This window comes from Enterobacter sp. UPMP2052 (genome assembly GCF_053709675.1).
The window spans coordinates 57,672-165,072 of sequence record NZ_JBSKJR010000008.1 but is presented as its reverse complement, the minus strand read 5'-3'; the positions used below and the strand labels follow the sequence as shown (position 1 = coordinate 165,072).

The window sequence follows — 107,401 nt, the reverse complement described above, 5'->3', positions numbered from 1 at the left end:
TACAGCGACGATATCCCAGTTGCTGGGCACTTGCGGATTTCAGAATGCTCAAGACGTTATAGTTATCAATCTGATGATGGCATTTATGTTTCTAGTATTGCCACCTTGCTAGCGGAAGGCTATGACGCTGGCAGAAGTAAGAGTAGGTACGGCAGAATGAAACGCTGGCGAGTTAGACTGAGCTGGCAGTGATAAGGCTTGACAACAAGGTAAATCAAGCAAACATAACATCTGATCTTACACTCTAAACCATTGCTGTAAAAAGACTATCAGCTATGTTAATGTGGGGGATGTTTATCAACGAATCAGCTATCCGCTTACCAACGTGAGTTAGCTTTGTAAGCAGGTATACTACAAACCTCGGATGAAAGTATGGTCAATCACAATTATCCAGAATCAGGCGCATTCAAAATATCTCCTGAATTTCTTTCCCTAGATACAGAAAACCCAAGATTGTTCTTGCCTGATGCTGCTTCACGAAACAGTGAACCAGAGTTAATTAAATCGTTAGCTGATAATAGTGATCTTAAAGAATTGATTGTTTCGATTGCGAATAATGGTTTTTTAGATATGGAGCCATTAATTGTAATTATAGATCCTAATAACAACGATAAATTCAGAGTGTTAGAGGGTAACCGCCGCTTAGCAGCAATTAAAGCAATTCGTTCTCCGGATATAGCTCAAAAATGTAGAATTAAAATTCCTCCAATGTCAAAAAAGATATTGGATACAATGAAAGAAATTCACGTTTACCGTGTTAAAACAGAGGAAGAAGCAAGAGGCTTCATCGGTTTCAAACATGTAAATGGCCCTCATAAATGGGATTCATACGCCAAGGCTCAATTTGCATATAAATGGTATAAAGCTGAAAAAGAAGAAGGCATAACCATAGATGATATAGCAAGGAAACTTGGTGATACTAACCAAACAGTACGTTCACTTATAAGCGCAATGTTTGTTCTCGAACAAGCCCAAGAAAAAGGGGTATATAATTTAAACGACAGAATGACTCCTAGATTCTCTCTTTCTCATTTCTATACAGCTCTTGGAAGGCGAGAATATATGGATTTCCTCGGTCTCGACCGTGGCTGGAGTAATGCGCCAGATGATAATCCTGTAGATGAACAACACCTAGATAATCTCAGAGATGTTCTAATAGGCTTGTATGGTTCTAAAGAAGAAAACCGGGATTCATTGATTAAAAGCCAAAACCCAGATGTTAAGAAATTTGGCGAAATTTTAGTAAATGCAAAGGCATATAATGCTTTTAAGAGCGGTGCAGATCTAGATATTGCCTATAATGATGCTGGGGATGCTAATGGGAAACTCAGTGCAACGTTAGTAGGGATTAATTCATTACTCGATAAGGCATCGTTACTTTTAGATAAGATCGAATTCATTAATGATATAAATAAAGAGAATATATCAGAAATGGCAAGGAAATTTGAAAAAATAGAATTCCAGTCTAGTAAACGGAAAAGTAAAGACATTTAATAAGGAATAGGAAATATGTTATTAAATACTTTTCCAGTAACGGGTCCCGTTCAGAACCAAGCTGATTGGATTGAATTAAAATGTCTTTCCGATGAATTCAATTTTATGCCTGTAGCTGACATCCGTTCTGCTATAGAATTACAGGACGATTATCAAGATGATGATATTGCAAGAGAGGATGGAGAGGTTGAATCTGAAATAGATTCAATTTTACATGAAATTAGATCAAGACAGGAGCACATGAATGATACTTATCCATTTCAGATCGAAGATGGTGGTTCTGTAGTTTCACTTGTAACTTCTATTAACGAATTAACTATCCCGCAAAAAGTATATCTTTATTGCCTTATTTTTTCACATATTTTCAATAGCCCTTTGCTGATTGTTGATGGTACCCCACTTCCTGCAGATAGAGATATTCTACAAATATGTGCAACAATTGCAGCTGCAGGCTACGTTCGGGGACATTCAATATCGTTCGGTTTTCCCAGGAGAGATCATTCTAATTTCTACAACAAGGCGTTCGAAGTAATTAATCTTTTAGGTGAAGGTGAGCTGCACCCCCTAGAGGATGTAAACCCTGTGCATTCACTATCCCCCAAAGATAGTGGAATTGATGTCATTACATGGGAGGATAGCCATGATAAAAGAGCGGGAAAAAGAGTTTACTTTTCTCAAGTGGCTTCAGGAAGAAACTGGAAAGATAAACCAGTATTACATTATATCGATATATTTAGAAATTACTGGTTAAGAAAACCTATTCTATCAAGAATAAATGATGCGATTTTTATTCCCTATGAAATGATGGATGATGTAGACAATCATTACACAGCAGAACAATTATTAGAAAGCCAACTTAGCACTCTGGGCACAATATTTTATCGAAGGCGCATCCCTGTTCATTTTAAAGAGGGCATGCAGCTAAAAAGAGACAATGATAATCTTTCCATTGAACGCATTGATGAATGCCATAAAATTTCCGACTATGTTGATGGTAAAATAAACTTATTAAAAGCATTGGCAGTATAATTAGTGATTGCATTCTAATGAGAAAAAAATGTAGAATAGAGCCATTTTTCTGAAAACTAGGTCTTTTTATGCGCAATGCAACTCCACTTCGTTACCCCGGCGGGAAAGGGAAACTAACTGAATTTCTCAAAGATTTAATTAAAATCAATGATTTAGAGGAATGCACTTATGTTGAACCTTATGCTGGAGGGGCTGGCGTTGCGTTAAACTTACTATTTGAAGGTGTAGTATCGAAAATCGTATTGAATGATTTGAATCCTTCAATTCATGCTTTTTGGCATAGCGTATTATACGAAAATGATGCCCTCTGTAAGAAGATAAAAGAAACACAAGTTAATATGCATGAGTGGTACAAGCAAAAGGAAATTCAGTCCAACGCCCAAGAGCACTCTCCATTAACTCTGGGATTCTCTACCTTTTTTCTCAATAGAACAAATCGCTCAGGAATAATCAACGCCGGGGTTATTGGAGGGAAAGAGCAGACAGGAAAATGGAAAATTCATGCTAGGTATAATAAAGAAGATTTAATTAACAGAATCAAAAAAATTGGTACTCTTTCTGACTCTATAACTCTATACAATAGAGATGCAATTCTTTTATTAAATGAAACAATTCCTTTATTAGAAGGGAAAGTTTTAGTTTATCTTGACCCACCTTATTATATAAAAGGGCAAGGTCTGTATCAGAATTTCTATCAACATGATGATCATGTAAACATAGGTAATACTGTTACTAATAGGCTTAAAAGTCCTTGGATAGTCTCTTATGATGCGACAAAAGAAATATTAGAGATTTATAAAAAACAGAAAAAAATAATCTATGGGCTAAACTATAGTGCTCAACGAAAACATGTTGGATCTGAAGTAATGTTTTTTAGTCAGGATTTAGAAATACCAAATACGGTAAATCCATCAAAACACGCAAAGAAATAACTATTTTGTATTACATTCATTATATTCACAATGAATGTAATACAAAAACTTATAGCCAATGTTTAGGTATATCAAGGCAAAAGTTCTTTGCTACATAATTTAACATTTTAATTATTTCCCCATGCCGTTTAACATCAAAACTGTCGCCATTAGCACGGATTCTAATTATATTTTCAAGCTCTTTTAAATCAAACATATTTAAATTATAAAAGTTTGCCCACGTAGGATCACCAAATAAATTATATATAGTTTGTGTATCATCCCTTTCACTTGCCAACCTTTTCTCTCCTTTTATTTTCATATAGGCAACCTCAGCCTCTTCTTTCTCTTCATATGTATTTAATAACTTCATAAATATGGTCTCTTATAAACAATAAAATCAATCTTTTCAGTACATCAAACGTTATTCAAAATAATAACATATATACATGCTCTAATATTTACTGTCCCCAATTAAAGCATCGTTATTGCGCTTCTTCAATGCCAAGCCTTCAGGTATTAAAATATTATTCGCTGTAATAAGCAGTTCTGTTCCAATCTTTTTCTCAGCTGCGGAATAATTTAAGGTATACAGATATTGACTATACTTATTATAAATATCGCTGATCTCCTTCGCGTTATCATATGTCAATATCCAGGGATGGTTGATCTCTGAAATTGCCTTAGAGACTGTTTTATGTTCTTCAGCATTATAATAATTCGTATACAAAAAAGATCCCTTATCAAAATAAGGCGGGTCAATACAGAACATAGCTTTTTTCGGTAAAAGAACATCCATTGATTTAATAAAATCAATAGCATCCATATTATAGAGATGAATTCTATGCTTGTACTTGTTTATTCTTTTTATTTTATCTATTAATCTTTTTTTATTAAATCTACAATCTAATGCGTATTTACCATTTTGCTCAAAACCACCAATAACTCCAGCTTTTAATATAATTCCGGATCGGTTAGTTCTATTTAAGAAAAAAGTTGAAAACCCTAATTCAAATACATTGCATTTATTTTTATCATTTTGGATATCTCTCTGCTTATACCATTCGGCTATTGTAACATCGGTATCATTAATTTTTTCAATAAAATCCTGTGTATTATTTAATATACTATACCAAAAAGCCCATATCGAACGGTCGAGATCATTCAAATGAATTTCATGAATATGTTGATTAAACATTAAGGACAAAGCCAGCCCACAACCTCCAGCGTAAGGTTCAGCGTAATGCCCGCCGTTAATATCGTTCGAGCGTATTATCGTCGAAACCATCCTTTGGATTCCCGTTTTCCCTCCTGGATATCTTAGCGGTGAAGGTGTGGCTGACATATATTTTTCCATTAAATGTTTATAGACAAACTAATACTATATTGTAAGATAGTTTATCCTTCATGGCCAGAGTCTTGGATAAATATTTTACTCAACATGAACATAAGGATATGAGAAATATTATCCCAGTGAACTTTTAATGCTTTAGGATCGGGATAAAATCCTCCATGAGCATTTGCTCCAAGTGTCTTTGGCGAGAGAGGATTCGTTGTGTCCGTTTGAACTCTCTTTAAGGCTTCAAGTGCTTTCTTTTCATTTTTGTTGAGTTGCGCTTTATTCTCTTCAATTTTCTTTATGATTTTATCCATAACAACATGTTCAGGCATTTTCTCAGGATAATTTCCATACAGTTTTTCATATGTTAAAGAATATACGTTCTCTAGAAATACACGACAAACAACGGCAGATGCTAAAGTATATTCAGAACACTCAAGGGTCCTCAGTTCATCGAATATTCTTTTTAATATTTTATCGGGAATGTTAACTTTAAAATCAGATGGTACTATATATTTCCTATTGTTTGGGCTTTGATTATTCCTGCTTTTCTTCTCCGGATTTGCACTATTATTATCATGATTGGAGATATTTTTCTCAAAGAGATCAGATGGCTCACAATAACCTTGAGGTGCAATCTTTTCAGATTTTAATTTTTTAGCATAATCCTCCCAGTCGTTCTTTCTGGATCTTGAAGTAACATTATTACTCCCATTAATTAGATCCTTAATAAAAACTTCCAAGACACGATCGAATTCATCCCTAGGAACATCGATCACAACATTTGGCTCAGAACGTCCCGTTTTTACTCCTATTGTAGAACGAAATATAGGATTACCGAGGAATCTAGAAGCCGTAGTTAGAACACCATCCCGTCGCTGCTTGTCAATGAAACCTTTTTTTTCAGCATAGTCCAATAACTTTAATGCCAACGTATTATCCGACGAGCCAAAGTGTCTCGTTTTCTGAGTGGCATTCCACGTCAATAATCCGGCACCATCTTGCTCTCCATTATGTCGTAATTCAATCCATTTATTAGCATCGTCTCTAGATGAAAATAAAATGCACTCAACAGTCTCTGGAATAACAGTACTATGTTCTGCTAGTCGTCTGAAATAAGCTCGTTCATTTTCAGGGCATAACTCTGGATCATTCAAAAGAGTTAATGCACAGACTCGCCTATTTCCTTCTAGCGCAATTAAATTTCCATTTTCATTCTCCATAACAGCTAATGATTCAAGAGGGCTAGTACCGTTCTCTGAAATACTTTTAGCTAAAATTTTTATTTTTTCATTTCGAACTAAATAATTAATAATCTCACCTCTGTCGCTTATCGGGTCGTGACGAGGATTCTTACTATCCAAATATAAATCCAGAACATTAACAGAAATTCTTTTCATTTTATCCTACCCTGCATTAAATATCACCAACCATACCAGATCACATTATTGATAATGCAAAAAAAATATAGTCAACCCCAAATATCATTCATACACATCCAAGATACTCCAATCCACTTCGTTGAAAAAGACAACCCAAATCGAGCAAAATCAGACTTATTTTTTTATCAAAAGCCTTTGCACTTTTCCAATACGTAATAGAAAACTTTGTTGTGTATCAATTTTTTAACACTCAAAATTAAAAAGTAATGAACATGTTGCGCTTCTGATGCATAAATGTAAATTTAGTTTCATCTCACTTCTTCTGTACTATTAAAATATGGAAAACACATGATCTAACATATATTCAACCAATAGAAGAGCTAAATCCAATACAAAAAACTGCTTTTAATGCCTCATTGCTGATTGCGACCAATCAATATGCAATAAAAACTCTCCTAACAGCGTGTGCTGTTAGGAGAAATGAGATCTTTCATATATTTCGGGCGAAATCAAATGGGCTGAAACACTTTTCTCTATTAGCATCAAGATAGTCCGCCCACCACTGCAGCATCAGTCTGCGCTCATCCAGATGCTCGGCCTTATGAATATAAGCCGCTCGCACAGAGTTACGCTCCATATGGCTCATCTGGCGTTCTACCGCATCCCTAGACCACAACCCTGACTCAATTAATGAACTACAGGCCATTGTCCTGAAGCCATGCCCGCAAACCTCAACCTTCGTGTCATATCCCATCACGCGCAGCGCCTTGTTAACCGTATTTTCACTCATCGGTTTACGAGGGTTATGATCTCCAACGAAAACAAAATCACGATCACCACTGATCTTGTGAACTTGTATAAGGATTGCTAACGCCTGACTAGACAGTGGCACCAAATGAGGCGTACGCATTTTCGAGCCACGCTGTGAATGCTTCACTCCTTCAATAGCTTCTCGTTCAGCCGGTATTGTCCACATTGCCGTTTCAAAATCGATTTCAGACCAACGCGCAAAGCGCAGTTCACTGGAACGAATAAAGATTAACAAAGTGAGCTCAACAGCCAAACGAGTCAAAGGGCGTCCAGTGTAACCGTCTATTCTGTGGAGTAGTTCAAGCAGGCGTTTCAGCTCAAGTGCAGGGCGATGGACACGGTTACTGGAAGCAACTGCGCCAGCCATCTCTTGGGCCGGGTTGTAATCAATCAAGCCACTTTGAACGGCATACCTCATTATGGCAGTTGTCCGTTGCTGAAGACGAGAAGCTACTTCAAAACGGCCTGTAGCTTCTACAACTTTGATAGGAGCAAGCAGATCGCGAGTTCTCAGCTCCTCAATACTACGTTTGCCGATTGCATGGAACAGATTATCTTCCAGACTTTTAAGCACCCGCCGACTGTGGTCCTCTGACCATTTCTTATTTGTTGCATGCCAATCTCTGGCAACTGACTCGAAGGTAATAGCCTCTTTCGCCTGTTCTTCTTTCACAGCACGTTTATGCTCGCGAGGATCGATTCCAGCAGCAACAAGCCTCCTAGCCTCTTCCCTCTTCTGCCTCGCATCGGCTAACGATGTTTCAGGATACACACCAAATGCGATCAAGTGCTGCTTACCGCCAAAGCGAAATCGGAACCGCCAGTATTTTGAGCCGTTGGGGTGAATCAGCAAAAACATGCCATCGCCATCGACTAGGGTGTACTCCTTTTCCTGCGGTTTCGCAGAACGTACTTTAGTATCTGTCAGAGCCATAAAAGTTCTCCTTCCATGTGCCGCTGTGAGTATACAACCATTATCGAACCAGCATATATACTCGGTTCTATACTCACAAGCGACTTGATGTGGGTTGACTCAGATTGACTTCTGTTGAAAGGAAAATCGCGGAAAGCCTTACGGATACTGGATTTCAGGCACAAAAAAAGACGTCCGTTGACGTCTATTGATGTTCCGATGGTGCCGAAGGCCGGACTCGAACCGGCACGTATTTCTACGGTTGATTTTGAATCAACTGCGTCTACCGATTTCGCCACTTCGGCACTGAAGGGGATGCGGAAACGTTGTGGATTATACCTGTCGCGCGCCGCCATGCAAGCGACGACGCGCTAAACCCACGCTAAGTGCCCAAAAAACCAGCGCCCTTTGTTACTCCAGCTCAGACACCGCGAGGCGAATCACGCCCGCCGCCTTCGGTTCCGGCAGCTTCAGCACCTTCGCCCACATCTCCTGCACCATGTCACAGGAGAGCTTCTCTTTGCCCACCGCCTTCTCCGGCATCTGCAGCAGCTGGATGTCCTCACCGTACTTATCGGCAAGATCTTTCATAATCGGCCGCACGTCAGCGACAGCAGTTTCGCGTTCTGCCTGGGTCACGGTGTGGTGATTTTTGCCGTAGGCGGCGCGCATCATGTCGGCGTCGGCCTGCATGCGTCGGGACATCATCTCTTTATCAAGCATGCGCATCGGGTTGATGCCGCCCTTCACCGCCGGGTAGAGGAAGCGGAAACAGGCGTCGTCGCTCACCTTCTGGATAGCGGCGGTCTGCTCCATATTGATGGTCATATAGTTCACCACGCTGGCATCCGGCGCGTTTTGCAGACGCCTCATCTGCAGATGCAGGATCTGCGGCTGGATGGTGTCGATAATCTGCTGCTCCGGTTCACCGGCTTTTTGCAGGGCGGCAATCTGATCAAGAATGCGCTGATGCAGCACGGGTTCCTGCTCCTTGATCACCTGCCAGGCGGGCATCTCGTTCAGGGTGGCGTTTAACTGCTGTTCAGCGCTCTGCTGCTGTTTGTCGAAGAACACCCAGAACGCCACGGCGGCAGCCACGACAACAACAACGACGGTACCGATCCACGTTTTTTTCATCTCGCATCCTTATCCTTTAGCTCAGCCGGTTTACACCGGCACGCCGCTGTGGAAGCGAAACTCGTTATCCGGTGTCGTGATAAGTGTGGCTTCAATTTCACCAAAATGCTGTATGCGCGGTGAGATATCGTTATCACTCACCTGTTGGGCAAGTGTCAGATAGTCCTGATAATGCCGCGCTTCGGAGCGCAGCAGCGAGAGATAGAACTTCTGCAGATCGTCGTCGAGGAACGGGGCCAGCGCGGCAAAGCGTTCGCAGGAGCGGGCTTCGATGTACGCCCCGCAGATAAGCTTGTCGATCAGCGTCAGCGGTTCGTGGGTGCGTACTTCTTTCAGCATCCCTTTGGCGTAGCGGCTGGCGGTAATTTTGACGTAAGGAATGTTACGGGCCAGCATCGCCTCGCGCACCTGCCAGAAGTGGTGCAGCTCCTCTTTAATCAGCAGCACCATGCTGTCGATGAGCGCCTGGCCCCACGGATCGTCGGTTTTGGGCATTACGCTTTTGCCAATCTGCTTGTGCAGGGCGATGAAATCGGGTTCCGGGCCGTCGCGGAAGGTGAACAGTTCGTAGGGTTTGAGCCAGTCGAGCAACGCGTCGGCCCCGCTTTCGTCGGCGACGTATTTGCGCACCAGCAACAGCGCGGTCTGGGCGGCCTTCAGCTCGCACACCATGTGATCGGTGAGGAGCAGCGGCAGGTTTGCCGGGTCGCGGGCTTTATCAATCCATGCTTGCGGGGTCGGGCACTGGAGGAAGTTGAGTACAGGGGCGAGTATCTGCGGGTAATCCATTGTTCTGCCTTGAAAAAAGCGGTGGCACGCGCCACCGCCTGAAACGCTTAGTGACGCACGCCGTCGTCGTCTTCGTCGATGTAATCTTCGTCGTCGCCTTCTTCGCCCTCTTCACCGTTCGGATCTTCGAAGTAGGTTCCCCAACCGTCGTATTCCACGTCAAACTTCTCAGCCAGGTTCATCAGCTGTTCAACCTGGGCGTCGATCAGCTCTGCCTTCAGCGCGCCTTCGCTCAGGATGTCGCAGCAGATGACGGTGTCGCCCTCTTCCACTTCCAGCTCTTCCGGCTCGGTCACTTCGTAACCCAGTTTGAAGGCTTCAACCGCCATTTTTTCCAGCGCGTCGAAATCATCAGCAGAGAAATGGTGCTCAATGGTGTACAGCGCGTCCGGATCGCTACCGTCTTCCAGCAGTTCTTCAATAATCAGGCGCGTCTCTTCGCGTTGCTCTTCCAGGTGTTCCGGGTTTGCCATGGCTCAATCCTCTTTAAAGTGCGGCAGATACTTCTATTTTCACACACGGACGTATTTGCCTCCACCTTTGTAAGAAAGATTTGTGAAACAGGGTTGCAAATGAATAATTACACATATAAAGTGAATTTTAATTCAATAAGTGGCGTTTGCCATGCGAGGATAAAATGTCCGATTTGTACAAAAAACACTTTCTGAAATTGCTCGATTTTACCCCTGCACAGTTCACTTCTCTGCTGACCCTTGCCGCACAGCTCAAAGCCGATAAAAAAAAGGGCAAGGAAGTACAAAAACTTACCGGTAAAAACATCGCGCTCATCTTCGAAAAAGACTCGACCCGTACACGTTGCTCTTTCGAAGTTGCCGCATTTGACCAGGGCGCACGCGTCACGTATTTAGGGCCGAGAGGCAGCCAGATTGGGCATAAAGAGTCAATTAAGGATACCGCACGCGTGCTCGGGCGGATGTACGACGGCATTCAGTACCGCGGTCACGGCCAGGACGTGGTCGAAACGCTGGCGCAATATGCAGGCGTGCCGGTGTGGAACGGGCTGACCAACGAGTTCCACCCAACGCAGCTGCTGGCGGACCTGCTCACCATGCAGGAGCACCTGCCGGGCAAGGCATTTAACGAGATGACGCTGGTCTATGCGGGCGATGCGCGCAACAACATGGGCAACTCAATGCTGGAAGCAGCGGCGTTGACCGGGCTGGATCTGCGTCTGGTGGCCCCGAGAGCCTGCTGGCCGGAAGCGAGCCTGGTGGCGGAGTGCAGCGCGCTGGCAGAGAAGCACGGCGGGAAGATCACCCTGACGGAAGATGTGGCGGCAGGCGTGAAGGGCGCGGACTTTATCTATACCGACGTGTGGGTGTCGATGGGCGAGCCGAAAGAGAAGTGGGCGGAGCGGATTGCGCTGCTGCGTGGGTATCAGGTGAATGTACAGATGATGGCGCTAACCGGCAACCCGGACGTGAAGTTCCTGCACTGTCTGCCCGCGTTCCATGACGACCAGACCACGCTCGGCAAGCAGATGGCGAAAGAGTTCGATCTGCACGGCGGGATGGAGGTGACGGACGAGGTGTTTGAGTCACCGGCGAGCATCGTGTTTGACCAGGCGGAAAACCGGATGCATACGATTAAGGCGGTGATGGTGGCGACGCTTGGGGAGTAATGGACTCTTCTGCGGTCTGGTGCCCTCTCCCACAGGGAGAGGGTGACCCCCACCCCGTAGGCCCGTGCAAGCGAAGCGCCGCCGGGCAAATCAGGCCTGCTCAATTGATTTTTCACCTCAAAAAAGGTACGTTTTCGCCTTAATTCCAGCGTGGACATGCCAGCAAAATGCCAATTATTCAGTCTGTTGAACGTGCGTTGCAGATCCTCGACCTGTTCAACGAGCAGGCCACCGAGCTTAAGATCACCGACATCAGCAAACTGATGGGGCTGAGCAAAAGTACCCTCCACTCGCTGCTGAAAACCCTGCAGCTTCACGGCTATATCGATCAGAACCCGGAGAACGGCAAATATCGTCTCGGCATGAAGCTGGTTGAGCGCGGGCATTTTGTCGTGGGCTCTATTGATATTCGTCAGAAGGCGAAAGGCTGGCTGACGGAGCTGTCCCAGCGGACCGGGCAGACCACCCATCTGGGGATCCTGGACGGACGTGAAGGGGTCTATATCGAGAAGATTGAAGGCAAGCTGGCCGCCATCGCCTATTCGCGTATTGGTCGCCGTCTGCCGGTTCATGCCACCGCCATCGGCAAGGTGTTGATTGCCTGGCTGGGCGAGGCAGAGCTGAACGCCCTGCTGGAGGGTTATCAATACACCACCTTTACTCCCGCCACCCTCGCGTCACGTGAAGCGTTAATGACCGCCCTGGCGCAGACCCGCAAGCAGGGTTATGCCCTGGACAGCGAAGAGAACGAGCAGGGCGTGCGCTGCGTGGCGGTGCCGGTGTGGAACCATGAGTCCCGCGTGATTGCCGCCCTGAGCCTGTCGACGCTGACCTCGCGTGTGGACGATGCCGAGCTGGCCCGCTTCCGCGAGCAGCTTCAGCAGGCCGGGCTCCAGCTCTCACGCGCGCTGGGCTACCCGGCCTGAGCCGTTATAGCGGCTCGTAGGTAAAGTAGTCGAAGTCCGCGTGGCAGCCGTCACCGCTGATGTCTTCGCAGTGCAGCCCCACAAACGCGCCGGTAAAGAAACCGCGCCCGCCGATGTAGTCGTCCGACAGTTTCCACGCCTCATAGGTTACCGGCACGGTGTGCCACGTCTCGCCGTCGAACGAGTAGCTGTAGCGATAAACCAGCGTATCCACCTCCACGCGCAGCCAGATGCTCTGGGCACTCTCCGGCACCGGAATGGGCTGCTCGTGCAGCGGCCATGACGGCACGTTGTGGTCGAGCTGGATCACCTTAATAGTTCTTCCCTGCCCCTCCTCGTAGTCCACAAAGCAGTAGCTCCAGTTTTTGCTGTTGTAGTAGCAGGTCAGCCCGGCGCTCTGCTGGAAGTGGACCGGCGAGAACTGCATCCGCGTCTCCGCCCGGAAGGTGAAATGCTGCCAGCGGCGCGCCACGGTCGACTGGGTGAAGGTCGAGTTAAGCGAGTCGTTGCCGTAGAGCCGTAAATAGCCGGGACGCGCGGTGAGCGAGCCAAGGGAGTCGTCGAACGGAATGCGCAGGGTCTGCAGCTCCGGGTCGAGCGTGCTGCCGTCAAAATCGTAACGCCAGAGACCCTGAGCGGTAGCAGGCTGCTCCGCCACCTGCGGGCCAGGTACGGTTAGCTGCGCGTGTTTGCCGCCTTCGACAAACGGCCAGCCGTCGCGCCACGCAATGCGCGTGATGCCGGTCTCGCGCCCCAGCGGGCAGTAGCCGCGCCCGCCGGACGCCAGCAGCGGCACGCCGGGCAGGCGTAGCGGGCGGCTGGTAAGGTAGGCCATATACCATTCCCCCGTGTGAGTCTGTAACAGCGAACCGTGGCCGCTCTTTTGTAGCGGGTTCTCCGGCAGGTGCCAGCTGGTCATCATCGTCACGTCCGGATGCAGCTCGTACGGCCCGTCGATCGTTTTTGAGCGCAGCACCACCACCGCGTGTTCATAGCTGGTGCCACCTTCGGCCACCATCAGGTAGTACCACCTCTCTTTACGGTATAAATGCGCCCCTTCGGTGTAACAGAGCGGCGTGCCGGTAAACAAGGTTTTGCGCTCGGGCGAGAGCGTCCCGGTCTGCGGGTCAAATTCCTGCATCACAATGGTGTTATGCGGATTGCTGTGGTGGCGCGGCCCCCACGGGCGGTAAAGGTAATATTTGCGGCCATCGTCGTCGTGGAACAGCGACGGGTCGAACCCGCCGTTGCCCATCGGGATCGGCTCGCTCCACGGCCCTTCGATGGAGGGCGCGGTGACGAGGAAGTTGCGGCCATTTTTCCACGGCGAATCGACAATCTTCACGTCGGTGTAGAGCAACCAGAATTTGCCGTCGGCGTAGCTCAGGCACGGCGCCCAGATGCCGCCGGAGTCCGGGTTGCCCTTCATGTCCAGCATCGACACGCGGTCCAGCGGGGTGCTGGCCAGCGACCAGTTTTTCAGGTCGCGGGAGTGGTATATGCGCACGCCAGGGAACCACTCGAAGGTTGAGGTGGCAATGTAATAGTCCTCGCCCTGGCGGCAGAGGGACGGGTCCGGATTGAAGCCGGTCAGGATCGGGTTAGTAATGTGCATAGTGCCTCCGGTTAATGGGATGCGGCTGTCGCGGCGTCGGGTACGGCCTCACCCTGCGTGGCGCGGTGTTTGATCAGCTGCTGGCTGATGGCCTCCACGCGGGCGTCGGTGAGCTTGTAGAGCGACAGCATGATGAACATGCCCACGTAGAGCACTACTGGCACCACGCAGAACAGAATTTTGATGGTGGTGAGTACTTCCACCGGCTGCACGCTGCTGCTGGCGGAGTAGTTGACGTAGGCCAGGATCCAGCCCACCACCGCCCCGCCAATCGCCAGGCCAATCTTCAGGCTGAACAGGTAGGTGGAGAACACCAGTCCGTCGAGGCGGCGCCCGCTGCGGCTCTCCTCGTAATCAACTACGTCAGAGGCCATCAGCCATTGCAGCGGCGTGGTGGTGTTAAAGACGAACAGGAACACAATGTTGAGAGCAAAAATCAGGGCGATATGCTCTGCCGGGGTGAAGAAAATCAGCAGGCTGATCAGGGAGTAAGCAACGATGATCCACTTGAACGCGGTGACACGATCGAAGCGGCCCAGCAGGCGGGAGGAGCAGAGCGAGCCGAACATGGTGGCGAGGCTGCCGTAGAGTAAAAACTGCGTCGCCAGCTCCGGGTGATCCATCACGTATTTCACGAAGTAGAGCGTCGCCCCGCCGCGTACCACGTTGGAGCAGGTCGCCATCATCTTGAACGCACACATGATGCGCCACTGGCTGTTGCCCAGCAGCAGCTTGAGATCTTTCGATACCGACGAACCTGGCTGCACCTCAAAGGTGTAGCGCTCTTTAGTGGTGAAGAAGCAGACGTAGAGCAGCACCACGCCAACCAGTCCCAGCACGCACATGGCACCGAAATACCCCACCTGCTCATCCCCTTTACCGATGATGCTCACCAGCGGCAACGCGATGCCGCTAATGGCGAGCGAACCGGCCGCCGCGAGGAAGAAACGCCAGGACTGCAGGGCGTGACGCTCTTTCGGATCGGCGGTGATAACGCCGGGCATGGCGCAGTACGGCACGTTAACGAAGGTGTAGACCAGCGTCAGGAGAATGTAAGTCACGCAGGCGTAGATGATTTTGCCCTGCGAGGAGAAGTCTGGCGTGTAGAAGGTCAATACGCAGACGATACCAAACGGGATGGCGCCCCACAGCAGGAACGGGCGGAACTGACCGTACCGCGTCCGGGTGCGGTCAACCAGCAGCCCCATCAGCGGGTCGGTCACGGCGTCGAGCACGCGGGAGACCAAAAACAGCGTGCCCATAATGCCCGCCGACAGGCCGAAGACGTCGGTATAGAAATAGGCCAGCAGAAACATTGTGGCCTGCCAGACGAAGCCGCAGGCGGTGTCACCCAGCCCGTAGCCAATTTTGTCTTTCATGGTTAATTGCGTCATCAGAATTACACCCTTATGTAGTGTGCTGAATTTACAACGTCGTGTTACAGGAGTGTAATGAGCTGTTCAATTAACCAGCAATGGTCATATCTTATTTCTGAATTACGTTATTTTGCTTTTGTGACGCCACACGATATATCTCAACTTATTGTTTAAATTGATAAATTACAGATATGCAAAAGCCGCCCGCAGAATATTTTCCGCAGACGGTTTTTAGCTAAAAAATAATTAAATACCGAGCGCTTTTTTACCGGCGTTAATTACCTCAATAATTTTATCGGTGTCATAAATACAGCCTTTCCAGGTGCCGCCGCTCACCGACTGCAATGCTGCCCACAGCCGGGTATCGTCCGGCAAAAAGTCGTGGGCATGCAGGTCCGGGTGCGTCTGCCTTACGGCCAGCTCGCGCGCGCCCTCTTCCGGCGTCAGCGGGGTGTCTGCCGTGCCGATAAAGTTCACGCTGCCCGTCAGGGTCAGGCGGTCCACGGCAATCTCAATGATGTCATTATCGCGCAGCTTGCCAATCGGCCCGCCCGCCAGCGCCTCCGGCGACACGTGGCCAAAGCAGGCACCCGTCGACACGCCCGAAAAGCGCGCATCGGTAATCAGTGAAACCGTTTTGCCCCACGAGATATGCTTCAGCGCGGAGGTGAGCTGGTAGGTCTCTTCCATCCCGGTACCGGACGGTCCGCCGCCGATCACCACCATGATATCGCCCTGCTGAATCTCTTCCCGCTTGATGGCCTTAATCGCCTGCGCTTCCGAGACAAACACCCGTACCCGGCCGGTGTGGCGGTATACGCCATCGTCATCCACCACCGACGGGTCGATTGCCGTGGCCTTGATCACCGACCCCTCCGGCGCGATGTTGCCCGTCGGGAAGCAGACCGTCGAGGTCAACCCTCTCGCTTTGGCACGCCCGGGCGGCAGGATCACGTCATCCGGATCCACGCCATCCTGCTCGCGCAGGCACTGACGGAAGCGTGCCCGACGCTCGGACGCCTGCCACCAGTCGAGGTTTTCACCCACCGTCTGGCCAGTCACGGTCATGGCATCTTCATGCAGCAGCCCGAGCTCACGCAGGTGGAGCATCACCTCCGGCACGCCGCCTGCCAGGAACGCGCGCACGGTCGGGTGGTAGTCCGGGCCATTTGGCAGCACGCTCACCAGACGCGGAACGTTACGGTTGATGCGCGTCCAGTGCGCCACGTCCGGGACCGTGCAGCCCGCCGCGTGGGCTATAGCGGGAATGTGCAGCAGTAAATTTGTGGAGCCTCCGAACGCCGCGTGCAGCACCATGGCATTTTCGATGGCTTTATCGGTGAGGATGTCGCGCGTGGTGATGCCGCGGTTATCCAGCTCGCTAACTGCGCGCGCCGACTGGCGTGCGATCTCCAGCCACACCGCCTGCCCGGACGGTGCCAGCGCAGAGTGCGGCAGCGCCAGCCCGAGAGCTTCCGCGACCACCTGAGAAGTACCCGCCGTGCCGAGGAACTGGCAGCCGCCGCCCGGGGACGCGCAGGCACGACAGCCCAGCTCGGCGGCCTCCTGCAATGATAACTCGTGGTTAGCGAAGCGCGCGCCGATGGTCTGCACCTTGCCCGCATCTTCACCCACGGTCGGCGGCAGCGTCGCTCCGCCCGGTACCAGAATAGTCGGCAGATTGTGCATTGAGGCCAGCGCAATCATGGTCGCTGGCAGCCCTTTATCGCAGGTTGCCACGCCGATCACCGCCCGGCGGGTCGGCAGAGAGCGGATCAGGCGACGAAACACAATCGCCGCGTCGTTGCGGTACGGCAGGGAGTCGAACATCCCGTGCGTGCCCTGAGAACGTCCGTCGCACGGATCGCTGACGAAAGCCGCAAAGGGGATCCCACCGTTGCGGGTGATCTCCTTCGCCGCCGCCTGCATCTGCATGCCGATTTCCCAGTGGCCGGTGTGGTAGCCCAGCGCAACCGGGCGTCCATCCCCGGCACGGATGCCGCCCTGGGTACCGATGATCAGCACCTCTTTCCCGGTCAGCTTATTGGCGTCCCAGCCCATCCCGGCGTTTTGCGTCATACCGAACAGGTTGCCACTGGGTGATTCCATCAGCATTTGCGGGGTCAGCGGCAGCGCGCCCTGTGGCCCCGCCGCGTGGGTGATCACCGCATAAAATGCATCGTCCTGTGGGGTGAAAATGTTCTCAATGGTCATCGTTATCTTCCGGTTCAGCAGAGCTTGAGCTGTTGTAACAGTGTTTTCAGCTGTGCTTTACGCGGCTCGTCCAGCGGTGACGCGGGTGGCAGCACATGCGTAGAGATCGGGCGACCGCAGAGCACTATCGCCTCTTTAATCACGTTCACGAACGGCGTATCGAGCTGATACATCTGCGGAATTTGCAGTAATGTCTGATGATACCCGGCCGCTTTCGCCACGTCCTTATCGCGCCAGGCTTTCAGAAGATTCACCGATACCTGCGGCGCAAAGTTGCCGCTCGCCGATATCGCCCCGTCGCCGCCGAGCAGCAGGGTATTAAAGAGATGATCGTCGTAGCCGCACAGCACGGTGAAGTGCGGATGGGCAGATTTCACGGTGAGGATCATGCTGCGCAGGTGGGCGACGGAGTCGATAGTGTCTTTGATGCCGATAATATTGCGTCGCGAATCGGCCAGGGTTTTCACCAGCGCCGGCGTGAGGTCCTGCCCGGTCAGCGCCGGGAAGTTGTAGAGCATCACCGGCAGCGTAACGCTGTCGGCTACCTGCTCGAAATAGAGGATCAGGTTCGCTTCCGACACTTTCCAGTAGTAGGGGTTAATCACCACGATGCCATCAGCCCCTGCCTGCTGTGCGTGCTGGCTCAGTTCAATGGTTTCCCGGGCGTTGGTGCCGCCGGTGCCGATCAGGACCGGCACGCGACGATCGACATGATCGATGGCAAAACGGGCAATGGTTTTACGCTCTTCGGCGCTGAGCTGGGAGAACTCGCCGCCGCTGCCCAGGAAGAACAGACCATCGACGCCCGCCGCGATCAAATCATCAATCAGCTCGGCGGTGCCCTGTTTATCAAGCTGGCCATCGGCGGTAAAAATGGTGGAGACAGGGGGAATGATTCCCGTAAACAACGCAGACTGCGGCATGAGATCTCCTTGCTGAATCATTTTGTTCTACATTATAGAACAGCGTTCATTAATTTAACGATCATACTATGACGCAGAAAAAGCGCAGGTAAATGGGAAGGGAAGAAGGAGTGCGGAAAATTTAAGCTGGATCACATTATAAAAGGTGCGGCCTGGTGCCCTCACCCTTACCCTCTCCCACAGGGAGAGGGAACTTTTACACACTCCCCATGGGAGGGGGCTGGGGGTGAGGGGTCTTACCCCACCAGCATCTTCACAACAACCTTACGCACCTGCGCAGGCGCACCCACCGCACACAGCGGCTTGTGCACTTCACCCGGCCAGAACACCACAAAATCCCCTTCGCTGAGCACCACGGTTTTCTCCTGCTCGCCCTCGGGCAGAAAGGCGATGTCTTTATCCGCCAGCCAGTCGGTGTCCGGCGTACCGTGCGGCAGTGTGCTAAAGGTCATCCCCTCCTGGCCTTTGAGGACGATCTGAATATCCAGATAGCGCGCGTGATACTCGGCGCGGCGTTCGGCGTACGGCTGGGTCATGTCCTCTGAGATAAGGTAAAACAGGCTGTTGCCGTCAATATCGTGCTTGCCGGTCGGGGTTGCGTCGGTGACCTGTGCCTTAACGTGTTCGATAGCCTGACGCAGCTCTTCGGCCAGCCAGGGCTGCAGATGGTGGATGTTGCCAATAATCATGTTCAAACCCTCAATATAAAACAGCGTTTCATTTTAATCTTTTATACGAGAATTCAGACTGCCATACCACCCCTTTTTAAACGAGATTTGCGCGAACGCATGTTTATCGGGAATTGTGTTAAATATTTGTATGTCGTCCACAGGCAATTATGCAGAGGTTATGCATAACCCCTGCCCGGCGCGATCGCGCAAAAAACTTAACCAACTGAATTTAAATGATTAATAACAAAACTCCGTGTCGCCTCACACTTTACTCTTTTGGTTATGTGCTGAAAAATTCAATAATTATTTATGGATTTTCCTTAAGTCAAAAATAGATAATTGTGAATAATGCATAGCCATTCTTGCTCCTGTTAAAAAGCCTTTTAAATCAGCATGATATCTAATTACTTCAAAAGATTGCCATCTACAAATTAATAACAACCTCGAATAAAGCCAATAGATCATGCTTAGCTATTCATCCGCAAATAATAGCCAATTAATCATTATCTGATTCGAATCATGCAATTGAATACAAACCGCGTAATATCGCTTTTCGCGTGAGCAATATCACATTAACGATTATTCAACCGCCTAGTATGAGTCTCGAAATCAATTGAGCTTAGCCGCCATGGAGTTAATTACACCGCATGGCGCATGCCCTTTTTATTCTGAAAAAACGGTTTAAGGAATAATTATGGAAAAGCATTACGTCGGTTCTGAAATTGGTCAATTGCGTAGCGTTATGCTGCACCGCCCAAATTTAAGCCTGAAACGGTTAACGCCGTCGAACTGTCAGGAGTTGTTATTCGACGATGTTCTGTCGGTCGAGCGGGCGGGTGAGGAGCATGACATCTTCGCAAACACGCTGCGTGAGCAGGGTGTGGAAGTCCTGCTGTTGACCGACCTTCTTACTCAAGCGCTTGATATTGCAGAAGCAAAAGCGTGGCTGCTGGAGACGCAAATCTCCGATTATCGCCTTGGGCCCACCTTTGCCACCGACGTGCGCGGCTGGCTGGCAGATATGCCGCACCGCGAGCTGGCGCGTCGCTTAAGCGGCGGATTAACCTACGGCGAAATTCCTGCCGCGATTAAAAATATGGTTGTCGATACCCATACGGCGAATGATTTTATTATGAAGCCGCTGCCCAACCATTTATTTACTCGCGACACCTCCTGCTGGATTTATAACGGCGTATCAATTAACCCAATGGCCAAACCGGCACGTCAGCGTGAAACCAATAACCTGCGGGCAATATATCGCTGGCACCCGGCGTTTGCCGACGGCGATTTTATTAAATACTTCGGCGACGAAAATATTAATTACGACCACGCCACCTTAGAAGGCGGTGATGTGCTGGTGATTGGCCGCGGGGCGGTATTAATCGGATTGTCTGAACGCACCACGCCGCAGGGGGTCGAGTTCCTCGCGAACAGTTTATTCCAGCATCGTCAGGCCGAGCGGGTGATCGCCGTTGAACTGCCGAAACACCGCTCCTGCATGCACCTCGACACCGTCATGACCCACATCGACGTGGACACCTTCTCCGTCTATCCGGAAGTGGTGCGCAAAGATGCCCAGTGCTGGACGCTCACCCCGGACGGACGCGGCGGCCTGCTGCGCACCCAAGAAACCGACCTGCTGCACGCCATCGAAAAAGCCCTCGGCATTAACCAGGTGCGCCTGATCACCACAGGCGGCGATGCCTTTGAAGCCGAACGCGAGCAGTGGAACGACGCCAACAACGTCCTGACCATCCGCCCGGGCGTGGTGATCGGCTACGAGCGCAACATCTGGACTAACGAGAAGTACGACAAAGCCGGGATAACCGTACTGCCTATCCCGGGCGACGAACTGGGACGCGGACGCGGCGGCGCACGCTGCATGAGCTGCCCGCTGGAACGTGACGGAATTTAAAGGAGCCACTATGGAACGTAAACCCACTCTGGTTGTGGCCCTCGGCGGCAACGCGCTGCTCAAGCGCGGCGAGCCGCTGGAAGCGGAGATCCAGCGCCAGAACATCGAACTCGCGGCCCGCACCATCGCCGGGCTGACGGCACAGTGGCGCGTGGTGCTGGTGCACGGCAACGGGCCGCAGGTCGGGCTGCTGGCGCTGCAAAACAGCGCCTACGACAAAGTTACCCCCTACCCGCTCGACATCCTCGGCGCGGAAAGCCAGGGGATGATCGGCTACATGCTCCAGCAGGCGCTGAAAAACAACCTGCCCCAGCGCGAGGTGAGCGTGCTGCTTACCCAGGTGGAGGTGGACCCCGCCGATCCGGCGTTTACCAACCCGACCAAGTACATCGGCCCGATCTACACCGACGCGCAGGCGAAGGCGCTGGCGGCAGAAAAAGGCTGGATATTCAAGGCCGACGGCAGCGCATTCCGCCGCGTGGTGCCTTCCCCGCAGCCGAAACGCATCGTTGAGAGCGATGCCATCACGGCGCTGATCCAGCGCGACCATCTGGTGATCTGCAACGGCGGCGGCGGTGTACCGGTCGTGGAAAACGCCAACGGCTACCGCGGCATTGAGGCGGTGATCGACAAAGACCTTTCCGCCGCGCTGCTGGCGCGCCAGATAGAGGCCGATGCCTTGCTGATCCTGACCGATGCTGACGCGGTTTACCTCGACTGGGGCAAACCAACCCAGCGTCCGCTGGCACAGGTCACGCCGGCGTTACTGAACGATATGCAGTTCGACGCCGGATCGATGGGACCGAAAGTGGCCGCCTGCCGCGAGTTCGTTGAAGCCTGCGGCGGCATCGCCGGGATCGGCGCCCTGGCCGACGGGGCAGAGATTCTGGCGGGCGAGAAAGGCACGTTGATTCGTAACTGAGACGTTTTCCCCCTCACCCTCACCCTAACCCTAACCCTAACCCTCTCCCTCAGGGAGAGGGAATATAACCGCCGGGGTGAGGGCAACAGAGAGCTAAATTTCAAAAAGGATTTACCCATGACTATCAACCTGAAAAACCGCAACTTTCTGAAACTGCTGGACTTCACCCCCGCCGAGATCCAGTACCTGATCGACCTTGCCATCGAGCTTAAGGCCGCCAAAAAAGCCGGACGCGAAAAGCAGACGTTAGTCGGTAAAAACATCGCCCTGATCTTTGAAAAAACCTCCACCCGCACCCGCTGCGCGTTTGAAGTGGGCGCATTTGACCAGGGCGCGCAGGTGACTTACCTCGGCCCAAGCGGATCGCAGATTGGTCATAAAGAGTCGATGAAAGACACCGCCCGCGTGCTGGGACGGATGTATGACGGCATCGAATATCGCGGCTTCGGCCAGGCGATTGTGGAAGAGCTGGGCGAGTACGCGGGCGTGCCGGTGTGGAACGGCCTGACCGATGAGTTCCACCCGACGCAGATCCTCGCCGACCTGATGACCATGCTGGAGCACGCACCGGGCAAAACCCTGCCGGAGCTGAGCTTTGCCTACCTGGGCGACGCGCGCAACAACATGGGCAACTCGCTGATGGTCGGCGCGGCCAAAATGGGGATGGATATTCGCCTGGTCGCACCGAAATCCTTCTGGCCCGAGGCCGGGCTGGTTGAGCAGTGCCGGGCCATCGCCAAAGAGACCGGGGCGCGCATCACGCTGACCGACGACGTGGAAGAAGGCGTGCAGGGCACCGATTTCCTCTACACCGACGTGTGGGTGTCGATGGGCGAGCCGAAAGAGGCCTGGGCCGAGCGCGTCAGCCTAATGACGCCGTACCAAATCAACGCCAACGTGATGAAGGCCACCGGCAACCCGAACGTGAAGTTCATGCACTGCCTGCCGGCGTTCCACAACGAGCACACCAAAGTGGGCCGCGAAATCGAGATGGCCTACGGCCTGAAGGGGCTGGAAGTGACGGAAGAGGTCTTTGAGTCCCCGAACTCCATCGTCTTCGACGAAGCAGAGAACCGCATGCACACCATTAAAGCGGTCATGGTGGCGACACTCGGCGACTAATCACCGCCCGGCGCACCGTGGGTGCGCCGGGTTGAGGAGAACATCATGGGCAAGTTCAAATTTCCCTCCGCTTACACCATTCTCTTTTTCCTGATTGCCGTGGTTGCCGTGCTGACGTGGATAGTACCGGCCGGGCAGTACCACATGGCGATGAACGAGGCGCTCGGTAAAGAGGTACCTGTGGCCGGCACCTACGCGCACGTCGCTGCGCATCCGCAGGGGCTGGTCTCCGTGCTGATGGCACCGATCGCCGGGCTGTACGATCCGGAATCCGGCCAGGCCGGGGCGATCGACGTCGCGCTGTTTATCCTGATCATCGGTGGTTTTCTCGGGATCGTCACCAAAACCGGGGCGATCGACGCCGGGATCGAGCGCGTCACCACCCGCCTTCGCGGACGCGAAGAGTGGATGATCCCGATCCTGATGGCGCTGTTTGCCGCAGGCGGCACGATTTACGGCATGGCTGAGGAGTCGCTGCCATTTTACACCCTGCTGGTGCCGGTGATGCTGGCCGCCCGTTTCGATCCGGTGGTTGCGGCCTCCACCGTCCTGCTCGGCGCGGGGATCGGCACGCTCGGCTCCACCATTAACCCGTTCGCCACGGTGATCGCCGCCAACGCGGCGGGGATCCCCTTCACCAACGGTATCGCCTTACGCGTGGCGCTGCTGGTGATTGGCTGGCTCATCTGCGTGGCGTGGGTAATGCGTTACGCCCGCAAAGTGCGCAAGGATCCGTCGCTCTCCATCGTTGCGGACAAGCAGGAGGAGAACCTCGCCCACTTCCTCGGCAACAAGGGCGAGCAGTCGCTGGAATTTACCCCGGTGCGTAAACTTATCCTGCTGATCTTCGCGCTGGCCTTCGCGGTGATGATCTACGGCGTGGCGGTGCTCGGCTGGTGGATGGCGGAAATCTCGGCGGTGTTCCTTGCCAGCGCGATTATCGTGGGCCTGATCGCCCGCATGAGTGAAGAGGAACTGACCTCCACGTTTATCAACGGCGCTCGAGATTTGCTGGGCGTCGCGCTGATTATCGGCATCGCGCGCGGTATCGTAGTCATCATGGATAAGGGCATGATTACCCACACCATTTTGCACAGTGCGGAAGGTCTGGTCACCGGCTTATCCACGGTGGCGTTCATCAACGTAATGTACTGGCTGGAGGTGGTTTTGTCGTTTCTTGTGCCTTCTTCGTCCGGCCTGGCCGTACTGACGATGCCGATCATGGCGCCGCTCGCCGATTTCGCTAACGTCAACCGCGACCTGGTGGTCACGGCTTACCAGTCGGCATCCGGCATCGTTAACCTGGTCACTCCTACCTCTGCCGTCGTGATGGGCGGGCTGGCTATCGCCCGCGTGCCTTACGTGCGTTATCTCAAATGGGTGGCGCCGCTGCTGGCGATCCTGACGGTGGTGATTATGGTGGCGTTAAGCCTGGGTGCATTGTTGTAATTTGCCGGATGGCGCTGCGTCTGTCCGGCCTACGGATCGGTGCAGCGCCACCGGTTATTTCGGGAACTGATAGGGTAAATATGATGGATTACGAAGAGTACTCACCCAAAGAGCAACTACAGCTGACGGTGTGCCAGCGTCTGATCGCCGAAAAGAGCTATCTCTCCCAGGAGGAGATCCGCCGCGACCTGCAGGAACATGGCTTTGAGACCATCAGCCAGTCCACCGTTTCGCGCCTGCTGAAGTTGCTCGGAGTCATAAAAATTCGAAATGCCAAAGGGCTAAAGATTTATTCGTTGAATCCACAGCTGCGCCCTGCCCCCGACGCCGCGCGCACCGTTTCCGAAATGGTGGTCAGCGTGGAGCACAATAGCGAATTTATCCTTATCCATACCGTCGCCGGATATGGCCGCGCGGTGGCGCGTATTCTGGATTATCACCAGTTACCGGAAATTTTAGGCGTGGTTGCCGGAAGCAGTATCGTCTGGGTGGCACCGCGTGTCGTGAAGCGCACCGCACTGGTGCATAAGCAAATTAATTATTTACTCAGAACGCATTAATATTCACAAAGAACCGTTTGCATTGAGTAAAGCGTGCATTAAATCGCTTGATCCGCATAACGGGGTGCGTATAATGCCCGACAATTTGCCGGGAGGAAGCATGGTCAAGCGTGTACGACATATCGTCTTACCGCGTCTGAAATCAGACGCTGGCCTGCCGTTTTTCTTCCCGTTGCGTACCCTATTCCCAGAGCCCCTCATTTGAGGGGCTTTTTTTTGCCCGGCGTCAGGAGATAAACATGAATCCGCTTTATCAAAAACACATCATTTCCATAAACGACCTCAGCCGCGAAGAGCTGGAACTGGTTCTGGAAACCGCGGCAAAACTGAAAGCGAATCCGCAACCGGAGCTGCTGAAGCACAAGGTGATCGCGAGCTGCTTCTTCGAAGCCTCGACCCGCACGCGCCTCTCCTTTGAAACCTCCATGCACCGCCTGGGCGCGAGCGTGGTGGGCTTCTCGGACAGCAGCAACACGTCGCTGGGTAAAAAAGGCGAGACCCTGGCGGATACCATTTCGGTTATCAGTACTTACGTTGATGCGATTGTCATGCGCCATCCGCAGGAAGGAGCCGCCCGTCTGGCGACCGAATTTTCCGGCGGCATTCCGGTGCTGAACGCCGGCGACGGTGCGAACCAGCATCCCACGCAGACCCTGCTGGATCTGTTCACCATTCAGGAAACCCAGGGCACGCTGGAAAACCTGAACATCGCCATGGTCGGCGACCTGAAATATGGCCGCACCGTTCACTCCCTGACCCAGGCGCTGGCGAAATTCAACGGCAACCGCTTCTTCTTTATCGCCCCGGACGCGCTGGCGATGCCGCAGTACATTCTCGACATGCTCGATGAAAAAGGCATCGCGTGGAGCCTGCACGCTAGCATCGAAGAGGTGGTGGGCAACGTCGATATTCTGTATATGACCCGGGTGCAGAAAGAGCGCCTGGATCCGTCTGAATATGCCAACGTGAAGGCACAGTTTGTCCTGCGCGCCAGCGACCTCGAGGGGGCGCGCGGCAACATGAAGGTATTGCACCCGCTGCCACGCATCGATGAAATCAACACCGACGTGGATAAAACCCCGCATGCCTGGTACTTCCAGCAGGCCGGGAACGGCATCTTCGCTCGCCAGGCGTTACTGGCACTGGTTCTGAATCGCGATTTGGCTCTGTAAGGGGAAACGACAATGACACACGATAACAAACTCCAGGTTGAAGCCATCAAACGTGGCACCGTGATTGACCACATCCCTGCGCAGGTCGGCTTTAAGCTGTTGACCCTGTTCAAACTGACCGAAACCGACCAGCGCATCACCATCGGCCTGAACCTGCCGTCGGGCGAAATGGGCCGCAAAGACCTGATCAAAATCGAGAACACCTTCCTGACCGACGAACAGGTCAACCAGCTTTCCCTGTACGCGCCGGACGCCACGGTGAACCGCATCGACGACTATGACGTAGTGGGCAAATCCCGCCCGAGCCTGCCGGATCGTATTGAGAGCGTGCTGGTCTGCCCGAATAGCAACTGCATCAGCCATGCTGAGCCAGTTTCATCCAGTTTTGCAGTGAAAAAGCGCGCGAATGACATCGCACTCAAATGCAAATACTGTGAAAAAGAGTTTTCTCATTATGTGGTGCTGGCCAACTAATTGAGGTTGGTAATGAAAACCCGGCTGTTATAATGGCCGGGAACATTCTTAACGCTGTAATTCTGGAGAAAACATGAGCAAAGTACTCGCGACGGAAAATGCACCAGCCGCTATTGGCCCATACGTTCAGGGCGTTGATCTGGGCAGCATGATCATCACCTCCGGTCAGATCCCGGTGAACCCAAAAACCGGTGAAGTGGCGGAAGACGTAGCCGCACAGGCGCGCCAGTCACTGGAAAACGTGCAGGCGATTGTGGAATCAGCGGGCCTGAAAGTGGGCGATATCGTGAAAACGACCGTTTTCGTTAAAGACCTGAACGACTTCGCGACCGTGAACGCGACCTACGAAGCGTTCTTCACCGAGCATAACGCTACCTTCCCGGCGCGCTCCTGCGTGGAAGTGGCGCGTCTGCCGAAAGACGTGAAAATTGAAATTGAAGCGATTGCCGTACGTCGATAATATATTTCAATGAATTCAAGGCAGCTACGGCTGCCTTTTTTATTTCGACCATTTTTACTCTCTGTATAAAATGACATATAACCTTGTCCATTATTAGACTTTATTCGCCAAGTAATACTTTCTTTTAATGGACGAGTAATGAAACTTTCAAAAATCGCATTTGCAATCGCAACATTGACCGTTGCCTCTTCTGCATTTGCTCATGGATATATTGAGTCTCCAGCCAGCCGTGCTTATATGTGTAAGCTCGGTCAAAATATTGATTGCGGTACCGTTCAGTACGAACCGCAGAGCGTGGAAAAATCCTCCGGTTTCCCTACTGGCGCGATGCCGCCTGATGGTCAACTCGCCAGCGCCGGTATTTCTCAGTATTCCCAGCTCGATAAACAGAGCCTGAATGCGTGGACGAAAAGCCCTATGACGGCCGGTCCACACCAGTTCGTCTGGTATCATACTGCGCCACATAAAACGACTAACTGGCGTTATTATATTACCAAACAAAACTGGAACCCGAACAAACCGCTGACCCGCGATCAATTCGAATTAACACCATTCTGTACCGTTAACGGTAATGGCCAGGCACCTGCTCAGCGTCAGACAATGAATTGTAATGTGCCTGAGCGTACCGGTTACCAGGTTATTTATGGCGTTTGGGAAATTGCCGATACCTCTAACAGCTTCTACCAGGCTATCGACGTTGATTTCGGTAACGGCGGCAACGTGACGCCAGACGAAACGCCAGTTGTCGTGTCCGAGTGGACTAAGACGCTGAACGGCCAGATCGCAGGTAATAACCTGAACGCAGGCGACAAAGTGATCGCGCGCTTCTTCGACGCAAACGGCGAAGTGGCCTCTATGCGCACTGAACTGACCATCGCCTCTGCTGAACAGGGTGATGCGAACCAGTGGTCTTACGACCTGGCGCAGCAGATCAACAACGCACACGGCGACGTTCGCGTTGGCGTTAAAGATGAAAGCGGTGAAATCAACCCGGTTCACGGCGCAAACAGCGTGTTCGTGAAAGACGGCAGCCAGCTGAAGTCCGTTGCTATCTCCTATGAAGAGCAGCAGGCTGACGTGAGCGAAACCATCGCCGTATCTAACCTGCAGTACAGCAAAATTGAAAACGGCAACGCAACCGTCACCTTCCACGTGAATACCCACGGTGATGTGAACCTGGAAGCGCACGTCATGAACCACATGGGTGCGGAAAAAGGTTATGTGAAGCAGGACATGAATAACGCCAACCAGGACGTGACCATGAACCTGACCGACGTGACCGCAGGCCACCACATGCTGAAATACTACGCGACCAACAAAGACGGCACGATGTTCGCTCAGGACGTGCTGAACCTGATGCTGGAAGAAGATTCTGCAAGCGGTAACACCGGCAGCTACGACTTCACCTTCCCGCAGAACATCGGGTCGTACAAAGCAGGTACCGTGGTATTGCAGCCAAAAAATGGCAAGACTTACCAGTGTAAGCCTTTCCCTTACAGCGGCTACTGCGTGCAGTACAGCCCAACGGCAAACCAGTATGAGCCAGGCGTTGGCGCTCACTGGAAAGAAGCGTGGATTCTGAAGAACTAATCTGAAGCATTCCGTTGCTTTTGCGCCCGGCGGCACTGCGTTTGCCGGGCCTACACGTTACGTAGGCCCGATAAGCGAAGCGCTACCGGGCTTCTCTTTTTACTGATTCCGCGTGGCGCGCAGCAGCGTCTCCAGCGGATAAACCGCCACAATCACCACCTCATCCTGAATCTTCGCCGCGTTATCCAGCTCGTTCTGAATCGAGGCAATCTCTTTATCGTCCAGCGTCCCCTGACGCGCCACCAGATCGGTCAGCCGCAGACCTATCGACGCCAGTTTATCCACCTCCTGAATCACCGGCTTGATGGCCTTCAGCTGGTAACTGTTCTCGCTTAAGGCCAGCGCATCGCTGGTGTTGTTCTGCCAGCGGTTGAAGACGTGGCGCAGCGCGTCGGCGCTTTCCGTGTCCTCGGCATCGCTGACCAGCCTGTCGACCCATTTATTCATCTGACGCACGGTCAGGCTTTCTGCATTCAGGGCATCCGCCAGGCGGTTAAGCGGCTCAAACTGATGATAATTTCCGGCCTGGAACTTGAGGTGCTGGCGGGTGTAATACTGCGCCGGTTCAATCGCCTGGGCGAGGATCTGCAGCGGTAAGGTATCGGCGCTGTTTGCCAGACGGGTAAACTGCACCTGCTGCTGGGTGTGCTGCTGGAGGCCCACCGACACCGTCGTCCAGCTGTCCATCGCCTGCAGGCGGGTGTACATGTTATCGACGTCGTTGACATCCTGCGCCGACCACAGCCGCTCCGCCACGGCAAAGGCGCGCGGCCACAGGCGAATGTCCAGCACCGGGGCGACCACGTTTTCCGCCCACAGCGCGGCTTCACCGCCGAGCAGATTGGCCTGGTTGCCGGGCGACGGAACGACCGGGGCGACGCCTTTCGGTATCTCATCCAGCCGTTTGCCGACGATCGGATACCGGGCGTTGCCCACCAGGAAATAGCCGCCGAGGGTGTCGTTATTAACAGAAACCACCGGTCGCGTTTCCCCCATCCAGGTATCCACGGTGAAGGTCACCTGATTGTCATCGCGCCACTGGATATCCTGCACCGCACGGCGAGATTTGCCGGCAAAATCAATGAACCCGCGCCAGCCCGCATTGCCTTTCACCAGCGTAAAGCTCCCCTCTACCGGCTTGCCTTTCAGGCGCGGCATGGAGAAGGACCAGCTCTGCGCGCTGTCGTCATCGGCAATAACATCCACCCCGTTCAGCCCCTGGGGGAGGATTTCGTTGCGATAGTGGTAGGCGGTGGACTGCGGCTGGTCGAGGTAGAAGCCCGTCGAAAGGATCCCTTTATAGCCCTTCTGCGCCACCTGCCCCAGTGCGTCCTGTCCCTGCCAGGACTGGATCAGAATGCTTTTCGGCAGATCGGGATGGAAGATCTCGTCCCAGCCAACCATCTGGCGGTGATGTTTTTCGAGGATCGTCTCCAGCCGACGGTTGAAGTGCGCCTGCAGCGCGTGGCTGTCCGCCAGTTTGTTATCGCGCATGAATGTCTGAATGGCGGCGTTTTCTTTCCATTGGGTATCGTCCACCTCGTCACCGCCGATATGCAGATACGGATCGGGGAAGATCGCTGCCAGTTCGCTGACCATCGCGTCGGCAAAGGTATAGGTCGCCTCTTTTGTCGGATCGAGAACCGGCTTCAGCACGCCCCAGTGGCGTTCCATCTGATACGGCCCCGGGGCACTCATCAGCTCAGGATAGGCCACGGCAATTGCCGAAGCGTGGCCCGGCATGTCGATTTCCGGCACCACGCGGATGCCGCGTTCGGTGGCGTAACGCACGATCTCGCGCATCTGCTCAGGGGTATAAAACAGCCCGTCGCTGGCAAGCTGGGTCAGTTTAGGGTAGCGCGTCGAGGTAAAGCGCCAGCCCTGATCGTCGGTCAAATGCCAGTGCAGCACGTTGAGCTTTGCCGCCGCCATACCGTCAATTTGACGTTTGATATCCGGCAGGGGAATGAAATGCCGCGCCGAATCCAGCAGCAGGCCGCGCCACGGGAAGCGGGGGGAATCCTCTATCGTCACCCACGGCAGCGAGGTGTTTTCCGCGCCGTTTTGAACAAGCTGGAGCAGCGTTTCCATCCCGCGCAGTGCGCCAAAACGCGTGTTGGCCGAGATCGTCACGCCGCTGGCATCCACGACGAGCCTGTAGCTTTCATCGCTGTCGGGCAGCGGCTGCGGTTTGACCTTTTTGGCTATCGCAATGCGGATGGTGGGTTTTTCAGGTTTCCCGGCCTGCGGCTGGAGCGTCCAGCCGGTTTGCAGGGCAATACGCTGACGCAGACGGTTGACCGCCTCACCAAGATCGTCGCCGCTGACGCTGACGGAGAGGTTATCGGTGAGTACCAGCGCCCCCTGCGTGGTGGGGCGTTCGACCTTTGCAGGCCAGGGCATCAACGGGAGATCGCCTGCCGGAGCGGCAAATGCGGAAGTGCCGAGCATAAGCCCGGCGGTTAAGAGACTGTACCGTAACATGAATGTTCCTTATCTGACGGGCCAAATAAAGGCAAAACATTTTGTTAACATGCGTACAAATTGTCGTCAAGCGCAAGGGCCGACGCAGATCACAGGTTGTTGAATTTAGGAGGAAAGCTATCTGCCGGGTGGCGGCTTCGCCTTACCCGGCCTACGTTTGGATCGTAGGCCCGGTAAGCGCAGCGCCACCGGGCGTGGTTTTTACTGCCACCCGTACCGACGGCTATAGAACCCTTTCACCATCTGCGTCAGCACCATGTAACCCGCGAGGATCGCCACCAGCCATGGGAAGTAGCTCAGCGGCAGCGCCTGCAGCTGCAGGTAGCTCGCCAGCGGCGAGAACGGCAGCGCGATACCGAGCGCCATCACGATGCCGGTCATGACGATCAGCGGCCATGCGGCACGGCTCTGGATGAACGGAATGCGGCGCGTGCGGATCATATGCACCACCAGCGTTTGCGACAGCAGCCCCACCACGAACCAGCCGGACTGGAACAGCGTCTGGTGTTCAGGCGTGTTGGCGTGGAACACAAACCACATCAGGCAGAAGGTCAGGATGTCGAAGATCGAGCTGATCGGGCCGAAGAACAGCATAAAGCGGCCAAGATCGGACGGGTTCCAGCGCTGCGGCTTCTGGATCTGCTCATCATCAACGTTATCAAACGGGATCGCCACCTGAGAGACATCGTACATCAGGTTCTGGATCAGCAGGTGCAGCGGCAGCATTGGCAGGAACGGCAGGAACGCGCTCGCCACCAGCACGCTGAAGACGTTACCAAAGTTGGAGCTGGCGGTCATCTTGATGTACTTAAGCATGTTGGCAAAGGTCCGACGCCCTTCGATCACGCCCTCCTCCAGCACCATCAGGCTCTTTTCCAGCAGGATGATATCCGCCGCTTCACGGGCAATATCTACCGCGCCGTCGACGGAAATACCAATGTCCGCCGCGCGCAGTGCCGGGGCATCGTTAATGCCGTCGCCCATAAAGCCCACCACGTGGCCTTCGCGGCGTAGCAGAGTGACAATGCGCTCTTTGTGCATCGGCGTCAGGCGGGCAAACAGCGTGGTGCGCTGGGCAAGGGCCGCCAGTTCATCGTCGGACAGGGGCTCAATGTCGCTGCCCACCACCACATCGCCCGCGTCCAGCCCCACTTCGTGGCACACTTTCGCCGCCACCAGCTCGCTGTCGCCGGTCAGGATTTTCACGGTAATACCGCTGGCCTTCAGCGCCTTCAGCGCCGGCGCGGTGGTCTCTTTCGGCGGATCGAGGAATGCGATGTAACCTTCGAGGATCAAATCGGATTCATCGATACGCTGATAGTCCCCTTCCCGCGCGGGCAGGAACTTGCTGGCGACCGCCACCACGCGCAGTCCCTGTCGGTTCAGGTTGTCGGTGACGCGTTTGATGCGGCGCAGCATGGTGTCGTCCAGCGGCACAATCTCGCCGTTATGGCGCACCTGGGTTGAAACGTTGAGGATCTCCTGCAGCGCCCCTTTGCAAATCAGCTGATGCACATCCTCTTGCTCGCTCACCACAACCGACATGCGGCGGCGCTCGAAGTCGAACGGGATCTCATCCACCTTTTGCCAGCGGCCAGAGAGCGTGCGGGCAGACTCTTCGTCTACGCCTTCCAGCACGGCGACGTCGAGCAGGTTTTTCAGCCCGGTCTGGTAATGGCTGTTGAGCCAGGCGCTGTGCAGCACGCGATCGCTGGTTTTACCGGCGATATCGGTGTGGTTCTCCAGCACGATTTTGTCCTGGGTCAGCGTGCCGGTTTTATCGGTGCAGAGAATGTCCATCGCGCCGAAGTTTTGAATGGCGTCGAGGTGCTTAACGATAACTTTTTGCTTAGAGAGTTTGACTGCCCCGCGTGCCAGGGTGGAGGTCACAATCATCGGCAGCATTTCCGGCGTCAGGCCGACGGCCACGGAGAGCGCGAACAGCGCCGCTTCCCACCAGTCGCCCTTGGTGTAGCCGTTGATCAGCAGCACAATTGGCGTCATCACCATCATAAAGCGGATCAGCAGCATGCTGACGCGGCCAATGCCCTTCTGAAACGCATTCGGCTCGCTCTCCTGCTCGGTGACGCGCCCGGCCAGCTGCCCGAACCAGGTGTTGCCCCCGGTCGCGGTGACAATCGCCTGCGCCGTGCCGCTCACCACCGTGGTGCCCATAAAGCACAGGGTATCGCACTCCAGCGGGTTTATCTGCTGCGGCTCGCGAGTGCGCGCCACTTTCTCAACCGGCAGGGATTCACCGGTCAGCGAGGCCTGCGCCACAAACAGATCGCGAGCCTGAATGATGCGTAAATCCGCGGGGATCATATCCCCGGCGGCGAGCTTCACCAGATCGCCCGGCACCAGCTGGTCGATAGGCAGCTCAACCCAGGCGTTTTCCCCCAGATCGTTAATCACGCGGGAGACGGTCGCCGTGTTGCTGACCATCGCTTTCAGGGCGTCCGCCGCTTTGGTGGAGCGGGCTTCCTGAATGAAATTGAGCAGCGTGGAGATGCCCACCATCAGCGCAATCACCCCGGCGGCAAACAGATCTTCGGTCGCGTAGGAGATAATGCCCAGCACGGTCAGCAGCAGGTTGAACGGGTTACGGTAGCAGTGCCACAGGTGCACCCACCACGGAGACGGCTTTTGCGCCGGAATCTGGTTGTCGCCGTGCACGGCGCGGATTTTTTCCACTTCAAGCGCGTTCAGCCCTTCCGGATGTCCGCCAAAGGCGCGCCAGACTTCATTTTCATCCATTGCCGCCACATTCAGGCAGCGTTCGGTCAGGGATGCCGGGATCGCCGCACCGGCCAGATGTTTGGCGTTCGGCAGCGGGTCGCGCTCGGTCAGGCGACGTGGCAGATGACGGCTCAGCTGGGCAAGCAGCTGGCGAGTAATATTTTTAAGCATAGTAAGCTCCCCGCATCCGCCGGGCGGATGCAGTCTTTCCTGCAGGCGCGACAAAGCCGGGCCTGAGGGGCACTTAAGATTTCAAGCAGGAGCGTTTAAAACGCGCTGCCTCACGTAACCGGTGAGCAGCGCGGAGGCTGGCTTACCGGAAAGAAATTGCTCTCCCGTTCAGGAGAGGGGCGGGATCGGGATCCATATAGCCTCCGGTAAGTAAAAAGTGGGATGTCGCCGCGCAGTATAAGGATTTATCCATACCGTTTGTGACGATTTGGGCGGTATTATAACCCCAGGCAAATAAACCTAACGTAAACCAGACTTTGCCCATAGCCAATTCGCGCTATAGCATTAGGCTCAATTGACCATTTTGTCGTTGTTACAGGGAAAACAGCATGCAGAACCGCCTTACGATTAAAGACATCGCGCGTTTAAGCGGCGTGGGGAAATCTACCGTCTCGCGCGTGCTCAACAACGAAAGCGGTGTCAGCGAACGCACGCGTGAACGCGTCGAGGCGGTGATGAATCAGCACGGTTTTTCCCCTTCCCGCTCTGCGCGCGCCATGCGTGGTCAGAGCGACAAAGTCGTCGCCATTATCGTCTCACGTCTGGATTCTCTCTCAGAAAACCTCGCCGTACAGACCATGCTTCCCGCCTTTTATGAGCAGGGTTACGATCCCATCATGATGGAGAGCAAGTTCTCGCCGCAGATGGTGGAAGAACACCTGGGCATGCTCCAGCGCCGCAACATTGATGGCGTGGTGCTGTTTGGCTTTTCCGGGATTCAGGACGAGATACTCAAGCCGTGGCAGCGGTCGCTGGTGCTGCTGGCGCGCGATGCCAGCGGGTTCGCCTCCGTTTGTTACGATGACGAGGGGGCGATTATCACCCTGATGCAGCGCCTGTTCGAGCAAGGCCATCGCTATATAAGCTATCTGGGCGTCCCGCATACCGACGTGACCACCGGCAAACGCCGCCACGAGGCATACCTGACGTTCTGTAAAAAACATAACCTCCCCGCCGTGGCGTCCCTGCCGGGCCTGGGCATGAAGCAAGGGTATGAGCAGGCCGCAAGCGTCCTGACGCCCCAAACCACCGCGCTGGTCTGCGCCACGGATACTCTGGCGCTTGGCGTAAGTAAGTATTTACATGAACAGCGTATTACCGATCTGCAGGTCGCAAGCGTGGGCAGCACGCCGCTGATGAAGTTCCTGCACCCGGAGATCATCACCGTCGACCCCGGCTACGCGGAGTCTGGCCGACAGGCAGCCGCGCAGTTGATCGAGCAGATTAATGGCCGCGCGGAGCCGCGCCAGATCGTTATTCCCTCACACCTGGCTTAACCCTCCAACTTCAGATTATTGTGATCCTCCCCCAATTTCGGGAACGTTCCCGTTTTCGCCGTCACGCTTAAAGAGTAGGCTTGCGCTCAGGTCATAACCCCTATCAATAGATCATGAGGTTTCATGATGAGTAAAGTCAGACAAGCAGATATCGACCAGCTGATCGTCCTGGTCGGCGGACGCGAGAACATTGCGACCGTCAGCCACTGTATTACCCGCCTGCGCTTCGTGCTGAACGATCCGGCCAAAGCCAACCCTAAAGCCATTGAAGAGCTGTCGATGGTCAAAGGCTGCTTCACCAACGCCGGTCAGTTCCAGGTCGTTATTGGTACCGAAGTGGGCGATTACTATCAGGCTCTGCTGGCGACAACCGGGCACTCCTCCGCCGATAAAGAGCAGGCGAAGAAAGCCGCGCGCCAGAATATGAAGTGGCACGAACAGCTTATCTCCCATTTCGCTGAGATTTTCTTCCCGCTGCTGCCGGCGCTGATCAGCGGGGGCTTAATCTTAGGGTTCCGCAACGTCATCGGGGACGTGCCGATGAGCGACGGCAAAACGCTGGCGCAGATGTACCCGGCCCTGCAAAGCATCTATGATTTCCTGTGGCTGATTGGCGAAGCGATCTTCTTCTATCTGCCGGTGGGGATCTGCTGGTCCGCGGTGCGCAAGATGGGCGGTACGCCGATTCTCGGCATCGTACTGGGCGTCACGCTGGTCTCTCCACAGTTAATGAACGCTTACTTACTTGGTCAGCAGGTGCCGGAGGTATGGAACTTCGGCCTGTTTACCATCGCAAAAGTCGGTTATCAGGCGCAGGTGATTCCCGCCCTGCTCGCAGGCCTGACGCTGGGCTTTATCGAAACGCGCATCAAGCGCATGGTGCCGGATTATCTCTATCTGGTGGTAGTGCCGGTCAGCTCGTTGATTATTGCGGTGTTCCTCGCGCATGCCTTTATCGGTCCGTTTGGCCGCCTGATTGGCGACGGTGTGGCCTTCGCGGTGCGTCACCTGATGACCGGCAGCTTCGCGCCGATTGGTGCCGCGCTGTTTGGCTTCCTGTATGCCCCGCTGGTGATCACCGGCGTGCATCAGACCACGCTGGCGATTGATATGCAGATGATTCAGAGCCTTGGCGGCACGCCGGTCTGGCCAATCATTGCGCTCTCTAACATCGCGCAGGCTTCTGCAGTCACCGGCATTATCATCGTCAGCCGCAAGCATAACGAACGTGAAATCTCCGTTCCGGCGGCGATCTCCGCCTACCTCGGCGTGACCGAACCGGCAATGTACGGCATCAACCTGAAGTACCGCTTCCCGATGCTCTGCGCAATGATCGGCTCCGGCCTGGCGGGCCTGCTGTGTGGCCTGAACGGCGTGATAGCGAACGGGATCGGCGTCGGCGGGCTGCCGGGCATCCTCTCCATTCAGCCCGCGTTCTGGCAGGTGTTTGCTCTGGCAATGGCCATCGCAATTATCGTCCCGATGGCGCTCACCACCGTGATATACCAGCGTAAATTCCGTCAGGGCACGCTCCAGATCGTCTAACGTTATCTTTCGGGGCGCAGTTGCGCCCCCTTCGCATTTGCAGGAACGCATTATGAATACCCTTCCTCACTGGTGGCAGAACGGCGTCATCTATCAGATCTACCCGAAGAGCTTCCAGGACACGACCGGGCGCGGCACCGGCGATTTACGCGGCGTAACGCAGCGTCTTGATTACCTTAAAACGCTCGGGATCGACGCCATCTGGCTGACGCCGTTTTACATCTCTCCGCAGGTGGATAACGGTTACGATGTGGCGAATTACACCGCCATCGATCCGGCCTACGGTACGCTGGACGATTTTGATGAGTTGGTCGCCGAGGCGCACCAGCGCGGCATTCGCATTGTGCTGGATATGGTGCTGAACCACACCTCAACGCAGCACGCCTGGTTCCGCGAATCGCTGAATAAAGCCAGCCCGTATCGTCAGTTCTACATCTGGCGCGACGGCACGCCGGACCAGTTGCCTAACAACTGGCGTTCGAAATTCGGCGGCAACGCCTGGCGCTGGCATGCCGAGAGCGAGCAGTATTATCTGCACCTTTTTGCCCCGGAGCAGGCGGACCTCAACTGGGAGAATCCTGACGTGCGCGCCGAGCTAAAAAGCGTGTGCGAATTCTGGGCCGATCGCGGCGTGGACGGTCTGCGTCTCGACGTGATCAACCTGATTTCAAAAGACCAGAATTTCCCGAACGACGACGTGGGCGATGGCCGCCGCTTCTATACCGACGGGCCGCGCATTCACGAGTATCTGCAGGAGCTGAGCCGCGACGTCTTTACGCCGCGCAACCTGATGACCGTGGGCGAAATGTCATCCACCTCGCTGGAGAACTGCCAGCAGTACGCATCGCTCGATGGCCGCGAACTGTCGATGACCTTTAATTTCCATCACCTCAAGGTCGATTATCCCGGCGGCGAAAAGTGGACGAAGGCAAAACCAAACTTCGTGGCGCTGAAAACCCTGTTCAGCCACTGGCAGCAGGGGATGCATAACAAAGCCTGGAACGCGCTGTTCTGGTGTAACCACGATCAGCCGCGCATTGTGTCGCGCTTTGGTGACGAGGGGGAATACCGCGTCGTCGCCGCGAAGATGCTCGGCATGGTGTTGCACGGCATGCAGGGCACGCCTTATATCTATCAGGGCGAAGAGATTGGCATGACCAACCCGCACTTCACGCGCATCACCGACTATCGCGACGTGGAAAGTCTGAACATGTTCGCCGAACTGCGGGCAACCGGTCGCGATCCGGATGAACTGCTGGCGATCCTGGCAAGTAAATCCCGCGATAATGGCCGCACGCCAATGCAGTGGGATGCCTCGCACAACGCGGGCTTTACCGCAGGCGAACCCTGGATTAGCGTCTGCGATAATTACGAAACCGTGAACGCCCGCGCGGCGCTGGATGACCCGGATTCGGTGTTTTATACCTATCAAGCGCTGATTCGTCTGCGTAAAACCCTGCCGGTGCTGACGTGGGGGAATTATGAGGATCTTCTGCCTGACCACCCTTATCTGTGGTGCTACCGCCGCCAGTGGCAGGGGCAAACCCTGATCGTGGCCGCAAACCTCAGCCCTGCGCCTCAGGAGTGGCGTCCCGACGCCCTGCACGGCGAGTGGAACGTGGTAATGAGCAACTATGCCGGTCCAGACTCGGCAGTGCTCCGGCCGTTTGAAGCCGTCTGGTGGCTGCAGGCGTAAACCTCAGGAGATACGGCGCGGGTCGTATCTCCGCTATTTCCGCGTTTAGCGATACGCTAAATGTATGACAATAACTTTTACATATTGCAACGGCAAAAATAAAAATAGCCCTGCCAATTAAATAACCCCGGCAGGATATGATGAAACAGACAATTATTAAAGCAAGCTGTATTAGCGCATTATTAATCAGCGCTCAGGGATGGTGCGGAAATACCGCCGTCGATCTGCGTTTTGGTCATAATACGCGATCTGACGTAAACGACTCCCGTATTAAGGTTATGCATCAGGCGGATAACGGTTTTTACTTTTCCGTTGAGGCTGCACAAAATCATAACGATACCTTTTTTGGCGATACCGACCGATATAACGCCGACGATAAAGGCTTAACCGAAGCCGCGCAGGAAATTGAGACGCGCTGGCGCTTCGATCTCGGCAATGGTTTCGCCGTTGCGCCCGGTATGGTGACCGTTTTCACCGCCAGCAACACGCACTACCGTCCCTTTATTCAGGGATGGAAAGCCTTCGACAATGGCCTCAATCTCTCCACACGCTATCGCTACAACACCGTAAACGACGCGCACAGCGATAAACAGCTGGACGGCAGCGGCTATACCCGCCGTGAATCCCATCAGTTCGATATCTGGTTTGCCTATAACATTGGTAAATTCGGTATGTCCTATAACCCGCGTTTCCGCTGGCAGGATAATGTCGATCAGGGGACCGGGGATGATACCTACTGGGAGCATACCGTGGCGTTCAACTATAAGCTCGACGACGGCTGGACGCCGTATGTCGAACTGGTCTCGCTGGATAAAACCTACATCGATGACGACGGCAATCATAAAAATGATTACGCCGTTCGCCTGGGCATTGTTAAACAGCTTTAACCGCGACCTTATACCGCATCGTGCTGCAAAAGCCTGCAGCCGATGCGGTCCACGGCACTTAGCAGCTCAAGCTGCCCTTCCCGCTGATAGAGCGAAACCGCGCTGATATCAATTGTTAACGGCCAGCACAGCGTCGCCAAAGCAGCCAGCGACGATCCCTGACGGGTGATCGCCACAATCTTCAGCCCTTTTCGCAGCGCGTTACGCGCCATTTCGATAAGCGATTGGGTCTCGCCTGATTTACTGATCAGCACCAGCGTCCCTTTCGACACGCGCGTGAGCTGGTGCATGTCGTTGAGGATCAGATGCGGCAGGCTCGCCAGCGACAAAAAGCGCGACAGGTAGTTCAGGCTGGTAAGCGAGGCACCCCGTGCGTACAGGTAGATATGGCTGGCGTGCACCAGCAGCCCGGAGACCTCCGTCACAATCCCCTCTTCATTTGCCACCCCGCAGGGGGCGGCGGGTGAGGCCAGCGATTGATCGCCCAGAAAACGATACCGAAGCTCGGTATAGCTCTTATACCCCATCTTTTTACAGACGCGGTTAACCGATGTCGTGGTGGTAAATGTATCCCGGGCAATCTCTTTTGCGGAAATATTAGAAATAGAATGCGCATGGAACTGGATGTATTCAAATATTAAACGTTCACTTCCCTGAAAAGAATTCATATATCACGCCCTGTTAAAACCAGCCGCTATATTAACAGCTCGCGGAAATAGTCTCTGGAAGGCGCTTCACACATTGCATCAAGGCGTATCGTGATACGCAATTAGTATTAGCAAACATTAAGGCTTGTTTTTGTTTCTCTTTATACTGCCGTTATTTTCACAGTCAGGAATTTATTACAATGATGAAACAAAAAATTATCGCTGTAACGGCCTGTCCGACAGGAATAGCGCACACGTTTATGGCCGCCAATAAAATTATGGCCTGGGCGAAACAGCACAACATTGAGGTCAAGGTCGAAACGCAGGGAAGCGACGGCGTCAAAAACAGGCTCACCAAACAGGATATTGCCAGCGCCAGCGCGATTATCCTGGCGACCGACGTGCCCATTCAGGATGTGGAACGTTTTGACGGCGTTCCGCACCTTAAAACGCGCACCCAGGAGCTTATCAAGGACACCGACCGCTACCTGCGCCAGGCTTTAGCGATGGGAAAACGCGCCGAAGCCGGGGAACAAGAGCCGGAGATTACGCGCTCCGCCTATCAGATTTTTATCGGCCACATCATGGCGGCCATCAGCTACATGTTACCCGTGGTTGTAATGGGCGGCCTGATGATGGCGACAGCCAAAATCACCGGGCAATTCATCAACATTGAGCATTCACCGTTTAGCCTGCTGGATAAGCTTGGCTTTATGACCATTAAGTTCATGTATCCGGTGTTCGCCATGTATCTGGCGTTTTCGATTGCCGGCAAGCCCGCCCTGATCCCCGGGCTTATCGGCGGCATTATGTCCGATGAGGTGTATAAGCGCTTTTTCGACATTGAGACCTTTATGCCGTCGGGCTTTTTTGGCGCCATTGGCATCGGCTTTTTCGTGGGTTATCTGGTGCGGTGGCTTAACGATACTATCCACGTCCGCCAGCAGCTCACCACCATCAAAACCATGCTGCTCGTGCCGCTGCTCACCGGCATCACGCTGGTGATGGTGATGGAATATCTGATCAATCCGGTTTTCGGTTCACTCAACCAGCTGATGGTGGTGTTTTTTACCTCGGCAGGCGATACCGGACGCGGCTTCTATTCAGCGATGATCGCCGCAGGCACCGCGTTCGATCTGGGTGGGCCTGTCAATAAAGCGGCGGGTTCGGTGGCGCTCGGCCTGAACGGCGTGAGCGAAACCTTTGATTTAACCGCCCGCGAATTATCCATCGTGATCCCTTCCATCGGCGTCGGCCTTGCGGCGTTCCTGAACGGTCGCTTTGGCCTGCCGGACGTGTTTTCCCGCGAAGAGAAAACCGTTGGCAGTACCTCGCTGCTGCTGGGCCTGATTGGCATTTCAGAGGGCGCAATCCCCTTCATCCTGAAAAACCCGCGCCTGATCCCCGTGTTTATGATCGGCGCCGTCTCTGGCGCGCTGCTGGCGATTGCCCTGGAGGTGAAGCAGACGCTTCCCCTGCCCGCCATCTGGGGATGGCCGCTGGCCACGAACGTGGCAGGCTATCTTGCCAGCGTGTGCGTGGGCGCGCTGATCTGCGCGTTAGGCGTGCTCTACGTCAGCCCTAAAAACGCGGATTAAGGGAAATATCATGAGTCAAATTCACGTTATTGCCCATACGCACTGGGATCAGGAGTGGTATTTCACGCGTCAGGACAGCACGGTGCTGGCATCCTGGAACTTTGCAGACGTTATCGACACGCTGGAGCAGGACCCGGCCTACCGTTGCTACCATCTTGATGGGCAGATGGCGGTGGTGGACGACTTCCTGGCCGTGAATCCGGAATACACGCCGCGCCTGAAGAAGCTGGTCAGCGAGAAACGGCTGTTTGTCGGGCCGTGGTATACCCAAACCGACAGTTGGAACGTTCACGGTGAGTCGATCGTGCGTAACCTGAAATATGGCATCGCCGCCGCGCGGGCGCTCGGGCACGCGATGCAGGTGGGCTATCTGCCGGACACCTTCGGACACAACGCGCAAATACCAACGATCCTGCGCGGCTGCAATATCGATAACATCGTCTTCTGGCGCGGGATCGACCACGATCGCATGGTCAAAAACAGCCAGTTTCTGTGGCGCGCCCCCTCTGGCGAAACGGTTATCGCCTGCGCGATGGCGCTGGGTTACGGCGCGGCCAAAAATATGCACGCCGATCCCCACCATCTTGAAAACAAAATCTTCCCGATTGTCGATCTGCTGCGCGAACGTGCGGGCATCGACAACCTGCTGCTGCCCTGCGGCGGCGATCAGGTTAGCATCGACCCGACGCTGCCGCGCACGCTGCAAACGGCCAGCGAGCGCTCCCCCGCCCGTGACCGCTATTTCCTCAGCTCGCTTGAGGAGTACGTGGAGAGCCTGCGCCCGCAGCGCGAGCGGCTTGAGGTATGGGAAGGCGAGCTGAAATCACCGCGCTACACCCGGATCCACAAAACCATCGGCTCCGTGCGCTACGACATCAAAAAGAAAAACGACGAGATTGAACAGTTCATCCTGCGCCAGCTGGAGCCTGCGATTGCGATTGCGCGCCATCAGGGAATTCCGGTCAATCTGGGGCTGGTCGATACCCTGTGGAAAAAACTGCTGCGCTGCCATGCCCATGACTCCATGGGCGGATGTAACAGCGACGCGACGAACCGGGATATTCTTCATCGCCTGGAGCAGACCTGGCAGCTTTGCCACAGTCTGTGGAATCTGGTCGTTAAGGGGCTGGCAATGGCAAGCTGCGACGACGGCGATCTGCTTATCTTCAACGCCCTGCCAAGCCGCACCAGCCGCGTGGTCAAAACCACCTTGTACAGCCGCGCCGACAATATCGCGCTGACGCATCAGGGGAAGCCGCTCAACTTTGAGGTGCTGTCCAGAGAAACCCTGCCCGGAGGAAGCGTTATCTCTCTCGGTTCGCAGGGGGAATGTGAAACGCCCCTGCCGCCTTATTACCGCTGGCACATTGCGCTGCTGGCGCAGGCGCTGCCTACCGTTGGCTACCGGGCCATTACCGTTCAAGCCAACCCCGCAGCGTTTGTGCCGACGCGCCAGAAAACGGCCAGCGAGATTGAAAATGAAGTCTGTCGGCTGGCAATCGACGCCGGTACGCTTACGCTTCACGATAAGCGCAACGGCAGGTGCATCACCGGGCTGTTTAGCTTCGAAGACTGTGCGGATGCCGGAGACAGTTACGACTTTTCGCCCCTGCCGGAGGATGAACCCACCCGCTGCTGGCACTTCACCCTGATCGACTGCAAAAAGCATACTCTCATTGAGCGGATGGAGCTTGAGGCCCTGTTATACCTGCCGCGAGATCTCTCTTCCCGCACGGATAACAGCTTCATACCGCTCACGATCCACGTCGTGTGCGAGCTGCGTCAGGGCGACCCCAATCTGTATGTTGATATCTCTCTTGAAAACAGCGTCTGCGACCATCGGTTGCGCCTGCTCATTAACAGCGACATTCGTACCCGAACGTCCATTGCGTCGCAGCCGTTCGCCATCGTTCACCGCCCAACGGGGTGTGACGACCTGAACTGGCAGGCGCACTATCGCGAGCGGCCGGTGGATATCGAAACCAGCGAGGGGATCATCGCCATCGCCGAGCCGGGTAAAGCGCTGGTGGTAAACAGCCGCGGCATGAAAGAGTTTCAGGTTGTCGGGACGAAACAGGCTGCTATTGCGCTGACGCTGTTTAAGTCCACTGGCGTACTGGGGCGTAGCAACCTTGAGTGGCGGCCAGGACGCGCCTCGGGCATTAACAATACGGTGGTCGAAACACCGGATGCGCAGCTGCTCAAGCCGCTGCACTTTTCCTTTAGCGTTGCGCTGGCGGACAATGCCGACCATCTCACGCTGCGTCAGCTGGAAAATCAGGCCTGCGGTCAGCCCTTTACCTACCAGCGGCAATCCCTGCATACGCTGGATAATCGCCTCGAGCGCTTTCAGCTGCGCCATCCCGAGCGGCATCTTCCGGCGGAATGTTCATTGCTGTCGTTGCCGGAGCCACTCATTCTCTCTGCGCTGCCCCATGCGCGCACTCTGTCCGGGACCATCGTACGGGTATTTAACGCCGGAACGCAGCCGGTGCCGGTTCCCGCGAACCTGGCCGGGCTTTTACAGATCAACTATCTCGAAGAACCCGTTGCGCCGGTAACCCTGATTGCCCCTTCCTGTACCTGCGACTTTTTGCTTGAGGTTTAATATGAATTTGCGTGCGTTGACGTACCCGGACCTGATTTTTATCAATCCCCCTTTATCTACGCCTGACGCGCTGATCGAGCGGATGTCCGCCTCCCTGGCGGCGCGCAACCTGATCGGCGATAAAGAGGCGTTTATTCGCTGCGTGCTGCAACGCGAGAGTGAAGGCCCCACCGCGCTTGGCGAGGAGCTTGCCGTACCCCACGGTAAGTCGCCCGAGGTCCAGCGGGCGGCGTTTTGCCTGGCGCTGTTTGACAACCCTATTCTCTGGCCCGGTCTGGAGGGCGATGAAGATGTCAGAATGGTTTTCCTGCTGGCTATACCGGAAGCCGAAGCGGGCAGCACGCATATGCAGCTGCTGACCACGCTGACCTCCTCCCTCACGGATGAACGCGTGCGCAACCGCCTGCTGGCAGCGCGTACGTGCGAAGAGGCGTTATCCGCCCTTAATGCCGAAGCGCATACGGCGACTGACGATAAACCTGCCCGCTCCCTTTTACTTCCCACGATCCTTGGGGCGATCGCGGCGGCAGCCTTTCTGCATGCCGGATTACGCTGGCTTCTCGGTCTGGGCTAACGCGCTGGCGCTCAGGGTCACCCACGCTGAGCGCCTGTTTTTGTTGTAAAAATAACCGGATTTTTCCTTTATTTTTTACAAAGGCTGTAGCGCCCGCCGTTTGTACTCTCGTCTTTTTACTTTGTTCTGAATCAAAAAAATCGCAAACATGTTTGATGCAAATCACTATATATAGCCATTAAAATGCAGCCCGACCCAACATCTTGTATTTATCGTCTACTATTCCAACAACAAGACGGCATCGACGCTGGCCGGAATTGTGGATAACAAGTGTCGGGAACGAGGGAAGTGACTGGCCCGGTTGATAATCCATCCGGTGAATACTTCCCCGCCTTTGTGGATAACCTGTTTTTAAAATGGAGTGATCATGACACCGCATGTGATGAAGCGTGATGGCTGTAAAGTGCCGTTTAAATCAGAGCGCATCAAAGAAGCCATTCTTCGTGCAGCTAAAGCAGCGGGAGTCGATGACGCAGATTACTGCGCCACCGTCGCAGAAATCGTTAGCAGCCAGATGAATGAACGCAGCCAGGTGGACATCAACGAGATCCAGACCGCGGTTGAAAACCAGCTGATGTCCGGGCCGTACAAGCAGCTGGCGCGTGCCTACATCGAGTACCGTCACGATCGTGACGTCCAGCGTGAGAAACGCGGTCGCCTGAACCAGGAAATTCGTGGCCTGGTGGAGCAGACCAACTCCTCGCTGCTCAATGAAAATGCCAATAAAGACAGTAAAGTGATCCCCACCCAGCGCGACCTGCTGGCCGGTATTGTCGCCAAACACTACGCCCGCCAGCACCTGCTGCCGCGTGACGTGGTCTCCGCGCACGAGCGCGGCGAGATCCACTACCACGATCTCGACTATTCACCGTTCTTCCCGATGTTCAACTGCATGCTGATCGACCTGAAAGGCATGCTGACCCAGGGCTTTAAGATGGGGAACGCCGAGATTGAGCCGCCAAAATCGATCTCCACCGCGACGGCGGTCACGGCGCAGATCATCGCCCAGGTGGCGAGCCATATTTACGGTGGCACTACCATTAACCGCATCGATGAAGTGCTGGCACCGTTCGTGACCGAGAGCTTCAATAAGCACCGTAAAACGGCGGAAGAGTGGCAGATCCCGGACGCTGACGGCTACGCCCACTCCCGCACCGAGAAAGAGTGCTACGACGCGTTCCAGTCTCTGGAATATGAAGTCAACACGCTGCATACCGCCAACGGCCAGACGCCGTTCGTTACCTTCGGTTTTGGCCTCGGCACCAGCTGGGAGTCGCGTCTGATCCAGCAGTCGATTCTGCGTAACCGCATCTCTGGTCTGGGCAAAAACCGCAAAACCGCGGTGTTCCCGAAGCTGGTGTTCGCCATCCGCGACGGCCTGAACCACAAATTTGGCGATCCAAACTACGATATCAAACAGCTGGCGCTGGAGTGCGCGAGCAAGCGCATGTACCCGGACATCCTCAACTATGACCAGGTGGTTAAGGTTACCGGCTCGTTCAAAACGCCAATGGGCTGCCGCAGCTTCCTCGGCGTGTATGAAGACGAAAACGGCGAGCAGATCCACGACGGGCGCAACAACCTGGGCGTGATCAGCCTTAACTTGCCGCGCATCGCGCTGGAGGCCAAAGGTAACGAAGCGGCGTTCTGGACGCTGCTGGACGAACGTCTGCAGCTGGCCCGCAAGGCGCTGATGACCCGCATCGCGCGTCTTGAAGGGGTGAAAGCCCGCGTGGCGCCCATCCTTTATATGGAAGGGGCCTGCGGCGTGCGTCTGAAGGCGGACGATGACGTATCCGAGATCTTCAAAAACGGTCGCGCATCGATTTCTCTCGGTTATATCGGTATTCACGAAACCATTAACGCGCTGTTTGGTGACAAACACGTTTACGACAGCGAAGCACTGCGTGAGAAAGGCGTTGCGATTGTTCAGCGTCTGCGCGATGCCGTTGACCAGTGGAAAGACGAAACCGGCTACGGCTTTAGCCTGTACAGCACGCCAAGCGAAAACCTGTGCGACCGCTTCTGCCGTCTGGACGCCGCCGAGTTCGGCATCGTGGAAGGTGTAACCGACAAAGGCTACTACACCAACAGCTTCCACCTGGACGTTGAGAAAAAGGTGAACCCGTACGACAAGATCGACTTTGAAGCGGCCTACCCGCCTATCGCCAGCGGCGGCTTCATCTGCTACGGCGAGTACCCGAACATCCAGCACAACCTGAAGGCGCTGGAAGACGTGTGGGATTACAGCTATCAGCACGTTCCGTATTACGGTACTAACACGCCAATCGACGAGTGCTATGAGTGCGGCTTCACCGGTGAGTTTGAGTGCACCAGCAAAGGCTTCACCTGCCCGAAATGCGGTAACCATGATGCGGCCCGCGTCTCCGTTACCCGCCGCGTGTGCGGCTATCTCGGCAGCCCGGACGCGCGTCCGTTCAACGCCGGTAAGCAGGAAGAAGTGAAGCGCCGCGTGAAGCATTTGGGGAATGGGCAGATCGGTTAAGTTCTTCGCCGGGTTCTCCCCCTCACCCTACCCCTCTCCCTCAAGGGAGAGGGAATAGATTGAGCACATTATTATGCCTGCCGCCGGTTTTCTCCCTCTCCCTGTGGGAGAGGGCCGGGGTGAGGGCATCAGGTTAACGCTATGAATTATCATCAGTATTATCCCGTCGATATCGTCAACGGCCCCGGCACACGCTGCACGCTTTTTGTGGCAGGCTGCGTTCACGAATGCCCTGGCTGCTACAACAAAAGCACCTGGCGTCTGAATTCCGGTCTGCCGTTCACCGATGAGATGGCGGATCGGATCATCGCCGATCTGAACGACACGCGCATTCCCCGTCAGGGTATTTCACTCTCTGGTGGCGATCCGCTCCATCCGCAGAACGTGCCGGAGATCCTGAAGCTGGTGAAACGTATTCGCCGCGAGTGCGCCGGAAAAGATATCTGGGTCTGGACCGGCTATAAGCTGGATGAGCTGGATGCTCAACAGAGGGAAGTGGTGGATCTGATCAACGTGCTGGTCGACGGCAAGTTTGTGCAGGACCTGAAAGATCCGGCACTGATCTGGCGCGGCAGCAGCAATCAGGTTGTGCACCATTTGCGCTGAGCGCTAAAGCCGTTTGCTCGCGGCCTGATACGCAGCGGATTTCTCTCGCTTTCCAATGGAAATGACAAAAACAATAACCACGCGTCCCGCACCTGATAAACCAGGCGGTAGCCAGAGGATTTAAGCTTTATCTTGTAGCAGTCAGGCAGGTCATGCAGGCGGGCAGATTCATTCCGGGGATTCACCAGTACGCTGGCTAACTTCTTCTTAAACTGGGCTTTTACGGTATCGCCCAGTTTACGCCACTCCTTTAATGCCCTCGGGTCGAATTCCAGTTCATAAGTCATCCAGACTAACCTTAATTCCCTTTTGTGGATTAGCCAGTCGCTCCCGGACTGTCTGAATAAGCGCCTCTTCACCGTCGCTTATGGTGACGGTTTTCACCGGCATCCGTCCGGTCTCTGCAACGTACTGAAACAGTAGCCGTACCGCTTCAGTGGGGGTGATATTGAGTTTTTCCAGCACGGCATACGCCTCGTTTTTAAGTTTGTCATCCAGACGGACGTTCAGCGTGGCCATTATGCCTCCGGTAATGAGCAATGTGTAATGCAGTTTAGCATTACATTCGCATTACATCGAATTCTGGATAGCGCCTCTCAAAACCGGCTCAAACTCTCCATTGCTACCGCCTTAAACGCGTCAAAACTCCCGCAACTGCAGAGTCGCGTCATGGTGCGCTCGCGCAGGAAGGTGACGAAAATGTCGTAGATCGCCATTGCCTCTTCATACTCGCGCTTGCTGATGGCGAGCAGGAAGATGACGTGCGCGGTTTCATCGCCCCACGGTATGCCCTGCGGGGCCAGCACCGTATAGACCACCGTTTTCTGCGCCAGCAGTCCCAGGGAGTGCGGCAACGCGATACCGTCACCGAGCATGGTGCTGACGATGGCTTCACGCTCAACAACCGAATCCAGAAATTCCGCACCAACGAAGCCTTCGCTTTCAAGCTGGTCACACAGCTCCCGGAACAGCGTTTGCTGGTCAATCGGCGTATCAAGAATGCGAAAATGGGCCGCGTCGAAGTATTTATCCAGCATCCACGGACGGGTGCGGTCCACCAGCACCAGCTTGCCGATTTGCTCCAGTTGGTAGTCCGTCGGGAACGGCGCGATCATCACCACCGGTTTGGACTTTTCACTCACGCGGGCGGTGGAGATCACGAAGTCTTCGCTGATAGCGTCGGTCAGCTCGTATTCGCGCAACGTCAGCGTGCGCGTGACCTCAATCTGCGGGTATTTGCGCTGCAGCACCGCCTCAATCATTCGTACCATCGCGTTACCGGCGTCGCACACCAGCAGCACGCGCGGCTGGCGCTGGTAGCCAATATTGTAGTGACGCTCCAGCCCGACGCCGATATGCAGTACCAGGAAGCCTATTTCGTTTTCGCTGATCACATACGGGGTGTATTTGCCCCAGCTCGACACCGCCGCCAGCGTCATGTCCCAGGCCATCGGGTAATGCTGCTTGATGTTATCCAGCAATGGGTTGGGGATCATTATCTGATAGCGCACGCGGGTGATCATGGTTTTGATGTGCGTGAGCAGGTCTGCATGCAGCTGCTCGTCGCTCAGCAGATTGTAGTTATAGTGGGTGTTGATATAGCGCAGGATATAGTTGACCAGGGCTTCGTCATCATCGGCGTTGATCGCGCTCGGCGCGATCTCCTGAATCTGCCGCGCCGCAATGTGGACGCACAGCCAGTTCTCCTCGGAAGGGGAAAGCGGCTTGCCCGCGAGCTGCTGGATGGTCACCGCAATATCTTTTGCCGCCTCGCGCACGTTCTCCTCGACATCCTCCGCGTGGAACTCCGGCAGCGGATAACCTTCGCTGATGCGACGCACCGAGACCGCACAGTACAGGCGCAGGAACAGCTCGCCTTCATCGGTCAGGCGGATATGGTGGCGGGTCAGCGCGTCGTGCAGCACCGTGACCATCTGCTCCGGCACGCCAGCGTTGAGCGCCACGTCGGTGACCAGCGGGTTCAGGCTGTCCTGCTGCGCCAGCTCCCACAGCAGGTCGGTCAGGCACGCGCGCGTCGACATCTCGCTGCCAAACAGCTTCATGCCGTGGCGTGGACGGGTCTCCAGCGTCAGGTTATAGCGCTGGAAAAGCTCACGCACCTCCACCATGTCGCTTTGCAGCGTGGCGCGGCTGATAAACCACTCGTCGGCCAAATCTTCCAGCTTGATTGAAAACGCTGACGTCAGAAAACGCACCACCAGATAGTGCACGCGCTCCGGCCCGGTTCGCGGTATGCGCAGCGCGCGCGGATGAGAGGCCTGCAACTGCTGATAACGCGCGGCGTCGTCAATTTTCAGCTGATAGCCATTGCCACGGCTCAGAATAAACTGCGCCCCGTGGCTCGCCAGCAGCGCGTTCAGGGCGGTGATGTCAGCACGGACGGTTCGCGTGGAGACCGACAGCCGCTGCGCCAGCTCGTCCTGCGGCAGCGTCTCGTTTTGCAACAGATCGAAAAGTTGCGCTAAACGTTGGTTCGGAAATCGCACGTCGTTGTCCTCTTACTGCTTAGGGTGAAATGACCATCTGGGATGGGCTGCCGACCGGCGTATAGTCTGGCTCTGCGCTCAGCTTGCCGTCCTGCGCCACGCAAAAGCGGGTAATGTTGTCGCTGCGCTGGTTCATTACGTACAGCCAGCGCCCTTGTTTATCGAGCGTCAGGGTGCGCGGGTAATCGCCCCGCGTCCAGACGTCGTCCCGGTGCGTCAGCGTGCCGTCCGCTGTTACGGTAAAGTGCCCGATGCTGTTATGCAAACGATTAGCCACATACAGCTGCTTGCCGTCCGCGCTCAGCGCCAGCCCGGCGGCAAAGCTGGTGCCTTTATACCCCGCAGGCAGGGCGGAGACCGTTTTGCCCTCTTTCAATCGGCCTGCGTTGTCCAGCGTATAATGGGTCAGCGTCGAGGCTTCTTCGTTAATCAGCCACAGGGCATCGCCCTTCGGCGTGAAGACGAAGTGTCGTGGCCCGGCACCTTTTGAAGAGGCGCTGATGAACGGCGGATCGTTCGGGGTAAGTTTTCCGGATCGTTCGTCAAAGCGATACTGATAGATCCGATCCAGCCCCAGATCGGTAGAAAACACGTACTTCCCGCTCGGATCGGCAGCGATCATGTGCGCATGTGGGCCGTTATGATCGCTCATCGCGAAGCTGCCTTCCGCTGCCGCCTCGGGTTTGGCCGCTCCCGGTTCCCCGCTGTCCTGATGGGTATCCGTGGCCTCACCCAGGCTGCCGTCCGCTTTAACCGGTAAAACAGCGATTGACCCGCTCACGTAATTCGCCACCAGCAGATGCTGACCGTTCGGCGTCAGGGAGAGATAGACCGGCCCCGCGCCGCCGGAGGCCACCTGATTTAACTCGCTCAGCTCGCCGTTGTCACCGATGCGCAGCGCCTGCACTACGCCCTGCTCCACCTCGCTTGCCAGATACAGCGTTTTACCGTCGTGTGAGACGGTCAGCTGCGCGGCGTTCGGCAGCTTGCTCACCAGCGTTTTGTTCGCGAGCGCACCGGTTTCCGGGTCGAGGGTAAAGCGGTACAGCCCTTCACCGTTCGGGTTGTAGGTTCCCACCCAGGCGTACTGCGTCTGGGCGATGGCGGTGGTAGCGAGTAACGAGAGTGAAGCGACGAGCAGGTTGCGGGTGTGCATGGTGGCTCCTTTGGTGTGTGCGGTTTGTGCCCCTCACCCCGGCCCTCTCCCAAAGGGAGAGGGGGTAAAAGTTCCCTCTCCCTTTGGGAGAGGGTTAGGGTGAGGGAGAGAGATTACTTAACCAGCTTCTTCGTCATCTCCAGCAGCGTGCGCACATCTTCCGGGCGCGTATCGCCGCTGGCTTTATCGATAATAGAACTGTAAATATGCGGTATGATCTTGCTCACGCCCGCGTCCAGAGCAATCTGCAGGATCTCTTCAAAGTTTTCCAGATCGATACCACCGGTCGGCTCGAGCCAGAAGTCGTGACGGGCGCAGGCTTGCGCCACCGCGGTGTACTCATCGCGGCACTTCAGACCGCCCATCGGGAAGTATTTGATGGAGCTGCCGCCGAAATCTTTCAGCAGGGCAATGGCGGTTTCGACCGGGACGATCCCATCCGGTGCCGCGCTGCTCAGCGGGCCGGTGGAGATCTTGACCATGCCGACGGTGCCGGTTGGCGAGACCAGGCCGTTCACCACGGACTCGCTCTGCCCCAGCAGCGCACGGCTGGTGGCGACGCCAGTAAAGACCTGATTAACGTGCTGCGGCTGCACCTGACGGGAGATTTCGCTCACCATTGCAGACTGGTTCGGATCGCCCGCCCCCAGCCCCACGGAAAGCGCGTTATCGATAAGCGCGGCGTACTCGCGCATGTCGGCGACCGCGCTGTCTACGTCCGGATAATTTTTGGAGAGCACGCCCACCAGCACGTGGCCTTCCGCCGCCTCGTAGATGGCGCTGGCGTTGGCTTTGGAGCCTGCCAGCACGTTGAGGCACACGCGGTCACGGTAAAAATTGGGGGTCAGTTTCATGCGTTTTTCTCCTGTCCTAATACTTCGCTAATGCGGCGGTACACAATATTCAGCTGGTCAGCATTCACGCTGCGCACGTCCGCCTCGATAATCCCTTCGTTGGCCTTGTAACCACGGAAGTAGATGGCGTATTCACCCTGCTTGAGCTTATTCACCAGGTCACCGGTGCCAACGCCGGTGGTGGCTTCGTCAAATTTAATCTCGGTGCGGGCGATATCGCGACCGGCGCTGTCCCAGACCACGCGCGCCGTGACGCCGTTCAGGGTGTTAAGCGCATCGATAAACGGCGTCATCTTCGCCACCATCTCCGCCCCGCTCTCTTTGGTCGCTGTCAGGTAGTGTTCGATGGCGCAGGTCAGGCCGAGGATCCCCTCCTTGCCCACCTTCATGGCGCGGCCAATGCCCGCCGTCTGACGTTTCACCCACTCGACGTACTGGGTTTTGCCGATCACCAGGCCGCTGGTCGGGCCTTCAATGGCTTTCGCGCCGCTGTAGATCACCAGGTCCGCGCCGGAGCGGTAGTAAGCGTGCAGATCTTCTTCCGCTGCGGCATCAACGATCAGCGGCAGATCGTGCTTACGGGCGACAACCGCCGCCTGCTCGACGCTGAGCATGCTTTTTTGCACGCAGTGGTGTGATTTGATGTAGAGGATCGCTGCAGTGCGCGGGGTGATCGCCGCCGCCAGCTGATCGGCAGAGCATTCGTTCGCGTAGCCAGCTTCCACCAGCTTGCCGCCGCCCAGCGCCACCATGGTGCCGACCGGCGCGCCAAAGTTGACGTTGTGCCCTTTCGGCAGGACGATTTCGTTGTTCTCAATCGGGGTGACGTGCAGGTTTTCCAGCAGCCAGTCGCTGTCTTTGACCAGGACCGCCGCCACGGATTGCGCAATACCCGCCGAGGCGCAGGAAACCACCGTCGCGCCTTCCACGTCCAGCAGCTTCGCGATGTACTCCCCGGTTTTGTTGACCAGATCTTTCATCTCGAAGTAGTGGTTCATGCCGTCCATTGCCGCCTGCACCACTTCCGGGCGCGGCGTGGAGACACCCAGCGCCGTCATGCGGCCAGAGGTGTTGATAACCTGCTTTAAATTGTACTTCTCATAAATCGAAGGCATGTTCCGTGCTCCCTTGTTCGGTCATGTAGCCCTTGCCCGCGCGGATGGCGGCAAGCGGCACCAGAATGTGTTCAGCCTGCAGGCTGTCGTTTTCAGCATCCACCAGCAGCGTTGGCTGGCGTTTAAGGGTGAAGAGCGTCAGATCGGCGTCGAGACCCGGCTCAATCCGCCCTTTGCGCGTCAGGCGCAGGCCGTCGGCCGCATTGGCGGTCACGCAGGCGATCACCTGCGGCAGCGACATGCCGATGGCGAGGAATTTCGACATCACGCTCGCCAGTGAGCCTACCGGGCCGTTGATGCGGTTGCGGCAGTAGATATCCGAGCTGATGGTGTGCGGCAGAATGCCCATCGCGATGGCGCGTTTCGCCACTTCAAAGCTAAAGCTCGCCGTGCCGTGGCCGACGTCGAGTCGCACGCCGCGCTTCAGGGCGGCGGTGATAGACGCGCGCAGCTCGCCGGAGGGCGTCAGAATGCGGTTCGGCTTGCCGTTATAGCAGTGAGTAATGATATCGCCGCTGCTCAGCAGCTCGGCAATTTCATCGAGGTTCGGCGGGTTGTTGCCGATGTGCACCATCAGCGGCAGATCGCCGTTCTCTTTCTGAATGGCTTTCGCGCGCACCAGTGGCGTAATGCCGTTTTCACCCACCACGCTGCTGCTCATGCGCGCTTTCAGACCAACGATAAAATCAGGGTAGCGCGCTACCGCCTGCTTCACCGCCCCGGCGTCGATATTCGCCATATTGGCGAGTTCATTTTGGGCGATCAGCCCAACGCGGGAGATGTTCAGCAGGGCAAAGACCTCGGTTGAGGCCTTGCGGGTAATCTCGTAGAAATCGTCAACGTCGTCGGCCCCGGTACTGCCCGCGTCTACTACGGAGGTGACGCCGGTGGCAATGCCGACGCTGTCCGGCTCGTCGTGATAAATCGGGGAGTTCGGGTAGCAGTGAACGTGAGAATCGATCCAGCCGGCGCTGACAAACACATCGCCGTTCAGCTCGACCGTTTTACGTGCGGGAGCGTCAATTTCGCCCAGCGCCGCGATTTTCCCGTCCTGAATGGCGATATCGGTCAGGGTATCGTCGGTAAGGCGCGCACGGCGCAGGAGTAAATCAAACATGGGGATCTCCTGATAAGGCGGGCGCATCAGCGCCCGCAGGTATTAAAGGGCGACCGGGAACAGCCAGCCCAACAGCATCGCACCGAGGATGGCGCCGCCGGTAATCGGCTTCTGCCAGATGTAAAACAGCAGTGCGCCCAGCAGTGAACCCACGCCAATCGGAATGGAGGCGGTCATGGCGCTGAGGATGATCAAGGGTCCGAGGAAGCGGCCAGAGGCGTTACCCGCACCCATCATCACGTCTGCGCCGTAGGTGGAGTTGCTCTGGTTGATGGTGAACTTACGCGCCAGAATGATGACGTAGCCAATCGCCAGGCCAATCACCAGACCGGTTATCAGCGCGGCAATAAAGTTGGTCACCGGGAACATAATTCCCGCGCCCAGCAGCAGCGCCGGTACACCAAGGCCTACGCCGGTCTGGATCGCCCCGCCGATATCCAGAATACCGACCAGCGACCCTTCAATAATGCGCGCGAACAGGAAGCTGGCGCCAAACGCGGCGACCGCGCCGTACACGCCGGTGTCCATTCCCGCTTTCAGCATCGCCACGAAGGCCACTTCGTTAAACGCGCCGATGCCGTACAGGTAGTACATGTGTGTCCCGGCGAACACGCCGGAGGAGAGCAGGCCAACGAAGATCGGGAACGACCAGTCGGCATACCAAAAACCTTTATTCTGTTCCATATCGAGGCTCCTGTTATTTACCGCTGAGCGAGTTGTGGATCATGTCGAGCCAGTTCGGCACGGTCAGATGGAAGGATTCGATCATCTTCATGTCGAAGCCGCGGAAGAAGCCGCTCAGTACGAACAGCAGAACGATAGCCGCCATCATCACTTTAGTGACGTGGTTCCAGCCGCTCTCCTCAACGCCTTTACCAATCAGGATACCCAGCACCAGACCCGGTACGGCGTTACCCATGATCAGCTGCGCCGCGCCGCCAAACACGGTAGCCCAGAAGCCGGATTTTTTACCCGCATCGATGGCCGCCAGCCAGAAGATCACCGGCATCACGGTATTCACTAGCAGGTTGGCCGCAGGGACCAGCACCTTCACGGCGGTGACCTGAAGCGCGGCGGGAACGGAAGAGGCGGTAAGGTTAAGGAAGGTCACGACGAGCATGCCGATCACGCCGCAGGCAATCGCCATTTTGCGTGGGTCGTGCAACGTTTCGCCGACGTTACGGTTTTTGATCATCAGTGCCGCGGCACCCCAGTTAGGGATGATGCGGTGGTCAACGTCCTGTGTGAAGGCACCTGCTGCCACCGAAGAGGCCCAGGCGTTAAAGAAGAAACCTAATCCAAAGGAGAAGTGAGAAGCCGGATCCCCTTCACAGGAGTTCAGTTCCCCCAACGTACGAAACGCGCCCATACCCTGAGTGGTAGGCGCATGAAACATGCGTGCAGCCCCGGCGCCAACACCGACGCCAACCAGGCCGCCAATGATGAGCGATTTTATTAAAATAATTAAGAACATCAGTCTGCCCTTTTATCAATAATCAGCGTTGCGTGACGAAATCCACCTGGTCAAGATTGATGGCGGTCACGTTGACGGTCACATCCAGCTCCACGCTGTAGGTGCGTCTTTCCCGGCGCAGAAAGAAGAACAGAAAGGCTTCTTTACGCACCGCTTCTTGCGCCTGAACGACCTGCACATCCTGTGGCTCAATACGCAGTAAGATATGCGGTGAGGCTTTCATCACCGCGGCCTGAACCTGGTTGAGCGCATCGGCAAAGGCGCGCGCCTTAGCGTCGCCTTTGCCCTTCACTCTCACCGTTGTCGTGAACTGTTCTTTCATGCTTATGCGCCGTGCTTCTTCTGCCACGCCTGGACCAGACGCTCGCCCAGCTCTTCTTTATCCATAAAGCCAAAGCCCAGCACGTTGCAGCCTTCGTTGATGGCGGTCACGCCCTCGTCTACGGAACGCATGCCGTATTTCGCTTTGTAGCCATATTTGGTTTGTGCGGTGATAGCCCCCGCGCCGCCGCTGCCGCAGAAGGAGATGCCGAAGGTCGCGTTTTCCGCCTTCATCACGTCACCCAGCTTCATGTCCGCTGCCATGCCCGGCACGACAACCGCGCGGCCACCCGCTTTTTCCACACCCGCAGCCACTTTCTGTCCTTTGCCCAGGCGGTCGCCAATCACAACGGTAATTTGTTCCATGGTATTTCTCCTTAAAGGTTGTCTTTCGCGACTTCAAAGTGAACGGAGAGCAGCCAGGCTTCTTCATCAGGAAGATTGCCAAACTGCGCTACCACTTCACGGGCAAGCCGCATTGAATCGGGTGAAATTTCGTCGAACAGCTCCGCTTCAACCTCCGGCAGCGGCTCGCCGGTCACGGACCGGTGCGCCATCGCGCGGACGTGGGAGGTCAGCATCTGCTCCTGTACTGCATTCGGGATGATGTCGTGCCGGGCCAGCAGGGCGTAGACCTGCTGCAGCATGGTGTTGGCGAGCTGCTCTGTTTGCACCGCCTGTTCCCCAACGTCGTTCATTACCGCTCCGTTAATCACTGGTCTTACCCCGTTAATGGCTCTGGAACCAAACTAACGCCGGGGAGGAATTGTTTGTAGCGAGTTGTTTTCCACTTCGAAGTGGAAAGGCGAGCAGCGGCAGTGATCTGTGCCACATAAATGCGGTGAATCTGAATAAACCGCTGTATTTACGTGATGAATGTCACGTATTCAGGCGGTCAAATGCGGGCAGAGGAAACGAAAACGTTCAGGGGCGGTGAGGCAAAAATGTGATGGTGATAGGGTTTACTTATCACCGCGCATAAAAAACGGGGGCCATTGGCCCCCGCTGCTTGTCTGTCGGATGCGCGATCGGTTAACGGTATTTCTTGTGGTACGTGTTGCGTGTCGCCACAAACCCATCGGCTGCCGCTTTGGCTTCCTTCACTTTGCCTTCGTTCGCCAGCTTCAGCGCGCCGTCAATCTGGCCCACCAGCACGTCAAACCCGTGGCGGAAGTCCTTCATTTCGGGGCTATCAGGGGCTTTATTTTCCAGCTTCGGCGGTGTGGCTTTTTGGGCATCCAGCGCCGCTTCACGCATGTTGGTCAGTGCGTCTTTCATCTCAGACGCATTGTCCGTTTTCTGCACAACCTTCAGGTTTTGGCTGAGGATGTCCATGTTGTCTTCAAGATCGGCGGCAAACGCAGAAGAACCAAGAACCAGCGTTGACGCGGCGACGATTGCTAACAGGTGTTTACGCATTGCTCACTTCCTTTTTTATTATTTACTCAGGCGACATCTATTGGCCCGCAATTTTCATCTCGGGCAGAAGCACTGAACCACACTGAATATTGCTACGTGTTTCAATATCGTTACCGACCGTAACGATGTTGCGCCACATCTCCTTCAGGTTGCCAGCGATGGTAATTTCGCTCACCGGATACTGAATTTCGCCGTTTTCGACCCAGAAGCCCGCCGCACCGCGCGAATAGTCGCCGGTAATGCCGCTGACGCCCTGGCCCATCAGCTCGGTGACCACCAGACCGGTGCCCATCTCTTTCAGCATCTGCTCAAAGTTCAGGCCCTGTCCGGCGATGCGCCAGTTATGGATGCCGCCCGCGTGCCCGGTGCTTTTCAGCCCCAGCTTGCGCGCGGAGTAGTTGGTGAGCAACCACTGGGTCAGAACACCGTCTTTAATAATGTCGCGACGCTCGGTGCGCACGCCTTCGCTGTCGAACGGCGTAGAGGCCAGCCCTTTCAGCAGGTGCGGATGCTCTTCAATGGTCAGCCACTCCGGCAGGATCTGCTTGCCAAGCGAGTCGAGCAGGAAAGTGGATTTACGGTAAACCGAGCCGCCGGCAATTGCGCCCACCAGATGACCAAACAGGCCGGTCGCCACTTCATTGGCAAAAATGACCGGGGCTTTCATGGTGGAGAGCTTACGAGGAGACAGGCGCGACAGCGTGCGCTGGGCGCACTCGGCCCCTACCCACTCAGGCGACTGCAAATCGCCCAGTGCGCGGCCAATGGTGTAGGCGTAATCCCGCTCCATATCGCCGTTTTCTTCGGCTATCACGCAGCTGGAGAGCGAGTGACGGGTCGAGCAGTAGCCCTGCAGCATGCCGTGGCTGTTGCCAAAAACTTTAATACCGTAGTGGCTGTTAAAGCTGCCGCCTTCGGTATTGGTAATGCGCTTATCGGCCTGCAGAGAGGCCTGCTCGGCGCGCGCGGCCATCTCGATCGCCTCATCAGGGGTAACGTCGGCCGGGTGGAAAAGATCGAGGTCCGGGGCGTCGAACGCCAGCAGCTCTTTATCTGCCACGCCCGCGTAAGGATCCGGCGAGGTGTAGCGCGCGATATCCAGCGCCGCCTGCACCGTACGGGCGATGGCATCCGGGCTGAGATCGGTGGATGACGCGCTGCCTTTGCGATTCTGGTGATAGACCGTGATCCCCAGTGCGCCGTCGCTGTTGAATTCTACATTCTCCACTTCGCCATAGCGGGTGCTCACGCTGATGCCGGTGGTTTTGCTGACCGCCACTTCGGCGCCATCTGATTTACCTGAAGCGAGCGTCAACGCGGTGGAGACGGCTTCTTCCAGAATCTTACGCTGCGCTTCAACTTGTGAGGTTACTTTCATCGCAAATGCCATACTGTAAGAGAGAGTTAACTGAAGTCTAACAGAGAACCGTTTTTCAGTGCGCGTCTTAACTGGTAACATTAGCCTCTTTTTTTAAGGAGCCTGACATGACTAAGCAGCCCGAAGACTGGCTCGACGACGTTCCCGGTGATGACATCGAAGACGAAGATGATGAGATCATCTGGGTCAGTAAAAGTGAAATTAAACGTGACGCCGAAGAGTTAAAACAGCTTGGCGCGGAACTGGTAGAACTGGGTAAAAACGCGCTGGATAAGATCCCGCTCGATCAGGATCTGCGTGACGCCATTGAACTGGCACAGAAAATCAAAAAAGAGGGCCGTCGCCGCCAGCTTCAGCTGATTGGTAAAATGCTGCGTCAGCGCGATGTCGATCCTATTCGTCAGGCGCTGGATAAGCTCAAGAACCGTCATAACCAGCAGGTTGCGTTGTTCCATAAGCTGGAGCAAATCCGCGACCGTCTGATTGAACAGGGCGATGACGCAGTAGCCGAAGTGCTGAACCTGTGGCCGGATGCCGACCGCCAGCAGCTGCGTTCGTTGATCCGCAACGCGAAGAAAGAGAAAGAAGGGAATAAGCCGCCGAAGTCCGCGCGCCTGATTTTCCAGTATCTGCGCGAGCTGGCTGAGAACGAAGAGTAATCTGTTCCCCTCACCCCGGCCCTCTCCCCATAGGGGAGAGGAAGAAGAGGAACGTAGGCCCGGTAAGCGCAAGCGCCACCGGGCTTTTTTTTACGCGTCGATGGCCGCTTCCGCTTTCTTAGCCAAACCATCGAGCAGCTTCTGATGGATCCCACCGAAACCGCCGTTGCTCATCACCAGAATGTGATCGCCCGGCTGTGCCGCTTTCACCACCATATCCGCCAGCACATCTACGTCCGCGCTCCAGTGCGCAGGCTGAATGCAGGCGTCGGCCACTTCCGCGACCTGCCACGGAATATGCTGCGGCTGCAACAGGAAGACCTCATCGGCGCGGCCTAACGACGGCGCGAGATCGTCTTTGCAGATCCCCATCTTCATGGTGTTAGAGCGCGGTTCCAGCACCGCCAGAATGCGCGCGGTACCGCCGACCTTGCCGCGCAGGGCTGCCAGCGTCGCCAGAATGGCGGTTGGGTGATGCGCGAAGTCATCGTATACCGTCACGCCATGCGCTTCACCGCGCAGCTCCAGACGACGGCGGGCGTTGATAAACGTGCCCAGCGCCTTCGCCGCATCCGCAGGCACAACGCCGACGTGACGCGCCGCGGCAATCGCCATCAGGCCATTGTGCATGTTGTGCTCGCCGACCAGGCCCCATTTCACTTCACCCACTTTTTCGCCGTCGAGCAGCACATCCCACTCGGAGGCATCAGCGTTACGTTTTTTCGCCTGCCAGTGGCCCTGCTCGCCCACCAGCTCCTGCTCGCTCCAGCAGCCCATCGCCATCGTCTGTTTCAGGTTAATGTCGTTCTCCGGCAGGATGATACGGCCCTGCCCCGGCACGATGCGTATCAGGTGGTGGAACTGCTTCTGAATGGCTTTCAGGTCGTCGAAAATATCGGCGTGGTCGAATTCAAGGTTGTTGAGGATCAGCGTGCGTGGGCAGTAGTGCACAAACTTGGAGCGTTTATCAAAGAACGCGCAGTCATACTCATCGGCTTCGATGACAAAGAACGGGCTGTCGCCCAGGCGCGCAGAGACGTCGAAGTTCCCCGGCACGCCGCCAATCACGAAGCCCGGCTTGTAACCGCAGGCTTCGAGGATCCAGGTCGCCATCCCGGCGGTGGTGGTTTTACCGTGCGTCCCGGCCACGGCGACGACCCAGCGGTCGCGCAGCACAAAATCATGCAGCCACTGCGGGCCAGACATGAACGGTATATTGCGTTCCAGCACCGCTTCAACACACGGATTACCCCGGGTCATGGCATTGCCAATGATGACGAGATCCGGCTGCGGCTCTAACTGACTGGCATCATATCCCTGAATAAGGGAGATCCCCTCTTTCTCCAGAAGCGTGCTCATCGGCGGATACACATTGGCGTCCGAACCCGTCACTTCGTGGCCCTGCGCGCGCGCCAGCAATGCCAGGCCGCCCATGAAAGTGCCACAAATCCCCAAAATATGAATGCGCATACGTCACTATCCTTCTTCAATGTGGCGCACATTTTACTCACATGTCAGCGGGTGTGAAACGCATTTCAGGTAAATCCGTATTTTGCTGGCGCGATTCACCTCTGCGCTACTATTTGAATATTTGTTAAGATTGTTGGGCTTTAGTCGTTTTAGTGAACATACGATCGCTCTACTCACATAAGATGCAGGGAAAGTGTTATGAAAACGTTAGGTGAATTTATTGTCGAAAAGCAGCACGAGTTCTCTCATGCTACGGGTGAACTGACTGCTTTGCTGTCGGCAATAAAGCTGGGCGCTAAGATCATCCACCGCGATATCAACAAGGCCGGTCTGGTCGATATCCTGGGTGCCAGCGGTGCCGAGAACGTTCAGGGCGAGGTTCAGCAGAAACTTGACCTGTTCGCAAATGAAAAACTGAAAGCTGCACTGCGCGCGCGCGACATCGTTGCGGGTATCGCCTCTGAAGAAGAAGATGAAATCGTCGTTTTCGAAGGGTGCGAGCACGCAAAATACGTTGTTCTGATGGACCCGCTCGATGGCTCCTCTAACATCGACGTTAACGTCTCTGTGGGTACCATTTTCTCCATTTACCGCCGCGTCACGCCTGTTGGCACGCCGGTAACGGAAGAAGACTTCCTGCAACCGGGCAGCCAGCAGGTGGCCGCGGGTTATGTAGTGTATGGCTCCTCAACCATGCTGGTGTACACCACAGGCTGTGGCGTTCATGCGTTCACCTACGATCCGTCACTGGGCGTGTTCTGCCTGTGTCAGGAGCGCATGCGCTTCCCGGAGAAAGGCAGCACCTACTCCATCAACGAAGGCAACTACATCAAATTCCCGAACGGCGTGAAAAAGTACATCAAGTTCTGCCAGGAAGAAGATAAAGCCACCCAGCGCCCGTATACCTCTCGTTATATCGGCTCTCTGGTCGCGGACTTCCACCGCAACCTGCTGAAGGGCGGGATCTATCTCTACCCAAGCACCGCCAGCCACCCCGACGGCAAGCTGCGCCTGCTGTACGAATGCAACCCAATGGCGTTCCTGGCCGAGCAGGCGGGCGGCAAGGCGAGCGACGGTAAGCAACGCATTCTGGACATCGTGCCGGAAAGCCTGCACCAGCGCCGCTCGTTCTTCGTCGGCAACAACCATATGGTTGAAGACGTTGAGCGGATGATCCGCGAATACCCGGACGCATAACGCACGCAATAGGGGGAGCTGCTTCGGCTCCCCTTTTTATTTATATCGTTAACCGTATAAATGAATATAAAAATGGCGCTTTAATCCGCATCCTCGCTCCTGCATTATTTTCATAACAGTTTATGAAATATTCCCTGGAGCATACCGGTGATGAAAAACTATTCCCGAGCCTGTACCGGCATCGATTTAAATCTTATTCCTGTCTTTATTGAGGTGGTTCGCTGTAAAAGCCTGGCGAAGGCGTCTGTGCGTCTGGAGATGTCGCGCCCGGCAGTGAGCCTGGCGTTAAAGCGTTTCACGCAGCTCTTTAGTGAGCCGCTCTTTATTCGTAAAGGGCTGTATCTTGAACCCACCGAAAAAGCACTGGCGTTAACCGCCACGCTGGAAATATTAATGGGCGGCATTCACGATAATATTGGCGCGATTAATTCAGCGACAATATAAACCCTGGCGCAAGCACCAGGGTGGAGGCCTGTTTTCAGGCCGTTTGTGCCGTCAGCTTAAAGGACGCCATCGCAGCCAATAATTCGCGCGACTGTTCTTCCAGCGAGCGCGTCGCAGCAGAGGATTGCTGGACCAGCGCCGCATTTTGCTGCGCGGTTTCGTCCATCTGATTGACCGCAATATTGACCTGCTCAATACCGCGACTCTGTTCATGAGACGCTGTCGCGATTTCACGCATCAGTTTGGTCATACGCAGCACTTCGGTGGCGATCTCATCCATCGTTTCCCCCGCCTGCTGCGCCAGCTCGCTCCCTTCATTCACGTGGGTTTGCGAATCGCTGATAAGCGCGCGGATCTCTTTAGCGGCATCGGCGCTTCGGCTGGCCAGATTTCGCACTTCGCCCGCGACCACCGCAAACCCCCGCCCCTGCTCGCCCGCACGCGCCGCCTCAACGGAGGCGTTTAGCGCCAGAATGTTGGTCTGGAACGCGATGCCGTCGATCACGCTCAGGATGTCAGCAATACGCGCCGAGCTGCCGGAGATATCACGCATCTTCTCAATGACATAGCAGACCATTTCGCTGCCGTGATCGGCGGTGTCGGATACAGTTTTCGCCAGCTGGTGCGCCTGTTCCGCATTGTCTGCGTTGAGTTTCACCGTCGCGGTAATCTCCTCCATGCTGGCCGCCGTTTGCTCCAGCGACGTGGCGGTCGATTCCGTGCGCTGGGCGAGGTTGATGTTGCCCGCCGTAAGCTCGCGGCTGCCGGTATCGATCTGCGAACTGGCATCGCGCACGCGCAGCACCGAGCCCATCAACGACTGGCGCATCTCCTCGATGGCCGCATTTAAGCGGTTAAACTCCTGGCTTGCCGGGGCGTTGAGCGTATGCGTCAGGTCGCCCGCCGCCACATGCTCCAGCTGAGCAATAGAGGCCGACAACGGCTTAAGCAGCATATGGCGCAGAACCAGCCAGGCCAGCACGATAATGCCCGCCGTCAGCAGCGCCGCCACCACGATCAGGATCATCACCCGGGTTTTACTCGCCTGCACGGCGTTCACTTCGGCTTTGCCCCGCGCGTCGCTCCACGCCTGAAACGCCTGCATATCGTTATCAAACCGCTTCGCCACCGGCACCAGGGCGTTCTCCAGCAGATCGTAGTAGCCATCCGCGCTCTGGTCGTTCAGGGCTTTCAGCATCGGGTTGATCCCCTGCTGGTTATAGGCCGCAAGGCTTGCCGCGACCTTGTCCAGCAGCTGTTGCCCCTGCGTATCCGCCACGCCGCCGTTAATAACGGCTTTCAGCGTTTTCTGGGCCTGTATGACTTCCTGTTGAATGTTCTTCACCGCGTTTGCCGCGTCGTCGAGCATGCCGATTTCCATCATGCGGACGGCCTGGCCCGCTTCATTGCGCGCGCGCAGGATCAGCGTGTAACCCGAATTAAGCTGCACCATCTGCTCACCCTGAAGGTGGTTGATGCGCTGGAGTGAAGAAGAGCTCTGTGTGAGGGCATAAATGCCAATGCCGCTGACAATCAGCAGCAGAAGGGTCATAACGGCCAGTAAAGAAAGCAAGCCGGTACGAATCGATAGCGTTTTAAGCATGATATTATTTCCGGTAGCGAGATATTTCTGGGCATAAAATAAGGGTATCGGCCGCTACCGGAAAATGTTTAGTCTTTAAGCAAATTCAGTGTGTTATCACTTTGTTGTCGACACGTTTACGCGTGTTACCGGCGAACTTTGGCGGTTCTCCCAGAGTACCGTCAGGCCGCGCTGCAGGGCGATAAAGATAAACAGCAGAATGCCGATGGCAATCTTCGTCCACCATGAGCTTAGCGTGCCGTCAAAGTTGATATAGGTTTGAATCAGCCCCTGGATCGCCACGCCAAACAGCGTGCCGAGCACCGTGCCCACGCCGCCGCTGAGCAGCGTGCCGCCAATCACCACCGATGCGATCGCATCCAGTTCTACCCCCACGCCCGCCAGCGCGTAGCCTGCCTGGGTATAAATCGAGAACACGATCCCGGCCAGCGTCGCCAGCCCGGTAGAGAGCATGTAAATGCGGATCGTCGTGCTGCGCGTGGAGATCCCCATCAGGTTCGCCGAGGTGGCGCTACCGCCAATGGCATACACCTGATTACCAAAGCGGGTACGGTGCGCCAGGAAGATCCCAATCACTACCACGCCCAGCATCAGCAGCCCCATCGCGCTCAGCCGCCCGCCGCCGGGAATTTTCCACGCCAGGCTGGAGAGCGTGTCGTAGACAGGATGGTTAATCGGAATCGACTCCTCCGACACCAGATAGCTTACGCCGCGCAGGAAGAACATCCCGGCGAGGGTAATGATGAACGCCGGGATTTTGAGCGCGTCGATCAGCAGCCCCATAAACGCGCCGAACGCGCAGCCCATCACCAGCACCAGCGGGAAAGCCAGCAGCGGTGAGATCCCCCAGAAGCCAATCGCTTTGGCGAGGAACACGCCGGTAAAGGCGATCACCGAGCCAACGGAGAGATCGATCCCGCCGGAGAGGATCACAAAGGTCATTCCGACGGCAATAATGCCTAAAAAGGCGTTATCGGTCAGGATATTGCAGATCACCCGCGTGGAGGCGAAGCCGGGGAATTGCGTCAGGCAGTAGAGATAGCCCAGCACAAACACGCCCAGCGTAATCATCAACGGTAAATTACGTTTTATCATGGCCCCGGATCCCCTTAATGATGCTGACGAAGCGCGGCGACTGAACGATCAGCACACAAAGCACGACCACCGCTTTCACCACCTGGTTTAGCTCAGGCTGGAAACCGGAGAGCAGGATCCCGGTATTCATCCCCTGAATAATCAGCGCGCCCGTCACCGAGAGCAGCAGGTTAAAACGCCCGCCCATCAGCGAACCGCCGCCGATAACGACCGCGAGGATCGCATCCAGCTCCAGCCATAGCCCGGCGTTGTTGGCATCGGCTCCGCGAATATCCGCCGCGACGATCACCCCGGCAATGGCGGCACATACGCCGCTTAGCACGTAGGTCAGCATCACCATCAGCCGCGTATTCACCCCGGCGTTTTTCGCCGCGCGAATGTTGATTCCCACGGCTTCAATGAACATGCCGAGCGCCGTTTTGCGGGTAAAGAGCCAGAACACGATCAGCGTCACCAGGGCAATAATCACCGGCATCGGGAAGTAGAGAAAATTGCCGCTGCCGATCCACGCCAGGCTCGGCGAGTCAAAGGTGACAATCTGCCCGGCGGTGATGAGCTGCGCCACGCCGCGTCCGGCAACCATTAAAATCAGGGTGGCAACAAACGGCTGTATTTTCAGCACGGCGACCAGAATGCCGTTCCACAGCCCGGCCAGTACCCCAGCACCCAGCGCGGCAAGCAGCACCATCGGCAGGCCGTGGCCGCCAACGGTCATCGACGCGGCCGTCGCGCCGGCAATGGCCATCACGGCGCCCACGGAGAGGTCGATCCCGCCGGTGGCAATCACCAGCGTCATGCCAATCGCCAGCAGCGCCACCGGGGCGGCGCGGTTTAAAATATCAATCGGGCTGCCAAACAGGCGGCCATCCTGCACGATTATCTGGAAGAAATGCGGCGCAACCAGGCTGTCCACCAGCAGAACCAGCAGCAGCGCGATGATTTGCGGCGTGCCGGTTGGCCAGGTGAAGCGGCGCTTTGTCTCGCCAGTGTGCGAAAGTGAACGGGACATCACGATTAACTCCTTATGCCGCAATGGCGTTCATGATTGCCGGAACGGAGAGCTTATCCAGCGGGATCTCGGCGACCTGCTTGCGATCGCGCATGATAATGACCCGATCGGCATAGCCCACCAGCTCCTCCAGCTCAGACGAAATCACCAGCAGCGCCAACCCGTCGGCGCAGAGCGTTTCAATCAGCCGGATAATTTCGGCGTGCGCGCCCACGTCGATACCGCGCGTCGGCTCGTCGAGGATCAGGAACTGCGGTTTGGTCAGCAGCCAGCGTGACAGCAGCACCTTCTGCTGGTTACCGCCCGAGAGAAACTCAATGGGCTGCTCCGCGCTCGGGGTGCGGATGCCGAGCTGGCGGATAAAGCGTTCAGCAATGGCGTTTTGCTCTCTACGCGGGATCGGCCTGAGCCAGCCGCGCTGCGCCTGCAGGGCGAGAATGATGTTTTCGCGTACCGAGGCGGCGGCAATAATGCCGTCCGTTTTGCGGTCTTCCGGGCAGAAACCGACGCCCAGACACGACGCCTGATGCGGCGATCGCAGGGTTTGCGGTTTGCCTTTGATCAGCGCGCTGCCGCTGTCGGCAGGCTTGATCCCGAAGATCACCTCGGCGGTTTCGGTGCGGCCCGATCCTAACAGCCCCGCCAGACCGACGATCTCGCCGGGGCGTACCTGCAGATCGAACGGCGCAATCACCCCTTTTTTGCCGAAACCGCTAAACGCAGCAACCGGTTTATCGCTGAGAAGCGTACGGCCCGCACGCTGCAGCGCGTTGGTCTCCAGTTCGCGGCCCAGCATCATTTTGACCAGCTCAATCTGCGGCAGCTCGCGGGTTTCGCGGCAACCGACAAAGCTGCCGTTACGCAGAACGGTAATGCGATCGCTGACGTCATACACCTGATCGAGGAAGTGGGTGACGAAGATCAGGCTCACCCCCCGATCGCGCAGCTGGCGCATCAGGGTGAACAACATTTCCACTTCCTGGGTGTCGAGACTGGCGGTCGGCTCATCGAGGATCAGCACTTTTGCCGACAGATCGATGGCGCGGCAAATGGCCACGATCTGCTGCATCGCCACGGAAAAACGGTTCAGCGGTTCGCGAACGTCGAGCGAGAAGCCATAAGACGCCATCAGCGCCGTGGCCCGCGCTTCCATCTCTTTACGGCGCAGCAGACCGAAGCGCCTGGGTTCCCGGCCAATAAACAGGTTGTCCGCCACCGACATATTCGGCAGCAGGTTCACTTCCTGATACACCGTGCCAATCCCCAGCTGTTGGGCATGGGCGGTATTTTTCGGCGAAATGACGTTGCCCTCCAGCCAGAGGGTGCCGCGATCGGCGTGATAGACGCCGGTCAGCGCCTTAATCAGGGTGGATTTTCCCGCGCCGTTTTCGCCGAGCAACGCCATGATTTCGCCACGACGCAGGCTGAAATCGACGTTATCCAGCGCTTTTACGCCGGGAAAGAATTTGCTTAAGCCCTCTGTGCGGAGGATTTCCTGATGGTGTTCGGTGGTCATGGTTCCCCCTGCATCAAGCCGGATGGCGCTACGCTTATCCGGCCTACAAAAAAGCGTAGCGTAGGCCGGGTTAGCGCAGCGCCACCCGGCAATTTTACTGGCTTAGTAACCCATATTTTTCTTCTTCTCTAACTCTTCTTTCGCCGTGTCCGGCAGGTAGAGCGTCGATTTGGTAATGGTCAGCTGTTCAGGCTTAGTGCCGTCTTTCTTGAATTTCTCCAGCGCGTCGAATGCCGGGCCGGCCATGTTAGGGGTCAGCTCGACGCTGGCGTTCGCTTCGCCATCCATCATCGCTTTATAGATATCCGGCACGCCGTCGATAGAGCCAGTGAGAATATCTTTGCCCGGCTTGAGGCCCGCTTCTTTAATCGCCTGGATCGCACCGATCACCATGTCATCGTTATGGGCGTAAACCATGCAGATGTTTTTGCCGTTGTTTTCCGCCTTGATAAAGCTCTCCATGACCTCTTTACCTTTGCTGCGGGTAAAGTCGCCGGACTGGGAACGGATAATCTTAATGTTTGGCGCCTTAGCGATGGCCTCGGCAAAGCCTTTCTTACGGTCGATGGCCACGCTTGCGCCGACGGTGCCCTGCAGCTCAACGACGTTGCACGGTTTGCCGTCAACCTGCTTCACCAGCCAGTCGCCGATCAATTTGCCTTCCAGCACGTTGTCAGCCGTCACGGTGGTCATATAGAGAGATTTGTCTTTTACATCGATGGAACGATCGAGCAGGAAGACCGGAATTTCAGCGTCTTTCGCTTCCTTCAGTACCGGCTCCCAGCCTGTCGCGACCACCGGGGCAATGAAGATGGCATCTACGCCCTGAGCGATGAAGGAGCGTACCGCTTTGATTTGGTTCTCTTGTTTTTGCTGGCCGTCGGCAATTTTCAGCGTGATACCGCGTTTTTCGGCCTCGCTTTTCGCCACGCTGGTCTCCGCGGCGCGCCAGCCGGACTCAGAGCCGACCTGCGAAAATCCTACGGTTAAGGGTGCAGCCATCGCCATAGACGACATGGCTGCCGAAACTGCTGTGACAAGAAGTAAGCGCTTCCACATATGAACGTCCTCGTAGGGTGTTTATTGTTGGTTAAAAGATGTTCTGCGAAAAAACTATAGCCAATGCGAGATGTAACGGATTGCGTTACATCACACTTCAGAAAAGTGAATAAAACGTTAATCACAAGTTTGTAATCGCTTTCATTTCGGCATTTAAAATGCGGCTGAGTTTATGGATTTTCCTGTCATGGAAAGGGTCTGAAAAGTGGGCTTGCGGGGCAGAGAAGGCGAAAACAGGCGGAGACATTCAGCGCCAGTTGGCTATAATACCTGCCACTTGTTTACCATCCATTTTAAAGGACACAGACATGAGCTTACTCAACGTCCCTGCGGGTAAAGAACTGCCAGAAGACATCTACGTTGTTATCGAAATCCCGGCCAACGCAGATCCTATCAAATACGAAATCGACAAAGACACCGGTGCCCTGTTCGTAGACCGTTTCATGTCTACCGCGATGTTCTATCCGTGCAACTACGGTTACATCAACCACACCCTGTCTCTGGACGGCGACCCGGTTGACGTGCTGGTCCCAACGCCATACCCACTGCAGCCAGGCGCAGTCATTCGCTGCCGTCCAGTTGGCGTGCTGAAAATGACCGACGAAGCGGGCGAAGATGCCAAACTGGTTGCGGTCCCGCACACCAAGCTGAGCAAAGAGTACGATCACATTAAAGATGTGAACGACCTGCCAGAGCTGCTGAAAGCGCAGATCACTCACTTCTTCGAGCACTACAAAGACCTCGAAAAAGGCAAATGGGTTAAAGTTGACGGTTGGGACAACGCTGAAGCGGCTAAAGCAGAAATCGTTGCGTCCTTCGAGCGTGCGGCTAAGAAGTAATTCTTACTGCCGATTGCTGAAAGCCCCGCGAGCCGGGGCTTTTTTATGGCTGGAGAGTGTCGTCCGGCGGCGCTACGCTTGCACGGTCCTGCAATGAACATGCAGGCCGGGTCATCCGGTAAAAGGCACAAAAAACAACGCCACCTTGCGGTGGCGTTGTTTTTCTCAGTACTGGTCTCTGTCTAACCAGTTACCGCTTTCAATCAGCGTTAACCCTTCGACCGAACGTTGGTACACGTACATCCATGCACTCCCGTACGGCGTCTGGATCAACTGGCGAGCGTATTCACCGCCCCTGGTGCGCAAGGCATCAAGTTCGGCTAACGTGGCATTATCAATACGATAAACCTCACCCTGTACCGTTCCGTTTCCCGGAACCGCGCCTGGATAGTGGCCCAGACTGTACAACTGGTAGTTCTCGATATTGTAATTTCCCAGCAGCAGGGCGTTGGTCATCCAGTGACTGTTGCCTTGCTTGGTGCGTAAACTGCCGTAAACAAATATTCGCATTGCTAAAACTCAAACTGATAGAGCAGATCAAGTGCCTGGTCTACGCCAGACACTGCTTCCAGATATAGCTTAGGCATCAGGCGATAGCGTAGCGTGAGTGTTGCCAGTGAGTCAAAGATCCCCACACCGTATTTTACCTGCAGACCCGGCAGTACGTAGCCGCTGACCACTACCTGCGAAGAGTCACCCACGCCCTGAGTATCCAGTGCCAGATTGCTTACGCCGAACGTCTCGCCGATTTTACCCACAACCTGACCACTTTGTGCAACCCCCAGACCGACTAACATTGACGTCATCGCCGCGCTGTCGCTCTGACCGCTATCCAGACCTTGCCCGCGCAGCAGGTAAGACAACGCTTCCTGTTGCGACATCGCCGGGTCGGAGAAGATTTCCGCCTTCGGTTCGTCGGCAGAGCCGGTGACACGCACGCCCGCAATGACGTCGTTTTCGGTGGCCTCAGGGTTACGAATCGCTTCGATGTTCAGCAGTGGTTGATCCGGCGGGCCGGAGAACAGCAGTTCGCCTTTGCGCACAATCAGATCCTGACCGTAGGCGTGGAAACGCCCTTCAGGAATATTGATTTGTCCGTTGAGGCCAAGTCCCTGCTGATCCTGCGCCACTTTCAGATCGCCCGTCAGCCTTGCCTTCAGCCCAAACGCATCCAAACGCACGTTATTCCCCACGTGCACAATAAGATTACTATTGATCGGGATGCCAGCGCTCTTCTGTTCGACAGGTTTCAGATTTTCATTGAGCATAACTTCGTCACTTGAGACGCCCACCGCGCTTTCCGGCACCTCGTGAACCACGATACGCGCCCACGGCACGTCCACGCGTCCATCAAGCGTAAAGAGGCTTGGCGTCGCCTCAAAGACGACATCCGGCGACACGTCCAGGCGCACCATCGGTGGCACCGTAATGCGTACCCGGCTGCCCTTCGCCGCGACGCGGGCGCGCCAGTTATCCAGCTGGCTCCAGTCCGCATCACCGCTCAGGTTGATTTGCCCCTGCTGCGTGCGCACAACCCCGGCCAGGGTCGAACTCCTGCCGTTAAAGTTCATTGAAAGCTGGCTCGGCTGCATATCAAACGGCATGAAGTTCCCGTCAATATCAATGCCGTTCAACTGCATCTGGCCGAACAGCTGCGGCCCCTGCGCGTCCCCCGCCAGACGCAGGTTAGCGTTCAGGGTGCCCGCCGCTTTCTCTCCGCGAGAGAAAATCGGGTTGACCATCGCCAGATTGAAGTTGCGGATATTGACGTTGCCGCCGAGATTACGCCGCCCCTGCGGATCGGTGATTTGCACCTTCCCGTCAAACTGGCCGTTGTTGGTCAGGCGGATAAGCCATCCCAGCTCCGCGCGGTTGTTACGCAGCTCCGCGTTGACGTTCAGGGTGTCGAACGCGACCGGTAGCGAGGCGTCATTAACCTCCTGCGTTACCTTCACGTTGCGCCCGGAGAGCGTCACGCTGCCCTCCGGCAAGCCCTCTTTGGTGGTGTCCCACGCCACGTCGGCCTTGCCGGTGAATACGCCGCTGGCCTGCGTGGTGTCAGGCATGAAGGGTTTAAGCATCGCCAGGTCGAAGCGGTTGAGATTCACCTGCGCGCGCCCTTCTGCACCGGCATCAATGGTTTGCGGTACGCACAGTTCGGCATTCGGGTTGGTCCAGCAGTGTGGCCCAATACTGATCTTCTGCTCGGCGTTGCGGTAGTCCAGCGCGATTGAGCGCGACAGCGCCAGCGGCCCGACCGGCGTACTGAAACGGGTGTTATCCAGCGTCCCTTTCCAGCGTGCCGCTTTGCGATCGAAGCTGCCCGCCAGATGAAGCTGCCCTGAAACCGGCTCGCCCTGCACCCGTAGCTGCAGATCGTGCTGCTTCTCGTTGCCTTTGGCGTCGAGCGTGACCAGGTTGATGTTCACGCCGGGCTGGGAGATGCGCTCCACGCGCAGGTTCAGGTTACCGCCAATCTGGTCCGTGGATTTCACATCCCCGTCCACGCGAACGCGCGCAACGGACAGCTCCTGCCAGCGCAGGTTATTGGCGGTGATATCCGCCAGCAGCTGCGGTGCATCCACCGTCCCGCGTACTTTCACCAGACCTTTTGCCGTGCCGCCAAGGCCCGGCAGGGCGTTATCGAGATTTGGCGCATCGATGGTGGCGTCCAGTTCGAGGTCTTTCACCCCCAGCTCGCCTTTGATATCCGCGGTGTTACGCCCCAGCGCCACGTGCAGGCCGGGAATCGTCCATTGCAGGTAGCTGTTGCCCTTCACCGCGCCTTCAACGTTGACCTTGTTCTGCTTCACGTTACCGGTGAGCTTGATTTCCGGCACGTCCATCTGCCACGTACCGCCGTACAGGCTGCCCCGGGTTTTGATCAGGCCATCAAGTTTCGACGGCCAGTCCGGCACCTCTTTGGCGGTGTTGATCCCCTTGAGCTTAAGCTCGCCCCGCCAGCTGATGGCCTGCTGCCAGTCCAGCAGCGCGGTCAGCTCGGTGGTACCTTCCAGCGCCGCCACGGTGAGCTTGTCGAGGTTAACCTGCTGCTCGTTGCCCTTCGCATCCAGCGTAATCGTCGCGGGCGGCACGCCCTGGCCTTTCACCGCCGTGCGGAACGACAGCGTATAGTCGGTCATTTTGCCGCTCAGCTTCAGCTTCAGATCGTCGGCCTGGAACTGTTTTTCGCCGGTAAACGGCCAGTAAAGCTGCTGGCTGACAATCTCCAGGTTGATCGGTAATCCGGCTTGCGCCAGTTGCGTTTGCCCGCGCAGCACCATGTCCACCGGCCCGGAGAGGTTAACGCCAAACTCCAGCTTCTCGCGCAGCGCACCGCCAACCTTCAGCTTCACCTTCTCACCTTTCAGCGGGTCGATGTTGAGCGCGCTGTTCAGGGTGATATCCACCGGCCAGTTATCGCGCAGCAGCGCATTGCCCGTGGCGTTGACCGAACCCTGGTTGGTGTCGATATCCAGCGCATCGAGCTTCATGTTGCCGTCGATACTGCTGACCTTGAGCAGCATGTTAAAGACGGTTAAATCGGTGTCGCCGGTCAGGCGCAACTGCTCGCCTTTAAACTCTTCGATATTAAGGTTCAGCGGCAGATGAACGTCGGTCATTTCCGGCAGGACTGGTTTCGAAAACAGATCCTTCAGCGTTTCGCCCAGCGGTTTTTCATCCGGCTGCGGGTTCTGGATCTTCGGTTCAACCACCTCCTCCTGCGCCACCTCGGCCACCTTCGGCAGGGCAATCAGCAGCCCCTGCAGGGAGGTGGGCGTCAGGGTGAGGTTTTTCTCCTGCCAGCGCAGGCCGGAGGTGAAATCCATTACCGACACGGTGGTGTCGTCAATTTTGACATTGACGTTGTCCAGCGCCACCCGGTAGAGCGCAATCGGGTACGGCGTGGAGAGGTTAAGCGGACCGCTGTCCTCTTCCTGCACCGGCTCGGACTTCGGCATTTTTTTCGAATCTATCGCCACGTTCACATCTTTTAGCGACAGATCGTTTACGCAGAGCTTGCTGTCCCGCAGGCAGCCCAGCTTCACCGCCAGATGGAATTCACCGGCGTTGACCGTTACGCCCGGCTGCTCATAGCGAATGTTTTTCAGACGCAGATCGCGCCAGCCACCGGTGACCTGGCCTATCTCCAGCCCCGGCACCCAGCGGTTAGCCGCGTTAAACAGCAGGTGTAAACCCGTGGTCGTTCCGACCAGAAACGCCACCGTACCAAGCAACAGCACGATAAATATCAGCACCCCGAGGCTAATCTTCTTCCATAAACTCATAATTCAGGCCCCAGACCGATGTAAAACTGTAAACCGTGTTCGTCTTTGTCACCCACCGGCACGGCAAAGTCGAGCTTGATAGGCCCGACGGGTGACTGCCAGCGCACGCCTACGCCCGCGCCGGTTTTGAAATCGCTTCTGCGGATGTCGTTAACCGCTTCACCGCCGTCAACGAACATCGCGCCCCACCACTTGCCGCTGACGTTGTACTGGTACTCCAGCGAGCCGGTTGCCAGCTTGGATGCCCCGGTGAGCTGGCCTTTGTCGTTTTCCGGCGAGATTGATTTGTACTTATAGCCACGAATACTGCGGTCGCCCCCGGCGAAGAAGCGCAGATCCGGCGGAACGCGCTCAAAATCATCGGTTTCGATCCAGCCAAGGTTGCCGCGCATCACGAAGCGGTGTTTATCCAGCAGCGTTCGGATCCAGACGTTTTGCGCCTGCACGACCGTGAAGTCCACGTCGGACCCCCACATCGTGTTGGAGTAATCGATGGAGTAGCGCTGGGAATCACCCCAGGTTGGCATCAGGCCACCGCGCGAGCGGGTACGGCTGATCATCACGCCCGGATAAAGCAGCATGGTGGTATTGGTGACGTTAGCCTGAGTAAAGTGGTCGAGACTCCAGCGCAGGTTGATGGCGCGCTGCCAGCCGCTGGAGAGATCCCAGAAGCGTGAGACCGCAAGCGTGGTGGAGTCCTGCTCGGTATCGTTCAAATCGGTGCGCTTGAAGCCGCCCTGCAGCAAATAGTATTGCTCAAGCGGGTTCTTCAGCAGCGGCATCTTGTAGCTAAAATCGAGCTGCTGCTCGGGCGCGGAGATGCTGGCGCTGGTGGTCAGGCTGTGGCCGTAGGAGTTCATCCACGGTTTTTTCCACGTCGCCTTCACCCGCGGCCCCACATCCGTGGAATAACCTACCCCGGTTTCGATGGTGTTTTCCGTGCGCGGCGAAACCACGCCGTGCAGCGGCAGAACTTTCGTTTTGCGCGATTTATCAAATTCCGGCGCAACGACCACCGAGTTAAACCAGCCGGTAGCCGACAGACGACGGTTCAGCTCGGCCAAATCGCTCGACTGGTAATAATCGCCCGTTTTGAACGGCACCAGGTTTTGCAGGTACTCTTCGCGAATTTGCGAACCTTCAAAGGTCACCGCCCCAAAGCGGTAGCGCTCGCCGCTGTCATAATCGATATCCCAGAAGGCCTGGTGTCTGTCGAGCGCCACGCCCAGCTGGCTTTTATTGAACTGGCTGTCAAAGTAACCTTTGCGCAGCGACACGCTGGTTAATGACTTTTTGAAACGATCGTAGTCGCCGTGGTTAAGCACGGTGCCGACGCGCGGGCGCGTGCTCAGCAGGTCGAGATAATCCCGGTCGGTACGCGCGTCGCCGCGCAGCACCACGTTGGTGCCGCCTATTTTTACCGGTTCCCCGGGCGAGACGCGGGCAATGAGTACCTGCCGCCCTTTAGCCGGAGGCGGACGCAGGTCGAAATCGATGGTCGGTTCGTAATACCCCAGCGCCTTTAAACCGTCGCGGATCGCATCATCCACGCGCGCGCGAAATCGCCGGTCCGGCGTCACTTCGTCACTCTGGATCGTTGACAGCTGCGCACGAACGTTTTTTTCCAGCGCCCCGGATAACCCTTCAACCTGCAAACGGACATTCGCCGCGCTGGCAACCCCGCTTGTCAGCAACAGGCTGACGAAACATAACTGGCGGATCTTTGTCACGTTTTCTCCTGAATATCCCTGTATCCACCCCTGGAAGCAAAATGAAGTGCCGTTCCACGGCTTCTCACGGCTTTACAGCCCAAAACCCAATTCGTGGGTTGAAAAAGGGTTTAACACCCAAATATTTCTTATGATTAAATCTAGACTCATTCAGCGCGTTTATTGTGTTCAATTAAACGCGCCGTGACAACCTTAACCGAAACATCGCTACCCCGGAGGCCCCACCGTGAGTTTATTCGACAAAAAGCATCTGGTTTCGCAAGCCGATGCATTACCGGGACGCAATACCCCCATGCCAGTGGCGACGTTACACGCCGTAAATCACCATTCAATGACAAACGTTCCTGATGGAATGGAGATCGCCCTGTTCGCGATGGGCTGCTTCTGGGGCGTGGAACGTCTGTTCTGGCAGCTTCCCGGCGTTTACAGTACCGCCGCAGGCTATACCGGGGGCTACACGCCAAACCCAACCTACCGCGAAGTGTGCTCCGGTGATACCGGCCACGCGGAAGCGGTGCGCGTGGTATATGACCCGGCCATCATCAGCTATGAACAGCTTCTGCAGGTGTTCTGGGAAAATCACGATCCGGCGCAGGGTATGCAGCAGGGTAACGACCACGGTACGCAGTATCGCTCCGCCATTTATCCGCTCACCCCCGAGCAGGATGCCGCCGCGCGCGCTAGCCTGGAACGCTTCCAGCAGGCCATGCATGACGCGGGCGATAAACGCCAGGTGACCACCGAAATCGCCACGGCGAAGCCGTTTTACTATGCAGAGGACGACCACCAGCAATATTTGCATAAAAATCCGTACGGCTACTGCGGGATCGGGGGCATCGGCGTGTGCCTGCCGCCACAGCTGGCCTGATTACTGCTTCAGCGCCACGCGAGCTGCGTGGCGCGTGGCGTTACTCACCGACCCGTAATCAACCGCTTTTCCCTGCAGCAGCAGGTTATAGACCGGCGCCTGTGGCCGGTTCAGGCGCGTCTGCAGCAGATGCACCGCTTCAATGCCAAGATCGCGACAGGGCACCGTTATCCCGGTGACCGGTTTATCCAGCCGGTGTTCAAGGTTCCACGCAAAATCGGTCGTAATAAGGGAGATATCTTCCGGTATCCGCAGCCCACGGCGCGCCAGCACCCTGAGTACGCCCTCCGTCATGCTGGTGCTGTTGGGGAAAATCACCTCCGGCCACTGCGCTCGGTCATGACCCGACAACCACTCGTCCAGCGCGCGCTCGGCCTCCTCTGCGGTAAACCACTCCGTCACCAGCAGGTCGCGCTGCGGCTCAAAGTTGACGTGAAAATGGCGATACGCCTCTTTGATGCCGTCCAGCCGCGCGTAGAGCGTTTCCCGCCGCAGGCAGGTCAGGGTTAATACCCGACGATGCCCCTGCTCAAAAAGATACTGCATGGCGGTAAACCCGATGGCGCGATGGTCGGGCGAAACGGAATCGAGCAGGCGATCCCTGTCGACCGAATTAATTAACACACAGGGTTTATTCAGCGTCCCGGCCAGTTTAAAAATGGTGGAATCATCAGTTCCAATGATAATTACCGCGTTAATATTTTTATGGCTCGCCTTTTCGAGGAATAGTTTTACGTCGGCATTCTGTTCTTCTAATCCGCAATAGCTCACCCAGACATTATGCGGCGCGCTGGCCTCTGCAATACCTTTGGTCACTTCCAGATAAAATATATCGCCGCGCCCCTGAAAGGTTCTTTCCGGAGCAAACACCGCAATGCCGTTAATCAGCAGACGCCCGCTGGCCATCGACTCCAGCACGCCCAGCTCCCGCGCGGTGCTGACAATGGCCTCCCGGGCCTTGTCGCTGGTATAGGATTTACCGCTTAACACCCTGGAAACGGTACTGACGGAATATCCCGTCAGGGCGGCGATCTCCTCCATTTTTAATTTTCCCGGCATTGCGTGACCTCGCTCACATTCGGTTTTTGCAAATATTTGCAGAAACAGCGCATTGATTTTAAAACCAAATTTCAATGTCGTTAGAGATTACTTAAGGAGGTTGCGAGTATTCTCACAAAAACACATTGTCGCTGCGTCATCCCTTTCTTATTTTCCGCTCATCACTCTTTTCGACTGAAATTAAGGTGTGACATGGAAAAGGTACGTTTTGGCATTATTGGAATCGGTAATATTGGTACGGTTCACGCGCGCTATTTACTGGCGGGCACCGTCAGCGACGCCTGCCTGACGGCGGTTTGCGACAATGCGCCGGAAAAGCATCCGGCGATTCGCCAGCTGACAGGCGATATTCCTCTGTTCAGCGACGCGCAGGAGATGCTCCAGAGCGGGCTTATTGACGCGGTTATCGTCGCCACTCCGCATTACGACCATCCGCGCCTGTCGATGCTGGCGATGCGCAGCGGCATTCATACCCTGTGCGAGAAACCGGCGGGGGTTTACACCGCACAGGTGCAGGAGATGAACGCCTGCGCCCGCGAGTGCGACGTGACCTTTGGCATCATGTATAACCAGCGCCCTAACCCGCTCTATCAGAAGGTTAAAGACCTGATCGACAGCGGCGAACTGGGCGAAATCCGCCGCTCCAACTGGGTAATCACCAACTGGTATCGCTCGCAGAGCTACTACAACTCCGGCGGCTGGCGCGCCACCTGGAAGGGTGAAGGCGGCGGCGTGCTGCTCAACCAGGACCCGCATCAGCTCGATCTCTGGCAGTGGCTGGTGGGGATGCCGGTGCGTCTGCGCGCGTTTTGCCAGTTCGGCAAACACCGCGATATCGAGGTTGAAGACGAGGTTACGGCCTACGCCGAATACGCCAACGGGGCCACCGGGGTGTTTATCACCACCGTCGCCGAAACGCCGGGCACCAACCGCCTGGAGATTGCAGGCGACCGCGGCAAAGTGGTCGTGGAAGAAGGCAAACTGCGCTTCTGGCGGCTGCGCGAATCCGAAACCGCATTTAACGCCCGCTGGCAGAACGGCTTCGGCGAGCCGGAGTGCTGGGAAGTCACGATCCCCGTGGCCCCGGAATACAGCGAACATCACGTCATTACCGCCAACTTCTGCGCGGCGATCCTGCGCGGCGAGCCGCTGATTGCCCCCGGTCTGGAAGGCATTCGCGGGCTGACGCTCTCCAACGCGATGCACCTTTCCACCTGGACCGACGACTGGGTGGAGCTGCCGCTCAACGAAAAACAGTATCTGCGCCTGCTTCAGCAGCGCATCGCCACCTCTGCCGACAAAGAGGCCACCAGCATCACCCTGGATGCCTCTGGCACCTGGTAACGACCGAGGAGAGAGCATGATCAATGTCGCCATCGTGGGAACAGGCAATATCTCCCATAACCATATTCAGGGCTATTTACAGTTTGGATCGCGCTGCCGGATTGTGGCGCTGGTCGATATCTACCCGGACAAGGCGCACGAGAAAAAAGTGCGCTACGGCCTGACGGACGCCCGGGTGTACGAAAGCCACCGGCAGATGCTGGAATCTGAACCCAATCTCGATATCGTTGATGTGTGTACCCCGCCCTACGTGCATGCCGGGATTAGCATTGACGCGCTTCATGCCGGCTGCAACGTGCTGTGTGAAAAACCGATGGCCGCCTCGCTGGAGGAGTGCGACGCGATGATCGCCGCCCAACAGTCGAGCGGCAAAATCCTCTCGGTGATTGCCCAGAACCGGTTTACCGACGCCTTCTGGCGGCTGAAGGCGGCGCTGGACTCCGGCCTGGCAGGGACTGTCTGCCACGCTCAGGTAGACTCCTTCTGGTGGCGCGGCCACTGCTACTACGACCTGTGGTGGCGCGGCACCTGGGTGAAAGAGGGCGGCGGCTGCACGCTTAATCACGCCGTACACCACATCGACGCCGTTCAGTGGATGCTCGGCTTCCCGTCCGAGGTGGTGGCGATGATGACCAACGTGGCGCACGACAACGCCGAGGTGGAGGATCTCAGCGCCGCCATTTTCAAATATCCCAGCGGCGCGCTCGCGCAGATCACCGCGTCGGTGGTCCATCACGGGGAAGATCAAAAAATCATTATTCAGGGCGATAAGGCGCGTATCTCCGCGCCGTGGCAGGCCTACGCCAGCGTCAGCGCCGACAACGGTTTCCCGCAGGAGGTACAGGATCGGCAGCGGGAAGCGCGGCTTAACGCCGTGTTTCAGGAGACGCCAACGCTCAAATGGACGCTGCACACCGGGCAGATCAACGACCTGCTTGATGCCATTGAGCAAGGCACGGCTCCGCTGGTCGACGGCGTGCAGGGCAAGCGTGCCCTGGAGCTGATTACGGCGATCTATAAATCGTCGATTACGCGCGCGGTGGTGTCGCTGCCAATCCTTCACGACGATCCGTTTTACCGCACCGGCGGGACCAACGCGCTCGCCCCCCGCTTTTACGAGAAATCCACCAGCGTCGCTAACTTCAGCGAAGTGGGCGCTATCCCTCTGGGCAAAGATCTGGATCGAGGAGTCTGACAATGAATAAAAATGACGGAATGAACTACGCGCCGGTCGGCAAGCCACAGCCGGTTGTGCAGGAAGGCGAGTTTGTCTTTGCCGCCGCCGCGCTCGATCACGGGCATATCTACGGCATGTGCAACGGGCTGATTGAGGCGGGTGCGACGCTGAAATGGGTCTACGATCCCGATTCAGTGAAGGTGGATGCGTTTGTGCAGCAGTATCCGCAGGTGCAAGTGGCCCGTTCGCTGGAGGTTATTCTCAGCGATGACGCGGTGCGCCTGGTGGCCGGGGCCGCCATTCCCTCCGGGCGCTGCGCGCTGGGGCTGAAAGCCATGGCCGCCGGTAAGGACTATTTTACCGACAAAGCGCCGCTGACCACCCTTGAACAGCTGGCCGACGCCAAAGCAATGGTGGAGAAGACCGGTAAAAAATACGCGGTTTACTACAGCGAACGCCTGCACGTAGAAAGCGCCGTGTTCGCCGGACAGCTGGTGCAGCAGGGGGCGATTGGCCGCGTTGTGCAGACGCTGGGCATGGGGCCACACCGTGAGGGACAGGGCCGCCCGGCGTGGTTCTACGATCGCCGCGACTTCGGCGGCATCCTCTGCGACATCGGCAGCCACCAGATCGAGCAGTTCCTGTTTTACACCGGCAACCACGAGGCCCACATCGTTGCCAGCCAGGTGCGCAACGTGAACCATCCGCAGTACCCGGCGTTTGAAGATTTCGGTGACGCGATGATCAAAGGTGAGAACGGCGCGAGCGGCTATTTCCGCTGTGACTGGTTCACCCCGGACGGGCTGTCGACCTGGGGCGACGGACGGCTGACGCTGCTGGGTACCGAGGGGTATATCGAGATCCGCAAGTACGTCGATTTGACCCGCGGCGAGCAGGACGTGGTGTACCTCGTCAACAAGGAGGGCGAGTTCCGCTACCCCGTTGCCGGGCAGGTCGGGTTCCCGTTCTTTGGCGAACTGATCCTCGACTGCCTGCACCGCACGGAAAACGCCATGACCCAGGCGCACGCCTTTAAGGCCGCCGAGCTGTGCGTGAAGGCGCAAATGCTCGCGAACGCGGCAGGATAAGGGAGACGCCGATGGACATCCTTAACAGCGCCATTATCGGCTGCGGGGCCATTCACAGCTGCCATGTGAACGCCCTGCGTCAGATCCCCAACGTCGCGCTGCGCGCGCTGGCCGATACCGACAGCGTGAAAGGGCTGAAGCTGGGAATGGCCTATCAGTGCCGCTTTTATCAGGATTACCGGGAGATGCTGCTCGATGACACCCTCGACGTGGTGCATATCTGCACGCCCCATTTCGAGCATAAAAACATGATCCTGGCGGCGCTTAACGCCGGTAAGCACGTATTTTGCGAAAAACCGGTGGTGATGAACAGCAGCGAACTGGCCGACATCATGGCGGCCACCGCGCAGGCGACCGGCAAGCTCGGCGTGTGCTACCAGAACCGGCTCAACCCGACCAGCCTGCGCATCCGTAAAGAGCTGGAGGACGGCGGGCTGGGGAGAATGCTGAGCATCCGGGCGGTGCTCACCTGGTCCCGGTCGGGGGCGTATTACACCGACAGTCCCTGGCGCGGTCGCCTGGCAACGGAGGGCGGCAGCCTGCTGATTAACCAGGCCATTCACACCCTCGACTTGATGCAGTGGTTCGCAGGCGGCGTCACCCGGCTAAAAGGGGTGGTCGACAGCGGCGAGCTGGCCGACGTGACCGAAGGAGAGGACAGCGCGATGGCCACGCTGCACTTTGCCAACGGCGCGCGCGGGCTGTTTTACGCCAGCAACTGCAATACCACGGACTCGCCCCTGCTGCTGGAGATCCACTGCGAGCACGGCACGCTGCAGCTTAATGACAACACCCTCTGGCGGATCGCGTCCGGGGAGCGCATCCGGCTGGCGAGCGACGCTGCCCCGGACGGCACGGCCAAAAGCTACTGGGGGCTGGGCCACCAGCAGGCGATCCGCCGCTTTTATCACGCCCTTCTTCACCCGGAGGTCACGGACTACACCGATATCCGCGCCGCCGGACACTCACTCAGGCTTGTGGAGGCAATTTATAGGTCATCTCAACTACGGCAATGGATAGATATCACCCACTAAATCGTAATTTGCATTCCAGAACTTAATAAAAATACGACCCGAAAACGGGTCATTCATTACCCTACACTGGACAATATTATGGTCAAACCAACTGAACCTAGAGTTGGTTATGGCGTGGCGCTTGGCTACGGCATAACCGATCTGTTTGGCGGAGGCGCTTTCGCCATTATCGGCACCTGGCTGTTATTTTTTTACACTACCTATTGCGGGTTGTCGGTCGTCGAGGCCGGCTCCATCTTTGCCATCGCCCGCGTCATTGATGCCCTCTTAAGCCCGATTATGGGCTACGTTACCGATAATTTCGGTGATACCTGGCTCGGGCGTAAGTTCGGGCGGCGGCGCTTCTTTCTATTGCTGAGTTCGCCCCTAATGTTTCTCTATGCCCTGCTGTGGCTGACGGACATGGGCTACTGGTACTACCTTGGCACCTATCTGTCCATCGAGCTGCTGTCGGCGATGGTGCTGGTGCCGTGGGAAACGCTGGCGGCAGAGATGACCAACCGCTACGAGGAGCGTAGCCGCCTCTCCGGGGTACGGATGATCTGCTCGCAGCTGGGGGGCTTTTTAGCGGTCTCCGTTCCCGGCGTTATCATGCAATTTACCGGCAAAGATAATCCGTTTACCTATACCCTCACCGGGCTGATATTTTCCTGCGTCTTCTGTATCGCGGTCTTTATTACCTGGTTTACCACCTGGGAAGCCAAAGACGTACAGCAGGAGTCCAGCTTTAAGGTCGATAATCAGCGCAGCAGCGGTCTCGTCAACCATTTAAAATATCTGGTGCTCGATCTCTTCTCGTCCTTCCGTATTCGGGCGTTCCGGCTGCATATCATGATTTATATCTTCTCGTTTACCGCCATGGACGTGTTTGGCTCAGTCTTTACCTACTACGTGGTGTATTGCCTGAGTCAGGATGCCGCCGCCGTGTCCGGCTGGCTGAGTATTGCCGCCTTTGCTTCAGTGCCGGGAACCTATGGCTTTATGCTGCTGTTAAACCGGCTCAACATGACCCCTTCCGCCGCGCTGCGGTTCTCCTACGGCTGTATTTTCTGCGTGCTGGCGTTTCTGTTTACGGTCTATCTCACCAAAACGCAGGTGCCAACCCTGGTGTTCTCGGCGGTCTTTATCCTGCTGGGTGCCGCGCGTTCCGGGCTTTATTACATCCCCTGGAACATCTACAGCTTTATTCCCGATATTGATGAAATGGTCACGCAGCAGCGCCGCGAAGGAATTTTTGCAGGCGTGATGGTGCTGACGCGCAAAAGTACCGTGGCAATTGCCATCATGATTATCGGCCTGGTGTTGCAGGAGTCTGGTTTCGTGAAAGGCAGCGGCGCGCAGCCGGAAAGCGCGCTGAACGCCATCATCGGGCTGATGATCTTCGCCACGGCGGCGCTGCTGGCGGTGAGTTTCTTCACCACCTACCGGTTCAAACTCACCCGGGAAACCCACAAAACGCTGCTCAGGGAGATTGCCCGCCGCAAGCTTGGCGGTGATTACCGCGACTGCGACGACACTACCCGCGTCGTCATCAAGCAGCTTACGGGCTATGAGTATGACGAAGTGTGGGGAGGCGATGCCACGCGTCGCACGACAGGAAACGTTAGCCTGTCAGGCGCAAAATAGGCGCTCAGGGTAGACTGCCGGGCCGCCAATGGCCCGGCTCCTGCCATAGCTGTCGTGACGAAACCGTGACCTCTGGCAGATTTACAGGTCTTTACGCTATACTACCGCTGAAATAATCGGCTCAACGCTACGAGCCGTGTTCTATGTGTCTTCACACAAACGTAATCAACTTCCCTTCCGAGGATCTGGCTGAAGCCGGATAAACTATGTTAAACAGTATTTTAGTAATACTTTGTCTTATTGCGGTCAGTGCATTTTTCTCGATATCCGAGATCTCGCTGGCCGCCTCCCGTAAAATCAAACTCAAGCTGCTTGCCGACGAGGGCAACATCAATGCATCACGCATTCTGAAGATGCAGGAAAACCCCGGCATGTTCTTTACCGTGGTGCAGATTGGCCTGAACGCGGTCGCCATTCTGGGCGGTATCGTGGGCGATGCGGCGTTCTCGCCGGTATTCCACGGCCTGTTCTCACGCTACTTTTCACCGGAACTCTCCGAGCAGTTGAGCTTCATCCTCTCCTTCTCGCTGGTGACGGGCCTGTTCATTTTGTTTGCGGATTTAACCCCGAAACGCATCGGTATGATTGCGCCTGAAGCCGTGGCTTTGCGTATCATCAACCCGATGCGCTTCTGCCTGTTCCTGTTCCGCCCGCTGGTCTGGTTCTTCAACGGTCTGGCCAACAGCATCTTCCGCCTGTTCAAAATCCCGATGGTGCGTAAAGACGACATCACCTCTGACGATATCTACGCGGTCTTCGAAGCGGGAGCCCTGGCGGGCGTGCTGCGTAAGCAGGAGCACGAGCTTATCGAGAACGTATTTGAACTGGAATCCCGTACCGTGCCGTCGTCCATGACCGGACGTGAAAACGTGATTTGGTTCGATCTGCACGAAGACGAACAGAGCCTGAAGCAAAAAGTCGCAGAACATCCGCACTCTAAGTTCCTGGTTTGTAATGAAGACATTGACCACATCATCGGTTACGTCGACTCCAAAGACCTGCTGAACCGGGTGCTGGCGAATCAGAGCCTGGCGCTCAACAGCGGCGTGCAGATCCGCAATACCCTGATTGTGCCGGACACCCTGACGCTCTCTGAAGCGCTGGAAAGTTTCAAATCCGCCGGGGAAGACTTCGCGGTGATCATGAACGAATACGCGCTGGTGGTGGGCATTATCACCCTCAACGACGTAATGACCACGCTGATGGGCGACCTGGTCGGCCAGGGGCTGGAAGAGCAAATCGTTCAGCGTGATGACAACTCATGGCTGATTGACGGCGGTACGCCAATTGAAGACGTGATGCGCGTGCTGGATATCGACGAGTTCCCGCAGTCCGGCAATTACGAGACCATCGGCGGCTTTATGATGTTCATGCTGCGCAAAATCCCGAAACGCACCGACTCGGTGAAGTTCTCCGGGTTTAAGTTTGAAGTGGTGGATATTGATAACTACCGCATCGACCAGCTGCTGGTGACGCGCATTGACAACAAACCGACCGTGCTGGTGCCAAAGCTGCCGGATGCGGAAGAGAAGGTCTCGGCATAACGTGCCTGTCCCCACAAACATCAACGGCTCCCATCGGGAGCCGTCTTTTTATCTACTACTGCTTATTTACTACTGCATAGCACGTTGGTTAAGCCATCTCAGTTTGCAGACGCATAACCTGACGGTTGACTTCGGACATCACAGAAAAATGCTGTTTGTCCTTCACTTTTGGGATAAGGATTTTGCCCTTATCGAACTCAAAAGCGCCAACATCCTTGATGTACAACCGTCCACGGAACAGGATCTTCACGTACTTCGCCACCTGAAGCGGGTTGTAGCGTTGGAAAATTTTCATTCTTGTCTCTCCTGCGAATCATACGCTCTTGCGGCGCCACAATCGGCCCGACTGTCCGGAGCGCAAATTTTATTGCCCAATGACTATAGACCAGAACCTCGTTGTTACCCAGTGTGCATAAGTTTATTTACCGTATGATTACAATTAATCAGAATAATCTTTGCAAACCGTGACTGGGCGCAGTATAAGCCGTCGTTTTTTCATGGATATGTGCGTTCACCCGCAAACTGGCATCGGGATTGCGGGAAAACCTCATTGATCGCACTTATGATTAAAAGTGCATGACCAAGTGGTCGGATCACCAGCAAATAATAAGGAAACACCATGACCCTACGTAGCATCCTGGGAGCAGCATGTCTGCTTCTGCCCCTGTGGGCTTGCGCGCACAACATTGAAAAAGGACAACGCGTACCGCCAGTCGGTATTGCAGACCGGGGAGAATTGATTCTCGACAATGATAAGTTTAGCTACAAACCCTGGAATAGCGCGCAGCTCGCAGGGAAAGTGAGAGTTGTACAACATATTGCTGGCCGTACATCGGCAAAAGAGAAAAACGCAACCCTGGTGGAAGCGATCAAGACCGCAAAACTGCCGCATGACCGCTACCAGACCACCACGATTGTGAACACCGACGATGCCATTCCCGGCTCCGGGATGTTTGTGCGCTCAAGCCTTGAGAGCAATAAAAAGCTCTACCCCTGGTCGCAGTTTATCGTCGACAGCAACGGTGTGACGCGTAAGGCCTGGGCGCTTGACGAAGAAAGCTCGGCGATTATGGTGCTGGATAAAGAGGGCCGCGTGCAGTGGGTGAAAGACGGGGCGCTGACGCAGGATGAGGTGCAGCAGGTCGTCGCCCTGCTGCATAAGCTGCTGGATTAGTATAGCGAAACGCGAAAGCCGGGATTGAGGAAAGACTCGCGCGGGGTGTAGTCCAGCGGCTTGCCCTGCCAGTCGTGGACATGTGCCCCGGCCGCCGCGGCAACCGCGTGGCCTGCCGCCGTGTCCCAGACGTTGGTTGGCCCGAAACGCGGATAAAGCTGCGCCTGCCCTTCTGCCACCAGGCAGAACTTCAGCGAAGAGCCAATCGAGGTGGTCTGGTGCTCACCCAGCTGTTGCAGATATTCCTGCAGCTCGCTGTCGCTGTGCGAACGGCTGATGACCACCAGCGGCGGACGCGCATCGCGGACCTGGATCTGCTTGCGCACGCCGCACTCCTCTTTCCAGGCCTTACCTTCTGCCGCGCTGTACATCACGTTCATGACCGGCGCGTAGACCACCCCCAGCACCGCTTTGCCTTTTTCAATCAGGGCAATATTGACCGTGAATTCCCCGTTACGCTTAATAAACTCTTTGGTGCCGTCCAGCGGGTCCACCAGCCAGTAACGCTGCCAGTGCTGGCGCTCATCCCAGCTTTGCGGGGCTTCTTCTGATAACACGGGGATATCTGGCGTTAGCGCCTGCAGGCCTTTCAGAATAATGCCATGCGCCGCGATATCCGCCGCCGTCACCGGGGAGTCGTCCGCTTTGCTGACCACGTCCATCGGCGTTGTACCGTCGTAAACCTGCATGATGGCATCACCCGCATCCCGTGCGAGCTGACAAATTTTATCTAACATTCTCCACCTCTTCGTTAACGCAGTGGGCATAACTTATTGTTTTAGTTATATCGTAATGTGAACAATTCCGCTATCTGTGAAGCAATCCCGGTTAAATCATCCTCATTTCTGGCAGGATTCACACTTCTGTAAGCAACGCACTATAGATACATATTCTTTTGTGGCCTGGATCGAAAAAAGGACTCCTGTGATGATTAAGTTTAGCGCAACCCTTCTGGCAACGCTGATTGCAGCAAGCGTACAGGCGGCGACGGTGGATCTTCGGATCCTGGAAACGACCGACCTGCACAGCAACATGATGGACTTCGATTACTACAAAGATACGCCTACTGAAAAATTTGGACTGGTACGCACCGCAAGTTTGATCAACGCCGCCCGGGGCGAAGTGAAAAACAGCGTGCTGGTCGATAACGGAGATGTGATCCAGGGCAGCCCGCTCGGGGATTACATGGCGGCGAAAGGGATAAAAAAAGGGGAGATCCACCCGGTCTATAAAGCGATGAACACCCTGGATTATACCGTCGGTAACCTCGGCAACCACGAGTTCAACTACGGCCTGACGTACCTTCACGATGCGCTCGCTGGCGCGAAATTCCCGTACGTTAACGCCAATATCATCGACGTTAAGACTCAAAAGCCCCTGTTCACCCCTTACCTGATTAAAGAGACCCAGGTGGTCGATAAAGACGGTAACACCCAGACGCTGAAAATTGGCTATATCGGTTTTGTCCCGCCGCAAATCATGACGTGGGATAAAGCGAACCTCGACGGGAAGGTGACGGTGAACGACATCACCGAGACCGCGCGCAAATACGTACCGGAGATGCGCGAGAAAGGGGCCGATGTGGTGGTCGTTGTCGCCCACTCTGGCCTGTCAGCCGATCCGTATCAGGTCATGGCGGAAAACTCGGTCTACTACCTGAGTGAAGTGAAAGGCGTGGATGCGATTCTGTTTGGTCACGCCCACGCGGTCTTCCCGGGGAAAGATTTCGCCAGTATCAAAGGCGCGGATATCGACAAGGGCACGCTCAACGGCGTGCCGTCGGTGATGCCGGGCATGTGGGGAGACCATCTTGGCGTGGTGGATCTGGTTCTTAATAACGACAGCGGCAGCTGGAAGGTGATTCAGTCGAAAGCCGAAGCGCGCCCGATCTACGACGCAGCTGCCAAAAAATCGCTGGCGGGTGAGGATAAAAAGCTGGTCGAGGTGCTGAAGGATGACCATGACGCCACGCGTGAATTCGTCAGCAAGCCGATTGGTAAATCAGCCGATAACATGTACAGCTTCCTGGCGCTGGTGCAGGACGACCCGACCGTTCAGGTGGTTAACATGGCGCAGAAAGCCTACGCCGAACACTATATTCAGGGCGATCCGGACCTGGCAAAACTGCCGGTGCTCTCCGCTGCCGCGCCGTTCAAGGTGGGCGGGCGCAAGAACGATCCGGCCAGCTACGTTGAGGTTGAAAAAGGCCAGCTCACCTTCCGTAACGCCGCCGATCTTTATCTCTACCCGAACACGCTGGTCGTGGTGAAAGCGACGGGCAGCGAGGTGAAGGAGTGGCTGGAGTGCTCCGCCGGGCAGTTTAACCAGATTGACCCGAACAGCAGCAAGCCGCAGTCGCTGATCAACTGGGACGGGTTCCGCACCTACAACTTCGACGTGATCGACGGCGTGAAATACCAGATTGATGTCACCCAACCCGCAAAATATGACGGCGAGTGCCAGGCCATTCATCCGCAGGCGGAGCGCATCAAGAACCTGACCTTCAACGGCAAGGCTATCGATCCGAATGCGACCTTCCTCGTCGTGACCAATAACTATCGTGCCTACGGCGGGAAGTTTGCCGGCACGGGTGACGACCACATCGCCTTTGCCTCACCGGACGAGAACCGCTCGGTGCTGGCGGCGTGGATCGGCGCAGAATCGAAGAAAACGGGCGCAATTCATCCGGCGGTCGACAACAACTGGCGTCTGGCACCGATCCACAGCGATACGCCGCTGGATATCCGCTTTGAAACCTCTCCGTCTGATAAGGCGGCCACGTTTATCAAGGACAAGGCGCAGTATCCGATGAAAAAGGTGGCGACCGATGATATCGGGTTCGCGATTTATCAGGTAGACCTGAGCAAGTAGCGGTGATTGTGTCGGGTGGCGCTTCGCTTACCCGACCTACGCGATCGTGTAGGCCGGGTAAGGCGAAGCCGCCACCCGGCTTTTACGCCGCCCGCTCATCCCGGTTCGCCAGTACCTGCGGCGTGTTCAGTTCTATCCAGTCGGCCAGCGCGGCCACCTTCTCGCTCACCTCAATGCCTAACGGCGTGAGGCTATATTCCACGTGCGGCGGTACGACCGGATACGAAACCCGGTCGACAAACCCGTCCTGTTCCAGCGCCTGCAGCGACTGGGCCAGCATCTTTTCGCTCACCCCGCCCATCTTGCGCCGCAGATCGCTGAAGCGATGCGTCCCCTGGCGTAGCGCCACGAGGATCAGCACGCCCCAGCGGCTGGTGACATGCTTGAGCACGTCACGGGAAGGGCACTGCTCAGCAAAGAGATTTCCGTCGCGCATTTGCTCGCTGAGCGTCGGTATCGTCATTTTCATACTTACCTTTTTGTACGTACTTACTAAAAGTTAGTGATGGTGATAGTGTGCCATAACACCAGACAAACACGAAGGAGAATGATCATGATCGCGATTACCGGCGCAACCGGCCAGCTTGGCCACCTCGTTATTGAACAGCTGTTAAAAACCGTTCCGGCGAAACAGATTGTCGCCATTGTGCGTAACCCGGCGAAAGCCGACGCGCTGAGCCAGCAGGGAGTGGTGGTTCGCCAGGCGGATTACGCTGACGAAGCCGCGTTCACCGCCGCGCTGGGCGGCGTGGATAAACTGCTTTTAATCTCCTCCAGCGAAGTGGGCCAGCGCGCCGCGCAGCATCAGAACGTGATTAACGCCGCCAAAGCCGCCGGAGTGAAATTTATTGCCTACACCAGCCTGCTGCATGCGGATACCTCGCCGCTGGGCCTGCACGTTGAGCACGTACAAACCGAAAAAGCGCTGGCAGAGTCCGGCGTGCCTTACGCTCTGCTGCGCAACGGCTGGTATACCGAAAACTATCTGGCAAGCGTGCCACCGGCCCTTGAGCACGGCGTGTTTATCGGCGCGGCGGGTGAAGGCAAAATTGCCTCTGCGACCCGTGCGGATTACGCCGCGGCCGCCGCAAAAGTGATTTCAGAAGAGGGCCACGCTGGCAAGGTTTATGAGCTGGCGGGCGATAACGCCTGGACGCTGAGCGAGCTGGCGGCTGAGCTGAGCAAACAGAGCGGGAAAAAGGTGGCCTACCAAAACCTGAGCGAAGCAGATTTTGCCGCCACACTGAAGGGCGCAGGCCTGCCTGCCGGTCTCGCGGATATGCTGGCTGACTCCGACACTGGCGCATCGAAAGGCGGTCTGTTCGACGACAGCCGTACGCTCAGTAACCTGATTGGTCGCCCGACAACACCGCTGGCGCAGAGCATCAGCGCCATCCTGTAATTGTTACGGCCTGGTTATTTTTTGTGGCATCCCCACGGGTCATCTCTGATAATAACGAGATGACCCACAAGGAGGCTCACCGTGCAAGGCGTACCCGATCAGTTCACCGATGAGAGAGACAGCGCGCGCTTTCGCCAGCTGCCGCAGCTGCCGGGCCTCGAGCTTTATCACGCGCATATCTCCGGCTACGCCTTTGAGCCTCACACCCACGAAGCCTTCGGCATCGGCACTATCGAGACCGGTGCCGAGCGCTTTCGCTACCGCGGCACGCAGCACCTTGCGCCGGAAAAATCCGTTGTCACCATGAACCCGGACGAGATCCACACCGGCGAGTCCGCTACGGAAGATGGCTGGCGCTACCGGATGGTCTATATCGAACCCGGACTACTGGAAGAGGTGACCGGCCTGCGCCACTGGTGGTTTAGCGACGTGACCCGCTACGACCCCGTGCGTTCGCAGCGAATTGGCCAGCTGATCTACGGCCTGTGGCATACGCAGGATCCGCTGGCGCAAAAAGGCCTGCTGCTGACGTTGATTGAGAGCTTCCAGCCCCTCGCCCGCCACGCGCCGGTGGTTCAGGAAGGCGCGCACCGCTTCGAGCGCGTGCGCGAGTATCTGCACGACAACTACATGCACTCCCTGACGCTCGACGAGCTGGCAAACGTGGTCTCGCTTAGCCCTTACCATTTTCAGCGCCAGTTCAAAGCCCATTTTCACGTGACGCCGCACCAGATGCTGATGGCTATCCGCCTGTGGCGCGCCAAGGCATTTCTCACCCAGGGCATGCCCGCCGCCGACGTGGCTGCCGCTACCGGGCTAACCGATCAGTCGCATTTAACCCGCGCCTTTACCCACCGCTACGGCATTACGCCCGTGCGTTACCAGAAACAGGTTACGTCGCGTTAATGCGCAACCTCATACAATACGCACACATTTTCCCCTCCTACACTGGATGTTGAACAATTCAATGTGGATGGAAAAATGATTAGCGGCGTGTTGTATGCCCTGCTTGCAGGTCTGATGTGGGGGCTGATTTTTGTCGGCCCTCTGATCGTGCCGGAGTATCCGGCCATTTTACAGTCCACCGGACGCTACCTGGCGCTGGGGCTGATCGCTATCCCGCTGGCGTGGCTGGGCCGTGAGCGGCTCCGGCAGTTGAGCCGCCGGGACTGGTGGACGGCGCTGGGGTTAACCATGATGGGTAACCTTATCTACTACGCCTGCCTGGCAAGCGCCATTCAGCGCACCGGCGCGCCCGTTTCGACCATGATTATCGGCACGCTGCCAGTCGTTATTCCTGTGTTCGCAAATCTGCTTTACAGCCAGCGGGATGGCAAACTGGCGTGGTCGAAGATGCTGCCCGCTCTGGTGTGCATTGCCGTGGGGCTGATATGCGTGAATGTTGCCGAGCTGCGTCACGGGCTGGCCGACTTCAGCTTATGGCGCTACGGTTCGGGAATTTTTTTAGCCTTCATTTCTGTCGTGTGCTGGGCGTGGTATGCCCTGCGCAACGCGCGCTGGCTGCGGGAAAATCCCGACAAACATCCGATGATGTGGGCGACAGCGCAGGCGCTGGTGACGCTCCCTGTCTCGTTGGTGGGCTATGCCGGGGCGTGTCTCTGGCTGGGGAGCCAGCAGTCGGCATTCGCTCTGCCGTTGGGGCCGCGCCCGTGGGTATTCGTCGGGCTGATGATTGCCATTGCGGTGCTGTGTTCATGGGTGGGTGCGCTGTGCTGGAATATCGCCAGCCAGAAGTTGCCGACGGTGATCTTAGGGCCGCTGATTGTCTTTGAAACCCTCGCCGGGCTGCTCTACACCTTCCTGATGCGCCAGAGCGTGCCGCCGCTGTTAACGGCCTGCGGGATCGCGTTGCTGGTGATTGGGGTGGTGATAGCGGTGAGGGCGAAGCCGGAAAAACCGAGGGTTGTTCCGGCGTCGGAGGTGTGAGCTTTTCGCCGGGTGGCGGCTGGCCTTACCCGGCCTGGAATGTTCTCGAACGTAGGCCGGGTAAGCGGCATGATGTTAAAACGTTTCCCAGTTCGCTTCAGATGCCGTCGCGACGGGCTGCGCTTTTGGTGCGTAGGTTTTCACCGGGGCCGCTTTCACCGCCTGGCTGCGGGTAATCTTAAACACCGCCACCGCGTCGTTCAGGCGAGCGGCCTGATCTTCCAGCGCCGCCGCTGCTGCCGCAGACTCCTCCACCAGCGAGGCGTTCTGCTGCGTCACGCGGTCCATCTCGGCTACCGCCTGGCCGACCTGATCAATACCGCGGCTCTGCTCGTCAGACGCCGAGGCGATTTCACCCATGATGTCGGTGACGCGGGTTACCGCGCTGACGATCTCCGCCATGGTCGCACCGGCCTCGTTGACCAGCTGTGAGCCTGCGCTGACGCGCTCGCCGGAATCATCAATCAATCCTTTGATCTCTTTTGCCGCCTGCGCGCTGCGCTGGGCAAGCGTACGAACTTCGCCCGCAACGACCGCAAAGCCGCGGCCCTGCTCGCCCGCACGTGCCGCTTCAACTGCCGCGTTCAGCGCCAGAATGTTGGTCTGGAAGGCAATACCGTCAATCACGTTGGTAATCTGCGCGATTTTGCTGGAACTAGTGGCGATCTCATCCATCGTGCGCACCACACCCTCTACCACGTTGCCGCCCTTCTTCGCGGTGGAGGACGCATCCAGCGCCAGACGGGACGCCTGACGGGCGTTATCGGCGTTTTGCTTCACGGTCGCGGTGAGCTGTTCCATGCTGGCGGCGGTTTCTTCCAGCGACGCGGCCTGCTGCTCGGTACGGGAAGAGAGATCGTTGCTGCCCGCAGAGATTTCACCCGCGCCGGTATAGATTGTGTCTGCGCCTTCACGCACCACCCCGACCGTGTTCGCCAGCGACGTTTGCATCTCCTGAACGTTGCGCGCCAGTACGGCCATCTCATTCTTACCCTGCGCCTGAATCGGCTGGGTCAAATCCCCTGCGGCGATAGCGCGGATATGCTGAATCACCTCGTCCAGCGGCAGCAGCAGCACGCGACGCATCGCTATCCAGCTGGAGATAATCACTGCAATCACCAGAAGCATCACCGCCGAGAGGATCCACAGAATGCGCTTATAGTCGCTTTCATTATCCTGGATACCTTTACTGGTCAGCGCAGCCTGCGCTTCACGCCACTCGCGATACACCTTTTGCATCGCCGTCTGCTTCTGTTCAGCATTTTGCTTGAACATATCTTCCAGATTGCCCTGGGCCAGCAGAACGTTCATTTGCGTCAGCGTGGCGGAGTAAATGCGATACTGCTCTTCCAGCCGGTCAGCCAGTTTTTCATCCATACCCGGCGTTTCAGGCAGCGCGTAATATTTGTCGTAATGCGCCTGCGCATCGGCCAGCAGGTTTTTCGCGGTGGTCACCAGCTCGTTCAGCTGCCCGCCGTTAATTTGATTCGCCATGCTGCTTTGCAGACGCAGCATGCCGCGGTTCAGGGTCACGCGTGCCTGGTTCAAGCTGATCCACGCGTCGGTAAACTCCGCCACGTTCTGGCTGGAAAGCTGAGAAACGGTGAAGTTCTCTTTATCGTTATTCAGCGCATTAATGAAAATGCCCGCAGAGATCAGTTGCATGATGCCGAGCACCAGCAGCACTGAAATCAGAAGGGTTATGACTTTTATACGTTTAAACATGCGTTGCCTTTTTATATGCAGGTATTGTCCGACGTGTATCTATCGGCAGGCGCGGCAGGTTGTTTACTGTTTCTCCACCTTTAAAAACTTTCGAAAGCCATTTCCTGCATTCATTCAGCAAGTTAACTAAGAGGATTTTTTTGTGATCGCCGTCGTGTTTTACCCTTGCCCCTAAAGGGTTATAGCTTCGTCTTAAAGATGCATTTAAAATGCATCTTATATTATTGATGATGAGGTAACTGCTATGGCCTTCCGCGACCAACCCCTCGGCGAGCTGGCGCTCTCCATCCCACGCGCTTCTGCGCTGTTTCGTAAATACGACATGGATTACTGCTGCGGCGGTAAGCAAACGCTGGCGCGTGCCGCAGCGCGCAAAGAACTGGATGTCGGGGTTATCGAAGCCGAGCTGGCAAAACTGGCCGAGCAGCCTGTCGAAAAAGACTGGCGTACAACCGCGCTGGCCGACATCATCGACCACATCATCGTGCGTTACCACGACCGTCACCGCGAACAACTGCCAGAGCTGATCCTGCAGGCGACCAAGGTTGAGCGTGTACATGCCGACAAACCGTCCGTCCCGCGCGGGCTGGCGAAATACCTCTCCATGCTGCACGAAGAGTTGTCCAGCCATATGATGAAAGAAGAGCAGATCCTCTTCCCGATGATCAAACAGGGAATGGGCAGCCAGGCCATGGGGCCCATCAGCGTGATGGAAAGCGAACATGACGACGCGGGCGAACTGCTGGAAGTGATTAAACACACCACCAACAACGTCACCCCGCCGCCGGAAGCCTGTACAACGTGGAAAGCGATGTACAACGGCATTAACGAAATGATCGACGACCTGATGGAACACATCAGCCTTGAGAACAACGTTCTGTTCCCGCGTGCCCTCGCAGGCGAATAAAAAAAGGCGCCCGAGAGCGCCTTCATGAAGTCCGAATTCGGCCACACCTGGTGTGGCCTTTTTTTTTACTTACGCATGCCAGCCATACGTTTTTTGCCGATAAACAACCAGCCCAGCCCCAGCGCGATAAACCACAGCGGCGTGACGATCAACGCCTGACGGGTATCATCTTCCAGCGTCAGCAGCACCAGCACGAACACGAAGAAGGCCATGCATACCCAACACATCAGCTTGCCCAGCGGCATCTTGTAGATTGATTTCTCATGCAGATGAGGACGCTGTTTGCGGTACACCAGATAGGAGCACAGGATGATGGTCCAGACGAACATGAACAGGATCGCCGAGACCGTGGTGATCATCGTGAACGCCCCGATCACGCTTGGGTTAACGTAAAGCATCACCACGCCGCCCAGCAGGCAGATACAGGAGAAGGTCAGCCCTTTAGCCGGTACCGCGCGCTTAGAGAGTTTGGCAAACGCGCTCGGCGCGACGCCTTCCTGCGCCAGACCAAACAGCATACGGCTGGTCGAGAACACGCCGCTGTTGGCAGACGAGGCCGCTGAGGTCAGTACCACGAAGTTGATCAGGCTCGCTGCCGCAGGCAGCCCCACCAGCACGAACAGCTCTACGAACGGGCTCTTGGTTGGCACCACCGAGCTCCACGGCGTGACGGACATGATAATAATCAGCGCGAACACGTAGAACATGATGATACGAATCGGAATCGAGTTGATGGCGCGCGGCAGGGATTTCTCCGGATCTTTAGTTTCCGCCGCCGTGGTTCCGACCAGCTCAATCCCCACGAACGCGAATACCGCAATCTGGAAACCAGCAAAGAAGCCGCTGATGCCTTTCGGGAACCAGCCGCCGTCATTCCACAGGTGAGCAAATGACGCCTGAACGCCGGTTGGTGACTGGAAGTGCGTCAGTACCATCACCAGGCCGACCACGATCAGCGCGACGATAGCGACGATTTTGATCATCGCGAACCAGAACTCCATCTCACCGAACATTTTTACGGTGGCCAGGTTCAGGGTCAGTAGCAGGACAATCACCGCCAGCGAGGCCACCCAGTCCGACAGACCGGGGAACCAAAATTGTGCATACGCCGTGATGGCGACGACGTCCGCCATGCCGGTCACTACCCAGCAGAACCAGTAGGTCCAGCCGGTGAAATAGCCCGCCCAGGGGCCGAGCAGATCGGAAGCAAAGTCGCTAAAGGATTTGTATTCGAGGTTCGAGAGCAGCAATTCACCCATTGCACGCATCACGAAAAAGAGCATAAAACCGATAATCATATAAACGAAGATGATCGACGGCCCGGCAAGGCTAATGGTTTTGCCCGACCCCATAAACAGCCCGGTACCGATGGCACCCCCAATGGCAATAAGCTGGATATGACGGTTTGTGAGATTTCGCCGTAGCGACTGTTCAGACGCCGCCTCTTCAGCGGCGGCGACTTTAACCTGATCTACCATGTGATATTTTCCTGTATATGCCTGTCTGTGTTGTTAAGGCTCTTCTGGCCTTTAAATACGTCAAAAAATTGACGGTCCCTGCGTAAGGACTCATCGATATTAGGTAAGAATCGGCGGGATGAATACTATGATTTGGATATTATGTTAATAATATGTTTAAAGTGAGTGTCATATCACTCATACAACGCGAAACAGCTCACAAAAATACACGCAACTGTTTTGTTTGCAAGATAAAATGTTGATTCCGGCGTAACTATAGGTTTTCTCGCTATTTTCCTCTCCCCAGGCGGAGAGAGGAAAATAAGAAAAGCCGATTACAGGATTTCCAGCAGCTCGACTTCAAAGACCAGGGTGCTGAATGGCGGGATGGATGCGCCTGCACCACGTTCACCATAGGCCAGGTTTTGAGGAATAGTCAGTTCCCATTTGGAACCCACTGGCATCAGGGTCAGCGCTTCGATCCAGCCTGCGATAACGCCGTTGACCGGGAATTCAGCCGGTTCACCGCGCTGTACGGAGCTGTCGAACACGGTGCCGTCGATAAGCTTACCGGTATAATGTACGCGAACGTGGTCGGTACGCGCCGGGATAGCGCCGTCGCCCTGCTTGATCACGCGGAACTGCAGGCCAGACTCGGTGCTGTTCACGCCTTCACGCTCACGGTTTTCTTCCAGATATTTCACGCCATCTGCTGCCATCTCTTCGAAGCGCGCGCGACGCACGGCGTCAGCACGTTCATGAATTTCACGCAGCGCGCGGTGAACAACGTCAACCGGAACGGCCGGGTGATTGCCTTCCAGCGCGTCAGCGATACCCGCCACCAGCGCTTCCGGTAACAGACCTTCCAGGCCGGATTCGCTCAGCTGCTGTCCTACCTGCAAGCCGATGCCGTAGCTTGCCTGCGCTTCGATAGTGTCAAAAGTCGGGGTGGTCATGGGTTTTCCTTCCATCACATTTAAAGTAGCGGGCAGCATATCAGCCATGCTCTTATGGGTAAAACTTTGTCTTAAGTAAAGGTGACAAACCGCAGCGAAACAGAAACAATAGAGGGGACCAGGATTAATCCCGAACTGATGTCACGGATGTCGGGTTTGCCACGCCGTTCAGGCAGTTAGCGAACTATACTTCGGAGCACAGGATAAAAAGACGCGGAGCAGGAGGAGAGCCATGCCCGGGCGATTTGAACTGAAACCTACCCTGGCGAAAATCTGGCATGCGCCGGACAATTTTCGCCTCATGGACCCGCTGCCTCCTCTGCACCGCAGAGGGATCATCATTGGCGCGCTGCTGGTCATCGTTGGCTTCCTGCTTCCTTCGGGGGGCGACGACGCCGACACGGCACCCGTCACCCGCAATGCGCAGCTGGATATCCAGTCCCAGACCCGGCCGCAGCCAGACTCGCAGCCGATGCAAACTCAGCTTGTTACGCCGTCCAACGATCCGGGTCAGATGGCACCGGTCGAACCTGAACCTGTTCAGGAAGAGCAGCCCCAGGATCAGGCCGCTGCGCCCGTTGAGCCTCAGGCTCAGCAGCCAACCGGCATTGAGCAGCAGTGGCGCTCTTATCGCGTAGAACCGGGTAAAACGCTGGCCCAACTGTTCCGCGACCACAACCTGCCAGCGACAGACGTTTACGCCATGGCGCAGGTAGAAGGCGCGGGTAAACCGCTCAGCAACCTGCAAAACGGCCAGATGGTGCAGATCCGCCAGAACGCCAGCGGGGTGGTCACCGGCTTAACGATTGATACAGGAAATGGTCAGCAGGTGCTGTTTACCCGCCAGACGGACGGCAGTTTTATCAGAGCACGTTAATTCCGCAGGCCGGGTAAGGCGAAGCCGCCGCCCGGCATTCTGTTCTCAGGCACGCCGCTTATTCACCCACCAAATCCCCGAACAGACCAGCACCAGCGCAATCGCATATTTGATATCAAGAATGTTTTCGCCGAGGAAGATAGCGGACAGCACAGTGCCCGCCACCGGCACCACAAAGTTGAACGGGGCAATCATGCTCACGCGGTTCACCTTAAGCAGCACGCTCCACAGGGCAAATGCCACGGATGACAGCAACGTCAAATAACCCAGCACCGCCGCGGCGGTGAAGCTGTGTACCTCCAGCGTGCCGCCCGTTACATATCCGCCGATCACCAGCACAAGGCCGCCAATCGCCAGCTGCCAGCCCGTCATCACCGTGGGGTCGACAGTCTGGGAGATGCGTTTCCCGTAGAGCGTCGCCGCCGACAGAATAAAGGCGGCCAGCACCACGAACCCGTCGCCGTTCCAGACAAAGTGGAACTCACTTAGCCCGCTGTGAAAATTCACCAGCATTACGCCGGCAAACCCGAGAATACAGCCAAGCGTTTTGTTATAGCTCAGCTTGTCGTTGTGGTAGATAAAGTGCGCCAGAAGCACGCTGAAAAACGTCCCGGTCGCATTCATGATCGAACCGTTAACGCCCGTGGTATAAGCCAGGCCGATATAAAAGAAGGTGTACTGAATCGTGGTCTGGGTCAGGCCAAGGATCGTAAGCTGACCAAACTGTGCAGGCGTAAGCCTGGCAATGGGCTTTCGCTGTGCCAGCGCAAAGAGCAGCAGCAACGCACCGGCAAACAGGAAACGGTATCCGGCAAACACCACTTTTGACGGGATATCATCTGTCGCAATCTGGAAAAGTTCGTAGCCGCTTTTAATCGCCGGGTAGGAGCTCCCCCAAAGCAGACAGCAGAGCGTGGCGCAGGCATAGGCTACATGTCGACGGGCAAAGACGGGCACAGGCAGAGCGGTATCCATGGCAAATCTCAAAGATAAAATGGCGTTTCAATTTATTATCAAGAATGCGCCAGGAATGGCTGCCCTACAAGGATAAAAGCGAAATTCTGAGAGGTCTGAAAAGCAAAACGCCGGCACAAGGCCGGCGATTTGACGTGAGCAGAGTAAAAAATTACTCAGCTACAACGTTAACAACCAGTTTAGCGAACACTTCGCTGTGAACCTGGAAGTCAACTTCGTGCTCACCAGTGGTACGCAGAACGCCGTTCGGCATACGAACTTCGCTCTTAGCCACTTTCACGCCTGCTGCAGTTACTGCATCAGCGATGTCGCGGGTACCGATGGAACCGAACAGTTTACCTTCGTCGCCAGCTTTAGACGCGATGGTAACGGTGCCCAGTGCGTTGATTGACTCAGCGCGAGCGTTAGCAGCCGCCAGAACGTCAGCCAGTTTGGCTTCCAGTTCAGCACGACGTGCTTCGAAAAACTCTACGTTTTTCTTGGTAGCTGGAACAGCTTTACCCTGTGGTACCAGGAAGTTACGAGCGTAGCCCGCTTTAACGTTAACCTGATCACCCAGGCTACCCAGGTTTGCTACTTTATCAAGCAGAATAACTTGCATTACCTTATCCTCTTAAAGTCGTTAATAGACAGCGGCCGATTACTGATGACGATCGGTATACGGCAGCAGGGACAGGTAGCGAGCGCGCTTGATGCAGCGAGCCAGCTGACGCTGGTATTTTGCACGAGTACCGGTGATACGGCTCGGGACAATTTTACCGCTTTCGGTAATGTAGTTTTTCAACGTTGCGATGTCTTTGTAATCAATCTCAACAACGCCTTCCGCGGTGAAACGGCAGAACTTGCGACGACGGAAATAACGTGCCATTTGGCTAGTCTCCAGAATCTATCAAATCAATCTGCTCGGCATGCAGAACCATTTTGCTCAGGCCGTTCTTTGCCTTGTGGCATGAAATGAACCCCTGAACCGTTACTGCGCTACCGACCGTTATACTGTGAGTAATGGCCTGGTTTTCGTGTCCGCTAATAATAACGGGCATTTGGCACCACGCCTGCCGGTGAAACCCGGCTTCCTCTTGCACAGAACGATGCTCAAGCACGAACTGGCAATGCGGAATTCCTGATGGGCTGACCTTTCGAAGGGGGGTCCTGCACACGGTACCGGACAACACCAGACGGTTGGTCATCAGAAATTACTCTTCAGAATCCCCAGCATCAGAATCATCTGCGGTTTCGTTTGCGAAATCATCGCGACGCTCACGGCGCTCGTCTTTCGCTTTAACCATCGGAGATGCTTCGGTCACTGCGTGTTTGGTACGCATAACCATGCTGCGGATAACGGCATCGTTGAAGCGGAAGTTAGTTTCCAGCTCATCGATCGCTTCCTGCGGCGCTTCAACGTTCATCAGAACGTAGTGAGCTTTGTGCAGTTTGTTGATCGGATAAGCCAGCTGACGGCGGCCCCAGTCTTCCAGACGGTGGATCGTGCCTTCTGCTGCAGTGATTGCACCAGTGTAGCGCTCGATCATGCCCGGAACCTGTTCGCTCTGGTCAGGATGGACCATAAAAACGATTTCGTAATGACGCATCGAATTGCTCCTTACGGATTATTCAGCCTCCTGTCTGGGTCAGCCGAGGCCCGGGGAGGCAAGGAACGTGTTAAAGGTCGGCTGAAAAATTGACGCGTCATAATACTTGCGCGCCCCGGGAAACTCAAGCGAGTTGCACAAATAATTCGCACTAAGCGTAAAGCGGGGTTAAGTGGATGATTTAAAATTAATCACATTCATAAGCGCTGTTTTTTTGAACAAGTGCATCAGAAATGGTCACGCATCCCCGTCACAGAAGCGATTACACTTTAATCAACGCCAATCCAAAGACAAAAGGAGAGCACTCACCGTCACACAGCACGCAGTCGTGGAGCGCATATCATGAAAAAGATCGCAATTGCCGTAATGGCTGCGCTTTTGCTCAGTGCAAACGCGATGGCAGCCATCAAGATAGATGGCCGACAGGCCAAAAACATGGATGATGTGCAGAGCTTAGGCGTAATCTACATCAATCATAATTTCGCCACCGAAAGCGAAGCAGATCAGGCACTTAATCAAGAAACCGATGCACAGGGGGCCACCTACTATCACGTCATACTGACGCGTGAGCCCGGCAGCAACGGCAATATGCACGCCAGTGCAGATATCTACCGATAACGCTCGCACCAGGAAAGCCAACAACGAGACATAGCCATGCTTTTATTTGCCCCCTGCCCGGGGGCTTTTTTTATGAATGGCTCCGGAATACCGCCGGTTACAACTGTTTTGGTATTCCAGAGCACTTATTTACTTCTGCCCGTAATAGGCATTCGGGCCGTGCTTGCGCATGAAATGCTTATTCATCAGGTAATCATCGATGTCGCGCAGCTGCGGGTTAATACCGCGGGCAATCCACGCCATCTTTGCGACCTCTTCCATCACCACCGCGTTATGCACTGCGTCGTGGGCGTCTTTACCCCATGAGAACGGGCCGTGCTGATAGACCACAATCCCCGGCGTATGCAGGGGCTCACACTCGCCCAACGTGTCGATAATCACCTTCCCGGTATTGAGCTCGTACTCGCCTTCCACTTCGGCCTGCGTTAATGCACGCGTGCACGGAATGTCGCCAAAAAAGTAGTCGGCATGCGTCGTGCCCAGCGCCGGGATCGCCAGCCCCGCCTGTGCCCATGCGGTGGCGTGCGTGGAGTGGGTATGCACCACACCGCCCAGGGAGGGATAACGCCGGTACAGCGCCAGGTGCGTGGCCGTATCCGACGAGGGACGCCAGCTGCCGTCGACGACGTTTCCGTCGAGATCCACCACGACCATGTCGTCAGCCTTCATAACCTCATACGCTACGCCGCTGGGCTTAATCACTATCAGCCCCCGCTCGCGATCGATGGCGCTGACGTTACCCCAGGTGAACGTCACCAGGCCATAGCGCGGGAGATCCATATTGGCTTCAAACACCTGCTGCTTAAGCCTCTGCATGTTCAGCCTCCAGCAACCCTGCCCGGGCCATGCGCTCGCGCACCCAGTCGCGCGCTTTCGCCACTTCAGCCGCCGGGTCTTCCGACGTTTCGCTCCACATCTCAATCAGGTAGGGCCCGCAATAGCCGGTCTGTTTGAGCGTTTCGAAGCAGCGCTCGAAATCCACCACCCCGGTGCCGAACGGCACGTTTTTGAACACGCCAGGGCGGGTGTCTTTAACATGCACCGCCACGATATGCCCGATGCCCGCCTGCAGTTCCATCTGTACGTCGTTATCCCACGCCGATAAATTGCCGATGTCCGGGTAGAGCTGGAACCATGGATTGTTCAGATAATGGGCGTAACCAAGCGCTTTGCTGATGGAGTTCATGAGCGGGTAGTCCATGATCTCCATAGCCAGCGTCACCTGCGCGCGGCTTGCCATCTCAACGCTCTCTTTCAGGCCGTCCCGAAAGCGTCGGCGCGTTTCGTCGTTGGCTTCCTGATAGTAAACATCGTAACCCGCCAGCTGGATCACGCGGATACCGACATCCTGCGCGAAACGAATGGCTTTCCGCATGATCGCCAGACCTTCAGCGCGTACCGCATCATCTTCGCTGCCAAGCGGAAAACGGCGGTGGGCGCTAAGGCACATGGACGGCACGCGCACGCCGGTTTCCGCAACCGCGTTCACCAGCGCAAGCCGCTGCTCGCGGCTCCAGTCGAGGCGTGCCAGACGCGCGTCCGTCTCGTCCACGGACATTTCGACAAAATCAAATCCCAGCTGTTTTGCCAGCTGCAGCCGCTCCAGCCAGCACTCCCCCGCAGGGAGTGCCTTTTCATAAATGCCAAGCGGGACCTGTTTAGACAACATACCCGCTCCTTAGCCCCAAAGCTGAGCGATTGAACGTTTGAACTGGCGCGCGGCTTCTACCGGAGACGCCGCATCACGGATGCTACGGCCCGCAATGAAGACGTGAATCGGAATGCCCTGGAACAACGGCAGATCTTCCAGCGCCAGGCCACCGGTCACGGTGACTTTAAAGCCCATGTCCGCCAGTCGTTTAATCGCGCTGATGTCGGCCTCACCCCAGGCAACGCCCGCGGCCTGCGCATCGCGGCTGCGGTGATACACCACCTGTTGAATACCGGCATCGCGCCACTCCTGCGCCTGTTCCCAGGTCCAGAAGCCGGTCAGCTCAATCTGCACGTCGCCATTAAACTCTTTCGCCACGTCCAGCGCCCCTTTGGCGGTGTTGATATCCGCACAGCAGATCACGGTGACCCAGTCCGCGTTGGCTTCAAAACACATACGGGAGAGAATTTTGCCCGCATCGGCAATTTTGGCATCGGCCAGCACGATTTTGTGCGGATAAAGCGCTTTCAGGTCGCGAACGGCGCGGACACCTTCGCCCACGCACAAAATGGTGCCCACTTCGATAATGTCCACTTCTTCCGCAATCAGGCGGGTCGTTTCATAAGCGTGAGAGAGCGTCTGGTTGTCCAGCGCAACCTGCAACATCGGTAATGCCATGATAAATTCCTCTTAAACGGCCGCCGCAGTGGCGTGATCAATTAAATCCAGGACGTCCTGCGCGGTACGGCAGGCGCGTAAACGGTCAAAATTCGCTTCGTCATCAAACAGGTTGACGATCTGCATGATGCCGACCTCCTGATGGGTGTTGGCATCGACAGCCGCCATGGTGATCAGGATGTCGACCGGGTCGTTATCTTCATGGTTGAACGCCAGCGGCGTTTTCAGTGTTACCAGCGCAAAACCGGTTTTTTTGACGCCCTCTTCCGGACGTCCATGCGGCATCGCCAGCCCTGGCGCAATGACGAAATAGGGACCATGCTGCTCAACCCCGTCGAGGATTGCCTGGTAGTACCGCGGTTCGACAACGTCGGCGTTAACCAACAGATCCACACCAAGCTTCACCGCCTCTTGCCATGTGCTGGCCTCGGCCTGTAAAAGAATGGAATTATTCTCTGCCAGCGAATCACGTAGTTTCATGTGGCGTCCTTACTTCACGTCTTGAGGGAAGTGTTCTTTGATCACGTCCAGCAGCTTTGGACCGAAATCAGCCGGCGAGAGCATGTTGCGCACGCCCACCACATGCTTGTTGCCCGTCACGGTGATTTCACCGGCGATATGGGTAGAGGCGATGATGATGTCCGCGCCGTTCAGTTCACTTTTGTATTCACCCACCGCGCAGCTGTTCACCGTGTGGTCAATGTTTGACTGGGTTAAAAACTGATCCACTTTCATCTTCATGATCATGGAGCTACCTTGCCCATTGCCACACACAGCCAGGATACGTACGGTCATAATCGAAACTCCTTAGTGAGCAGAGACTTCTGCTGTTTGTTTTTCCGCATCTTCTTCAGCTCGCAGCGTACGGCCAGCGAAGAACATATAAACCAGTGCAATCAGGATGATGACGGCCATAAAGACCAGCCCTACGGAGGCGAAGCCCTGCATCATTGGCGGTGCCAGAATTGACCAGTCGGCCATACCCATCCAGGCGCTCATGCCGGTGAGCTTGACCGCCCACACGCAGCCGAAGATCTCAACCATGCCCATCACCAGGCAGATCTTGAGCGCCGCGCGCCAGCCGCCGAAGTGGTTCGCAAAGACGCCGATCGTGGCGTTGGAGAAGAACATCGGGATAAAGCCAGGAATGATCAGAATGGACGAGCCGCAGCCCACCAGGATACCCACCGCAATCAACTGACCGATGGTGCCCCACATAAATCCCCAGACCACGGCGTTTGGCGCGAAGCTATAGATAGCTGCACAGTCAATTGCCAGCACTGCGCCAGGGATCAGCCGCTGAGAGATACCGTTAAAGGCCTCTGACAGTTCAGCGACGAACATGCGCACGCCCTGGGTGATGATGAAAATGGCGACGGCGAAGGAGAAACCGGTCTGCAGGATATAGACCGTCCAGTGGGTTTTGCCCGCCATCGCCTGCACCACGTCAATGCCAAAGGAGAGCAGAATGGCACCGAAGAAGATCGTCATTACAATTGCCGTCGAGACGATGTTGTCGTGGAAAATATTCAGCCAGCCGGGCAGCTTGAGGTCTTCGACGCTCTCCTCTTTTTTGCCCAGGTACGGCGCAACTTTATAGGCTATCCATGAGGCAAATTGCTGCTGGTGGCCGATGGAGAAGCCGCAGCCGTCGGTCACTTCCTGGGTCGGCTTGTACATCATGTTGGAGGTGATGCCCCAGTAGAGCGACACCATCACCGCCGTGAAGATGATGGTGGTCCACATTGGGTAGCCGAAAATATAGAGGGAAACCGCAATCAGTCCCGCCTGCTGAAACATGATGTGGCCCGTCAGCATGATGGTGCGAATGCCCGTTATCCGGCGTAGCAGCACATAAATGATGTTCAGCGCCAGCGCGAGCAGAACCGCATAGCCCACCCAACTGTAGGCATCACCCATACGATCGATGGTCGCCATCATGGAAGCGTAAGTATCTGAGATTGCACCGTTAATGCCGTACACTTCCGACATTTTGGCCACCACCGGTTTAAAGGTGCCGGTCAAAATGCCCGACCCTGCCTGCAGCAGCATGAAACCGATAATGGTTTTGATGGTGCCTTTGATGATGACGCTAACGCTTTTACGCAGAAGGATGTAGCCCAGGCACGTCACGATACCCAGCAGCAGCGGGGCGTTGGTCATTACCTGATTGAAGAACACGGTAAAGACGTTGTAGAGGATCTCCATAACTCTCTCCAGAAAAGGGTAACACGAGGGGCAAACCCCGGGTGGTTGGTGCCATCACTCTATTAATCACAAATAATCACCACAAGATTGCATTTGATTATTTGTGACGCATCACGCAATTTATTTCCACATCAGCAGTAAT

Annotated in this window: 100 protein-coding genes, 1 tRNA gene and 1 pseudogene; 45 read left to right on the top strand and 57 right to left on the bottom strand. The window is 55.8% G+C overall.

The annotated features are described in order from the left end of the window. The 4 genes from ACWKX3_RS18735 to ACWKX3_RS18720 all read left to right on the top strand — a co-directional run. Window positions 1-192: hypothetical protein (locus ACWKX3_RS18735; protein WP_454542203.1), on the top strand; the 192-nt coding region annotated here is incomplete at its 5' end. Between the two features lie 180 nt (window positions 193-372). Further along, window positions 373-1,494, top strand: coding sequence for a ParB N-terminal domain-containing protein (locus ACWKX3_RS18730; RefSeq protein WP_454542202.1), 1,122 nt, complete (start codon window positions 373-375; stop codon window positions 1,492-1,494). Between the two features lie 15 nt (window positions 1,495-1,509). Then, entirely contained in the window at window positions 1,510-2,523 is a 1,014-nt protein-coding gene (locus ACWKX3_RS18725) for a hypothetical protein (protein ID WP_454542201.1), read from the top strand. Window positions 2,524-2,591: 68 nt separating this feature from the next. After that, the gene (locus ACWKX3_RS18720) at window positions 2,592-3,455 is read left to right on the top strand and encodes a DNA adenine methylase (protein ID WP_454542200.1); all 864 of its coding nucleotides are present in this window, start codon (window positions 2,592-2,594) and stop codon (window positions 3,453-3,455) included. A 49-nt stretch (window positions 3,456-3,504) separates the two neighbouring features. Here the strand turns inward: ACWKX3_RS18720 and ACWKX3_RS18715 are convergent, their stop codons facing one another. The 8 genes from ACWKX3_RS18715 to rraB form a co-directional block, all read right to left on the bottom strand. Further along, a complete protein-coding gene (locus ACWKX3_RS18715) occupies window positions 3,505-3,807 on the bottom strand; it encodes a hypothetical protein (protein ID WP_454542199.1) in 303 nt (100 codons plus the stop codon). A gap of 81 nt (window positions 3,808-3,888) precedes the next feature. Further along, window positions 3,889-4,779 (bottom strand): DNA adenine methylase, encoded by an 891-nt coding sequence (locus ACWKX3_RS18710; RefSeq protein ID WP_454542198.1) that lies wholly within the window; start codon window positions 4,777-4,779, stop codon window positions 3,889-3,891. A 53-nt stretch (window positions 4,780-4,832) separates the two neighbouring features. Continuing rightward, complete coding sequence (locus ACWKX3_RS18705; RefSeq protein ID WP_454542197.1) at window positions 4,833-6,173, bottom strand: hypothetical protein; 1,341 nt, start codon at window positions 6,171-6,173, stop codon at window positions 4,833-4,835. Window positions 6,174-6,645: 472 nt separating this feature from the next. Then, window positions 6,646-7,899 carry a tyrosine-type recombinase/integrase gene (locus tag ACWKX3_RS18700; RefSeq protein WP_454542196.1) on the bottom strand — a complete coding sequence of 418 codons (1,254 nt, stop codon included), beginning with the start codon at window positions 7,897-7,899 and terminating at the stop codon, window positions 6,646-6,648. A gap of 199 nt (window positions 7,900-8,098) precedes the next feature. Next, a tRNA-Leu gene (locus tag ACWKX3_RS18695) sits at window positions 8,099-8,183 on the bottom strand. A gap of 106 nt (window positions 8,184-8,289) precedes the next feature. Next, on the bottom strand, window positions 8,290-9,015 hold the full coding sequence (locus ACWKX3_RS18690) for a hypothetical protein (RefSeq protein WP_006174222.1): 726 nt from the start codon (window positions 9,013-9,015) through the stop codon (window positions 8,290-8,292). A gap of 30 nt (window positions 9,016-9,045) precedes the next feature. Beyond that, window positions 9,046-9,804 carry a tRNA isopentenyl-2-thiomethyl-A-37 hydroxylase MiaE gene (gene miaE, locus ACWKX3_RS18685; RefSeq protein WP_006174223.1) on the bottom strand — a complete coding sequence of 253 codons (759 nt, stop codon included), beginning with the start codon at window positions 9,802-9,804 and terminating at the stop codon, window positions 9,046-9,048. A gap of 47 nt (window positions 9,805-9,851) precedes the next feature. Next, window positions 9,852-10,277 (bottom strand): ribonuclease E inhibitor RraB, encoded by a 426-nt coding sequence (gene rraB, locus ACWKX3_RS18680; protein WP_006174224.1) that lies wholly within the window; start codon window positions 10,275-10,277, stop codon window positions 9,852-9,854. Between the two features lie 99 nt (window positions 10,278-10,376). On the opposite strand from rraB, the gene argL reads away from it, so the two are divergent. The 3 genes from argL (at window position 10,377) to xynR (ending at window position 12,372) form a co-directional block, all read left to right on the top strand. Then, entirely contained in the window at window positions 10,377-10,472 is a 96-nt protein-coding gene (gene argL / locus ACWKX3_RS18675; protein WP_213826104.1) for a putative translational regulatory protein ArgL, read from the top strand. Then, on the top strand, window positions 10,442-11,446 hold the full coding sequence (argF, locus tag ACWKX3_RS18670; protein ID WP_454542195.1) for an ornithine carbamoyltransferase: 1,005 nt from the start codon (window positions 10,442-10,444) through the stop codon (window positions 11,444-11,446). Before argL ends, argF (ACWKX3_RS18670) begins: the two co-directional genes overlap by 31 nt. Before the next feature lie 167 nt (window positions 11,447-11,613). After that, the gene (gene xynR, locus ACWKX3_RS18665) at window positions 11,614-12,372 is read left to right on the top strand and encodes a DNA-binding transcriptional repressor XynR (protein WP_454542194.1); all 759 of its coding nucleotides are present in this window, start codon (window positions 11,614-11,616) and stop codon (window positions 12,370-12,372) included. A 4-nt stretch (window positions 12,373-12,376) separates the two neighbouring features. On the opposite strand, the gene ACWKX3_RS18660 is transcribed toward xynR, so the two are convergent. From ACWKX3_RS18660 to ACWKX3_RS18640, 5 genes are all read right to left on the bottom strand, one after another. After that, window positions 12,377-13,987 (bottom strand): glycoside hydrolase family 43 protein, encoded by a 1,611-nt coding sequence (locus ACWKX3_RS18660; protein WP_454542193.1) that lies wholly within the window; start codon window positions 13,985-13,987, stop codon window positions 12,377-12,379. 11 nt (window positions 13,988-13,998) lie between these two features. After that, window positions 13,999-15,381, bottom strand: coding sequence for an MFS transporter (locus tag ACWKX3_RS18655; protein ID WP_006174231.1), 1,383 nt, complete (start codon window positions 15,379-15,381; stop codon window positions 13,999-14,001). A gap of 228 nt (window positions 15,382-15,609) precedes the next feature. Continuing rightward, window positions 15,610-17,577: a xylonate dehydratase YagF gene (gene yagF / locus ACWKX3_RS18650; protein WP_454542192.1), complete on the bottom strand. Its 1,968-nt coding sequence runs from the start codon at window positions 17,575-17,577 to the stop codon at window positions 15,610-15,612. Window positions 17,578-17,591: 14 nt separating this feature from the next. After that, on the bottom strand, window positions 17,592-18,500 hold the full coding sequence (yagE, locus tag ACWKX3_RS18645) for a 2-keto-3-deoxygluconate aldolase (protein WP_454542191.1): 909 nt from the start codon (window positions 18,498-18,500) through the stop codon (window positions 17,592-17,594). A gap of 236 nt (window positions 18,501-18,736) precedes the next feature. Next, window positions 18,737-19,189 (bottom strand): YhcH/YjgK/YiaL family protein, encoded by a 453-nt coding sequence (locus ACWKX3_RS18640; RefSeq protein WP_454542190.1) that lies wholly within the window; start codon window positions 19,187-19,189, stop codon window positions 18,737-18,739. A gap of 676 nt (window positions 19,190-19,865) precedes the next feature. On the opposite strand from ACWKX3_RS18640, the gene arcA reads away from it, so the two are divergent. From arcA to gbpA, 10 genes are all read left to right on the top strand, one after another. Then, window positions 19,866-21,086 carry an arginine deiminase gene (gene arcA / locus ACWKX3_RS18635; protein WP_454542189.1) on the top strand — a complete coding sequence of 407 codons (1,221 nt, stop codon included), beginning with the start codon at window positions 19,866-19,868 and terminating at the stop codon, window positions 21,084-21,086. A gap of 10 nt (window positions 21,087-21,096) precedes the next feature. Continuing rightward, on the top strand, window positions 21,097-22,008 hold the full coding sequence (arcC, locus tag ACWKX3_RS18630; RefSeq protein ID WP_006174238.1) for a carbamate kinase: 912 nt from the start codon (window positions 21,097-21,099) through the stop codon (window positions 22,006-22,008). Between the two features lie 117 nt (window positions 22,009-22,125). Beyond that, window positions 22,126-23,130, top strand: a complete 1,005-nt coding sequence (gene argF / locus ACWKX3_RS18625; RefSeq protein ID WP_006179093.1) for an ornithine carbamoyltransferase — start codon at window positions 22,126-22,128, stop codon at window positions 23,128-23,130. Window positions 23,131-23,175: 45 nt separating this feature from the next. Further along, complete coding sequence (locus tag ACWKX3_RS18620) at window positions 23,176-24,579, top strand: YfcC family protein (protein ID WP_058609569.1); 1,404 nt, start codon at window positions 23,176-23,178, stop codon at window positions 24,577-24,579. Window positions 24,580-24,659: 80 nt separating this feature from the next. Continuing rightward, window positions 24,660-25,139 (top strand): arginine repressor, encoded by a 480-nt coding sequence (locus ACWKX3_RS18615; protein WP_042322591.1) that lies wholly within the window; start codon window positions 24,660-24,662, stop codon window positions 25,137-25,139. Between the two features lie 100 nt (window positions 25,140-25,239). Then, a complete protein-coding gene (locus tag ACWKX3_RS18610; RefSeq protein ID WP_006179090.1) occupies window positions 25,240-25,344 on the top strand; it encodes a pyrBI operon leader peptide in 105 nt (34 codons plus the stop codon). A gap of 34 nt (window positions 25,345-25,378) precedes the next feature. Further along, complete coding sequence (pyrB, locus tag ACWKX3_RS18605) at window positions 25,379-26,311, top strand: aspartate carbamoyltransferase (RefSeq protein ID WP_058609568.1); 933 nt, start codon at window positions 25,379-25,381, stop codon at window positions 26,309-26,311. A 12-nt stretch (window positions 26,312-26,323) separates the two neighbouring features. Next, complete coding sequence (gene pyrI / locus ACWKX3_RS18600; protein WP_003863370.1) at window positions 26,324-26,785, top strand: aspartate carbamoyltransferase regulatory subunit; 462 nt, start codon at window positions 26,324-26,326, stop codon at window positions 26,783-26,785. A 73-nt stretch (window positions 26,786-26,858) separates the two neighbouring features. Then, on the top strand, window positions 26,859-27,245 hold the full coding sequence (gene ridA / locus ACWKX3_RS18595) for a 2-iminobutanoate/2-iminopropanoate deaminase (protein ID WP_006179088.1): 387 nt from the start codon (window positions 26,859-26,861) through the stop codon (window positions 27,243-27,245). Window positions 27,246-27,383: 138 nt separating this feature from the next. Continuing rightward, window positions 27,384-28,835, top strand: a complete 1,452-nt coding sequence (gbpA, locus tag ACWKX3_RS18590; protein ID WP_088208746.1) for an N-acetylglucosamine-binding protein GbpA — start codon at window positions 27,384-27,386, stop codon at window positions 28,833-28,835. A gap of 99 nt (window positions 28,836-28,934) precedes the next feature. Here gbpA and ACWKX3_RS18585 read toward each other — a convergent pair whose 3' ends face one another. After that, complete coding sequence (locus ACWKX3_RS18585) at window positions 28,935-31,319, bottom strand: beta-N-acetylhexosaminidase (protein WP_454542188.1); 2,385 nt, start codon at window positions 31,317-31,319, stop codon at window positions 28,935-28,937. A gap of 201 nt (window positions 31,320-31,520) precedes the next feature. Continuing rightward, on the bottom strand, window positions 31,521-34,229 hold the full coding sequence (mgtA, locus tag ACWKX3_RS18580) for a magnesium-translocating P-type ATPase (protein WP_454542187.1): 2,709 nt from the start codon (window positions 34,227-34,229) through the stop codon (window positions 31,521-31,523). 389 nt (window positions 34,230-34,618) lie between these two features. On the opposite strand from mgtA, the gene treR reads away from it, so the two are divergent. From treR to ACWKX3_RS18560, 4 genes are all read left to right on the top strand, one after another. Continuing rightward, a complete protein-coding gene (gene treR, locus ACWKX3_RS18575; RefSeq protein ID WP_137849703.1) occupies window positions 34,619-35,566 on the top strand; it encodes a trehalose operon repressor TreR in 948 nt (315 codons plus the stop codon). 126 nt (window positions 35,567-35,692) lie between these two features. Beyond that, entirely contained in the window at window positions 35,693-37,111 is a 1,419-nt protein-coding gene (treB, locus tag ACWKX3_RS18570) for a PTS trehalose transporter subunit IIBC (protein ID WP_088208907.1), read from the top strand. 52 nt (window positions 37,112-37,163) lie between these two features. Further along, window positions 37,164-38,807: an alpha,alpha-phosphotrehalase gene (treC, locus tag ACWKX3_RS18565; protein ID WP_102891515.1), complete on the top strand. Its 1,644-nt coding sequence runs from the start codon at window positions 37,164-37,166 to the stop codon at window positions 38,805-38,807. Window positions 38,808-38,947: 140 nt separating this feature from the next. Further along, entirely contained in the window at window positions 38,948-39,694 is a 747-nt protein-coding gene (locus ACWKX3_RS18560; protein ID WP_137849705.1) for an oligogalacturonate-specific porin KdgM family protein, read from the top strand. A gap of 8 nt (window positions 39,695-39,702) precedes the next feature. On the opposite strand, the gene ACWKX3_RS18555 is transcribed toward ACWKX3_RS18560, so the two are convergent. Then, window positions 39,703-40,362: a MurR/RpiR family transcriptional regulator gene (locus tag ACWKX3_RS18555; protein ID WP_006179078.1), complete on the bottom strand. Its 660-nt coding sequence runs from the start codon at window positions 40,360-40,362 to the stop codon at window positions 39,703-39,705. Window positions 40,363-40,541: 179 nt separating this feature from the next. Here ACWKX3_RS18555 and ACWKX3_RS18550 point away from each other — a divergent pair, with 179 nt between their 5' ends. The 5 genes from ACWKX3_RS18550 to nrdG all read left to right on the top strand — a co-directional run bounded on the left by ACWKX3_RS18550 (window position 40,542) and on the right by nrdG (window position 48,233). Continuing rightward, entirely contained in the window at window positions 40,542-41,939 is a 1,398-nt protein-coding gene (locus tag ACWKX3_RS18550; protein WP_454542186.1) for a PTS fructose transporter subunit IIC, read from the top strand. Between the two features lie 10 nt (window positions 41,940-41,949). Then, window positions 41,950-44,547: a glycoside hydrolase family 38 N-terminal domain-containing protein gene (locus tag ACWKX3_RS18545; RefSeq protein ID WP_454542185.1), complete on the top strand. Its 2,598-nt coding sequence runs from the start codon at window positions 41,950-41,952 to the stop codon at window positions 44,545-44,547. Between the two features lies 1 nt (window position 44,548). Continuing rightward, on the top strand, window positions 44,549-45,121 hold the full coding sequence (locus tag ACWKX3_RS18540) for a PTS sugar transporter subunit IIA (RefSeq protein WP_454542184.1): 573 nt from the start codon (window positions 44,549-44,551) through the stop codon (window positions 45,119-45,121). A 367-nt stretch (window positions 45,122-45,488) separates the two neighbouring features. Next, complete coding sequence (gene nrdD, locus ACWKX3_RS18535; RefSeq protein WP_088208738.1) at window positions 45,489-47,627, top strand: anaerobic ribonucleoside-triphosphate reductase; 2,139 nt, start codon at window positions 45,489-45,491, stop codon at window positions 47,625-47,627. Between the two features lie 141 nt (window positions 47,628-47,768). Then, window positions 47,769-48,233, top strand: a complete 465-nt coding sequence (gene nrdG / locus ACWKX3_RS18530; RefSeq protein WP_101738341.1) for an anaerobic ribonucleoside-triphosphate reductase-activating protein — start codon at window positions 47,769-47,771, stop codon at window positions 48,231-48,233. A 3-nt stretch (window positions 48,234-48,236) separates the two neighbouring features. Here nrdG and ACWKX3_RS18525 read toward each other — a convergent pair. The 14 genes and pseudogenes from ACWKX3_RS18525 to pmbA form a co-directional block, all read right to left on the bottom strand. Further along, window positions 48,237-48,520, bottom strand: a pseudogene (locus ACWKX3_RS18525) (type II toxin-antitoxin system RelE family toxin). Further along, window positions 48,510-48,752 carry a type II toxin-antitoxin system RelB/DinJ family antitoxin gene (locus tag ACWKX3_RS18520; protein WP_006179065.1) on the bottom strand — a complete coding sequence of 81 codons (243 nt, stop codon included), beginning with the start codon at window positions 48,750-48,752 and terminating at the stop codon, window positions 48,510-48,512. The pseudogene ACWKX3_RS18525 and the gene ACWKX3_RS18520 overlap by 11 nt, the downstream one beginning before the upstream one ends. A 77-nt stretch (window positions 48,753-48,829) precedes the next feature. Then, window positions 48,830-50,740, bottom strand: coding sequence for a BglG family transcription antiterminator (locus ACWKX3_RS18515; RefSeq protein WP_454542183.1), 1,911 nt, complete (start codon window positions 50,738-50,740; stop codon window positions 48,830-48,832). A gap of 19 nt (window positions 50,741-50,759) precedes the next feature. Further along, window positions 50,760-51,896: a lactonase family protein gene (locus ACWKX3_RS18510; RefSeq protein WP_454542182.1), complete on the bottom strand. Its 1,137-nt coding sequence runs from the start codon at window positions 51,894-51,896 to the stop codon at window positions 50,760-50,762. A gap of 113 nt (window positions 51,897-52,009) precedes the next feature. Continuing rightward, window positions 52,010-52,750, bottom strand: a complete 741-nt coding sequence (dagF, locus tag ACWKX3_RS18505) for a 2-dehydro-3-deoxy-phosphogluconate aldolase (RefSeq protein ID WP_006179061.1) — start codon at window positions 52,748-52,750, stop codon at window positions 52,010-52,012. Then, entirely contained in the window at window positions 52,747-53,865 is a 1,119-nt protein-coding gene (locus ACWKX3_RS18500; protein ID WP_006179059.1) for a DgaE family pyridoxal phosphate-dependent ammonia lyase, read from the bottom strand. The genes dagF and ACWKX3_RS18500 overlap by 4 nt, the downstream gene beginning before the upstream one ends. Next, window positions 53,849-54,982 carry an amidohydrolase/deacetylase family metallohydrolase gene (locus ACWKX3_RS18495; RefSeq protein ID WP_454542181.1) on the bottom strand — a complete coding sequence of 378 codons (1,134 nt, stop codon included), beginning with the start codon at window positions 54,980-54,982 and terminating at the stop codon, window positions 53,849-53,851. The genes ACWKX3_RS18500 and ACWKX3_RS18495 overlap by 17 nt, the downstream gene beginning before the upstream one ends. Before the next feature lie 42 nt (window positions 54,983-55,024). Further along, on the bottom strand, window positions 55,025-55,666 hold the full coding sequence (locus tag ACWKX3_RS18490) for a DUF4310 family protein (RefSeq protein WP_006179056.1): 642 nt from the start codon (window positions 55,664-55,666) through the stop codon (window positions 55,025-55,027). 13 nt (window positions 55,667-55,679) lie between these two features. After that, window positions 55,680-56,456, bottom strand: a complete 777-nt coding sequence (locus tag ACWKX3_RS18485) for a DUF4311 domain-containing protein (protein ID WP_006179055.1) — start codon at window positions 56,454-56,456, stop codon at window positions 55,680-55,682. Between the two features lie 22 nt (window positions 56,457-56,478). After that, entirely contained in the window at window positions 56,479-56,778 is a 300-nt protein-coding gene (locus ACWKX3_RS18480; RefSeq protein ID WP_006179054.1) for a DUF4312 family protein, read from the bottom strand. 2 nt (window positions 56,779-56,780) lie between these two features. Beyond that, complete coding sequence (locus tag ACWKX3_RS18475; RefSeq protein ID WP_006179053.1) at window positions 56,781-57,143, bottom strand: SFCGS family glycine-rich protein; 363 nt, start codon at window positions 57,141-57,143, stop codon at window positions 56,781-56,783. 11 nt (window positions 57,144-57,154) lie between these two features. After that, complete coding sequence (locus tag ACWKX3_RS18470; RefSeq protein ID WP_088208733.1) at window positions 57,155-57,493, bottom strand: glycine dehydrogenase; 339 nt, start codon at window positions 57,491-57,493, stop codon at window positions 57,155-57,157. A 316-nt stretch (window positions 57,494-57,809) separates the two neighbouring features. After that, window positions 57,810-58,196 (bottom strand): cytochrome b562, encoded by a 387-nt coding sequence (cybC, locus tag ACWKX3_RS18465; RefSeq protein WP_006179050.1) that lies wholly within the window; start codon window positions 58,194-58,196, stop codon window positions 57,810-57,812. Between the two features lie 37 nt (window positions 58,197-58,233). Beyond that, complete coding sequence (gene pmbA, locus ACWKX3_RS18460; RefSeq protein WP_006179049.1) at window positions 58,234-59,586, bottom strand: metalloprotease PmbA; 1,353 nt, start codon at window positions 59,584-59,586, stop codon at window positions 58,234-58,236. A gap of 95 nt (window positions 59,587-59,681) precedes the next feature. Here pmbA and yjgA point away from each other — a divergent pair, with 95 nt between their 5' ends. Continuing rightward, the gene (yjgA, locus tag ACWKX3_RS18455) at window positions 59,682-60,233 is read left to right on the top strand and encodes a ribosome biogenesis factor YjgA (protein WP_006179048.1); all 552 of its coding nucleotides are present in this window, start codon (window positions 59,682-59,684) and stop codon (window positions 60,231-60,233) included. Window positions 60,234-60,323: 90 nt separating this feature from the next. Here the strand turns inward: yjgA and mpl are convergent, their stop codons facing one another. Next, complete coding sequence (mpl, locus tag ACWKX3_RS18450) at window positions 60,324-61,703, bottom strand: UDP-N-acetylmuramate:L-alanyl-gamma-D-glutamyl-meso-diaminopimelate ligase (RefSeq protein WP_454542180.1); 1,380 nt, start codon at window positions 61,701-61,703, stop codon at window positions 60,324-60,326. A 198-nt stretch (window positions 61,704-61,901) separates the two neighbouring features. On the opposite strand from mpl, the gene fbp reads away from it, so the two are divergent. Together fbp and ACWKX3_RS18440 are read left to right on the top strand one after the other, a co-directional pair. Further along, window positions 61,902-62,900: a class 1 fructose-bisphosphatase gene (fbp, locus tag ACWKX3_RS18445; RefSeq protein ID WP_006179046.1), complete on the top strand. Its 999-nt coding sequence runs from the start codon at window positions 61,902-61,904 to the stop codon at window positions 62,898-62,900. 150 nt (window positions 62,901-63,050) lie between these two features. Beyond that, on the top strand, window positions 63,051-63,344 hold the full coding sequence (locus ACWKX3_RS18440) for a helix-turn-helix domain-containing protein (RefSeq protein WP_058609552.1): 294 nt from the start codon (window positions 63,051-63,053) through the stop codon (window positions 63,342-63,344). Between the two features lie 34 nt (window positions 63,345-63,378). Here ACWKX3_RS18440 and ACWKX3_RS18435 read toward each other — a convergent pair whose 3' ends face one another. The 5 genes from ACWKX3_RS18435 to ytfQ all read right to left on the bottom strand — a co-directional run bounded on the left by ACWKX3_RS18435 (window position 63,379) and on the right by ytfQ (window position 69,626). Beyond that, entirely contained in the window at window positions 63,379-64,947 is a 1,569-nt protein-coding gene (locus tag ACWKX3_RS18435) for a methyl-accepting chemotaxis protein (protein ID WP_220710987.1), read from the bottom strand. 96 nt (window positions 64,948-65,043) lie between these two features. Continuing rightward, window positions 65,044-66,042, bottom strand: a complete 999-nt coding sequence (gene yjfF / locus ACWKX3_RS18430; protein WP_042322562.1) for a galactofuranose ABC transporter, permease protein YjfF — start codon at window positions 66,040-66,042, stop codon at window positions 65,044-65,046. Then, window positions 66,029-67,054 carry a galactofuranose ABC transporter, ATP-binding protein YtfT gene (ytfT, locus tag ACWKX3_RS18425; RefSeq protein ID WP_454542179.1) on the bottom strand — a complete coding sequence of 342 codons (1,026 nt, stop codon included), beginning with the start codon at window positions 67,052-67,054 and terminating at the stop codon, window positions 66,029-66,031. Before ytfT ends, yjfF begins: the two co-directional genes overlap by 14 nt. Window positions 67,055-67,064: 10 nt before the next feature. Beyond that, window positions 67,065-68,567 (bottom strand): galactofuranose ABC transporter, ATP-binding protein YtfR, encoded by a 1,503-nt coding sequence (ytfR, locus tag ACWKX3_RS18420; RefSeq protein WP_006179041.1) that lies wholly within the window; start codon window positions 68,565-68,567, stop codon window positions 67,065-67,067. Window positions 68,568-68,669: 102 nt separating this feature from the next. Beyond that, entirely contained in the window at window positions 68,670-69,626 is a 957-nt protein-coding gene (ytfQ, locus tag ACWKX3_RS18415; protein ID WP_006179039.1) for a galactofuranose ABC transporter substrate-binding protein YtfQ, read from the bottom strand. Between the two features lie 308 nt (window positions 69,627-69,934). Here ytfQ and ppa point away from each other — a divergent pair, with 308 nt between their 5' ends. Beyond that, window positions 69,935-70,465, top strand: coding sequence for an inorganic diphosphatase (gene ppa / locus ACWKX3_RS18410; protein WP_042322557.1), 531 nt, complete (start codon window positions 69,935-69,937; stop codon window positions 70,463-70,465). A gap of 165 nt (window positions 70,466-70,630) precedes the next feature. Here ppa and ACWKX3_RS18405 read toward each other — a convergent pair whose 3' ends face one another. Genes ACWKX3_RS18405 through tamA form a run of 3 tightly spaced genes read right to left on the bottom strand, consistent with a single transcriptional unit; the run spans window position 70,631 to window position 76,484 of the window. Then, entirely contained in the window at window positions 70,631-70,975 is a 345-nt protein-coding gene (locus tag ACWKX3_RS18405; protein WP_006179035.1) for a gamma-glutamylcyclotransferase family protein, read from the bottom strand. A 2-nt stretch (window positions 70,976-70,977) separates the two neighbouring features. Beyond that, window positions 70,978-74,754, bottom strand: a complete 3,777-nt coding sequence (gene tamB, locus ACWKX3_RS18400) for an autotransporter assembly complex protein TamB (protein ID WP_454542178.1) — start codon at window positions 74,752-74,754, stop codon at window positions 70,978-70,980. Next, window positions 74,751-76,484, bottom strand: coding sequence for an autotransporter assembly complex protein TamA (gene tamA / locus ACWKX3_RS18395; RefSeq protein ID WP_058609548.1), 1,734 nt, complete (start codon window positions 76,482-76,484; stop codon window positions 74,751-74,753). Before tamA ends, tamB begins: the two co-directional genes overlap by 4 nt. A gap of 226 nt (window positions 76,485-76,710) precedes the next feature. Between tamA and msrA the strand changes: the two genes are divergently transcribed. Continuing rightward, window positions 76,711-77,352, top strand: a complete 642-nt coding sequence (gene msrA / locus ACWKX3_RS18390) for a peptide-methionine (S)-S-oxide reductase MsrA (protein WP_042322554.1) — start codon at window positions 76,711-76,713, stop codon at window positions 77,350-77,352. On the opposite strand, the gene ACWKX3_RS18385 is transcribed toward msrA, so the two are convergent. Then, window positions 77,353-78,411 (bottom strand): LacI family DNA-binding transcriptional regulator, encoded by a 1,059-nt coding sequence (locus ACWKX3_RS18385; protein ID WP_006179029.1) that lies wholly within the window; start codon window positions 78,409-78,411, stop codon window positions 77,353-77,355. A gap of 192 nt (window positions 78,412-78,603) precedes the next feature. On the opposite strand from ACWKX3_RS18385, the gene ACWKX3_RS18380 reads away from it, so the two are divergent. The 6 genes from ACWKX3_RS18380 (at window position 78,604) to ACWKX3_RS18355 (ending at window position 86,224) form a co-directional block, all read left to right on the top strand. After that, on the top strand, window positions 78,604-79,755 hold the full coding sequence (locus ACWKX3_RS18380; RefSeq protein WP_153689039.1) for a Gfo/Idh/MocA family protein: 1,152 nt from the start codon (window positions 78,604-78,606) through the stop codon (window positions 79,753-79,755). Window positions 79,756-79,771: 16 nt separating this feature from the next. Next, window positions 79,772-80,950, top strand: a complete 1,179-nt coding sequence (locus ACWKX3_RS18375; protein WP_454542177.1) for a Gfo/Idh/MocA family protein — start codon at window positions 79,772-79,774, stop codon at window positions 80,948-80,950. Window positions 80,951-80,952: 2 nt separating this feature from the next. After that, window positions 80,953-82,020 carry a Gfo/Idh/MocA family protein gene (locus ACWKX3_RS18370; RefSeq protein ID WP_454542176.1) on the top strand — a complete coding sequence of 356 codons (1,068 nt, stop codon included), beginning with the start codon at window positions 80,953-80,955 and terminating at the stop codon, window positions 82,018-82,020. An 11-nt stretch (window positions 82,021-82,031) separates the two neighbouring features. Further along, window positions 82,032-83,054, top strand: coding sequence for a Gfo/Idh/MocA family protein (locus tag ACWKX3_RS18365; RefSeq protein WP_454542175.1), 1,023 nt, complete (start codon window positions 82,032-82,034; stop codon window positions 83,052-83,054). A gap of 78 nt (window positions 83,055-83,132) precedes the next feature. After that, window positions 83,133-84,680, top strand: coding sequence for an MFS transporter (locus tag ACWKX3_RS18360; RefSeq protein ID WP_454542174.1), 1,548 nt, complete (start codon window positions 83,133-83,135; stop codon window positions 84,678-84,680). 206 nt (window positions 84,681-84,886) lie between these two features. Beyond that, entirely contained in the window at window positions 84,887-86,224 is a 1,338-nt protein-coding gene (locus ACWKX3_RS18355) for a hemolysin family protein (RefSeq protein ID WP_006179018.1), read from the top strand. A gap of 88 nt (window positions 86,225-86,312) precedes the next feature. On the opposite strand, the gene ACWKX3_RS18350 is transcribed toward ACWKX3_RS18355, so the two are convergent. Continuing rightward, window positions 86,313-86,519, bottom strand: coding sequence for a DUF1107 domain-containing protein (locus tag ACWKX3_RS18350; protein WP_006179016.1), 207 nt, complete (start codon window positions 86,517-86,519; stop codon window positions 86,313-86,315). A gap of 324 nt (window positions 86,520-86,843) precedes the next feature. On the opposite strand from ACWKX3_RS18350, the gene ACWKX3_RS18345 reads away from it, so the two are divergent. Continuing rightward, complete coding sequence (locus ACWKX3_RS18345; RefSeq protein ID WP_058609541.1) at window positions 86,844-87,398, top strand: YtfJ family protein; 555 nt, start codon at window positions 86,844-86,846, stop codon at window positions 87,396-87,398. Here the strand turns inward: ACWKX3_RS18345 and cysQ are convergent. Then, on the bottom strand, window positions 87,395-88,135 hold the full coding sequence (gene cysQ / locus ACWKX3_RS18340) for a 3'(2'),5'-bisphosphate nucleotidase CysQ (RefSeq protein WP_088208724.1): 741 nt from the start codon (window positions 88,133-88,135) through the stop codon (window positions 87,395-87,397). The two genes, ACWKX3_RS18345 and cysQ, sit on opposite strands and share 4 nt — an antisense overlap. Window positions 88,136-88,325: 190 nt before the next feature. On the opposite strand from cysQ, the gene ACWKX3_RS18335 reads away from it, so the two are divergent. Beyond that, entirely contained in the window at window positions 88,326-90,269 is a 1,944-nt protein-coding gene (locus tag ACWKX3_RS18335; protein ID WP_236347844.1) for a bifunctional 2',3'-cyclic-nucleotide 2'-phosphodiesterase/3'-nucleotidase, read from the top strand. Window positions 90,270-90,351: 82 nt separating this feature from the next. Here ACWKX3_RS18335 and ACWKX3_RS18330 read toward each other — a convergent pair whose 3' ends face one another. After that, window positions 90,352-90,738 (bottom strand): winged helix-turn-helix transcriptional regulator, encoded by a 387-nt coding sequence (locus tag ACWKX3_RS18330; protein WP_006179010.1) that lies wholly within the window; start codon window positions 90,736-90,738, stop codon window positions 90,352-90,354. An 84-nt stretch (window positions 90,739-90,822) separates the two neighbouring features. On the opposite strand from ACWKX3_RS18330, the gene ACWKX3_RS18325 reads away from it, so the two are divergent. From ACWKX3_RS18325 to ACWKX3_RS18315, 3 genes are all read left to right on the top strand, one after another. After that, window positions 90,823-91,671 (top strand): SDR family oxidoreductase, encoded by an 849-nt coding sequence (locus tag ACWKX3_RS18325; RefSeq protein WP_137272932.1) that lies wholly within the window; start codon window positions 90,823-90,825, stop codon window positions 91,669-91,671. 81 nt (window positions 91,672-91,752) lie between these two features. After that, entirely contained in the window at window positions 91,753-92,577 is an 825-nt protein-coding gene (locus ACWKX3_RS18320) for an AraC family transcriptional regulator (RefSeq protein ID WP_137272933.1), read from the top strand. 75 nt (window positions 92,578-92,652) lie between these two features. Continuing rightward, window positions 92,653-93,618 (top strand): DMT family transporter, encoded by a 966-nt coding sequence (locus tag ACWKX3_RS18315; RefSeq protein WP_454542173.1) that lies wholly within the window; start codon window positions 92,653-92,655, stop codon window positions 93,616-93,618. 75 nt (window positions 93,619-93,693) lie between these two features. Here the strand turns inward: ACWKX3_RS18315 and ACWKX3_RS18310 are convergent, their stop codons facing one another. Next, on the bottom strand, window positions 93,694-95,343 hold the full coding sequence (locus ACWKX3_RS18310; RefSeq protein WP_101738363.1) for a methyl-accepting chemotaxis protein: 1,650 nt from the start codon (window positions 95,341-95,343) through the stop codon (window positions 93,694-93,696). 244 nt (window positions 95,344-95,587) lie between these two features. On the opposite strand from ACWKX3_RS18310, the gene ytfE reads away from it, so the two are divergent. Then, complete coding sequence (gene ytfE / locus ACWKX3_RS18305) at window positions 95,588-96,250, top strand: iron-sulfur cluster repair protein YtfE (RefSeq protein ID WP_006179004.1); 663 nt, start codon at window positions 95,588-95,590, stop codon at window positions 96,248-96,250. Window positions 96,251-96,315: 65 nt separating this feature from the next. Here ytfE and cycA read toward each other — a convergent pair whose 3' ends face one another. Then, complete coding sequence (gene cycA / locus ACWKX3_RS18300) at window positions 96,316-97,728, bottom strand: D-serine/D-alanine/glycine transporter (protein WP_220710983.1); 1,413 nt, start codon at window positions 97,726-97,728, stop codon at window positions 96,316-96,318. A 314-nt stretch (window positions 97,729-98,042) separates the two neighbouring features. Continuing rightward, entirely contained in the window at window positions 98,043-98,663 is a 621-nt protein-coding gene (fklB, locus tag ACWKX3_RS18295) for an FKBP-type peptidyl-prolyl cis-trans isomerase (protein WP_042322538.1), read from the bottom strand. A gap of 232 nt (window positions 98,664-98,895) precedes the next feature. On the opposite strand from fklB, the gene ACWKX3_RS18290 reads away from it, so the two are divergent. Further along, window positions 98,896-99,540 carry an OapA family protein gene (locus tag ACWKX3_RS18290; RefSeq protein WP_058609536.1) on the top strand — a complete coding sequence of 215 codons (645 nt, stop codon included), beginning with the start codon at window positions 98,896-98,898 and terminating at the stop codon, window positions 99,538-99,540. Window positions 99,541-99,585: 45 nt separating this feature from the next. Here the strand turns inward: ACWKX3_RS18290 and ACWKX3_RS18285 are convergent, their stop codons facing one another. The 5 genes from ACWKX3_RS18285 to rpsF all read right to left on the bottom strand — a co-directional run bounded on the left by ACWKX3_RS18285 (window position 99,586) and on the right by rpsF (window position 102,104). Beyond that, window positions 99,586-100,515, bottom strand: coding sequence for a DMT family transporter (locus tag ACWKX3_RS18285; RefSeq protein ID WP_137272936.1), 930 nt, complete (start codon window positions 100,513-100,515; stop codon window positions 99,586-99,588). A 151-nt stretch (window positions 100,516-100,666) separates the two neighbouring features. Then, window positions 100,667-101,116, bottom strand: coding sequence for a 50S ribosomal protein L9 (gene rplI / locus ACWKX3_RS18280; RefSeq protein ID WP_006178997.1), 450 nt, complete (start codon window positions 101,114-101,116; stop codon window positions 100,667-100,669). 39 nt (window positions 101,117-101,155) lie between these two features. Next, the gene (gene rpsR / locus ACWKX3_RS18275; protein ID WP_002210155.1) at window positions 101,156-101,383 is read right to left on the bottom strand and encodes a 30S ribosomal protein S18; all 228 of its coding nucleotides are present in this window, start codon (window positions 101,381-101,383) and stop codon (window positions 101,156-101,158) included. Between the two features lie 4 nt (window positions 101,384-101,387). Further along, complete coding sequence (gene priB / locus ACWKX3_RS18270) at window positions 101,388-101,702, bottom strand: primosomal replication protein N (RefSeq protein ID WP_006178996.1); 315 nt, start codon at window positions 101,700-101,702, stop codon at window positions 101,388-101,390. A gap of 6 nt (window positions 101,703-101,708) precedes the next feature. Beyond that, the gene (rpsF, locus tag ACWKX3_RS18265) at window positions 101,709-102,104 is read right to left on the bottom strand and encodes a 30S ribosomal protein S6 (protein ID WP_006178995.1); all 396 of its coding nucleotides are present in this window, start codon (window positions 102,102-102,104) and stop codon (window positions 101,709-101,711) included. A 342-nt stretch (window positions 102,105-102,446) separates the two neighbouring features. On the opposite strand from rpsF, the gene yjfY reads away from it, so the two are divergent. Further along, a complete protein-coding gene (gene yjfY / locus ACWKX3_RS18260; protein WP_006178994.1) occupies window positions 102,447-102,722 on the top strand; it encodes a DUF1471 family protein YjfY in 276 nt (91 codons plus the stop codon). 129 nt (window positions 102,723-102,851) lie between these two features. Here yjfY and ACWKX3_RS18255 read toward each other — a convergent pair whose 3' ends face one another. From ACWKX3_RS18255 to ulaA, 6 genes are read right to left on the bottom strand one after another with little or no spacing between them, the layout of a single operon-like run. Beyond that, window positions 102,852-103,538, bottom strand: coding sequence for an L-ribulose-5-phosphate 4-epimerase (locus ACWKX3_RS18255; RefSeq protein WP_058609535.1), 687 nt, complete (start codon window positions 103,536-103,538; stop codon window positions 102,852-102,854). Continuing rightward, window positions 103,525-104,391: an L-ribulose-5-phosphate 3-epimerase gene (locus tag ACWKX3_RS18250; protein ID WP_006178992.1), complete on the bottom strand. Its 867-nt coding sequence runs from the start codon at window positions 104,389-104,391 to the stop codon at window positions 103,525-103,527. The genes ACWKX3_RS18255 and ACWKX3_RS18250 overlap by 14 nt, the downstream gene beginning before the upstream one ends. Before the next feature lie 9 nt (window positions 104,392-104,400). Next, window positions 104,401-105,051, bottom strand: coding sequence for a 3-keto-L-gulonate-6-phosphate decarboxylase UlaD (ulaD, locus tag ACWKX3_RS18245; protein ID WP_101738366.1), 651 nt, complete (start codon window positions 105,049-105,051; stop codon window positions 104,401-104,403). A gap of 12 nt (window positions 105,052-105,063) precedes the next feature. After that, window positions 105,064-105,531, bottom strand: coding sequence for a PTS ascorbate transporter subunit IIA (gene ulaC / locus ACWKX3_RS18240; protein ID WP_006178990.1), 468 nt, complete (start codon window positions 105,529-105,531; stop codon window positions 105,064-105,066). 9 nt (window positions 105,532-105,540) lie between these two features. Next, a complete protein-coding gene (gene ulaB, locus ACWKX3_RS18235) occupies window positions 105,541-105,846 on the bottom strand; it encodes a PTS ascorbate transporter subunit IIB (RefSeq protein WP_006178989.1) in 306 nt (101 codons plus the stop codon). A gap of 12 nt (window positions 105,847-105,858) precedes the next feature. Further along, a complete protein-coding gene (ulaA, locus tag ACWKX3_RS18230) occupies window positions 105,859-107,259 on the bottom strand; it encodes a PTS ascorbate transporter subunit IIC (RefSeq protein ID WP_088208712.1) in 1,401 nt (466 codons plus the stop codon). Window positions 107,260-107,401: the final 142 nt, after the last annotated feature.

Coding starts and splice junctions, on each gene's coding strand:
- ACWKX3_RS18730 (WP_454542202.1), top strand. CDS start 373: ATGGTCAATCACAATTATCCAGAATCAGGCGCATTCAAAATATCTCCT.
- ACWKX3_RS18725 (WP_454542201.1), top strand. CDS start 1,510: ATGTTATTAAATACTTTTCCAGTAACGGGTCCCGTTCAGAACCAAGCT.
- ACWKX3_RS18720 (WP_454542200.1), top strand. CDS start 2,592: ATGCGCAATGCAACTCCACTTCGTTACCCCGGCGGGAAAGGGAAACTA.
- ACWKX3_RS18715 (WP_454542199.1), bottom strand. CDS start 3,807: ATGAAGTTATTAAATACATATGAAGAGAAAGAAGAGGCTGAGGTTGCC.
- ACWKX3_RS18710 (WP_454542198.1), bottom strand. CDS start 4,779: ATGTCAGCCACACCTTCACCGCTAAGATATCCAGGAGGGAAAACGGGA.
- ACWKX3_RS18705 (WP_454542197.1), bottom strand. CDS start 6,173: ATGAAAAGAATTTCTGTTAATGTTCTGGATTTATATTTGGATAGTAAG.
- ACWKX3_RS18700 (WP_454542196.1), bottom strand. CDS start 7,899: ATGGCTCTGACAGATACTAAAGTACGTTCTGCGAAACCGCAGGAAAAG.
- ACWKX3_RS18690 (WP_006174222.1), bottom strand. CDS start 9,015: ATGAAAAAAACGTGGATCGGTACCGTCGTTGTTGTTGTCGTGGCTGCC.
- miaE (WP_006174223.1), bottom strand. CDS start 9,804: ATGGATTACCCGCAGATACTCGCCCCTGTACTCAACTTCCTCCAGTGC.
- rraB (WP_006174224.1), bottom strand. CDS start 10,277: ATGGCAAACCCGGAACACCTGGAAGAGCAACGCGAAGAGACGCGCCTG.
- argL (WP_213826104.1), top strand. CDS start 10,377: ATGAATAATTACACATATAAAGTGAATTTTAATTCAATAAGTGGCGTT.
- argF (WP_454542195.1), top strand. CDS start 10,442: ATGTCCGATTTGTACAAAAAACACTTTCTGAAATTGCTCGATTTTACC.
- xynR (WP_454542194.1), top strand. CDS start 11,614: ATGCCAATTATTCAGTCTGTTGAACGTGCGTTGCAGATCCTCGACCTG.
- ACWKX3_RS18660 (WP_454542193.1), bottom strand. CDS start 13,987: ATGCACATTACTAACCCGATCCTGACCGGCTTCAATCCGGACCCGTCC.
- ACWKX3_RS18655 (WP_006174231.1), bottom strand. CDS start 15,381: ATGACGCAATTAACCATGAAAGACAAAATTGGCTACGGGCTGGGTGAC.
- yagF (WP_454542192.1), bottom strand. CDS start 17,577: ATGACCATTGAGAACATTTTCACCCCACAGGACGATGCATTTTATGCG.
- yagE (WP_454542191.1), bottom strand. CDS start 18,500: ATGCCGCAGTCTGCGTTGTTTACGGGAATCATTCCCCCTGTCTCCACC.
- ACWKX3_RS18640 (WP_454542190.1), bottom strand. CDS start 19,189: ATGATTATTGGCAACATCCACCATCTGCAGCCCTGGCTGGCCGAAGAG.
- arcA (WP_454542189.1), top strand. CDS start 19,866: ATGGAAAAGCATTACGTCGGTTCTGAAATTGGTCAATTGCGTAGCGTT.
- arcC (WP_006174238.1), top strand. CDS start 21,097: ATGGAACGTAAACCCACTCTGGTTGTGGCCCTCGGCGGCAACGCGCTG.
- argF (WP_006179093.1), top strand. CDS start 22,126: ATGACTATCAACCTGAAAAACCGCAACTTTCTGAAACTGCTGGACTTC.
- ACWKX3_RS18620 (WP_058609569.1), top strand. CDS start 23,176: ATGGGCAAGTTCAAATTTCCCTCCGCTTACACCATTCTCTTTTTCCTG.
- ACWKX3_RS18615 (WP_042322591.1), top strand. CDS start 24,660: ATGATGGATTACGAAGAGTACTCACCCAAAGAGCAACTACAGCTGACG.
- ACWKX3_RS18610 (WP_006179090.1), top strand. CDS start 25,240: ATGGTCAAGCGTGTACGACATATCGTCTTACCGCGTCTGAAATCAGAC.
- pyrB (WP_058609568.1), top strand. CDS start 25,379: ATGAATCCGCTTTATCAAAAACACATCATTTCCATAAACGACCTCAGC.
- pyrI (WP_003863370.1), top strand. CDS start 26,324: ATGACACACGATAACAAACTCCAGGTTGAAGCCATCAAACGTGGCACC.
- ridA (WP_006179088.1), top strand. CDS start 26,859: ATGAGCAAAGTACTCGCGACGGAAAATGCACCAGCCGCTATTGGCCCA.
- gbpA (WP_088208746.1), top strand. CDS start 27,384: ATGAAACTTTCAAAAATCGCATTTGCAATCGCAACATTGACCGTTGCC.
- ACWKX3_RS18585 (WP_454542188.1), bottom strand. CDS start 31,319: ATGTTACGGTACAGTCTCTTAACCGCCGGGCTTATGCTCGGCACTTCC.
- mgtA (WP_454542187.1), bottom strand. CDS start 34,229: ATGCTTAAAAATATTACTCGCCAGCTGCTTGCCCAGCTGAGCCGTCAT.
- treR (WP_137849703.1), top strand. CDS start 34,619: ATGCAGAACCGCCTTACGATTAAAGACATCGCGCGTTTAAGCGGCGTG.
- treB (WP_088208907.1), top strand. CDS start 35,693: ATGAGTAAAGTCAGACAAGCAGATATCGACCAGCTGATCGTCCTGGTC.
- treC (WP_102891515.1), top strand. CDS start 37,164: ATGAATACCCTTCCTCACTGGTGGCAGAACGGCGTCATCTATCAGATC.
- ACWKX3_RS18560 (WP_137849705.1), top strand. CDS start 38,948: ATGAAACAGACAATTATTAAAGCAAGCTGTATTAGCGCATTATTAATC.
- ACWKX3_RS18555 (WP_006179078.1), bottom strand. CDS start 40,362: ATGAATTCTTTTCAGGGAAGTGAACGTTTAATATTTGAATACATCCAG.
- ACWKX3_RS18550 (WP_454542186.1), top strand. CDS start 40,542: ATGATGAAACAAAAAATTATCGCTGTAACGGCCTGTCCGACAGGAATA.
- ACWKX3_RS18545 (WP_454542185.1), top strand. CDS start 41,950: ATGAGTCAAATTCACGTTATTGCCCATACGCACTGGGATCAGGAGTGG.
- ACWKX3_RS18540 (WP_454542184.1), top strand. CDS start 44,549: ATGAATTTGCGTGCGTTGACGTACCCGGACCTGATTTTTATCAATCCC.
- nrdD (WP_088208738.1), top strand. CDS start 45,489: ATGACACCGCATGTGATGAAGCGTGATGGCTGTAAAGTGCCGTTTAAA.
- nrdG (WP_101738341.1), top strand. CDS start 47,769: ATGAATTATCATCAGTATTATCCCGTCGATATCGTCAACGGCCCCGGC.
- ACWKX3_RS18520 (WP_006179065.1), bottom strand. CDS start 48,752: ATGGCCACGCTGAACGTCCGTCTGGATGACAAACTTAAAAACGAGGCG.
- ACWKX3_RS18510 (WP_454542182.1), bottom strand. CDS start 51,896: ATGCACACCCGCAACCTGCTCGTCGCTTCACTCTCGTTACTCGCTACC.
- dagF (WP_006179061.1), bottom strand. CDS start 52,750: ATGAAACTGACCCCCAATTTTTACCGTGACCGCGTGTGCCTCAACGTG.
- ACWKX3_RS18500 (WP_006179059.1), bottom strand. CDS start 53,865: ATGCCTTCGATTTATGAGAAGTACAATTTAAAGCAGGTTATCAACACC.
- ACWKX3_RS18495 (WP_454542181.1), bottom strand. CDS start 54,982: ATGTTTGATTTACTCCTGCGCCGTGCGCGCCTTACCGACGATACCCTG.
- ACWKX3_RS18490 (WP_006179056.1), bottom strand. CDS start 55,666: ATGGAACAGAATAAAGGTTTTTGGTATGCCGACTGGTCGTTCCCGATC.
- ACWKX3_RS18485 (WP_006179055.1), bottom strand. CDS start 56,456: ATGTTCTTAATTATTTTAATAAAATCGCTCATCATTGGCGGCCTGGTT.
- ACWKX3_RS18480 (WP_006179054.1), bottom strand. CDS start 56,778: ATGAAAGAACAGTTCACGACAACGGTGAGAGTGAAGGGCAAAGGCGAC.
- ACWKX3_RS18475 (WP_006179053.1), bottom strand. CDS start 57,143: ATGGAACAAATTACCGTTGTGATTGGCGACCGCCTGGGCAAAGGACAG.
- cybC (WP_006179050.1), bottom strand. CDS start 58,196: ATGCGTAAACACCTGTTAGCAATCGTCGCCGCGTCAACGCTGGTTCTT.
- pmbA (WP_006179049.1), bottom strand. CDS start 59,586: ATGGCATTTGCGATGAAAGTAACCTCACAAGTTGAAGCGCAGCGTAAG.
- yjgA (WP_006179048.1), top strand. CDS start 59,682: ATGACTAAGCAGCCCGAAGACTGGCTCGACGACGTTCCCGGTGATGAC.
- mpl (WP_454542180.1), bottom strand. CDS start 61,703: ATGCGCATTCATATTTTGGGGATTTGTGGCACTTTCATGGGCGGCCTG.
- fbp (WP_006179046.1), top strand. CDS start 61,902: ATGAAAACGTTAGGTGAATTTATTGTCGAAAAGCAGCACGAGTTCTCT.
- ACWKX3_RS18440 (WP_058609552.1), top strand. CDS start 63,051: ATGAAAAACTATTCCCGAGCCTGTACCGGCATCGATTTAAATCTTATT.
- ACWKX3_RS18435 (WP_220710987.1), bottom strand. CDS start 64,947: ATGCTTAAAACGCTATCGATTCGTACCGGCTTGCTTTCTTTACTGGCC.
- yjfF (WP_042322562.1), bottom strand. CDS start 66,042: ATGATAAAACGTAATTTACCGTTGATGATTACGCTGGGCGTGTTTGTG.
- ytfR (WP_006179041.1), bottom strand. CDS start 68,567: ATGACCACCGAACACCATCAGGAAATCCTCCGCACAGAGGGCTTAAGC.
- ytfQ (WP_006179039.1), bottom strand. CDS start 69,626: ATGTGGAAGCGCTTACTTCTTGTCACAGCAGTTTCGGCAGCCATGTCG.
- ppa (WP_042322557.1), top strand. CDS start 69,935: ATGAGCTTACTCAACGTCCCTGCGGGTAAAGAACTGCCAGAAGACATC.
- ACWKX3_RS18405 (WP_006179035.1), bottom strand. CDS start 70,975: ATGCGAATATTTGTTTACGGCAGTTTACGCACCAAGCAAGGCAACAGT.
- tamB (WP_454542178.1), bottom strand. CDS start 74,754: ATGAGTTTATGGAAGAAGATTAGCCTCGGGGTGCTGATATTTATCGTG.
- ACWKX3_RS18385 (WP_006179029.1), bottom strand. CDS start 78,411: ATGCCGGGAAAATTAAAAATGGAGGAGATCGCCGCCCTGACGGGATAT.
- ACWKX3_RS18380 (WP_153689039.1), top strand. CDS start 78,604: ATGGAAAAGGTACGTTTTGGCATTATTGGAATCGGTAATATTGGTACG.
- ACWKX3_RS18375 (WP_454542177.1), top strand. CDS start 79,772: ATGATCAATGTCGCCATCGTGGGAACAGGCAATATCTCCCATAACCAT.
- ACWKX3_RS18370 (WP_454542176.1), top strand. CDS start 80,953: ATGAATAAAAATGACGGAATGAACTACGCGCCGGTCGGCAAGCCACAG.
- ACWKX3_RS18365 (WP_454542175.1), top strand. CDS start 82,032: ATGGACATCCTTAACAGCGCCATTATCGGCTGCGGGGCCATTCACAGC.
- ACWKX3_RS18360 (WP_454542174.1), top strand. CDS start 83,133: ATGGTCAAACCAACTGAACCTAGAGTTGGTTATGGCGTGGCGCTTGGC.
- ACWKX3_RS18355 (WP_006179018.1), top strand. CDS start 84,887: ATGTTAAACAGTATTTTAGTAATACTTTGTCTTATTGCGGTCAGTGCA.
- ACWKX3_RS18350 (WP_006179016.1), bottom strand. CDS start 86,519: ATGAAAATTTTCCAACGCTACAACCCGCTTCAGGTGGCGAAGTACGTG.
- ACWKX3_RS18345 (WP_058609541.1), top strand. CDS start 86,844: ATGACCCTACGTAGCATCCTGGGAGCAGCATGTCTGCTTCTGCCCCTG.
- cysQ (WP_088208724.1), bottom strand. CDS start 88,135: ATGTTAGATAAAATTTGTCAGCTCGCACGGGATGCGGGTGATGCCATC.
- ACWKX3_RS18335 (WP_236347844.1), top strand. CDS start 88,326: ATGATTAAGTTTAGCGCAACCCTTCTGGCAACGCTGATTGCAGCAAGC.
- ACWKX3_RS18330 (WP_006179010.1), bottom strand. CDS start 90,738: ATGAAAATGACGATACCGACGCTCAGCGAGCAAATGCGCGACGGAAAT.
- ACWKX3_RS18325 (WP_137272932.1), top strand. CDS start 90,823: ATGATCGCGATTACCGGCGCAACCGGCCAGCTTGGCCACCTCGTTATT.
- ACWKX3_RS18315 (WP_454542173.1), top strand. CDS start 92,653: ATGATTAGCGGCGTGTTGTATGCCCTGCTTGCAGGTCTGATGTGGGGG.
- ACWKX3_RS18310 (WP_101738363.1), bottom strand. CDS start 95,343: ATGTTTAAACGTATAAAAGTCATAACCCTTCTGATTTCAGTGCTGCTG.
- ytfE (WP_006179004.1), top strand. CDS start 95,588: ATGGCCTTCCGCGACCAACCCCTCGGCGAGCTGGCGCTCTCCATCCCA.
- cycA (WP_220710983.1), bottom strand. CDS start 97,728: ATGGTAGATCAGGTTAAAGTCGCCGCCGCTGAAGAGGCGGCGTCTGAA.
- fklB (WP_042322538.1), bottom strand. CDS start 98,663: ATGACCACCCCGACTTTTGACACTATCGAAGCGCAGGCAAGCTACGGC.
- ACWKX3_RS18290 (WP_058609536.1), top strand. CDS start 98,896: ATGCCCGGGCGATTTGAACTGAAACCTACCCTGGCGAAAATCTGGCAT.
- ACWKX3_RS18285 (WP_137272936.1), bottom strand. CDS start 100,515: ATGGATACCGCTCTGCCTGTGCCCGTCTTTGCCCGTCGACATGTAGCC.
- rplI (WP_006178997.1), bottom strand. CDS start 101,116: ATGCAAGTTATTCTGCTTGATAAAGTAGCAAACCTGGGTAGCCTGGGT.
- rpsR (WP_002210155.1), bottom strand. CDS start 101,383: ATGGCACGTTATTTCCGTCGTCGCAAGTTCTGCCGTTTCACCGCGGAA.
- priB (WP_006178996.1), bottom strand. CDS start 101,702: ATGACCAACCGTCTGGTGTTGTCCGGTACCGTGTGCAGGACCCCCCTT.
- rpsF (WP_006178995.1), bottom strand. CDS start 102,104: ATGCGTCATTACGAAATCGTTTTTATGGTCCATCCTGACCAGAGCGAA.
- yjfY (WP_006178994.1), top strand. CDS start 102,447: ATGAAAAAGATCGCAATTGCCGTAATGGCTGCGCTTTTGCTCAGTGCA.
- ACWKX3_RS18255 (WP_058609535.1), bottom strand. CDS start 103,538: ATGCAGAGGCTTAAGCAGCAGGTGTTTGAAGCCAATATGGATCTCCCG.
- ACWKX3_RS18250 (WP_006178992.1), bottom strand. CDS start 104,391: ATGTTGTCTAAACAGGTCCCGCTTGGCATTTATGAAAAGGCACTCCCT.
- ulaD (WP_101738366.1), bottom strand. CDS start 105,051: ATGGCATTACCGATGTTGCAGGTTGCGCTGGACAACCAGACGCTCTCT.
- ulaC (WP_006178990.1), bottom strand. CDS start 105,531: ATGAAACTACGTGATTCGCTGGCAGAGAATAATTCCATTCTTTTACAG.
- ulaB (WP_006178989.1), bottom strand. CDS start 105,846: ATGACCGTACGTATCCTGGCTGTGTGTGGCAATGGGCAAGGTAGCTCC.
- ulaA (WP_088208712.1), bottom strand. CDS start 107,259: ATGGAGATCCTCTACAACGTCTTTACCGTGTTCTTCAATCAGGTAATG.